This window comes from Microbacterium sp. B35-04 (genome assembly GCF_010634885.1).
GTDB lineage: Bacteria > Actinomycetota > Actinomycetes > Actinomycetales > Microbacteriaceae > Microbacterium.
The window spans coordinates 1-115,343 of sequence record NZ_MWLP01000005.1 but is presented as its reverse complement, the minus strand read 5'-3'; the positions used below and the strand labels follow the sequence as shown (position 1 = coordinate 115,343).

Below are 115,343 nucleotides of genomic sequence, written 5' to 3'. Positions count from 1 at the left end.
GGCCTCCCACCGCAGCTGCGCGTCGAACGCTTCGTCGCCCTGCGCGAGGTTGCCGCTCCACTGCACCAGCGCGACGTCCCGCAAGGCGGGACGCGCCAGGCACCAGACCAGGGCGGCCGTGTCGTACACGTCCGCGCCCTCGAGCGGGCGTGCGAGGGCGTCTTCGAAGAACCGCGGCAGGTCATCGAGCCCGCAGACGGCTGCGAGTGCGCGCGGGTCGAGCCGCGACGACGCGTCGGTGACGGATGCCTCGTCCTCCACGACCCCCGACACCGGGGCCGGCACGGGCCCCAGGTCGCTCGCGCGCGTGCGCGGCTCGGCGCCGGCCGTCGCGCCTCCTACCGGCAGATTGATCGGCCGCCCGAAGGCGTCCCGTTCGTGGGCTGACGCCGCGGAAGCGCGAGGCACGGCGGTGGCTCGTGACGGCGCGGCATCGTCCTTGGAGGTGGATGGGCGAGGTACGCGCGCCGCTCGACCCGGGCTTCCGGCGGTGGCGGCGCCCCCGTCCGGCCCGCACAGCACCGCGACCGCCTCACCCAGAGCGCCCATCGCCTTCTCGACGCTCGCCCGCTCCTCCGCGGAGCGCGCGGGAAGTTCGGCGCCCGTCGCCTGGTCGCCGTCCGGAGCCGGGACGTCTCCCGATCCTGTCCACGTGAGCTCGGCGAGCGGTCTGCCCTCGGTGGGGCAGTCGGCGTCGAGGAACGATCCCCACGCATCGGCGGCCACGCACAGCACGTCGGTGACGCGAAGGCCGCATGCGTGGGCGCGGCGCTCGAAAGCGGCGAAGAGCTCGAGATGCGGCATCCGTCCGTCCTCGTGGAACCGGGCGTCGGTGTACGCGATCGCGGCGACGGCATCGGCCTCGGGAAGCCGGCAGGCCATGCCGGTCACGGTCGCAGCAATGCGGTCGACGGACTCGGCGTCGCCCTCGGGGAGGTCGAACCGCATCGCTCCGAGGCTGCGCCCGCCGTGAAACGGGATCACCACGAGGCTGCGGGTCGGGTGGTAGCCCAGCATGCGGGGGACGATGGACAGGAACTGCGCGGCATCCGCGGCTTTCACGACGGTGGGGGTCATGGTGGATGAGCCTCGTGGGCGGCACAGCCCCGCCGGAAGACCTGTGGATGGATCGGGCCCACTCTGCCCCGCAAGGGGATCCTGTGGAGGAGTCGGCAGCGGTGGATGAAGGCGCATCGCCGCCGGTCAGAACCCACCTGTGGAGGAGTCGGCAGCGGTGGATAAGCGCGCTTCGCCGGCGCAAGAACCCGCCTGGGGAGGAGCCGATTCCCGCACCGCGTATCCTGGACACATGGATTACTGGGTCGCGGTGCTGTGGACGCTCCTGCCGACCGTCCTCGTGTCGCTGATCTTCTTCTTCGTGCTGCGCAGCATCATCCGCTCGGACCGCACCGAACGGCGCGTGTACGCGAAGATCGAGGCGGAGGAGCGCGCCAAGCGCGGACTGCCGCCGGTCGCTCCCGGCTCCGCGTCTGCCGACAGCTGAAGCCGGACGCGCGCCACGCCAGGCCCTCGGCACCACCCGTAACCCCGCCCGGCCGTTCCGCAATCGCGCGCCGTGGCGAGATCCCCGCGTGCCGGGCGGCGTCGGTCGGCCCCGATAGTGTGAGCACACCGTGCCGTCCGCCGGCCCGGTCCGCCCGTCCGATCCGCCCGACCCTGTCGAGAGGCACTGCTCGATGATCACCATCACGTTCGATGCGACGTGGTGGGTGGTGCTCGTCTTCATCGTCGACATCGTGATCCGGGTGGCGGCGATCATCATCGTCCCGCGCAACCGCCGCCCGACTGCGGCGATGGCGTGGCTGCTCGCGATCTACTTCATCCCGATCGTCGGCGTGTTCCTGTTCCTGCTGATCGGCAACCCCCGGCTGCCGCGCAAGCGCCGGCGCAAGCAGGAGCGCATCAACGACTACATCCACGACACCAGCGCGTCGCTCGACTTCGGCACTCTGCGTCCGCACGCCCCGCAGTGGTTCACCTCGCTGGTCACGCTGAACCGCAACCTCGGGGCCATGCCCCTCGCGGGTGACAACGCCGCGCAACTCATCCCCGACTACCAGGAGAGCCTCGACGCGATGGCGGACGTCATCCGGCAGGCGGAGCACTTCGTGCACGTCGAGTTCTACATCCTCCAGGCGGATGCCGCGACCGACAACTTCTTCCGTGCGCTCGAAGAGACGGCGGCGCGGGGTGTGACGGTGCGGGTTCTCCTCGATCACTGGGCGAACCGCGGCAAGCCGTTCTACAAGCGCACCCTCAAGCGGCTCAGCGCAATGGGCGCGCAGTGGCATCTGATGCTGCCCGTGCAACCGCTGCGCGGAAAGTATCAGCGTCCGGATCTGCGCAACCACCGCAAGCTCCTGGTGGTCGACGGACGTGTCGCGTTCACCGGATCGCAGAACGTCACCGATTCCACCTACAACCTGCGCAAGAACATCCGCCGCGGCCTGCACTGGGTCGACCTGATGGTGCGGATCGAAGGCCCGGTCGTGGCATCCGTCAATGCCGTGTTCCTCAGCGACTGGTACAGCGAGACCGATGAAGTGCTCACCGAGCAGATCGACCTCTTCGACGTGACGAGCGGGCCGGGCGATCTGGACTGCCAGATCGTGCCCTCCGGACCCGGGTTCGAGTTCCAGAACAACCTCAAGCTGTTCGCTGGGCTGCTCTACGCCGCGCAGCGCAAGATCATCGTGGTCAGCCCGTACTTCGTGCCCGACGAGGCGCTGCTTCTCGCCATCACGACGGCGTGCCAGCGCGGCATCCATGTCGAGCTCTTCGTGTCGGAGGAGGGCGACCAGGCGATCGTCTACCACGCCCAGCGCAGCTACTACGAAGCGCTGCTGCGGGCAGGCGTGAAGATCTGGATGTACGAGAGGCCGTACATCCTGCACACGAAGAGCCTCACCGTCGACGACGAGGTCGCGATCGTCGGCTCGAGCAACATGGACATGCGCTCGTTCGGTCTCAACATGGAGATCTCGCTGTTCGTCCGGGGCGAGGAATTCGTGCGCCAGATGCGGTCTGTGGAGGACAGGTATCGCTCGCTCAGCCGCGAGCTCACCCTGGAGGAGTGGGAGAAGCAGCCGTTGCGGTCGACGGTGCTCGACAACCTGGCGCGGCTCACCTCCGCGCTGCAGTGAGGCATTCTCCCGGCGGATCGTGACCGCCGCGTGACCGCGGTTACTGAGATTCCGGCGCCGATTGCGACACCATAGGGTGACGGATGCCGCGGGGGATGGGCATCCGCGAACCTCAGGAGGCCTCGCATGCCCGTCCGTTCCCGTTCACTCATCGTTGCTGCCGGCCTCGCGCTCATCGCCGCCGGCATGCTGACCGCCTGCGCCACGCCCGCCGGTTCCGGCGGAGCGCCGGCGCCCTCCGAGACGTCCGGCTCCTCGGGTCAGAGCACCGAGATCGAGGTCGACGCCGCGTGGCTCGACGGCGGTCGGATGATCGGCCTGGTCACGGAGGGCTCGTCGACGTGCGTCCCGACCGCAGGTGAAACGTCGTACGAGAACGGCGTGCTCACGGTCGAGCTGGTCGAGCCGTCGGGCGACACCGCCTGCACGAGGGATCTGGTCCCCCGCGTGACGGTCGTCGGCCTGCCGGAGGGCGTCGACCCGGCGCAGGAGCTCGAGATCCGCGTGACCGGCGAGAGCATCCACGGCGACACCGACCTGGACGGCGTCCCCGGTCTCACCCCGGGCGCCGAGACGGACTACCTGCCGAGCGCCGGCTGGACCGGCGACGACGGCGAGTTCATCGTCCTGACGTGGGGCTCGTCGACATGTGTTCCCGTCGTCGAGGGCGCCACCGCCGCCGGCAACGAGGTGACGGTCACCTTCGCGACGCCGCCCGCCAACCAGGCGTGCACCATGGACATGGCGCCGCGCGGCACCCTCGTGCAGGTCGACGGCGTCGACGACGACTCCGAGGCGTTCGCGATCCTGACCGGCGCCGAGTTCGACAACGTCCGCGTCCCCATCATCGGCAGCGACTGACGTCGGAGATCCGGGATGCCGCGGGCCGCGGCATCCCGGATCGCACGGAGCTCGACCCTCACGGTCGCTTCGCGAGCGAGCGCTGCAGTCTGCTGCGAGCGCGCCGTCGCGAGGCAGCTCTCGACGGTAACTGTCGCGCTCGCCGCGACGGATGCCGAGACTACGTGTCGGCGCGGACCAGCAGGTCGCCGATCTCGCAGTCGAGGGTCCGGCAGATCGCGGAAAGCGTCGAATAGCGGATGGCGCGCGCGCGGTCGTTCTTCAGGATCGAGAGGTTCACGACAGAGACGCCGACGAGCTCCGACAGTCGTGTCAGGGTCATGCCGCGCTCGGCCAGGAGCTCGTCGAGCCGGCAGTGCACCCCCGACGGGCCCTCGTCCTCGGCGGGACTCATACGAGCCCATCCGTGTCGCGCTGCAGGCGGATGCCGCGGCGGAACGCGAGCGAGATCAGGCCGAGCACGGTCGCGGCGATCCAGATCGGGATGAAGGACGCCGTGATGGCCCAGGAACTCGGGTAGAACTCGCCGAGGCCCGCGGCCGCGAGGACGCCGTTGCGCCCGAACGTGTCCAGGAAGTAGATCGCCAGCGCCCCGCCGAACATCGTCCAGCCGGCGGCGTCGAGCAGGCGCGGATTGGTGGGGTCGAAGAACCGTCCTCGGAGAAACCGCAGCGCAAGGGTTCCGAAGAGCGCGATCACGACGAGCCACGCGATCGCACTCACGATGATCGACGCGCCGATCGAGACCGTCGAGAGCGCGTTCACGCCCTCGGCGATCACGTCGCCCTCCGTCACCCGCACCGTCGTCTCGGGCAAGCCGTCAGCCGGTGCGAAGTCGGCGGGCACGCCGGCGAACGGCACGGCGACCGAGACGCCTTCGCCGGTGAACGTCTCGAACCACCGGACCACCGAAGTCACCACCACGATCGCCGCGACCATACCCGCGACCACGAGGGTCGAGAGGATGTCGTTGCGCTCCTTCGTCGTCGTCTCCCGCATCACACGAGCCCTTCCGTCTCGCGCTGCAGGCGCGTGCCGATCTCGAATGCCCCGGCGACGAGCGCCAGCGCGAAACCCCAGCCGACGGGTGCGAGGTCGAGCTCCATGATGAAGGTCCCGAAGACGTCGACCACCTCGGGCGAGGTCGCGGCGAGGTCATCCACCAGGAGTGCCCGGCCGAAGGCGCCGAGCACCTGACTGAGCACGCCGCCGACGACGACGAGGACGGCCACGACGCCGATGGCCGTCGACATCGCACGGCGGAAGGGACGCGCGCGCATGAGCGAGACGCCCAGCCACCACGCGACGATGCAGACGCCGATCGTGGCGAGTGCCGGCAGTGCCAGCTCGAGCCACAGCATCCAGCCGACCGCACCGGGAAGCTCGGTGAACGTCACGTCGGCCGACGCATAAGAGGCGGCCGAGATCTCCGGAACGCCGGCGAGATCGGACACGTCACCCCTGGTCACCAGCATCCGGACCGTCGGTGCGCTCCCGAAGATCTCGACGGCGCCGCGGACGACGGCCACCAGAGCGGCCACGGCGACGCTGATCGCACCGGTCGCGATGAGCCCCAGGGCGAACCCCTCGCCTCGGGACACGTGCAGACGTGATGTCCAAGTCATGGGGAACTCCTTTCATATCGATAAACGTTGTTATCGAAGAACGATATGCCCATCGGATGCCGCCGGTCAAGGCATTCGTCGATCCCGCGGTGTTGCTTTCCCATGCATTCCGTGCCCGCTCACCGACGGAGATCCGGCCCGCTATGCCCACGGCGAACACGGGCATGCGGCATCCACCTGCTGGCTACCCTCGATGTAAGGCGCAGTGGGCTCAGCAGACCCGCATCGCCCAGGAGGAGTGAATGATGTTCGAGAGATTCACGGACCGTGCCCGTCGTGTCGTCGTCCTCGCCCAAGAAGAGGCGAAGATGCTGAACCACAACTACATCGGCACCGAGCACATCCTGCTCGGTCTCATCCACGAGGGTGAGGGCGTCGCCGCCAAGGCCCTCGAGAGCCTCGGCATCTCGCTCGACGCCGTGCGCGAGCAGGTGCAGGACATCATCGGCCAGGGTCAGCAGCAGCCGACCGGCCACATCCCCTTCACGCCGCGCGCCAAGAAGGTGCTCGAGCTGTCGCTGCGCGAAGCGCTGCAGCTCGGCCACAACTACATCGGCACGGAGCACATCCTCCTCGGCCTCATCCGCGAGGGCGAGGGCGTCGCCGCCCAGGTTCTCGTGAAGCTCGGCGCCGACCTCAACAAGGTTCGCCAGCAGGTCATCCAGCTGCTGTCGGGCTACCAGGGCAAGGAGCCCGCCGGCGTCGCGAGCGGTGCGGGCGAGCAGACTCAGGGCACCACCCAGGGAGGTTCGCAGGTGCTCGATCAGTTCGGCCGCAACCTCACCCAGGCGGCGCGCGACAACAAGCTCGACCCGGTGATCGGGCGCGAGAAGGAGATCGAGCGCGTCATGCAGATCCTGTCGCGCCGCTCCAAGAACAACCCCGTCCTCATCGGCGAGCCCGGCGTCGGAAAGACGGCGGTCGTCGAGGGCCTCGCCCAGGCGATCGTCAAGGGCGACGTGCCCGAGACGCTGAAGGACAAGCAGCTCTACTCGCTCGACCTCGGCTCGCTCATCGCCGGTTCCCGCTACCGCGGTGACTTCGAGGAGCGCCTGAAGAAGGTCACCAAGGAGATCCGCACGCGCGGCGACATCATCGTCTTCATCGACGAGATCCACACCCTCGTGGGTGCGGGCGCCGCCGAGGGCGCGATCGACGCCGCGTCGATCCTGAAGCCGCTCCTCGCACGTGGCGAGCTCCAGACCATCGGCGCGACCACGCTGGACGAGTACCGCAAGCACTTCGAGAAGGATGCCGCGCTCGAGCGCCGCTTCCAGCCGATCCAGGTCGCCGAGCCGAGCCTGCCCCACGCGATCAACATCCTCAAGGGGCTGCGCGACCGTTACGAGGCGCACCACAAGGTGCAGATCACGGACGGCGCGATCGTCGCGGCGGCGAACCTCGCCGACCGCTACATCTCGGACCGTTTCCTGCCAGACAAGGCCATCGACCTGATCGACGAGGCCGGCGCACGCCTGCGCCTGTCGATCCTGTCGAGCCCGCCCGAGCTGCGCGAGTTCGACGACAAGATCGCCAAGGTCCGTGAAGACAAGGAGCGCGCCTCCGAGGACCAGGACTTCGAGAAGGCCGCCGGCCTGCGCGACGAGGAGAAGTCCCTCCTCGCCGAGCGCCTGCGCCTCGAGAAGCAGTGGCGCTCGGGCGACGTCGCGACCCACGCGGTCGTCGACGAGGGCCTGATCGCCGAGGTGCTCGCCCAGGCCACCGGCATCCCGGTCTTCAAGCTGACCGAGGAGGAGTCGAGCCGTCTCGTCTTCATGGAGAAGGCGCTGCACCAGCGCGTCATCGGCCAGGAAGAGGCGATCGCCGCCCTGTCGAAGACCATCCGCCGCCAGCGCGCGGGCCTCAAGGACCCGAAGCGCCCGTCGGGCTCGTTCATCTTCGCCGGCCCCACGGGCGTCGGAAAGACCGAGCTCGCCAAGGCGCTCGCCGAGTTCCTCTTCGACGATGAGGCCGCGCTGATCGCCCTCGACATGTCGGAGTTCGGCGAGAAGCACACGGTCTCGCGCCTGTTCGGTGCCCCTCCCGGATTCGTCGGATTCGAAGAGGGCGGACAGCTCACCGAGAAGGTGCGCCGCAAGCCGTTCTCGGTCGTGCTCTTCGACGAGATCGAGAAGGCTCACCCCGACATCTTCAACTCGCTCCTGCAGATCCTCGAAGAGGGTCGCCTGACCGACGGTCAGGGTCGCATGATCGACTTCAAGAACACGGTGATCATCATGACGACGAACCTCGGTTCGTCGGCGATCGCCGGGGGTCCGGTCGGCTTCCAGGTCGAGGGCAACAGCGGCACCACCTACGAGCGGATGAAGGGCAAGGTCAACGAGGAGCTCAAGCGCAACTTCAAGCCCGAGTTCCTCAACCGCGTGGACGACATCATCGTCTTCCCGCAGCTCGACAAGGACGAGCTGCGCCAGATCGTGGGGCTGTTCACCAAGCGCCTCGGCGAGCGCCTGCTCGACCGCGACATGACCATCGAGCTGTCGGATGCCGCGAAGGACAAGCTGATCGAGATCGGCTTCGACCCCGCCCTCGGCGCCCGCCCGCTGCGTCGCGCCATGCAGCGTGAGGTCGAGGACCGCCTGTCGGAGAAGATCCTGCACGGCGAGCTCGACCCCGGCGACCACGTGAAGGTCGACGTCGAGAACGGCGAGTTCGCTTTCGAGCACGGCCCGCGCGGCGAGAAGGTCGCAGTAGGTGTCGTCCACAACGGCGAGATCACCGCCACCCCGGACCTCGCTGCCAACGCGTAACCAGAACACGAAGAGCGGATGCCGCGGCCCTGTGCCGCGGCATCCGCTCTTCTGCGTCCGCCGGGTGTTCGCTCCGCCGCGCGGTCGAGGATTCAGGAGACACGCTGTAGCCGGCGCCGCGGCCGAGTGCTCAAGCGGCGATTCTCCTGAATCCTCGACGGGCGGAACGCGGCGTCCGGCTGCCTGAGCAGGGCATCTACGCTGGACAGGTGGCAGATTTCACCGTCAGGCCCGCGCGCACGCGCGATGTTCGCCGCATACAGGCGCTGCTCGAGCCGTTCGTTCAGCGGCGCATCCTGCTCGGCAAGGATCTCGTCGTGCTGTACGAGGCGACGCAGCAGTTCCTGGTCGCCGAGGATGCCGCGGGCGAGCTCATCGGCTGCGGGGCGCTGCACGTGATGTGGGAGGACCTCGGCGAGATCCGCACGCTGATCGTGGCGGATGGCTGGCTGCATCATGGCGTGGGGCGCGCGATCGTCGAGGCGCTCGAGACGAACGCGCGCACGCTCGGCCTGTCGCGCCTGTTCTGCCTCACGTTCGAGGTGGACTTCTTCAGCCGACGGGGTTTCGCGCCCATCGGCGAACAGGTGGTCGACCCCGACGTCTACTCCCAGCTCATCCGCTCGCCCGACGAGGGCATCGCGGAGTTCCTGGACCTGGCGCACGTGAAGCCCAACACCCTCGGCAACACCCGCATGATGAAGCGCCTCTGACTCCGTCCCTCAGGAATCGGGGCGGCGGCATCACGGCAAGAAGGGCGCGCCGAACGGAGAACCCAGGCGCCGCGGTTAACCTGTCAGCATGACCGGCACCACTCCGCGACGTCGCCACTCTCCGGCGGTCTATCGTCGTCGGCGTCTCGCGCTGCTGGTGATCGCACTCCTGGTGATCGCCGGCGTCGTCTGGCTCCTCGTCGCGCAGCCGTGGGCGGTCGCCGCGACGGACGCGTCAGACGAGACAGAGCCCTCGCAACAGCAGCAGAACGCCGCCGACTCCCTGCCGGTGCCGTCGTCGCAGGCGACGGCGGGCGGCACAGACACCGGCGTCGTCGAGGGCGCGGTGGTCGAGGGTGCGACGCCCACGCCCGGTGCCACGCCGACGGCACTGCCCTGCGTCGCCAGCGAGATCAGCGTCGAGGCGGTGACGAGCGCCGACACCTACGCGGGCGATCAGAAGCCGGAGTTCTCGATCACACTCACCAACAACGGCGCCGACTGCACGCTTAACGTGGGCACCACCGCCCAGTCGTTCACCGTCATGAGCGGCGACGACGTCTGGTGGCGGTCGACCGACTGTCAGAGCGAACCGAGCGACATGGTCGTGATGATCGCCGCTGGCCAGACCGTGTCGAGCGCCGCACCCCTCGCGTGGGACCGGACGCGCTCGGCCGTCGGCACCTGCGCGGACGGCAACCGCCCCCTCGCGCCGGGCGGTGGCTCCTCGTACCACCTCTCGGTCGAGATCGGCGGCATAGGGTCCACCGAGCCGAAGCAGTTCCTGCTCTACTGACGGGCCCCGCTCTCCGGACCGGCCGGCGCGGGCCGCTGCATCCGTCTCACGCGACCTGCGGCATCCGTCCAGCCCGGGAGAGGCATCCGTCTCCCGCGGGCTGCGGCATCTGACGGCTGCGGCATCCGTCCTCGCCGTCCTCGCCACACGGCGAAGCGGGGCGGCCCCCAGACCGCCCCGCTTCGCCTATCCCCAACCTGAGGGTGTGGCCGAACCCCTCTAGGACTTGCCGCCGAAGACCTCGGTCTCCATCGCGTCGTACCCCTCCGCCTGCGGGTCGCCGTGCGTGCCGCCCGAGAGCGCGTACTCCTCCTCGGGGGAGAGCACCAGGCGGTGCCGGAAGTAGACCGCGAAGCCGACGAGGATCACGACGTAGACGATGGCGATCGCGACGATGGCCGGCTGGAAGGCGGAGTTGAGCAGGAACCCGAGGAAGATGAGCGCCGCGATCACGGCGGCGACGACCGCCCCTGTGACGCCCCACGGGCTCCGGTACGGGCGGCTCGCGTTCGGGTACTTCCGCCGGAGGATGACGAACGCGATCATCTGCATGAGGTAGGCCAGAACCGCGCCCCACACCGCGATGTTCAGCACGATCGCGCCGGCGACCGCACCGGCGTTGTCGGGGTCGATCCTCGCGAGGACGTCGAGCACGACCAGCGCGACGAAGCCGATGAGGGCACCGACGAGCAGCGCGACCCACGGGGTCTGCTGCTTGCCGGTGAGCGACAGGAACTTCGGGTAGTAGCCGGCGCGCGACAGCGAGTACATGTTGCGGCCGTAGGCGAACATGATGCCCTGCAGCGATGCCAGCAGCCCGATCAGCGCGAACAGCGCGAGCACCGCGGCGAGCTGGTCGCCGACGATCGCCCGGAATCCGTCGAGCAGCGGCTCGGCGGCGACGCCGGTCGCCTCGGCGCCGATGACGGCGGTGTTGAGGAAGAGCACCAGCAGCCCCGTGACGATCAGCGTGCCGCGGGCCCAGAAACCGGCGCGCGGGATGTCGCGCACGGGGTTGTGGGACTCCTCGGCGGCCAGCGGGAGCTCCTCGATGCCGAGGAAGAACCACATGGCGAACGGCAGGGCGAACAGGATCGGCAGCACGCCGTGAGGCAGGAACTCGTTCCATCCCGGGTCGGGGGCGATGTTCCAGAGCGAGCTCCAGTCGAGCGCCGACGAGAAGACCGCCATGACGGAGAAGACGACGAGGATGCCGATGGAGATGATGGAGACGACGATGGCGAACTTGAACGAGATGTTCGCGCCCGCGGCGTTGAGCGCGATGAACACGGCGTAGAGGATGATCCACCACACCCACGCGTCCAGCGAGATCCCGAGCAGCTCCGACGTGATGGCATTGGCGTACGAGGCCGAGAAGAACACGATCACCGCCGTCGTGGCGACGTACTCGATGGTCTCGGCCGCTCCGGTCACGAGGCCGCCCCACGGTCCCATCGCGGACCGTGCGAACGAATACGCGCCGCCGGTGTGCGGCATGGCGGACGCCATCTCTCCGATCGAGAAGATCATGCCGTAGTACATGACGACGAGGATGGCGAAGGCGATCAGCATGCCGCCGAAGCCGGCGGCGCCGATGCCGAAGTTCCATCCCGAGAAGTCGCCGGAGATGACGGCGGCGACGGCGAGGCCCCAGAGGCCCCAGACGCCGGCGGAGCGCTTCAGGGTGCGCTTCTGGAAGTAGTCCTGACCGGCTCGGGCATAGGTCGCCCCGGCGACCTTCGAAGAACGATCGGGTGTGGATGCCGGGGACTCCGGCTTGGGTGCACTGCTCGCTTGGGACATCGGTCCTCCAGGGATTTGCGAAGGGAGGTGCGCTCGGGTCGCGCGGATGCGCTTTTCGCCGATTGTGGTGCTTATTGGTGGGCTGTGTCTACCTTTGAAGCGGATTTTCGTTAGAGTGTGCGGGTGAGCGCGGTTCGGGGGGACCGCGCTCACGAGTTCGTCGCACGTCGACAGTCGCACGTCATCAGAGGAGGAGGGCGGATGCCGGGCAACCTCACCGTCGAGCAGTTGAACGCCGGGATCGCCGCGGGTGACATCGACACCGTCGTCGTCGCCTTCGCCGATGCGCAGGGGCGGCTGGTCGGCAAGCGCGTCTCGGCCCGGCTCTTCCAGGAGGAGGTGCTGCCCCACGGCGCCGAAGCCTGCAACTACCTGCTGTCGGTCGACGTCGACATGAACACCGTCGACGGCTACGCGATGTCCAGCTGGGAGACCGGCTACGGCGACATGATGCTGCGGCCCGACGTGGCCACGCTCCGCCGCATCCCTTGGCTCCCCGGCTCGGCGCTGGTCATGGCCGACCTCACGTGGGAGAACGGCGAGCCCGTCGTGCAGTCGCCGCGCGACATCCTGAATCGCCAGCGTGCCCGTCTTGCCGACCAGGGGCTCGTCGCGTTCTCGGGCACCGAGCTCGAGTTCATCGTCTTCGACGACACGTACCGGGATGCCTGGGCCAAGGGCTACCGCGATCTCACACCCTCGACCGACTACAACGTCGACTACGACCTGCTCGCCTCAGGCCGCCTCGAGCCGCTGCTGCGCGACATCCGCCTGTCGATGGACGGGGCGGGGCTCTACACCGAGGGCGTCAAGGGCGAATGCAACCTCGGCCAGCAGGAGATCGCGTTCCGCTACGCCGAGGTGCAGGAGACCGCCGACCAGCACGCGATCTACAAGAACGGCGCGAAGGCCATCGCCGAGCACCACGGCAAGGCGCTGACCTTCATGGCGAAGTTCAACGAGCGCGAGGGGAACAGCTGCCACATCCATCTGTCGGTGCGGTCGGCGTCCGGCGAGCCCGTGATGGCGGGCGACGGTGAGCACGGCTTCAGCCCTCTCATGGAGCATTGGATCGCGGGCATCCTCGCCACGCTCCGCGAGTTCACGCTGCTGTTCGCGCCCAACATCAATTCGTACAAACGGTTCGCGAAGGGGTCGTTCGCGCCGACCGGCATTGCGTGGGGGATCGACAACCGCACGTGCGCCCTGCGGGTCATCGGCCGGGGCCACTCGCTCCGGGTGGAGAACCGGGTTCCCGGCGGAGACGTCAACCCGTATCTCGGCATCGCGGCGATCATCGCCGGCGGCCTGCACGGCATCGAGCACGAGCTGCCGCTGCCCGACCGGCTCGAGGGCAACGCGTACACGTCCGGCGTGGATCACCTGCCGACCACCCTGCGCGAGGCCGCGCAGCTGTTCGACGAGTCGGCCATCGCCCGTGCGGCGTTCGGCGACGACATGGTCGAGCATTACCTGAATCAGGCGCGCATCGAGGTCGAGGCCTACGACGCGGCCGTGACCGATTGGGAGCGGGTCCGTGGTTTCGAACGGCTCTGACGGGGAAGGGCGTCGGCCGGTCATCGGCCTGACGACCTATCTCGAGCAGGCGAAGCAGGGGGTCTGGGACGTCCGCGCCGCATTCCTGCCGCAGCAGTACTTCGACTCGGTGACCGCGTCGGGCGGCATCGCCGTGCTGCTGCCGCCGCAGCCCGAGCCGGATGCCGCGGCTGCCGCGGTGCTGGACGGGCTCGACGGGCTCATCCTCACCGGGGGGCTCGACGTCGACCCGTCGCTGTACGGTGCGGAGCGGCATCCGCTCACCGACCCGGCGCGTCCCGAACGCGACGCGTGGGAGCTCGCGCTGTTCCGGGGGGCTGAGGAGCGACGGATGCCGGTGCTCGCGATCTGCCGCGGGCTCCAGCTCGTCAACGTCGCGCGTGGCGGCACGCTGCACCAGCACCTGCCCGAGGCGCTCGGCACCGAGCGGTTCCGCATCGGCGGCGGCGTGTTCGCGACGAACGAGGTCGCGGTCGACGACGGGTCGCGCCTCGCAGGGCTCGTCGGCCCCGGCGAGCTCGACGTGCACAGCTACCACCACCAGGGCATCGACCGACTGGGCGACGGGCTCGTCGCCACCGCGCACACCGACGACGGGCTCGTGCAGGCGTTCGAGTCCGACGGCGAGGGGTACGTGCTCGGCGTGCAGTGGCACCCCGAGGAGAATCGCGAAGATCGGCGGCTCTTCGCCGGACTCGTGGCCGAGGCATCCGCGTTCCGTCGCGTTTCGCACGCTCGCCGACCGGATGTGGCCCGCCCGCGCGATCCGCGCCCCGGGTCGCTGAGCGAGCGAGAGACCAGCGAGACGAGGCGCGCCGAGCCGTCGAACGGAGTGCTGGCATGACGTCGACGTTCACCCTCATCAACCCTGCGACGGCGCAGCCGATCCGCGAGATCGCGCGGGCGGATGTGGCACAGACGGACGCCGCCATCGCGCGTGCGGTGATCGCTCAGCGTGCGTGGGGGTCGCTGGCGCCGGTCGCACGTGCCGATGCGCTGCGCGCGTTCGCCCGGGTCGTCGAGGCGCACGTCGAGGAGCTCGCGCAGCTCGAGGTGCGCAACTCGGGGCACCCGATCGGATCGGCGCGGTGGGAGGCGTCGCACGTCGCCCAGGTACTGAACTTCTACGCCGGCGCACCGGAGCGCCTCAGCGGTCAGCAGATCCCGGTTGCGGGCGGACTCGACGTCACGTTCCACGAGCCGTACGGCGTCGTGGGCATCATCGTGCCGTGGAACTTCCCGATGACGATCGCGTCGTGGGGCTTCGCGCCGGCGCTGGCGGCAGGCAACGCCGTCGTTCTCAAGCCGGCCGAACTGACACCGCTGACCGCGATCCGGCTCGGCGAGCTCGCGCTCGACGCGGGGCTTCCCGAGGGGCTGTTCACCGTGATCACCGGGTCGGGCTCGGTCGTCGGGCAGCGGTTCGTGTCGCACCCGGATGTGCGCAAGGTGGTCTTCACCGGGTCCACCTCGGTCGGGACGGATGTCGCGGCCGGCTGCGCCCGCGAGCTCAAGCCGGTGACCCTCGAGCTCGGCGGTAAGAGCGCCAACATCGTGTTCGCCGACGCCGACCTCGAGAAGGCGGCCGCCGCCGCGCCGGGCGCCGTGTTCGACAACGCCGGGCAGGACTGCTGCGCGCGCAGCCGCATCCTCGTCGAGCGCTCGGTGTACGACCGGTTCCTCGAACTGCTCGAGCCGGCGGTGCAGGCATGGCGCGTCGGTGACCCCGCAGACGACGGCACCGACATGGGACCGCTGATCTCGGCATCCCATCGCTCCACCGTCGCGGGATTCCTCGACGGCGCGAACGTGGCCTTCCGCGGCGCGGCGCCCGAGGGAGACGGTTTCTGGTTCGCACCGACGGTCGTGCTCGCCGACCGCGCCGACCGCATCGCGCGCGAAGAGGTGTTCGGACCGGTCGTCGCGGTGCTGCCGTTCGACGACGAGGCCGATGCGATCGGCCTCGCGAACGACACGGCGTACGGGCTCGCCGGCTCCATCTGGACCGAGAACCTGGGCAGGGCCGTGCGGGTCTCGCGCGGCGTGAAGAGCGGCGTGCTGTCGGTCAACTCGCACTCGTCGGTGCGGTACTGGACGCCGTTCGGCGGCATGAAGGCGTCGGGCCTCGGGCGCGAGCTCGGCCCCGATGCGGCGGAGCATTTCACCGAGACCAAGAACGTCTTCTTCGCGACGGATGCCTAGCCCCATGTCGCCCGTCACCCTCTGCGTGTCCCGATCTCACGCCTTCATGTCCCAGAACCGATCGATCGAGTGCCCCTCGAGCGGCGGAAATCGGGACATGCTCAAGAAAGGAAGCCCACTCCCATGGACCTGACCCAGCGACTGAAGGACCGGGTTGCGATCATCACCGGTGGCGCATCGGGGATCGGCCTCGCCACCGCGCGTCGCTTCGCCGCGGAGGGCGCGCGCGTCGTGATCGCCGACCTCGACCCGGCGACCGGGGAGGTCGCGGCCGACGAGGTCGACGGTGTGTTCCGCGCCCTGGACGTGGCCGACGAAGCCCAGGTCAACGCGGTCTTCGACGGCGTCGCAGCGGAGTTCGGCCGCATCGACATCGCGTTCAACAACGCCGGCATCTCTCCGGCCGACGACGACTCCATCGAGACCACCGAGCTGCCCGCATGGGACCGCGTGCAGGATGTCAACCTCAAGAGCGTCTACCTCTGCTCACGGGCGGCGCTGCGGCACATGGTGCCGGCGGGCACGGGCTCGATCATCAACACGGCGTCGTTCGTGGCGCTGCTCGGATCGGCGACCTCGCAGATCTCGTACACGGCGTCGAAGGGCGGCGTGCTCGCCATGACGCGCGAGCTCGGCGTCCAGTTCGCGCGGCAGGGCATCCGCGTGAACGCGCTGTGCCCCGGCCCGGTGAACACCCCGCTGCTGCAGGAGCTGTTCGCGAAGGACCCCGAGCGCGCCCAGCGCCGGCTGGTGCACGTTCCGATGGGTCGCTTCGCCGAGCCCGACGAGCTCGCCGCCGCCGTCGCGTTCCTCGCCTCAGACGATGCGTCGTTCATCACCGCGACCGCGTTCGTCGTCGACGGCGGCATCACCAACGCGTACGTCACGCCCCTGTGAGAAAGGTCGGTCGTTGAGCGAGCCAAGCGCGTCGAAACGCCCCGGGGTGGTGCGGAGGGTCCGGTGCGTTTCGTCTCGGTCGCTGCGCTCCCTCGCTCAACGACCGATTGCCGACGATGGAGGAACCGCATGACCGATGCCCCGCTGCACGAGGTGCGCAGGGCCGTGTACCGGCCGGTGCGGGAGGGCAACGCGCTCGAAGACACCGTCGCCCGCCTGGTGCAGACGATCCGGCTGGGCGTCGTCGCCCCGGGGGAGTCCCTGCCGTCGGAGCGAGAGCTTGCTGTGCTGTACGCCGTGAGCCGCGACACCGTGCGCGAGGCGATCCGCGAGCTCGCCGACACCGGCTACCTCGTGCGTCGCCGCGGCCGGTACGGCGGCACGTTCATCGCCGATCCGCTCCCGCAGCCCCCGCATCCCCGGGAGGTCACCCCCGCCGAGCTCGAGGACGTGCTGGGACTCCGCCGCGTGCTCGAGGCAGGAGCCGCCCGAGCCGCTGCGGCCCGCAGCCTCGACGCCGCTGCGCGCGACGAGCTGTGGGCGCGGTACGAGGTCGTCGCCGAGGCATCCACGTCCGACTATCGCCGCCTCGACACGCTGCTGCACCTGTCGATCGCCGAGCTCGCCGGCATCCCGTCGCTCGTCGCGCTCGCCGCCGAGAACCGGGCTCGTGTCAACGAATGGCTCGACACGTTCCCGCTGCTGCCGCGCAACATCGAGCACTCCAACGCGCAGCACGAGCAGATCGTGACGGCGATCCTCGCCGGGCGACCGGATGCCGCCGAAGCGGCGATCCTGGAACACCTGGCCGGCTCAGAGGCGCTGCTGCGAGGCTTCCTCGCCTGACCGGACGCCCGGTCGCTGCGGTCGCCCCGTTGCCGGGCGATGACGCCTGAACCGCCGATTAGGCTGGACGGGTGGCAGGCAAGAAGCGCGCGAACAAGCCGAAGGAACCGCTGGAGTTCCGCAACACGCAGCTCGCCGACGCGCTGCAGACCCAGGACATGGCCGCGGTCGCGTTCGCGCTGCGCCATGGTCCGACGGTCGCGCCGCTGATGCGTCCCGGCGATCGCGACAACCCGCTCGACGTCGGCGAAGTGTGGACCTACCGCGATCCCAAGACGGGCGACATCGCGCTGCTGCTGTTCAGCGACGCCGCGCACAAACCCGCCACGCTGCCCCCCGGGGTCGCGCTGCAGTCGCCGGCATGGCTGCGCGCCTTCCTCGGGGCGCACGAGGACGAGATCACCACGGTCTTCTTCGACATCGCGGGTCCGCACCCCATGCAGGCTTCGCCCACCGACCTCATCGCCGCGCTGGAAGCCTGACCGCGTCACGCGGCGAGCTTCACCGGGTTCGGGGCGCGTCGCGCCCGTCTGGGGCGCGTCCGGTGCGCCCCGAACGACAATTCTGCGCCCCGAACCCCTGAGGCACCGGGTGGGCACCCGCGCGACAGAAGTCAGACTCTCCGGGCGAGCGGTTGCATCCTCGGGGACAACGGGGCAGACTCGCCGGGTGGAATTCCTGCTCGTCGGAATCGTGTGCGCGGCCGGACTGGTGATCCCCATCGTGCTCGGGTACGTCGACCCTTCGCGTCGACGCCGGACTCGGGGTCGCTGAGCAGCGGACCGGCCGAACCTCAGAACTCGGGGATGTCTTCCCCTGGGCGGCCCTTGGACCGAGCCCGCACGTCGTTGACGGCGCCGCCCAGCGACCCCGAGCGGTGGTCGATGACGTCTCGATACCCGAGACGCGCGCCTTCGCTGCGCCGCTGCGTCGCCTGGGTGACGGGACGCACCTCGCCGGCCAGGCTCAGCTCGCCGACCGCGGCGATGTGACGGGGAATCGTCCATCCCTCGACCGCGCTGGCCACGGCGAGCGCGATGGCGAGGTCGGCAGCCGGTTCGGCGAATCTCACGCCGCCGACTGTCGAGACGTACACGTCCTGATCCGAGGTCTTGATCTTCATTCGCTTCTCGAGCACCGCCAGCACGGTCGCCACGCGCGCGGCATCGACACCGTTCACGATGCGCCGCGGGTTGCCCGACTTGCTGTCGATCGTCAGCGCCTGCACCTCGACCGGGAGCGCGCGACGTCCCTCGAGCGCGATCGACACGCACGTGCCCGGCTCGGTGCTGCCGTGCCCCAGGAACAGGGCGCTCGGATCGGGCACCTCGGCGATCCCGGCGCCGGTCATGTCGAAGCATCCGACCTCGTCGGTCGGGCCGAAGCGGTTCTTGAGGGCGCGGACGAAGCGCAGGGAGGTCTGCCGGTCGCCCTCGAACTGGCACACCACGTCCACCAGGTGCTCGAGGATGCGGGGCCCGGCGATCGAACCGTCTTTCGTCACATGGCCGACGATGATGGTGGGGAGCCCGCGATCCTTCGCGACGCGGATGAGCGTCGCCGCGACCTCGCGCACCTGTGACGGATGCCCCGCCATGCCCTCGGACAGCGCCGATGACACCGTCTGCACCGAGTCGACGATCAGCAGGTCGGGCGCCACCTCGTCGACGTGGCCGAGGATCGTCGCGAGATCGGTCTCGCTCGCGAGGTACAGCTCGTCGTGGAGGGCGCCGGTGCGCTCGGCGCGCAGGCGCACCTGTGCGGTCGACTCCTCGGCGCTCGCGTACAGCACCCGACGCCCCGCTTTCGCGGAGCGGGCCGCGACTTCGAGCAGCAGCGTGGACTTGCCGACGCCCGGTTCGCCCGAGAGCAGGATCGCGGCGCCCGGCACGAGCCCGCCGCCGAGAACCCGGTCGAATTCGCCGACGCCGCTCGTGCGCCGGGGCGCATCGGACGTGTCGATGCGGGTGATCGGCTGCGCCGACCGCCCGGCGCCGGGGGAGACCGGCGTGATCGAACGCAGGATGCCGGTCTGCTCGGCCGCCTCGACCACCGTTCCCCATTGCTGGCACTCGCCGCACCGCCCGACCCACTTGAGGGTGGTCCAGCCGCACTCGGTGCACCGGTAGGGCGCGGTCTGCGTGGGGCGTCGAGCTGCGGGCATGGGTTCAGCGTACGGCGAGGGCACGACATGACCCCGCCGGCGGGCCGGGCCGTGTCAGCCCCGCCCGCGACGGGCGCCAATCGCGCCAGGACGCCGTGCGGAGGCATCCCGACGCCGCAGGCTTCAGCCCCGCAGCGAGTCGGCGACCTGCTTCAGCGCGTCGGCGGAGGCGTGGAACAGTTCGAGCTCGTGCGCGTCGAACTGGGTCTCGCGGATCGGCACCGCGCCGGTGGCGCTCACGATGGACGGCACCGAGAGGGCCACTCCGTCGACGCCGTTGAAGTCGCGCAGCACCGGCGAGACGGGCATCACCGCGCGCTCGTCGTTCAGGATCGCCTCGATGATGCGCGCGCTCGACAGCCCGATCGCGTAGTTCGTCGCACCCTTGCCCTGGATCACCTTGTAGGCCGCATCCCGCACGTCGATGGCGATCTGGTCGAGCTCCTCGACCGTCAGCCGGTCGCCGTGGGGCGTCACCCACTCCAGGATCGGGACGGTGCCGATCGTGGCCTTCGACCACAGCGGGAACTCCGTGTCGCCGTGCTCGCCGACGATGTAGGCGTGCACGCTGGAGGTCGACACCCCCGCGCGCTCGGCGAGCTTCCAGCGCAGGCGCGAGGTGTCGAGCACCGTCCCCGACGCGAAGATGCGCTCCGGCGGCAGTCCGGTGTCTTCCTGGGCGAGCACGGTGAGCACGTCGCACGGGTTCGTCACGATGACGTAGATGGCGTCGGGGGCGACGCTGAGCAGCTGCGGCATCATCTTCTTCATGATCCCGGCGTTGACGCCGGCCAGCTCGATGCGGGTCTGGCCGGGGTTCTGCTTGGCGCCGGCCGTGATGACGACGACCTGCGAGCCTTCGACCACCGACAGGTCGCTGCCGCCGATGATGTCGCTCGTGCCGGTGAACTGCGTCCCGTGCGCGAGGTCGAGCACCTCGGCCTCGACTTTCGCGGTCGCGATGTCGTACAGCGCGACATGGCGGGCGGACCCGCGGATCAGCGCGGCGTACGCGGCACTCGAGCCGACACTGCCCGCTCCGACGATGGTGACTTTCGAGTTCTCGATGACGGCCATGGGCTCAGTCTTGCAGGGGGCGGCACGGCGCGGCCAGCATGGCGCCGGAAGAATGGACGGAGGCGAGTGGACGCCGCGGCCGCCCCTCACCGCCCGGCTATACCTCAGAGCGCGCCGGCGGGCGAGAAGACGCCGGGTGGCGGCATCCGTCGCCCGTCACGGTGCGGGGCGGTCGGCGCCCGTGCGATCGGGATTGCGGATGCCGAGGAACGACGTGACGCCACCGGCGATCATCAGCGCCGCGGTGACGACAGCGGCGCGGTGGAAGCCCTCGAGGTCGAGGCTGCCGCCGACGATCGTGGCGAGCAGAGCGACCGCGATGAGCCCCGCGACCCGCGAGACGGCGTTGTTGACGGCCGATGCGATGCCCGAGCGCTCCGGCTCGATCGCCCCGAGGATCGCGGACGTCAGCGGTGCCACGGTGAGAGCGAGGCCCGCGCCCATCACGATCATGCTCGGCAGCACCTGCCACCAGTACGAGAACTCGGTGGTGGTCGTGAGGAGCAGCAGTGCCCCGATGCCCATCGTGATCGGGCCGACTGTCATGAAGAAGCGCGGGCCCCACCTGCCGCTGAGCGCGCCGACGCGCGAGCTGAACAGGATCATGAGGATCGTCATGGGCAGGCTGGCGAGCCCTGCGAGCGTTGCCGGAAGCCCCGCGCCCTCCTGCAGGTAGACCACGACGACGAGTCCGTTGAGCGCGAGTGCTCCGTAGATGAAGGCGGTCGCCACGTTGCCCGTCCAGAAGTTGCGCACGCGGAAGAGGTCGAGCGGCAGGATCGGGTTGCGCACCGTGCGCTGACGGAGGATGAACGCCGTGAACATACCGGCGCCCAGCACGAGCGTCAGCCAGATGACGGGCGAGCCCCAGCCGAGGTTCGGCTGCTCGATGAGGGCGTAGACCATGCCGCCGAGGCCGAGTGTGCACAGCGCTGCGCCGATCCAGTCGATCGATGCGCCAGGATGCCGGGTGTCGCGGAAGCCGCCGCGCGCCAGCAGCACGAGGGTGACGCCGATGGGCACGACGTTGATGAGGAAGGCGAGCCGCCACGACGCCAGGTCGACGAGCACACCGCCGACGAGCGGCCCGACGATCATCGCGGAGGTCGTCATCGCGGTCCAGATGCCGATGGCTCGACTCTGCGCGGCACCGCTGAAGTTGGACGTGATGAGCGCCAGTGAGCTGGGGACGAGGAACGCGCCCGCGGCACCCTGCGCCGCGCGGGCCACAATGAGGAACTCGGCGGTGGGCGCCGCCGCGATCGCGATAGAGGCGATGCCGAAGCCGATGAGCCCGATGCGCAGCACGAGCACGCGCCCGTAAGCGTCGCTGACCGAGCCGGCGACGAGGATGAGCGCGCCGAGCGTGATGAGGTAGGCGTCGACGACCCACTGCTGCGTCGTGATTCCGCCGCCAAGCTCGTCGCTGATCGAGGGGAGGGCGACGTTGATGATCGTGCCGTCGAGGAACGCCACGAAGGAGCCGAGCACCGCGATCCACAGCACCGACCGCTGGATGGTGGTCATGCCGCTCATCGGCGCCGACGTGCCGGGGGCGGGCTGATGATCGGTCACCAGCCCACGGTAGACCCGGCTGACGACACCGAGGGCCGCTTCGCCGGATGCGGGTATCGGTCAGGACGGCGCCGCCCTACGATGGCGGCAGCGTCGCGCTGCGGCGAAGTACAGATGACCCACGGGAGCTGCCATGTGCCGCTGGCTGGCGTACACCGGGGAGCCGCTGCAACCGGCCGCCCTTATCCTCGACGCCCAGCACTCGGTTGTAGCCATGGCGCAGAACTCGCCGCTGGGTGCCCAGACGGTGAACGGCGACGGCTTCGGCTTCGGCTGGTATCCCGTCGAGAACACGGATGTCTCGGGCCCGCGGCATCCGTCCGTCTTCCGCAGCATCGAGCCGGCGTGGAACGACCAGAACCTGCGCGAGATCAGCCGGGCCGTCGTGAGCCCGCTATTCTTCGCGCACGTGCGTGCGGCTGCCGGCCCGCCGATCCAGCAGACGAACTGCCATCCGTTCCGTCACGACAACTGGCTGTTCATGCACAACGGCGGGATCTCGCAGTTCGGCCTGATCAAACGGGATCTCGCGCTCGCCGTGGACCCGTCGCTGTACCCGCTCATGCAGGGCACCACGGACAGCGAGGTGCTCTTCCATCTCGCGTTGACCTTCGGTCTCGCCGATGACCCGATCGGCGCGGTCGGAGCCGCCATCCGCCGCGTGGAGGAGCCCGGCCACGCCGCCGGCGTGCAGTTCCCCATGCAGGGCACGCTCGCGGTGTCGGACGGTGAGACGCTGTGGGCGTTCCGCTACTCGTCGCAGGGACGCTCCCGCTCGCTTTTCCACTCGGCCGACGTTCCCACCATCCGCGGCATGTACCCGGATGCCGACCGGCTCTCGCTCTTCGGCGACCATGCGCAGGTGGTCGTGTCGGAGCCGCTCAACGACCTCCCGGGCGTCTTCCTCGAGGTGCCCGAGTCGACCGTCGCGGTGCTCGACCCGGAGGGCTACCACCACGAGGCCTTCCTCGACGCGTGAGGCCGGGGTAGACGCCGCCGTGCCGGGTTCGCCGCCGCCGCAGCCGAGGTCGGGCGCCGATTCGCGGCATCCGCCCGCGTGTCGTAAGCTTGTCGGCGGTGACGTGTCCGAGCGGCCGAAGGTGCAACTCTCGAAAAGTTGTGTAGGGTAACCCCCTACCGTGGGTTCAAATCCCACCGTCACCGCCACGAAAACCCCTGATCATCAGGGGTTTTCTTCTTGCGCTGACCACAATTTGCCCACATCTGCGGAGGCGACGCGACCTCTCGGCTGGACCGCTCTTTCGGTGCTGCTTCGCCGAAGCGTCGGCCACGCTGCGTTCGTCGATGGCCGGAACTCGCGGAGGACGCAGGGTCATAATCCGACCCTGCGTCCTCAGGCTGTGGTGCCCGCGCTAGCGCTGCGCTGTCACTGACGCGCCGATGCGTACAAGTCCCACGCGGCTATGGCTCGCGCGTAGTAGGCCGCTCGGTAGGTGGTGGGATCGTAGCCGTTCCATCCCTCGGGGGTGTTGAAGGCAAAGGCGCCACCCGCGGGTGCGGCGGGGCTGTATATCTGGTGCACCACACCCTCCGCGAGCTCGTTGCCATTGGCGACCAAGTCGGGGCGGCCGAGCCGTCGGCCTTCCTGGATGAGGGTTCCCGCGAACTCGAAGTTCGTCCCCGTCCACACCTCCGCGGCCTGGAAACCGAGCTCCCTCGGCCTGTTAGGCAGCACCGGGTAAGGCTTGCCCCCGTTCGGGACCAGATTCGGCGCTCCGAGCATGTGCCCTGTCGAATCTTTCAGTTGCGTGAGCTGGTCGAAGGTGTTCGTCAGGTGTTCCGCGACGCGCTCGGGCGGATTTACGTCGGCCAGCCCGAGCTGCTCGGCCACGTGCTGCGGCCACAGCACATCGACGAAGACGTCGGTGGACCTCTCGCCGGCATCGGTGAACGTGTAATAGCTGCCTGTCCAGAACGCCTTCTCGTATGCAGCTCGGGCAGTGGCCGCCGTCTGCTTGAGGGTGTCGACGTCTACCAACGACGCCTCGGCGATTCCGAGCTGTTGCGCGTCCTCAGTAGCAGCCGCCATGATCTCTGCGGCCAGGATGTATAGCCCGGAGGTGTAGACCCCGTGCACCCCACCGGACTGTCCCATCACGTCGTAGGTGCTGGCGAAGACGGCCGCCTCCGTGGGAAGCGTGTCGCCCTGCGGTATCCGCGGGACAACGTCGTGGGTCCAGAGGCGGAGCATCGCCGGGTAAATGTCGCGCAATAGCGCATCGTCGCCGGTGCTGCTGTACGCGCCGTATGCGCGGATCAGGTACTTGACTGGACGGTCGAAGAACGTGGCTTCGGGTGCGGCCGGGCTGGTCGATTTCTCCCAGAGCAGCCACGGTGCCTCCAGCTGCCACCAGATGTAGTTGCCTACCGGGGGGTTGAAGCCGGGGCTGCCGGGTACTCGGCCGTTCGGGTCTTGAGCGATCATCTCGGAGGTCGCGCGGACCCATGCGGCTTCGGTGGAGGGGAACAGTTCACGCAGGGCGATCGCCATCTGCCCCTGGACGTCGGTCTCCCCGGCGTCAGCCCAGCCGCCACCCGTGACGGTGTGGAAGAGGTGGGTTCCCGGGACTGCCGAGCCCGGTCGCACATCCGTCTTGTAGGGAGAGGAGACCAGGCCCGACTCCCAGAAGGAGCCGTTGAACGAGAGCTGACCAAGCTCGTTCAACGCCGCCATCCGGATGGCGGGCGATACCGTGTCATCGAATGCCACCGGCTTCCACCAGCGCGCGACCGCTTCCGCTGCCTCGTCCACGCGTGCGAGATTCCGCGCCGCGATGGCGAAGCCCTGGTTGCCGGGATAGCTGCCGGCGATGTAGTTGTTCTGTGCGTCTTGGCTGCCTCCGTAGAAGGAGGTGTAGCGCCGCATCCAGGAGGTGTCGCCCGCGGTGCCGAAAGTGATCTGTGGGAAGTCCCAGGCCAGGACGAAGCGAACGGTTTCCGTTTGATGGGGCTTCAGGTTCATGTCAACCGCGAGTGCGCTGGCGGAGTTGCTGCCGTCGAGGGCGCCGTTGGGGAGGCGCCCGGTCGCGCTGAAGGGAGCGTAGATGTCGGAGCCGTCGCCGTCGGCGTTCCAGGACGTTGCGTACGTGACTCGCTGGCCGGGTTCATCTTGCACAGCAGTGGTCCACTCGCTGTTCTGCGAGTCTGCGGTGTTGCTGGGGCTGGATGCCCCCAGCGTGATCCCGGTGATCTTGTTGCGGTGATCCACGGTCTCGTGGCTGGTGTAGCCCGTGCGGACGCTCGCCACGGGGCTGGGGGTGTTCTGCACTGTGCTGGCGACGTGCGCTGGAGCGTTGGGGAAGGTGAACATCGTCGACACCTTCGTCGTCTTACTCGTTTCGTTCGTGAGCTCCACCTCGAAGTAGGCCACAGGCTGCGAGGAGGACTCGTCGTCACCGGCCACGATAGGTGTCCAGAACGATGTGGACACGGATGTCGAGGGCACTGGGTCCGCGTAGTCGATGCGGCCGAAGGGATAGAGCGCGCTGTATGTCCCGCTCCCGGCGTCGAGGGTCGACCAAGCAGGCAGGACGGATCCGAACTCGGAGCTGTTGACGGCGAGCGTCTTGGTGGTGGCCGTTCGGCCCGGCTGCTGTTCCCGGATGTGGATGGCGGCCTGAGGCAGAATGCGCTTCTCGTAGTTCGAGTTCGTAGATCCACCCATGTTCCACGGACCGAAGGTCCCGGCCTGGTTGATCATGAACGAGCCTGCTCCGAGTCCGCCGAGCGGAATCCCGAGGCCGGGCTGAGCCATGGGGTTGCCGAGCGCGTACGGAACCGTGTCCGGTGCGGAGGTATCGCCTGCGCAGAGTTGCCAGTCATGAGCGCTACATGGCGTGCTTCCAATGACGCCCAGGGGTCGCTGGTATGCGGCGTCACCGAGGGCCGATTGCCCCGCCTGTTGCCCGGCGCGCGCTGAGGGCGGCGACGCTAGGCCTGGTGTGATGACCGTGGCGGCCACGGCGGCTGCGACAGCAACGGCGGCAAGGCGCCTGTTCAGGCTGTGGCGTCTAAGCAAGGTTGGGCTTTTCTCCTGCTGTTCAACAGCGGACATGTACATCTCCTCATTGATCTGAACACCTGCGTCGCTGCGTGCGCTTCCATCCGAAAAGCAACCGCTCGCTTCGATTTCGCCAACCATAACTAGGTGGTTGTGATTTGGCAAGAGAACAACCCAAGGACTCGGCTGTGTGAGCACGATGCTTCGGCTCGGTGTTCACTCGCCCTGGACGCAGCGGCGCAGGTCGCAAGCGAGGGGTGCCCACTCGTCCACGAGGAGACTGGCCGGCCCTGCGTGGCCTTGTAAAGGAGGTGCCGCCAGCTGCTGCGCGGATAACCTCGCGGGCCCGCCGCGCTCGGAATTGCTCCGCAACTCGTCGAACGTGGGTTGATTTGCGTCGATCCGGCGGTGACGCCCGCCGCTCAGATCAATACCGCCACGTAGACGTCAGCGCATAAGGGCTTGACGCTTGCCCTCAACGCCCCGATCACGTGGGTCTGCGTTCGAGCAGTGTGTGCGCGGTGGCGAGGTTCAGCGGGCCGCGAGGTCGAGGAAGGACTCCTTGTGGTGCGTCGCAAGCCATTCGTCGGTTTCTCGGCGGACGTCCTCGAACGGGCGTCCGGTCCACCGTGTGATGGCGGAGTCGACGTGTCGCCGGACCATGGCCTCGAGGTCGAGATCATCCGTCTGGACCCACTGGATCTCGAGGCCGTCGAGTGTCGCGACCATCAAGCGAGCTTCCGTCTCCATGGTTTCCGGACTCATGAACTCGATCTGCTGCTGCTCCACGGCGAAGCGGAGATTCTCGACCATGACCGTGATGCCGGCGTGTTGCCGCTCGAGGATGAACGGGCGAGCGGGGTGATCGTCCTGTGCGGCCTCAATTGACATGGTCAGAAAGAGCTCGATGAGCCCACGCCGCTTGGCGTGGTACCTCATCAAGAACGCGAACGAACGGAAGTAGTCCAGACCGTGGAAGACATCGGTCTCGGGGGCGGTCTCTTCGCGCCAGTGCTCGAGCACCGCGACGAGGAGCCCCTCCTTATTGCCGAAGTACGCAATCAGTGTTGCGTTCGTCGTCCCGACCTGGTCGGCGATCTGCCGCAGGGAAGCGCCGTGGTAGCCGTATTGCCCGAATGCAATGGCGGCAGCCGCCACTATCTGGCGACGACGCTTGACGCCGTTGCGATAAGGGCCGCGCGCACCGCGCCCGCCCTGTGTCTCCGCGCTCATCGAACCTCCACACACCACACTACGCGCCACTTGCGCGAAACTTGATCGTTCGGTTATAGTCTGCTGAAAGATGATCACTCGGTCATGTTTGACACTCGAAGGGGAGACGGCATGTCGATGTCCGGTGACCGCGATACGGCCGCCCGGTTGCGCGTTGGGGTTCTCGGGGCGGGGCCGGTGACTCAGGCCATCCACCTCCCGACGCTTGCACGACTGAGCGACGACTTCGAAGTGGGTGTGGTCATGGACGTTGATGCCGCCACCGCGGAGACCGTGGCGCGGAGAGCCGGGGCGGCGTTTACCACGCGAGCCGAAGACGTCTTCAGCGACCCGGCTGTCGATGTGGTCGTCATCTGCAGCCCGTCACAGTTTCACGCCGGGCAGGTCATCGCGGCGTGCCGTGCGGGCGTCAAAGCAATCCTTTGTGAAAAGCCCTTCGCGATGACGGCGGCGGAGGCGAGTGAGATCGCGGAAGTCTCCGAGGAGACCGGCGTGCCGATCATCGTGGGGGCGATGCACGTGTTCGATCCGGCTTGGCTGGCCGCGCAGGCGGAATGGGGCGCGCTGATCGAAACGTCGCACACCATTCGTTCCTCGGTGGTGATTCCGCCCAATGCACAGTTCGAGGATCTCGCCACCGACATCGTCTCGCGTCCTTCTTCTCCGCCCTCTGACGACACCGGCGTAGAGGCGGTCGTCCGGGCTGTCACCGGCGGCATCATGGGGCTGGCAATCCACGACCTACCCCTGATCCGTCAGTTCCTTCCTTCGTTTGCGGACCTTGAGGTGCTGCGCGCCGAACTCGCATCGCCCTGGGGTTACGTCGTCTCGGGAACCGCGTCCGGCAAGGTCGTCCACCTGCAGGCGGTCACCACGAATACGTGGGCGCCGGAGTGGACATTGGAGGTCATCGGCGACGACCTGTCCCTGCACGTCACGTTCACGCCGTCGTACGTGCAAGGAGGTTCGGCGGTCGCCACGCTTCACTCCACCACCGGAAGCCGAACGTTCGGTCCCTTTGCCCTTAGCGGGTACGAGGCAGAGTGGGTCGCCCTTGCTCGGATCGCACGAGGCCAGGACGCACCGCTTCCGACTGTCGACCTCATCGACGACCTCCGGTTCGCGATCGCGCTCGCCGACCAATCATCCAGCCGGATCCGCACCAACGGGAAGTCGGTCGCATGAACGTCATCAGAATCGCCGCCGATAGCGAGACGCGCGCCAGCGGTGCTCTCACCTGGGTGACGGCATCCCTGCCCGCGACACTCGAGCTCGTCGAGGACCGCGCCGACATTCGCACAGTGAACGGCACCGCCGGCTGGACCGAACGAGCAAGCCACGCGCTGCTTGAGGGAGCGTCCGGGGTCGTTGTCGTCGCACCCGAAGCAGAGCAGATCGATGGTCTCCGCAGCACCGCTGCCGAACGGAACGCCTTCGTGATCCTCGACCAACGCTGGCGATCGAACCCCACTCTGACCGAGGCGCGGGACGCGGTCAGCAACCTCGAAGGCCCCGTCTCCTTTGCCGAGATCGCGGTGAACGTACCGGCGACCGAGGACATCGAGCAGGCCATTCACGAATCCGTCCAGATCGCGCACCACGTGATGGGTGCTGTGGAAGATCTCCGAGTCCTGCACCGCCAATCGCGGACGGTGCTCGTGGGTGGGACGGTGAGGAATAGTGCACCGCTGACCATCACCATCGCCGTTGGCCCCGCGATCGACGGTCCCGTTCATGTCCGAGTCGTCGCTCGATTCGGCGGAGTCCACCTGTGCGTGCCGGATCCCGAAACGGCCGCACCCGGGCTCGTCACGATCGTGCACACCGACGGGTCGACCACGCTGCCCTCGCGGTGGGAATCGGCCCACCGTGCCTCCTGGCGCCGAGTGATCACCGCCGTCGAAAGCGGCGACCGTCCCGACGACCTGGGCGAGTTCGACGAGGCCAGTCAACTGCTCCTCAGTCGAGCGTCACTCGCGTAGCGAGCCGCACCCGAATCCACCCAAACAGCGAACCCGTTCCACTCGTCACCACAGCCCACACCCAACACACCACAGAGAGCCGACCGCGAGGTCGGGTAGGAGTCCAATGATGAACACCTCAACACCAGCAACGTTCTCCCGTCGCGGGTTCCTCGGAATCGCTGCCGCTGCGGCTGCCGTTCCGCTGCTCGCGGCATGCGCTCCCGGAGGCGGGGGCGGCGGCGCTACCGGCGGCGGCAGCGGCACCCTGAAGTTCTGGGACATGCCATGGGGCCCGCAGTCTTATGCCGACGAGGCCAAGGCCATCGTCACCGGCTATACGCCCCCAAGCGGACTTCCCTCCGCGAGCTACCAGCAGATCCAGTGGAACAACTTCTACCAGACCTTCTCTTCGGCGATCGCCTCGAAGACGGGCCCGGCGGTCAGCAGCGGCGCCGGCTTCCAGGCGTTCCAATTCGCCGAGCAGGGTGCGATCGCTTACGCCGACGATCTGATTGAATCGCTGCGCAAGAGCGGCAAGCTGGAGGACTTCCTCCCCGGCACGGTCGAGACGATGAAGACGCCGGAAGGCTACGCCGCCGTCCCGTGGCAAGCGGACCTTCGAGTGCTCTGGTACCGGAAGTCGCTCCTCGAGAAGGCGGGCGTGGAGGCGCCGACCGACTGGGCGTCTTACATCGAGGCTTCCCGGGCGCTGGCGAAGAACGGGGTCTACGGATTCGGCATCGGCGCCGGCGCGGGCAACAGTGTCGGCTCTCAGGTCCTGCTCTCGCTGATGGTGAACAACGGTGGTGGCCTGTTCGACAAGGACCAGAACCCCGATGCCGTCACGGACGCGAACATCGCAGCGATGGACTTTGTGCGGGAGCTGATCGCGTTGGGGGCCGTCGACCCGGGCGCCGCGAGCTACACCGCCGACAACGTCTTCGAGCAGTGGACGAACAAGAGCGTCGGCATGGGTTGGCACACCGCCGGCCTGCAGCACGTGCTCGACGATGACGACGTCGTCGTGGCGTCACCGTTGACGGCGTACAGCGGCGACACCGGGACGCTCGGGTACGTGAACAACCTGATGATGTACACCAACACCCCCAGCCAGGAGGGCTCCGAGGCGTTCCTGACTGCCTACCTCGACGACATGAAGGTGCTCTGGGACAACAAGCTGATCGAGTCGCTGCCGGTGATGAAGTCGATCGTGAACTCGGAGGCGTTCCAGTCGGACACCGAGTGGGTCAAGATCGTCGACGAGTGGCAGCCGGTCAGCAAGCCGCTGTCCTGGCAGGCGGAAGCGCTCTTCGCCGATCTGGCGGCAGTCGATGGCGGACAGGGGCTTCAGCAGTTCACGCAGGCGATCCTGGGCGGCCAGACCGATTCGCGGACCGCGCTGGAGACGCTGCAGACCGAGCTGGAGACTGCGACGTCGTAGTCGCAACACCACTCAGGGAGCAACAGCATGACCACTTCACAGAACGCCCCGACACGCCTGCAACGGGCGAGATCAGGGGTCGGTGTCGGCGGTTCGGGTCGACCAGCACGCGGTCGCAACCCGATCGTCGCGCAGACCCGACGGACCTATTCCGCGCTGATCGTCCCGTCCGTCCTCCTCCTGGTATTGATCAACGCGTACCCGCTCGTCGTCGCCGCGTCCCAGTCCGTCCACGATGGGTCGCTGATCGCTCAGGGCGAGTACGTCGGCCTCGAGAACTACGTCACGGTCCTCACCTCGGAGTCGTTCTGGAAGGCAACGCGGTTCACGCTCATCTTCACGATCGTCGGGGTCTTCGGGTCGTGGTTGCTGGGTCTCGCGTTCGCGCTGCTGCTGCGCACACGCATTCCCGCGAATGGGCTGTTCAAGGTGCTGCTGTTGCTCCCCTGGGTGGTTCCGGTCGTGGTGTCGGCGACAGCCTGGAACTGGCTTGTCGCCACGCCACAGAGTCCGGTCCCGAGCCTGCTGGCACTGTTCGGCATCGACAACGTGCTGTTCCTCGCCGACCCCACACTCGCCGCGATCACGGTCTGCATCTTCAAGGTGTGGATCAGCTTCCCCTTCATGATGATGATGAGCGGGGCTGCGCTGGCCGCGGTCGATCCCACCGTCTACGAGGCGTCCCAGATGGACGGTGCCAGCAAGTGGCAACAGTTCCGAATGATCACCCTCCCCTTGATCGCCCGATCCACCTACATCGGTTGGATCCTCATGACGATCTTCTGCGTGAACGACTTCCCGACCATCTATCTCCTCACCGGAGGCGGCCCGGTGGATGCCACCACCTCGCTGACCGTCCTCGCCTACCGGACCGTGTTCCAGGACTTCCAGCTCGGCACAGGCGTAGCGATCGCCTTCCTGATGACCCTGGCTCTTGTCGTGGTTTCCGTCGTGCTGTACCGCCAGATCCGAAAGTCGAGCGTCGAATGAGCACCGTCCTGCGCACCCACCTCGAGGGTGAGAAGCCTCAGTCCGAGACACGCGCGATCACGACCCGTCCCGAGCGCAAGCGGGCTAAACCGCCCGTGAGCGAGCAGGAAAAGCGCGGGCAATGGGGACGGTTCTCCCTCATCTCCGTCCTGACGGCTGTCATGCTCGTGCCCGTGGTCGCTGTGGTGCTGCTCGCGCTCACGCCCAGCGCAGCCAGCGGCAAGTCCGGGCTCACGCTGGACAACATCATCTACGTGCTCACCCAGACCCTCACACCGACATGGCTGCAGAACAGCCTGCTGGTCGCCCTCGCGACAGTCGTCGTGTCGGTGCTCGTCGCCGCTCCAGCGGGATACGTACTATCGCGCGGTCGCAACAGGCTGGTCTCCGGCTACGCGCTGCTGCTGTTCGTCGTCCAGTCCTTGCCGGTGATCACAGCCGTCATTCCGTTGTTCATCCTTTTCGCGAACCTCGGTCTCGTCGACACCCTGACCGGCCTGACCATCGTGTACGTCGGCGCCAGCATGTCCGTTGCGACCTGGATGATGGCCGCCTATATGGACAGCATCCCGGTGTCGCTTGAGGAAGCCGCATGGATCGACGGGGCGTCGGTGTTCGGAAGCTTCACGCGAATCGTGCTGCGCAACAGCCTGCCCGGAGTCCTCTCCACCGCGATCTTCACATTCCTGCTGTCCTGGAACGACTACCTCGTCGCAGTGGTGTTCCTGCGGACCGAGACCAGTTACACCATGCCTGTCGGTCTGCAGTCGTTCTTCCAGCAGAACGTCACGGATTGGGGGGCCGTCATGGCGGTTGCCGTGGTCATGCTGCTCCCTCCCGTGATCGTGTTCGCCGTCCTCAACCGTTACTTCAGCGTCGGGGGCATCGGCGGCTCGCTCGCCGGTCGCTGACTCTCCGCACCCTCAACCACCCATAACGAAGGAGTTATCCATGTTCGCCAACATGTCTGGCTGGCACCTGCTCATCATCCTCGCCGTCGTCCTTCTGCTGTTCGGCGCCACCCGCCTGCCCGCCCTCTCGCGCAGTGTCGGGCAGTCCGTCCGGATCTTCCGCTCGGAGACCAAGAACCTCAAGGACGAGACCGCCAGCGCCCCGACCGGAAGTGATGTGGGAACAGCGACGCCGAGTGGCGTGGACAGCGCGGACACCACCGTGGCACCGCACGGTTCCCACTCCGGAGTGTGAGTCCTCATGTCACGGCAGGCGCGAGCCGGTCGAGACCCACAGGGTTCCATGAGCCTCGGCGGCCACCTTCACGAGCTGGCGAAGCGGCTCACCATCGCCGCGCTGGCACTTGTGGTCGGAACGGTGGTCGGGTTTGCTCTCTCCGGTTGGCTACTCGACACAGTGCAGATGTTCATCGCCGCCATCGAAGACGAGCAGGGGCGGATGGCGTTACTGAACTTCGGTGAGATCACGGCAGCCTTCGACCTCCGGCTGCAGCTGGCCTTCACAGTGGGTGTCGTCCTGTCTTCACCGGTGTGGCTCTACCAACTGTGGGCCTTCATCGTGCCGGCGCTGACGCGCCGAGAGAAGGGATACGCGCTCGGTTTCGTCGGCGCTGCAGTGCCGCTCTTCGCGGCAGGATGCGCCGCAGGTTGGCTGGTGCTGCCGCACATGATCGCCCTGCTCGTCGGCTTCGCACCCAGCAACTCCAGTTCGATCCTGAACGCGCGGAGCTACGTGGACTTCATCCTGCGCCTCATGCTCATCGTCGGTATCGCCTTCGTGCTGCCTCTGTTGCTGGTCCTGCTCAACGTCGTCGGCGTGATGAGCGCCTCCGCCATCATCGGCTCCTGGCGTTACGTGATCCTCGCAATCACCGTCTTCACGGCGCTCGCGACCCCTGCCGCAGACGTGCTGTCGATGTTCCTCTTGGCCCTCCCGATGGTGCTCCTCTACTTTGCCGCCGCGGGCTTCGCGTGGGCGAACGACAAGCGGCGCGCAAGGGCCATCGCTGTGCTCCAGCAGCCGCCCGCGTTGACGCTCACCGGAATGGTCCCCTGATGCTCGGACTGGACCCGACGAAGTTCTTCCTGCTCGCCATTCTGGCGGCGTTCCTCTTGGGGCCTTCCCGAATGACCGCAGCTGCGGCATGGCTGGGGGGCGCGGTCCGCCAACTCCGGGCCTTCACAGAGGCTGCGAAGCAGCGTGCGCGCGACGAGATCGGCGAAGAATTCGACGACATTCCGTGGAAGGCCCTGGACCCACGCCAGTACGACCCCAGGCGGATCATCGCTGACGCGATACTGGCTCCGCCCACCGTGCCCCCCGCGCTCGCCCCGCCCGACGATCCGGTGCGGCATCGACCAGCGTCCGACCCGAAGTCTCCAGTCTCCTGACACGACAGATGAAAGAAGCATCGATGGCCTTGCCGCTTGCCTCCGTCCAGCCCTGCTCGCTGGCCCCCGAATTCTCCGGTGACCCGCGCGGCTCACTCGACAAGCTGGCCGCGCTCGGACTGCAGAACGTGGAAGCGTTCAACTTCGTGCGCCGCCCCAGGGAGATTCGGGCGGCCTTGGATGGTGCCGGTCCCGCGTCCCCGACAGGCCATGCGCCGCTGCTGTCGGACCCGCCCGGGGATGTGTTCGACGAGGTGGCCGCGAGCCTGGCGGTCCTTCGCAACGCCGGTTTCGTCCGATGAGCGCGGTCGGCGTCGGCCTGATCGGCAGCGGCGTCATCAGCGACACCTACCTGGAGAACCTCCTCTCCTTCCCGGACGTTGAAGTCGCGATCATCGGCGGCTTGAACGTCGGGCGGGCGCGCGCGCAGGCAGAAAAGCACGGCGTTCCAAGGTGGGGGAGGGTCGACGATGTCCTTGCCGACTCTGACGTGCAGGTCGTCGTGAACCTGACCACTCCCGCCGCGCACGTCGAGGTGTCGGCGGCGGCGATCGCGGCAGGCAAGCACGTGTGGACGGAGAAGCCGATCGGCCTCGAACGAGACGGCGTCGATGCATTGCTGCGGAGCGCGGATGCCGCGGGTCTCCGGGTTGGTTCCGCTCCCGACACGTTCCTCGGGCCTGGGCTGCAGACCGCCAAGCGCGCCATCGAGGGCGGCGTGATCGGTGCACCACTCTTCGCCCACACCTCGTTTCAAACCCAGGGTCCCGACCTGTGGCATCCCGGACCGCAGTTCCTGTTCACCCGCGGTGCGGGTCCGCTGCTCGACATGGGCCCTTACTACTTCACCGCGCTGGTCAGTCTGCTTGGCCCCGTGGACCGCGTCGCGGCCGCGGGCATGAAGGCGCGCACCGAACGCCAGATCCGCACCGGACCGAACGCCGGGACCCGGTTCCCGGTCGAGGTGCCCACCACCCTCCAGGTGCTCACGGTATTCGAGGGCGGGCAACAGGCGCACAGTCTGCTGAGCTTCGACTCGGCGCTGGAGCGGCACGGTGTCGTGGAGATCCACGGCACCGAGGGCTCGATTGTCGTTCCCGATCCGAACCGGTTCGCCGGCCGCACCGCCTACGTGAAGCCTCTCGCGACACTCCGTGACGGGGAAGAGTTCGAGCAGCAGTGGATCGAGATCCCGCAGAGAGGGGCCGTCGTCGGCCGCGGCCTCGGGCTGCTGGAGATGGTCCGCGCCATCGCGGACAACCGACCTCATCTCGCCTCCGGCGAGCTTGGACGACACGTCCTCGACGTCATGCTCTCAGCGGAAGAGTCCGTTGAGTGCGGCGAGTTCGTGACTGTGAACAGCTCCGTCCCGCCCGTGCCCGCGCTACCCGAGGCCTTCGAGCCTTTCGTTCAGACGCTCTAAGTCGCGGCTGCCGGTCACGACGCAGCCAGCGTGATTCCGGTGTGTGCGGCCAGGGCGGCGAGCAGCTCCTCCTGGACCCGCTTGTCGTGCACGGCCGGGTGCGGCGCTTGCGCGCGCTGATGGTGCCAGTAGCGACCGGAGACGAGTACCTCGGGCGCGTCTGTCGTCACGAGCCAGACCTGCGTGACATGGCCGAGGGCGAGGTCGTCCGTCGCAGAACGGCCACCCATCTTCGTGGGCACCCACCCCGGGTCGACAGCGTGCGAAATGGTCGCCGGCCGACGCCGGGCGCCGGCCGCCATCAGCACGGTGACGAGCAGCTTGCTGTCGGAGTACGAAAGTGTCTTCCGAGACCCTCCCCAGTCCGCGCTGTCGATACTGGCCGAGCCACCGCGGTGCATACTGCTGCTCAAGTAGACGACACGCGCAGGTCCCTCGATCAATGCGGTGAGGACGTACGGCGCGACGACGTTGACCGGCAGGATGCTCGGTCCTTCGAGGACGCCGGCGTTGTGGATCACGGCATCGATCCGGCCGACGCCGTTCACCTGCATCGCCAGGGCCTGCACATCATCGAGGACGGCGAGGTCGCCGACGACACCTGTGGCACCGTTAGCCATGAGATCGTCAAGCGTCGCCAGGCGCGCTGCAGAACGGGCGTGCACGATGACCTCGTGCCCCTTCTCGATGAGTGATTCCGCGGCCGCACGCCCGAGTCCGTCGGCGGATCCGGTGATCAGGATGCGTGGCATGCGTTCTCCTTCATTCGTCGGGTCTCAGAGCTCAGGCGCCGTCGTCGGTGTGGTCGAGGCCTGTGGAGAGGTCGAGGTGGGCCTCGGCCTGGTCGATGAGGGTCTGGCCCTTCTGCTTCACGGCTTGTACCGCGTCGGCGCCGGCGACCCAGCGCGCGGGGGGCTCTTCCAGGTCGAGGATCTTGACGAGGCTGGCGGCGAGTTTCGCGGGATCTCCGCTCTGCTTCCCGTTCATGGATTTCCATGCCTCGATCGTGCTCGCCGTGTCGGCGTAGTCGTCGATGAACAGATCGGGCCACAGGGTGGATGAGCCCTCCACGAGCAGTTCGGTGCGGAAGAAGCCGGGCTCGACGACGGTGACATGGATGCCGAACTGCTCCACCTCTTCCCGCAGCGACTCGGTCCACCCCTCCAACGCGAACTTCGAAGCGCCGTACGCACTGCCGAATCCTCCGGTGACGACTCCCGCGGTCGACGTGATGGTGACGATGTGCCCGGATCGCTGCCGGCGCATGACGGGCAGCACCGCGCGGGTGACGTTGAGGGGTCCGAAGAAGTTCGTCTCCATCTGCGCTCGGAATCGCTCGGGGCTGATCTCCTCGAAGTATCCGGCCTGGAAGTTCCCGGCGTTGTTGACGAGCACATCGATGCGACCGACGCGATCGATCGCCGCGTTCACGGCCGCGTCGATCGAAGCGGTGTCCGTGATGTCGAGCGAGACGGCCAGCAGGTCGGCGTGCTTGCCCACCGCCGCCTCGACGGTTGCGGCATCCCGTGCCGAACCAACGACGCGGTGGCCGCCCGCCAGCGCCGCCCGCACGATGTTGACGCCCATGCCGCGGCCCGCGCCGGTGATGAGCCAAACCTTGCTGTCGTTCATTCGGTGCCTCCGTGTCATGCCTGCGCGACGGTCGCACCGGCTGAACCCGTGACGGACACTACGCCGACGCCGGATGTGGAGGAATGCTCTGGCAGTACACGTTCCGGTGGTACCTCCCGAACAGCGCCGAGCCTCCCTCAATGTTGACCAACGTGAACACGAACCGCGCCGAATCGATGCGGATGCGCCCGAGCGCCGCGCGCTGTGACCTGACAAGCGGGGTTCAAACCCCTGCGTTCTGGATGACCGAGGCGAGACTCATGCGCTCGGGTGTTGTTGCCTTCAGACGAGGTGTGGTGAGACGCTAAGCGGACAAGACAATACGTCGTCCGATCCGTCAACACGCGTTCCCGCGGGTCGGGAACTCGTGCCCACATGGTGCCCACAGACGATCACGATTGGTGCGGGCCCAGAGGGAACGGCAGCAGACTCTCGGCGGTCGCAAGCCGCAGAATTCCGCGGTTCTCGGTTGAAGCGGATCGAGATGGATCGAGACTCTTTGGGTTCAAATCCCACCGTCACCGCCATTTTGAGCCGGATCGACCTCCTTTTCAGGCGGGTTCGATCCGGCTCATTCCTTTTGGACCCGTCCCGTTCCTCTCGGATGTGGGCACGGGCGTGGACAGGGGTTTTCTCGCAGAGCGCCCTCGCGGCGAGGTCTGCCGCGTCGGCCCGAACCGGCGAGATGGAGACGGATCGAGGATGATCCGGACCGACGTTGAAAATCATCCGTGCCCACAGGATGCCCACACGATTTCGCGTGGGTATCTGTCCCACGGTATTTTCGCGGTCCCACTGATCTGCAAACGGCGCTTGCAGCAGCGTTCATCTGTCGGTCATGCGGGCGCCACCATCGCTCCACCGCCAGACGCTTGACTGACGCGCGATGGTCATGAAGGAACGGGCTTTGCTCCCGCTCGTCGCGGGGCTCGCGCTTGCGGCGTCCATCTTCCTCACCGGATGCGCAGCGATGGGGTCACGGGATCCCCTCGAGACCGGGTCGCCGACCCCGGATGCGCACGAAATCGTGCCCGAGCCCGGTCGAACGATCGCTGTAACACCCTCTCAGGACGTCGAGGCGCTCGCGGGCTACAGAATCGCGGTCGTGACGCGAGACGGCTCCGCGACGTCCACCGCCCTGCTCGACGCCGCGCACCGGTTCGCGCAAGAGCGCAGAGCGGAGCTTCTGGTGTTCCCGGCGGACGTACCCGACATCGACGGGGTCGACGCGGCGCTGGATCGCGCGCTCGCCGCAGAGCCGGACCTCATCGTCGGGCTCGGCGCGGGGGTCGTGGACCTCTTCTCCTTCGAGACCGCGCAACTGCTGGAGCGGGAGTTCCTCATCATTGGGGCGCAGCTCGCCGAGCCCACCGACAACGTCACCGCCGTGATCTGGGATGGCGCGACCTCCCGGGGATCCGCCGCGTCCGCGGACGGCGCGCTCGACGACAGCGTGATCACCGAGGAACGCGGCGTCGACGCGTTCGCCGTCGGAGCGGCCAGCATCGACTCCGGTGTGACGGGGGTGGTCCTGCGCCTCGAGTAGTCGCGCTCGAGCCTGCAAGGGATCCTTCACGCGTCGGATTCTGGCTGTTCACCTCCATGTTCGTACACCGCCATTCACCACGCGGAAAGTCGTCGAGGCGCATCGCGCCCCATATCCCTTTGCAGAAGACTCAAGATCGGCGTGTGACAACTTGCTGACCATCGATGTGCCCTCGATCATCCCCGACCCCGTTTCCCACCTGCGACGCCACCGCCCCGGTCGTCGAGGCCTCGCCAGCGCGATCCTCCTCACGCTCACCGCCGGCTCGCTCCTGGCCACGGCCCCCGCGGCCGTCGCGACGGAACTGCCCACGACAGTCGCCAACGTCATGGATGCAACCGGCCAGCCAGTCCGGATCCAGGCCGAGGACTACACGGCCAGCAACGGCGGCGGCACGAAGAAGGAGACCGGCGCGGACGCCACAGGCGCCCCTCTCGGCAACGTCGGCGGCACGTGGGACGGCGCCGAGATCACGTTCGACCGGGTCGAGCTCGGCATCGCGCCCCTCGGCTCGCTCACCGTGCGCTACGTGAACAACTCCAGTCGCGTAGGCGCCAACCCGTACCTCGAGTTCTACCTCGACGAGAAGACCGACGCCGGAAAGCTGGCCACTGTGCCGCTGCCTGTCACGGGATCCAACTGGAACGCGTACAACACGACCACCGTGAGCCTGCCGACAGAGGTGTCGGGCGCGCACAAGCTCATCGTCGCGATGCATGTGACACCCGACGCCAATCACCCCTTCGTCAGCAACCTCGACTACTTCGAGTTCGGCCCGGCGGCCCTTCCCGACACGTTCCTCACGACGTCGGACGCCTGGAAGTACTCCGACAGCAACACGGACCCATCGGGCGACGGCTCACTGTCATGGACGACCGCGGGCTTCGATGACGCAGCGTGGACCGAGGCGCCCGGCGCCTTCGGCGCGAAGAACGGCGGCACCGGAGCCATCGGGGCGAACTTCCCGATCACCACCACACTCCGCCACTACATCAACGGGATCGCGCAGCCGGCGATACCCACGTACCACTTCCGCACCGACATCGCCCTCACGGAGGGACAGCTTGCGCAGCTCGCGTCGCTGAAGGGCACTATCACGTACGACGACGCCGTGCGCATCTACGTCAACGGCCAGAGGGTCGCCGGCTTCGTGGACGGTCGAGTCGACACGGCGCCCAACCAGAACCTCGCCTACGCTGGCGCCAGTGGCGGCGACCCCGTGACGAGCACGTTCACGATCCCCGCGGAGGCCCTCGTCGCCGGCGAGAACACAATCGCGGTGGCCCTGTACCAGGACCGCGAATCCAGCAGCGACATCTACTTCGACTTGAAGTCGCTCGTACCCGTCGCGAAGACCGATGGCCCGGTCGCGTTGAACATCTCGGATGTCGTGCTCGGCATCGGCGCCACCGAGGCGCAGCGCAACCTGACGTGGTATTCGGATGCCGATGTGCCCCAGGTCGCCCAGCTCGCCAAGGCGTCCGACTTCGTCGACGGAGCGTTCCCCGACTCGGCCGCGGAGTTCGCCACGACGAAGACCGGGAGCACGACGAGCGGCGAGTTCTTCCGCGACACCACGCTCACCGGCCTCGAGGAGAACACGGCCTATGCCTACCGCGTTGGCAGCGAAGAGAACGGCTGGTCGCCGGCCTACAGCTTCCGCACCCAGGCTTTCGCGGGTGACTTCTCGTTCCTCTTCTTCGGCGATCCGCAGGTCGGCGCGTCCGGCAACCTCGCCGCCGACGAGCGAGGCTGGGTCGACACGGTGAACGTCGCCGCCGCGAGCTATCCCGACGCCGAGCTGCTGTTCTCTGCCGGCGACCAGGTCGAAGGCGCTCCGAACGAGAACGAGTACAACGCGTTCCTCAAGCCCGAGCAGCTGCGCAGCATCCCCCTGGTGGTGACCAACGGCAACCACGACGTCGGATCCAAGGCATACGAGCAGCACTTCAACCTGCCGAATGAGGACCTCACCGCGGGCGCGGGCAGTGCAACGGCATCGGGTGGCGACTACTGGTTCATCTATAAGGACGTGCTGTTCCTCAACATCAACTCGAACAGTCGCGACAACGCCTCGCACTTCGCCTTCATGGAGGAGGTCATCGCCGAGCACGGCCACGAGGCAAAGTGGAAGGTGCTCGCGTTCCACCACTCGATCTACTCGGTGGCCGCACACGTCAACGACGGCGACATCCTGGATCGGCGCAACTCCCTGCCCAGCGAGATCTCGAAGCTCGGCTTCGACGTCGTCTTGATGGGTCACGACCACAACTACACCCGCAGCTACCTCATCAAGGACGGCCAGCTCGCGAACGCGAGCGAGCTGTCGGGTCAGAGCCGAGTCGAGGCGAAGGCCGGTGAAGTGCTGTATCTCACCGCGAACTCGGCCAGTGGATCGAAGTACTACAACACGACTGCCCCGGATGCCTGGTGGGCCTCGGCGCAGAACCAGGAGAAGGTGCGCAACTACTCGGTGGTCGAGGTGACCGACGGATCGATCACGCTGCGCACCCTGCGCAGCCAGGCAAACGGCGCGGCGAAGCCCGTGAACAGCGTGGTCGACGAGGTCGTCCTCACCAAGGACGCCGCGCCCGAGCTCACGGTGCCGGCCGACGGCGACGTCCCCTTCGGTTCCGCGTTCGAACCGCTCGACGGCGTCTCGGGGAAGGACAACGTCGACGGCGACCTCACCGCGAAGATCACCGTCACCGGATCCGTCGACACCGCGGTGCTCGGTGCGCAGACGCTCACCTACACAGTGACCGACGCTCGCGGAAACACCAGCACCGTGGAGCGCAACGTGACGGTCGTCGAGGCGACGCTGACCACCGACGTGCCGATCGTCTCCGGTCCCGCGAAGGTCGGCGGCGTGCTGACGGCGCTGCCCGGCACCTGGACCGAAGGCGCGGAGCTCAGCTACCAGTGGTTGCGCGACGGCGTGCCGATCCCTGGGGCGACGTCCGTGTCGCTCAAGGTGACCGGACCCAGCGGCGGCCATCGGATCTCCGTCGAGGTCACCGGATCCCTGTCCGGCTATGCGACCGCGTCCGAGACCTCGGAGGCGACAGCCCCTGTGGTCAAGGGCAAGCAGAAGTAGCACGCCCGGGTCGGGATCGCTCGCGCGGTCCCGACCCGGCCCACCCGTTCGCGGCGAAAGCTGCGCCCTCTCGATCTCGTCCCAGGAGAACCCACAGCGCATGTCCACGTCATCCCGCCCCCTCCGGCTCGTCGCCGGGGGCGTGCTCGCCGCTCTGATCCTCGCCGGTCTCGTCCCGACCGCGGCGACCGCCGTCGAGACTGCCCCTTCCACCGACTTCACCGATCTCGTCAACTCGTTCGTCTCCACCGAGGACGACTTCGGACAGGATCTGCCCGGCGCCGAGGCGCCCAACTCGATTGTCAAGATCAACCCGCTGACGACGGGCGCGCGCTCTCACAGCGGCTACGACTACGCCGAAGATCAGATCGCCGGGTTCACCCACACGAACCTCAACGGCGTGGGCGGCTCAGGCGGCGGCGGCGACCTCCTCGTCGTGCCCACGTACGTGACGTACACGAACCGGCCGTCCACCGGCTCGTACGCGAAGAACTACAGTCACGACGCTGAAGACGCTGAGCCCGGCTACTACGGTGTCGAGCTGACCACCACCACCGGCGACGATGGGGCGGTCACCGTCGACGCCGGTGCGGATCCGATCCTCGCGGAGGCAACCACGGACGTCCGCACGGGTCAGGACCGCTTCACCTTCCCGAAGGCGGGCACCGCCTCGCTCGTGGTCGACCTGCGCAACAACTTCACCCGGCGCAACGGCGCCGCCCTCAACATCGCCACGCTCGACGACGGCCGGATCGCCCTCTCCGGCGAATTCGCCGGCCACTTCAACGGCTACGACTACAAGATGCACTACTACGCCGAGACCACAGTCGCGGCGAAGGGGGTGCGCACTTGGAGCGGTTCCGGCGCCCTCGGCACGGCTCTGCACCAGGAGGGCACCGACATCGGCGCGATCCTCGACTTCGACGTGGACGCGGGCGAGCAGGTCGGCCTCGAGGTCGCGATCTCGCCGATCAGCGCCGAGCAGGCCCGCATCGACCTCGGCGCAGAGATGGGCGACCGCAGCTTCGAGCAGGTGCGCGCCGAGACGTCGGCCGCCTGGAACGAGATCCTCGGGCGCCTGGCGGTGACCGCGTCCGACGTCAGCGACCCCGACGGCGAGCTGCGGACGCTGTTCTACACGCACCTGTATCGCATGTTCGGCATGCCGATGAATGCTACGAGCACGAGCGGCACGTACCGGGGCCTGGACGGCCAGGTGCATGCGGTTGACGGCTACATTCACTACGACGGCTGGGGATTCTGGGACGATTTCCGCAAGTACGAGATCCTCGCGATCGGCTACCCGGAGGTGTTCCGCGACATCGCGCAGTCGATCGTCGACCTGTACGCCACCTTCGCCGACAGCGGCAAGAGCTCGCTCTCCGGCGCCGTGCACGCGGTGCCCACCGTTCGCTTCGAGCGCGCCGCCGTCGTGGTCGCCGATGCGATCGCCAAGGGCGCCGAGCTGCACGGCCTCGACCGGGCATGGCCGGCGCTGGTCTCCCAGTCGCAGGGCGGTTACGCGAACGCCGACAACGTCAAACGCGGCTATATCGCCAACGAGGTGGACGACACCCTGGGCAGCGCCTACGACGACTGGGCCATGGCGACGATCGCCGACTCGCTCGGCAAGACCGTCGAGGCCGACGACTACCGGCTGCGCGCCGCGAACTGGACGCACCTTTATAAGAAGGATGCCGTCACTCTCGCTGATGGCAGCACCAGCGGCCTGGTCATCCCGAAGAGCGCCGACGGCGCGTGGCTGGACGTCGACCCGGAGCGCTTCGAGTCCGGCAACGTCTACCAGGGCACGCTCTGGCAGTACAACTGGTACGCGGCCGGCGACATGGGCGGGATGCTCCAGCTCATGGGGGGCGAGGACCGCGCACTGTCCGCGCTGAGCTTCATGTTCGGCGAGCACGCTCCCGACGACGGCCGGCGGATGCTGCACGCGAACGCCAATGAGATCGACCTGCAAGCTCCGTACCTCTTCAACTACGTCGGCGCCCCGTCGAAAACGCAGTACTGGGTGCGAAACATCTACACCAAGGAGACGTGGAACCGGTACATCGCGACCGGCTCGACGCACGAGGCGCCCTCGGGGGGCGGCGAGTTCACCCCGCCGCTGAAGACCAAGGTCTTCAAAAACAGCCCGCAGGGCTTCCTGCCGACCATGGACAACGACACCGGCACGATGTCGTCGACGTTCGTGGCCGCAGCGCTCGGCCTCTTCCCGGTCGCCGCCGGATCGGACGAGTATCAGATCGGCACGCCGTTCTTCGAGAACGTGCGCATCAACTACGCCTCGGGCCGCACCTTCGACATCTCCGCCGACGGGGTCTCCCCCGACGACTACTACATCCAGTCCGCCACACTCAACGGCCAGGACTTCGGCCGCACGTGGGTGACATACGACCAGCTCACTGCAGGCGGAAAGCTGTCGTTCACGATGGGCGAGCAGCCTTCCTCCTGGGCGGCCGACGGCGTTGCGCCGTCCTCGCTGAGCGACGACCTTCCGAGCTCGATCTACAACCCGACCGACGCGATCTCGGTCGACTCGCGCGAGTTCACCGAGGCTGCAGCCGGCGACGGATCCATCGGCGACACGATCGCGCTGAACCTCGCCAACGGCACGTTCACGGGCACGAACGGCGCCGACCTCGCGGCAGCCGGTGCGATCTCCGCGGCCAACGTGCCCGCCGGACTGACCCTGGTCGCGGAGCGAACCGGCGACCGCGCCGTCACGTTGAAGCTCACCGGCAAGGCTGAGCGGTCAGGCACCATGGACAGCATCGACGACTTCGTCGTGAGCATCTCGGATGCAGCCTTCAGCCGGAAGCCGTCCACCGGGCCGCGCGAGCTCACCCTCAAAGTCACCTTCGACGGTGTCTCGCTGCACGCCGAGCGCACGCGCCTCGTCGTCGCGGCCGACGGTGCGGTCGACACCCAGGTGGCGCTCACGCTGAGCGGCGCGCAGTTCGCCGGTGCTGACGGACGCGACCTCGTCGTGGACGGCGCGCTGACGCTGCCCGGCCTCCCTGCAGGCGTGACGGGCTCCGCTGTGAAGCGCGACGACGCCACGGTCGACCTGCGCCTGACCGGCTCGCTCGGTGACGCCCAGCGCGCATCGTTCGCGCTGGCGTTCACCGACGCCGCTTTCGCCGGCACGGCGGCCTCAGGTGTGCGCGGCGACGGCATTTCCGGACTCGGCACGCTGACGCTGACGCTCGACCCGCAGTGGCGCGCCAAGCTCGCGACGCTTGTGGCGGATGCCGAGCTCGTCGTCCGCGGTGAATACTCCACGTCGTCCTACGCCGGCTTCGTCGCCGCACGCGATGCGGCTCAGGCTGTGCTCGCCGATGACGCGGCCACCGACGAGCAACTTCAGTCCGCGCTGGACACGCTCACGCAGGCGGGTGAGGCGCTGACGATCGCGGCGGCATCCGACCGCGTGCGGCTCGACGGCATCACGTATGGCGATGTCGCGTTCGACGACGACTTCACTACGGACCGTCTGGCGGAGTACACCGCGTTCGCGGACGTCAACGAGCCGGCAGCGGGGCTGTCGGTCGACACCGCCGAGGGCGTCCTGAACGCGACGGCCGAGGGTCGACGCTGGAGCCACGTCGCCCTCCCCGCCGAGGCGGGAGAGAGTTTCGCGCTGGTCGTCGAACCCGCGAACTTCGCCGGCACCCGTGCCGCCGAGGACAGCCTGTTCATCGGCATCACCGACGGCCCCCGCAGCCGCGCACACAGCTGGTTCAACAACACCCGCGCCGAGAGCGGCTTCGACGTGTCTGTCGACGGGCAGGACAAGAACCTCGGGGTCGGCTCGCTTACCGGTGTGCAATGGAACCCGGGCGATCGCTTCGCGACGGTGGTCGCCCACGGCACCATCACCTCGTGGATCGAGGAGAACGGCACCTGGCGGAAGATCCGCTCCGGCCAGCTCGGCTCCGTCATGACCGCCGAGCAGATTCAGGCCTGGAACCCCACGTTCAGCCTCCGCCTGGACCCGGGTGCCATCGAGATCGACCGCGTCACGCTGCTCCGGCCCGCCAAGGATGTTCCTGCTGAGCCGGTGCGCGTGCAGGCCGAGGGTTACACAGCCGACAACGGCAACGGCCTGAAGAAGGAGGGCACGAGCCCGACGGGCAACGTCGGCGGCACCTGGAGCGGCGGGCAGCTGACCTTCGAGCGCGTCTCCTTCGGCGCCGCGCCGCTGAACACTCTCTCGGTGCGCACCTCCACCCGCGACGACCGTGTCGGCGCGAACCCGCGCCTGGAGTTCTACATCGACGACAGGTCCGAGGCGAACCGGATCGGAACGGCAGCGCTACCGAAGACCGGCGCGTGGGTGAACTACGTCACCACGACGGTCGAGCTCGACCGCCCGGTCTCGGGCGACCACCGGCTCATCGTCGTGATGCACGCCGACCCGATCGCCGGGCAGGACTACAACTACGTCTCCAACCTCGACTGGTTCGAGTTCGCCCCTGCCGCATCTCAGGAACCGGCGGTCGACCGCACCGCGCTGCAGACCGCCATCGCCGACGCGACGGGCGTGCTGGCAGCAGAGGAAAGGTACGTCGCGATCGACTTCGCTGTGTTCGGCAGAGCGCTAGACGATGCGACCCGGACTGCCGCGGATGCCGTGGCGAGACAGGATGACGTGGACGAGGCGCTGCGCGTGCTCAATCTGGCGGCCGGCCAGCTGGACTGGACGGTCATGCGGCGCCTGCCGCTGCTGGTCGCCGCGGCCGATGCCATCGACACCGCGCAGTACACGCCGGAGACGGCGGCCGCGCTGACCTCGGCGTTCGTCGCGGCGCAGGCGCTGCCTGGCGACGCGTCGTACGAGGCGTACACGGTCGCGGTGGACGACCTCGCGGCCGCGCTGCGAGGCCTGGTCGTTCCCGACGTCACCGCACCGGTGCTCGTGGTGCCCGGGGCCGGATCCGTCGTGTACGGGACTGTCTTCGATCCACTTGCGGGGGTCACCGCGGTCGATCGGGTGGACGGCGAGCTGAGCGGATCGATCGTGGTCACCGGAACTGTCGACACCGCTGTACTCGGCGAATACACGCTCAGCTACACGGTGGTCGATGCTGCGGGCAACGAGACGTCGAAGCAGCGCGTCGTGACAGTCCTCGCAGCCACGCTCACCACGGCCGTCCCGACGATCTCAGGCACCCTCAAGGTGGGGTCGACCGTGACGGCCAAGCCCGGATCGTGGACCGACGGCACAAGCTTCACGTACCAGTGGCTCCGCGACGGATCGCCCATCAAGGGCGCTACGAAGAGCAGCTACAAGCTCGTGCCCGGCGACGGAGGACACCGGATCTCCGTCACCGTCACCGGCAAGCTCACGGGATACACGACCGCGTCGGCGACGTCCGAACTGCGGGTGGTCGCCCTGAAGTGACGCGACCCGAGGGCGGGGGCTCGGTGACGGTGTTTCCGACTACCGCGTCGGTCTGAACGGCTTCAACGGTCTTCAAGCTGGCACGTCGCCGAGCTCCTGCAACTCCATGCCCGCAGCCAGTGCAGCCGCTCAGCTGTCACTCAAGCCTCCCGTGTGATCGCACCTGCGCGGCCGGTGACCTCGTGCCCACGCCGTGCCCACAGGTGATCCGGATCAGGAGTGATTCGGGGCGAACGGCAGCAGCGAACGGTCGGTCGCAGCCGCGGAATTCCGCGGTTCTCGGTCGAGACAGATTGGAACGGATCGAACCTCTTTGGGTTCAAATCCCACCGTCACCGTCACCGCCATTGTGATGTGTGATGTCTCAGGACATCGTGAACGGCTGGACCCCCGGAGGCGGGGGTCCAGCCGTTTTGCGTTGGTAGCCGTGGGCGGGGTTGAGGGTGAGTTCGGTGAGGACTTCGCCGACCGCCAGCCACGACAAGCGAGTCCCCACTGCGAGTCGTCCCACCCATTAAGAATGGCGCGAACGGATGCCGGAACGGACCACTCAGTCGGCATCCCCGTGAGCCAGAGCCGTTGCATACAACGTCGCCGCCTCGGTGCGGTTGCTCGCGCCAAGCTTGACGAGGATCGAAGAGACGTGGACCGACGCGGTCTTGGGCGACATGTACAGCTTGCGGCCGATCTCTGGGTTCGAGCGTCCCTGAGCGACCAGCGATAGCACCTCGTGCTCGCGCGGCGTTAGCCTCTCGAGGCCAGTCGTCGGATCAGGGGGAGCCGCTTCGCGTCGCGGGGTGACCCGGATGCCGTGTCGTGAAGCGAGAGCCCTTGCGCACTTGCCGACGACCGCAGCTCCCTTCGTCGGCGCTTCGTCGATCAGATGGGAGAGCATCCGTGTTGCCCCGGTCGTGTCGCGGGCCTGAGTGAGCGCCACCGCGAGTCGGTACTCCGCGTAGAGGCGATAGCGGACCGGAACGAACCCCGCCGCGGCCGCGTCCGCGGCTGCATGCCAGGCGTCTACGACGTCTTGCTCTATGGCCTGCGTCACCTCGGCTGCGGCCACGGCGCGCAACGTGAGCCCGCCGGGGTCGTCGCCGAGGTCGGCGATCGTGGCGTCGCGCGTGCGAATCAGCTGCGCGAGGTGTTCGCCTGCGAGTCCTTCGGCAGCGGCTCGGTGCGCCGTACGCGCCATTGCCGGAAGGGCGGCGCGCAGGTCGCCCGTGTGGGTCGAGATGGAGGGGTCCGCCAGGGGCGCGAAAGCTCGGACGGCGCCTTCGGTCGCCCGCCGCCGCCCCAGCCCGGAGGCGTCCTCGGTCCGATTGAGTTCGTCTTCGGCAGTCACGACCATCACAGAGAGCCGATCGTCGGCGTCGCCGCCGGCCAACGCGGTCATTGCTTCGACCGCCGCCGCGTCGAGCGGGCGCCCGTCCCACGTGTCCATCGTCGCGCCGATGACGGCGATCCGACCGCGGTCCGGTTCACCGCCGTCTTCAGGGACGTCTGCCATGGCCTGTGAGAGAGCGGCGTGCGCGCGGGGCAGATCCCCGAGGGCCATTCGGGCCCATGCGACAGATGTGAGGAAGAACGTGAGCAGCCCCTCACCGGGGCGAACCCCGAGCTCACCCGCGAGTGTCAAAGACTGCTCCGAAACCTCAGCGGCGTCGTCGAAACGGCCGAGCAGATCCAGGACATGCGACTCGACCGTGCGCGCCGCCAGGCTGCCGGACAGAAGGCTCCCCTCGACAGCCCGCTCAATCAGACGGGCCGCATCGAGCAGGAACCCCCGATCGGCGAGTGCCCAGGCCGCGTGTGTGAGGACCGGGCCCATCTCCGTGTCGGTGCATGACCGCTGGGCGAGCTCGAGGCACTCGTCGACCTCGCCACGGAACCGCAGACGATCATCGGCGACAGCCGAGATGAGCTCCATGCTCACGACGAGGGCAAGCGTCGCGTCCCTCGACCGACCGTGCTCCCGCTCGAGGAGGCGCCGCGCCTTGCCGAGCTCGAGCCGCTCCTCTCTCGGTCGATCACCGTTGGCGTACGCCACAGCGAGACACCGGTGGACGCGCGCGCGGCCGACAGGGTCCGCGGCGCCAAGTGCCGTGATGGTCCGGGTGCCGATGCTGATCATCTCGGTAATACGCCCGATGGCGTTGCACTCCTGCATGATCGTGACCGTCATGTCGGCGAGAGTCGTCCCTGCGCGGGCCTCCGCGTCCGGAATCTGCGCCCACAGGTTGAGCAGTCGGTCGCCGAGCTCGATCGCGCCCGTGACCGCGAGGCTTGCGCGTGCGTATTCGCGCGCGATCATCGATGCGTCGAAAGCGCGAGGAAGGTCTCCTCCGCGCAGCCAATGCTCCGCGGCGGCCGTCGCAAGTCTTGTTTCCCCGTCATCGAGACGGGGCTGAAGGGCGCGCGCATACTGCTCGTGCAGCGCGGCGCGCTCGCCGGGAAGGAGTTCGTTGTAGACGGCCTCGCGGATGAGTGCGTGGCGGAACTGGTACGCGCCGTCGGTCGCGACGAGCACGCGTGACTCGATCGCTTCTCGCATGGACGCGGCCGTTGCCCGCGCATCGATCTCCGCGAAGACGGCGTGGTCGACGCGGTCGCCGCCCACGGCAAGTGCGGACACGGCATCCCTCGCATCGGGCGACAGACGCGCGATGCGCGCCAGCACGATGTCGCGCAGGGTCGAGGGGAGGGTGCCGTCGTCGACCCCGACCAGTTCTTCCACGATGAAGGGGACGCCCTCGCTGCGCGCCGCGACCCGCGTCGCCGCGCGAGGGTTCAGGCCGGGCGAGAGCTCGCCGATGAGCTCGGCGGTGTGTGCGGGGGCGAGTCGGCCGAGTTCGACTGTCGTCGCGGAGCGACTGGCGCTCACTTCGCCGTGGAACTGAGCGGCCGGATCGCCGGAATGTAGGTCGTCGAGGCGGAATGTGCAGATGATCGTGAGGTGCGATCCGTCGTCCGTGATGGCGAGCGAACGCAGCAGGTCGAGCGTCGACGCGTCCGCCCAATGCAGGTCTTCCAGGACGAGAACGAGGTGGCGCTCGAAGGAGAGGTTCACAAGGAGCTGTTCGATCGCGTCCGCCAGAAGCCCGGGGTTGCCCGGTAGCGATGCGGGCCCTTCGGTCGCCAGTTCGGGAAGGATCGCCCCCAGCACCGCCAGACGTCCGGGCGCCTGCACTGCCTCGCGGAAGGCGTTATCTCCGACTTTCCCGCGCAGGGCGCGCAGCAGTCGCCGGACGGGTAGGAAGGGTGTCCCGATGGTTCCGAGATGGACGCACTGACCGACGGCCACGACTACTGGCGGTGTTTCGTCGGAGTCGATGCCCGCGATGAACTCCTCTACGAGGCGTGTCTTGCCGATGCCTGCTTCGCCGCGCACGAGCACAACGCTGGGCTGTCCCGTTCGACCGCGCGCGAACGCGTCGCGGAGGAGCCCCAGTTCCTCCGTGCGTGCGACCATTCGAGGCGAGGACCGCGATCGGGCCATTCCCCCATCGTGGCACCCACCGGCGGTCTTGAACCAGGGGATCGTCCTAAGTATCGTGCTGAGCCCTTAAGACCTTGGTCGTTCGGAAGATTGGGCGACTGCTCATTCCTTTTGGATCCGTCTCGTCGCTGCTGGGGCACGTTGAACGGATGGCCGGGCCACTGTTCGTTTGGTCAGCTCGGCACCCTCCGGCGGCGCGTCGAATCGTTGAGGCAGGGACGTCGCATCCGAGAATCCGGAAGCGCCGCACCACGGCCAGTAACGATTCGGTCAACTTCACTTTCGCACTTGACGCAGCACGGCGTCGATGCGCATACTGATGCCGGGCAAAACGATTGGGCAAAGCAATGGCGCAGAGCAGAGTGACGATCAAGCAGGTCGCGGCAGCGGCCGGCGTCTCGATCACGACGGTCTCGCACGTGCTCAACGACGTCCCTGGGAAGCGGATACATCCGGAGACCCGTGAACGTGTGCTGGCTGAGGCTGCGCGGCTGGGGTACGCCCCGAATATCTTGGCGCAGAGCCTCCGGACGCAGCGCTCGCACACCATCGGCCTGATCGGCGACGAGATCGCCACGACACCGTTCGCCGGCAAGATCATCCTCGGTGCGCAGGATGTGGCTACCAGCCATGACTCCGTGGTCTTCGTCGTCAACACCGGCTACGAACGCGCCGTCGAGGAACGCGAGATCGATGCACTGCTTCGCCGGCAGGTCGACGGCATCCTCTATGCGGCGATGTACCACCGCCCCGTGGAGCTTCCCGCGAAACTCGCCGGCGTGCCCACGGTGCTCATCAACGCCTCCTGTGCCGACCCCGCTGTCGCGTGGGCGGTGCCCGACGAGGCAGCCGGTGGCGAAGACGCCGCGGAGGTCCTCCTCGCGGCCGGACACCGCAAGGTCGCGTTCATCAACGACATCGATGACATACCCGCCGCGTTCGGCCGAGAAGAGGGTTTCCGTCGACGCGCCGCAGCGTGGGGGCTCGCCCACGAGGACCTGCAGGTGATCGCCGCGGACGCCGATCCCGAGGGCGGCTACCAGGCGGCACGACGCCTCTTGGAAAACAGCGACCGGCCGACCGGCATCTTCTGCTTCAACGACCGCCTCGCGATGGGCGTGTACCGCGCCGCCGCCGAGCTGCACCTCCGGATCCCGCAGGAAGTGTCGATCGTTGGCTTCGATAACCAGGACTTCATCGCCGACGGGCTCTACCCCGGCCTCACAACGGTTGAGCTTCCCCACTACGACATGGGCGTATGGGCAGCTGAGCAGCTCTTCCACCAGATCTCGACGGGTCGCACACCCACCGCTGCACCGACGACACGCATCCGAGGACCGGTCATCCACCGGCACTCGGTAGCGCCACCCTCCCAGGATTCGAGCCCGGGAGAGTGGCACCAACCGGCTGACAGGCGCGGCAACGCCTGATCCGTCGATGAACCGCAAGACAATCACCACCCGAACAGGAGAGATCAGTGTCCCGAAAAATCGGCCGCATCGTTGCGGCTAGCCTAACGACCCTCGCGGTCGTCGCAACAGCGGGCTGCGCCGCAGGAGGATCCGGCAACGGGTCCGATGGTGCAACCACCATCGACCTCTGGACCCATGCCGGCGGCAACGACGCCGAGCTCGGAGTCATCAACACCATCGTCGACGACTTCAACGGCAGCCAGGACGACTACGTCGTGAAAGTCACCGACTTCCCACAGGACGCCTACAACGACGCCGTGGTCGCGGCAGCGACGTCCGACAATCTGCCGTGCATCGTCGACATCGACGGACCGAACGTCGCGAACTGGGCGTGGGCCGGCTACATCCAGCCGCTCGGGCTCCCCGACGACACCTACGACGGTCAGCTCGAGGGCACCCTCGGCAAGATCGATGGGGAGGTGTACGCCTACGGTTTCTTCGATGTCGCCCTCGCGATGTTCAGCCGGGAATCCACGCTCAACGCCGCGGGGGTCCGCATCCCCACGGTCGAGGAACCCTGGACCGGTGAAGAGTTCAACGAGGCGCTGACCAAGATCGACGCGTTGGGCCAGTTCGAGTACCCGGTCGATTTCGGCACCGGCGGCGGCGGCGAATGGATCCCCTACGCCTACTCACCCCTGCTGCAGAGCTTCGGCGGCGACCTGATCGACCGCTCCAGCTTCGAGACCGCCGACGGCGCCCTCAACGGCCCGGAGGCGCTGGAGTGGGCGACGTGGTTCCGCGGCCTCGTGGATAACGGTTACATGGCGCAGACATCGGGAACGGATGCCACTGCGGACTGGGTCAACGGAACGAGCGGCATTCTTTACACCGGCAACTGGGCCGACACCACCGTTCGTGAAGCGTTCGACGATGCGGTGGTGCTGCCGCCGCCGGACTTCGGCAACGGGCCGACCATCGGCGCGGGGTCGTGGCAGTGGGGCCTGACAAGCAGTTGTGACGAGGTGGAGGGCGCTCAGGCTTACCTGGAGTTCGCGCATGACACCAAGTACTTCGTCGACTACGCCGAGGCAACCGGGCTGATCCCGGGAACGCTCGCTGCCGCGGATGAGGTCCCCGCGTATGCAGAGGGCGGCGACAGTCGCATCTACCTCGAGCTCGCAAACCAGTTCGCGGTGGTGCGACCGGAGACGGCCGCCTACCCATACATCTCATCGGTGTTCCAGAAGGCCACGCAGGACATCCTGGCGGGTGGCGATGCGCAGGCGATCCTCGACAAGGCTGTCACGGACATCGACCGCGACATCGAGCAGAACGGCGGCTACACGTTCTGATCTAGAACGTCGCCATCCCGTGGGTGCGGTGCTGCGCACCAGCGCCGCACCCACGGACTGACAGGGGTATCACCATGACCACATTCCGTACGTTCGACGCTGCCCGGGCGGAGTCGATCGACACTCCTCCCGACCCGCCCGTGAGGCGGAACAGGGCCCGGGCGCTCAGAGGTGAGCGATCCGCAGCCGCCTGGATGATCAGCCCCGCGATCGTCCTGTTCATACTGTTCCTCATCATCCCGATCGTGCTGGCGTTCGGGCTCGCGTTCACCGACACCCGGCTCATCTCGCCTCGTCCGGGTCGGTTCGTCGGGCTGGACAACTTCGCGTACCTCTTCACCGATCCGGTGTTCTGGGCCTCGGTGCGGAACACGTTCTACTTCGCGATCGTGGTCGTCCCGGTTCAGGCGGGATTCGCGCTGCTGCTGGCGCTGCTCGTGAACGCCAAAGTGCGCGGCACCAACTTCTTCCGCACGGTCTACTTCCTGCCCGTCGTCACCTCGATGGTCGTCGTCTCGCTGCTGTGGCGCTTCATGTACCAGAAGGACGGCCTCATCAATCAGGTGCTCGGGGCGCTGATCTTCGGCACGTACACCCCGATCGACTGGCTCAACGATCCCGTCTGGGCCATGCCGGCCATCATGTTCATGTCGATCTGGCAGGGCGTGGCATTCCACATGGTGATCTGGCTCGCCGGCCTTCAGACCATCCCCGCAGAACTTTATGAAGCATCCGAGATCGACGGGGCGAGCAGGTGGCAGCAGTTCCTCTACGTCACCTGGCCCGGGCTGCGACAGACGGCCACCCTCATCCTCGTCACGATCACCATCGCCGCATTCAGCCTGTTCACCCAGATCGCGGTGATGACCGATGGCGGGCCGCTCGACACCACGACCACGGTCGTTTACCAGGCGGTGCGCACCGGATACCAGCAGCTGCAGACGGGACTGGCGTCCGCGATCTCGCTCGTGTTCTTCGTGCTGGTCCTGATCGTCTCCGGCATCCAGCGCTACCTCACCCGCGAAAGGAGCTGATCGCGATGTCCGCTACACAGCGCCTCGTCCTTCCCGACGTCACCGACACCCAGCCGCGGGTCGCCCGCCCCGGCCGGGGCCGCGCGGTCGGCATCACCTTGTTGCGCAGCGCGCTGGTGCTGTTCTTCGCGCTGCCGATCGTCTTCATGGCGGTCTCCTCGTTCAAACCGGACCTGCAGATCTTCGCCGACCTCGGATCCTGGCGGGCATTCGCACCGGTCGGTGAGGTTTCCCTGGACAACTACGAGGGCGTCTTCAACCGGGTGCCGTTCTGGCAGTTCCTTGCGAATTCGGTCCTGATCGCCGCTACGACCGTGGTGCTCGGCATCCTCATCAACAGCATGGCCGCCTTCGCACTGGCACGACTGCGGTGGCGAGGCCGAGGGCTCGTCCTCACCCTCATCCTGGCGACGCTGATCGTGCCGTTCGAGACGCTCGCGCTGCCCCTGCTGTGGTGGGTCAACAAGCTGCCCTCGCTGGAGGCCGACGGGTTCAGCCTCGCATTCAGCCAAGGGTGGCTGAACACCTACCACGTGCAGATCATCCCGTTCATCGCCAACGCCTTCTCGGTCTACCTCTTCTATCAGTACTTCTCCTCCATTCCGAAGGAACTGGATGAGGCCGCGCGCGTCGACGGGGCGGGGTGGTTCAGCATCTACCGCCGCATCGTCATGCCGTTGTCCGGCCCGGCCATCGCCACGGTCGCGATCCTGACCTTCCTGCCGGCATGGAACTCCTATCTCTGGCCGCTGATGGTCGTGCAGAGCGAAGAGCTGCGCCCGGTGATGGTCGGCCTTCAGTACTTCTTCCAACTGAACGTGTCCTGGGGGCAGGTGATGGCGTACTCATCGCTCATCACGATCCCCGTCGTGGCGCTGTTCATCGCATTCCAGAAATCCTTCATCAACTCGATCGCATCCTCAGGAGTAAAAGGCTGATGCCATTCACGCTTCCCGACGCATGGACATGGGACATGTGGTTCGCCGACGACGGTACGGACTACCACGTCTTCTATCTGAAAGCTTCGCGCGCCCTGCACGATCCGAACCGCCGACACTTCCATGTCACTGTCGGGCACGCAGTCTCGGACGACCTTCGCACTTGGCGAGAGGTGCCCGACGCGCTGATTGCCGCCGACGGCCCGGCATTCGATGACTTCACGACCTGGACGGGTTCTGTCGTGCGGGGCCAGGACGGTGTCTGGCGGATGTTCTACACCGGCACGTCCCGCGCGGAAGCCGGCACCATCCAGCGCGTCGGCCTCGCGACCTCCACGGACCTGTACCACTGGGAGAAGCAGCCTGGTGCGATCGCCGAGGCAGACCCGCGCTGGTATGAGAAGTTCGACTCCGGCGACTGGTTCGATGAGGCGTGGCGTGATCCGTGGGTGTTCGAGGCGCCCGGCATTCCGGGATGGCAGATGCTGGTCACGGCCCGCAGCAAGCAGGGAGCCGCCGACGATCGCGGCGTCATCGGACACGCGACGTCCAAAGACCTCTCGACCTGGACCCTGCAGCCGCCATGGTCCGAGCCCGGAGCCGGCTTCGGACAGCTGGAAGTCCCCCAGGTCGCCGAGATCGACGGTCGCCACGTCCTGATCTTCAGCTGTCTGGCCGGCGAACTGAGCGCGTCACGACGCGACAGTGCAGGGGGGGTGTGGGCGGTCCCGATCGACCGTCCCGAGGGCCCCTATGACATCCGCCGGGCGGTGCGACTCACCGACGAATCGCTGTACGCCGGTCGCTTGGTGAGGGACCGCGATGGCCGCTGGTACTTGTTCGCCTTCCTTCACGTCGACCCCGCAGGCGAATTCGTGGGCGCGCTCTCGGACCCGTTGCCGGTCTCGTGGGGCACCGACGGAAACCTGCGCGTCGCAGACGGCCGTTTCGACCACATTCACAACGGTGCGCTGCGCGTTCCCGCAGGCACCCCCAACGTCACCTGAACCCCGCCGTCGAAGGAGATGGACATGAGGACAACCAGGATGAGCGCGCCACTGCGCGCTGTCGCCGCCGCAGTCGCAAGCACCCTCGCCGTGGGGGTGCTGAGTTTCACGGCACCGCTCACGGCGACCGCCGCAGCCAACACGATCGAGAACCCGAGCTTCGAAACCGGCGACCTCGCGGGCTGGACGGCGCTGGAGGGCAACGCGTTCACCGACGCGCACGTCAGCGACGCGACCGACTGGGGCTGGGGCTGCTGCTTCAACCCCGATGGCACCTACCACCTTTGGGGAGCGGCGGCCGGGGGCGATGAACCCACAGGGAAGCTGCGGTCCTCGACCTTCACCCTGGGCGGAATCGGCGAGGTCAGCTTCCTGATCGGCGGCGGCAACGACATCGACAACCTCTATGTCGCGTTGCGTCGCGCCAGTGACGACACCGAGATCCGACGCGCGACCAACACCGCGTTCGCTGACTCCGAAGCGCTCACGCGAGTCGTGTGGGATGTGTCCGCGGAACTCGGCGAAGACCTCTACCTGGAAGTCGTCGACAACTCATCCGGCGGGTGGGGGCATATCAACCTGGACGATGTCCGCACCTACACGGAGACGTCGGTCACCCAGGTGATCAATCCCAGCTTCGAGAGCGGCGACCTCACCGGCTGGAACGTGGTGAGCGGGGATGCCTTCACTGACGCGCACATCAGTGACGCCACCGACTGGGGATGGGGTGGGCCATTCAACCACGACGGCACCCACCATCTCTGGGGTGCCAGCAACGGAGGTGACGCGCCCACCGGCACGCTGCGCTCCTCCACCTTCACGCTGACCGGGACCGGCACCATCGAGTTCCTGATCGGAGGGGGCAACGACATCGACAATCTGTACGTCGCCCTCCACCGCGCGTCTGACGGAGCGGAGCTCATGCGGGCGACCAACACCGGCTTCGCTGACTCCGAGAGCTACTCGCTGGTGCGATGGAGCGCAGCCGCCCACCTTGGAAAGGACCTGTACTTCGAGGTCGTCGACACCGCCACTGGCGGATGGGGGCACATCAACGTCGACGCGATCAACACCAACGTCGAGGTCCTCGGCTACGAGTTCGACAACGCCGGGTTCGAAACCGGAACGCTCGACGGCTGGACCGCCGAAGGAGCCGCATTCACCGCGGCACACGTCTCGGACGCCACCTCCACACCGGACAGCCACCCCTTCGATGCGGAGGGCACGTACCACCTGTGGGGCGGCGCGCTGGACTCGGATGACGCCATCGGCACCCTCACCTCGCCCCGATTCCGAGTCGGCGGGGACGCGGAAGTACGCCTTCTGCTCGGCGGATCGAAGAACCCCGACGTGTACGCGGCCATCGTCTCGGACACCGACGGCAGTGAGCTCGCACGCGTCGGCGTCCCCCAGGCGACCGACACGTATCAGCCGGTGGCCATCGACCTTGGCGCGCACCGCGGCGACGTCGTGCGGCTGCGCTTGGTCGACAACTCGCCCACCGGGCACCTCAACGCCGACGGAATCCGAACCCTCCTCAACGACCCGATGCACTGGTCCTTCGGCGAGGGATCCGGCAAGACCGCCGCAGGTGGGGCAGCGACCTCTGATGCCGTCGCCTACGTGTTCAACGATGCTGCCGACAAGCCCGACAGCGACCCACTGTGGACCGCCGGCGTCGTCGACGGTGCGCTGCTGTTCGACGGCTACTCGACATCCATCGAGCGGGAGGGAACGGCTGCGCTCGTCCCCAGCAGCACACTCAGCATCGAGGCGTGGGTCGCCCCGCGCTCCTATGAATGGGGCGACCTCGGCCAGGCCTCCGCGGTGGTCAACCAGCACGACGCCAAGGCCAAGACCGGCTACCTGCTCGGCATGTACCGGCACGGCACGTGGGGCCTCGAACTCGGTGACGGCGTGAACTGGCACACCCTCCGCGTCGGTGACGACGCCGTTCTCCCCAGCTACGAGTGGAGCCACGTCGCGGCCACCTACGATGCCGGCACCGGACTGATCCGCTTGTACCTGAACGGGGAACAGGTCGCTGAGAAGAACATCGGCGAAGGCACCCGCATCCTCGCCGCCGAATCGCGGCCGCTGCTGATCGGCCGCCACAACAACGCCGCCGTGATCAACGGAGCGTTCCGCGCGAACATGTGGAACGGCGCCATCGACGAGTTGACGGTGACCGACGCCCTCCTCGGTGCCGATGAGATCGCTGCTGCCGCCGACGCAGGTGCAGACGCGACCGCGCCGGCGATCACGCCGTCACGTGACCGTTTCGACGGGGACAGGTACCGGCCGCAGTACCATTTCCTGCCTCCGGAGCATTGGATGAACGAGCCGCACGCGCCTGTCTACTACGACGGCAAGTACCACGTCTTCTACCAGCACAACCCGCAGGGACCGTACTGGCACCAGATCCACTGGGGGCACGCCATCAGCGACGACCTCGTCCACTGGGAGGACCTGCCCGTCGCGATCGCCCCGACCGCGCCGGTGACACCAGACGGGGTGTGGTCCGGGAGTGCGACCCTAGACGCCGACGGAAAGCCTGTGCTGTTCTACACTGCCGGCAACGACGCGGCGGTGCCGAACCAGGCCACAGGCTTGGCATGGCCGGTGGACGGAGCGGAGAACAGCGACCTCACCGAATGGCGCTTGGAGCCCGCGCCCGTCACCACCCAGGCGCGCGATCTGGCGTCCCCGGTGGGCACCCCGTGGTTCGGGCAGTTCCGCGACCCGTTCGTATGGAAGGAGACCGGCGACGACGGACAGCCGATCTGGTACCAGATCGTCGGCTCCGGCATCCTCGACGGGGACACCCGCGTCGGCGGAACCGCCCTGCTCTACACGTCCCGTGATCTGGTGAACTGGGAGTACCGCAACCCACTCTTCATCGGCGACGCCCTGAAGTACCCCAAAACGGGGCAGGTGTGGGAGCTGCCGGTGCTGCTCCCCGTCGGAGCCGTCGACGGCGAGGAGAAGCACGTCCTGGTCGTGAACCCCTGGTTCGACGGGTACAACATCAACACGGCGAAGAACACCTACTACTGGGTGGGCGAATGGGACCGCGACACGTTCTCGTTCGTGCCCGACCACGAAGAGCCGCGTATGTGGGACTACGGCGAGCACTTCACCGGCCCCTCCGGAATGGTCGACCCCGACGGCCGCACGATCCTCTTCACGATCACCCAGGACGGGCGCAGCGAAACCGACCACTACGACGCCGGATGGGCGCACTCCATGGGGTTGCCCGTCGCGCTGGGAATCCTGCCCAACGGCGATGTCGGTATCGAACCGATCGAGGAACTCGAGTCGCTGCGCGCTCAGCAGGTGGTGGACCTCAAGAACACCACCGTCGCGAAGGCCAACACCGCCCTGGAGAACAAGCAGGATCAGCTCACCGACCTGCTCGAGGTGAAGGTCGAATTTCAGGTCAAGGGCACCGACTCGGCCGTCGGCCTGGAAGTGCGGCGCAGTGCGGACGGCACGGAGCGCACCACCCTGACCGTTGACCCGGCAGAGAACACGCTCGCCGTCGATCGCAATTCCTCCAGCCTGGATCCGGACACGCGAAAGGGCGTCAACTCGGGCGAGTTCAGCGTCGGTCCCAACGGCAAGGTCACGATGCACGTCTACGTCGACCGCTCCGTCGTCGAGGCCTACGTCGACGGAAAGAAGTCCCTGACAACCCGCGTCTACCCGACACTCGCCGACGCCGTCGGACTGCGGGTCCTCGGTGACGCGAAGGTCCAGGTCAAGTCCGTCAAGGTCTGGAACCTCGATGGCGCCTTCGGACCCGTCACGCCCTCGCACTTCGACGAGCCCTCCACGCCCGAAGGAACCGGACTCCCCAATGGGGACTTCGCCTCATGCGATCTCACCGACTGGACGGTCATCGACGGCAACGCCTTCAGCAACGCCACCGTGACCAACGCCGACGACTGGGGATGGGGTGGCACGTTCCGACAGGCCAACGCCTGGGGCAGCACTGACCGCTGCCACCTGTGGGGCTTCGACGACGCCGTCGGCGACGCCGGCACCGGCGCCCTGCGATCCGCCACCTTCACCCTCGGCGGTGATGGCCAGATCGACCTGCTCACGGCCGGCGGCTACGACCCGGACAACCTTTACGTCGCCGCCATCCGCGCATCCGACGGAGCGGTGCTCGCCAAGGTGTCCGGAAACGAGCAGGAGGCGCTGCGCGCGCAATACCAGCGGCGAAACCTGGACCTGGCGGAGCACATCGGCGAGGACCTCTATATCGAGATCGTCGACCGCGCCACCGGCGGGTGGGGGCACATCAGCGTGGACGACATCAACGTCCCCACGACGCAGTAGTCGCGGTCAGCGGGCTTGCCATCCTCCCGAACTGAGCTCGGGAGGATGGCGACCCGTCCGCGAGCTGTACCGCTAGAACTCACCGGCGCAGGTTGGAAACCGTCGACCTCTGACTCGGATATCTTGCTCTCACAGCAACCCACGTCATCAACCGGGTCCTCTCCGAACGCTTGACCAACGTCCCGACCGACAATGTGCTGGCTCGCGACCAAGCGCCACCCAATCAGAGGATCCCGAGGAGAAATGACCCACCGACGAGACTGCGATGTTCTGGTGATCGGCGAGGCGCTCATCGACATCGTCCAGACGGACACTGAGCGAATCGAACACGTCGGTGGCTCTCCAGCTAATGTCGCCCTCGGGCTGGGCAGGCGGGGAGCCGACGTCGCACTATTGACCCATCTCGGGGACGACTCTCGTGGTGAAGCCATCATTCAACACCTGGAGCGATCCGGTGTTCACGTTCTGGTGGAGTCGATCAGCGCAGGGCACACCGCTACGGCCATCGCCACAATTGGAGCTGACGGCCAGGCGGAGTACGAGTTCGACCTGGCCTGGGCTGTGCGCCGCCCTGCGGGCTTGGCGCGAAGACTTGTGCACACGGGATCCGTGGCAACGTTTCTCGAACCAGGAGCGAGCTCTGTGCGCGACCTGCTCCGGGACATATCGGCCGCCGAGATCACATACGACCCGAACATCCGACCCGCACTACTGGGCTCCCACGATGAGGCGTTGCCGGTTTTCGAGGAAACCGCGCGGCTCGCCACGGTAGTCAAGATGAGCGATGAGGATGCGGCGTGGCTTTATCCCGGCGTCGCGCCGGATCTTGTGTTGGACGCCGTACTCGGACTCGGTCCTCGGCTGGGCGCGATGACGCTGGGGTCCAAGGGAGCGATCATCGTCAACGCCGATCATCGGGTGTGGGTCCCGGCGGCAGCAGTGAGCGTGGTTGACACGATCGGTGCGGGCGATACGTTCATGGCCTCATTGATCAACTCGCTGCTGATCACCGGAAGCGAGAACCTCGGCCGAGAAACGCTGGAGTACATCGGGCGCGACGCGGTCGCCGCCGCTGCAATCACCGTCTCACGCAAGGGCGCGGACCTTCCGTGGGCAGCGGAGCTCTAGCTGTACTCGGGGCACGATAGGGCGTCGCTACTCCGCCGCGGGTGCGATCTCGCCGCTGCCGCGGGGGATGAGCTTCGTGGGCGTGATGGTATGTCTGGCGGGGCTGGTGTCGCCTTCGAGCCGAGCGAAGACGCGCTCCACGGCGACCCGTCCGATCTGCTGCGGGTCCTGCGCGATGACCGTGACGCCCGGCTCCACAAGGTCGGCGAGGGGGATGTCGTCGAATCCTACGAGAGCGACCGCGTGCTGGAGGCCAGCCACCCGAAGCGCGTGCAGCGCGCCGACCGTGATGAGGTTCTGCGCGCTGAACACCGCGGTAGGCGGGGCTTCTGATGCGAGCAGTCGGGCCAGGGCGACCTGGGCAGAGGCGGCGTCGTGCAGTTCGGTGACCATCGGGGCCAGGGTGGTCGAGATTCCCGCGTGACCGAGCGCGTCGAGAAATCCCCGCTGTCGCTCGCGGGCGGTGCCGATGTCGAGGCGGTCGGCGAGGAGTGCGATGCGCCGGTGGCCGTGAGAGATCAGGTGCGCGGTCGCTAGTTCGGCGGCGGCGCGGTTGTCGCTCGTGACCGCGTCCAGCGTTTCATCGACGGGCTTCCGGTCGACGTAGACCACGGGCAGCCCACGCTGCAGCACTGCGCCGAGATACTGGGGGCGGGGGCTCGCGGTGGTGAGGATCAGCCCGTCGACTCTCCGCTGCAGGAACGCACTCACCGCGTACGCCTCGCGAAGCGGATCGTCGTCGAGGCTGGAAGTGAAGACCGAGACGCCCCGCTCGACGGCGGCGTCCTCGACGGCACGATGGATCGCCCCTGCGAACGGGTTATCGACGCTGCTGACGAGTAGCCCGAGCGTGCGTGTGCGGCCGCCTGCGCGACGAAGGCTGCCCGCCTGCAGGTCCACGTGGTAGTCCAAGGCCCGCACAGCGTCCCACACCCTGGAAGCCGTCGCCGGAGCCACATTTGCTTCGTGATTGACGACGCGCGACACCGTCTTGATGCCTACTCCGGCGAGCGCCGCAACCTGTTTCATCGTGGCGGTGGTTCGACCCTCATGATCGGGCCGCCGTGCTGACATCGTTGTCACGAACTCATCTCGATTCGGATTTGGTGACTTGACTCTATCCCAGGAGTCGACTACACCCGACTATGACATCGTTGTCAACGGACAGCGCGACCGAGAGGAATTCAATGAGGAATCACATGCACCGGGGCCGCAAGGCGCTTTTGACCACCTTCGCGGTGTCCGCTGTCGCGGCGCTCACCCTTACCGGTTGCGCCGGCGGCAGCGGATCGGCGCTTTCTGCCGGCGGCGAAGCGGGCGACGAGATCGGCGTCTCGCTGATCGTGAAGACGAACTCGAACCCGTTCTTCATTGCGATGCAGGAGGGGGCGCAGGCCGCCGCCGAGGCCAACGGCGTCAGCCTGACGCTTGCGGCCGGCAAGGAGGACGGCGATGAAGACACTCAGATCCAGGCGATCGAGGCGGCCATCTCGAAGGGCGATGCCGGCATCCTGATCACACCGAACGGACCTGCGGTGCTGGACGCAATCGAGAAAGCACGCGATGCGGGACTTTTCGTGATCGCGCTCGATACCGTTCCCGATCCCGCGGATGCCGTCGACATCACGTTCGCGACCGACAACTACCTCGCGGGGCAGTACATCGGCCAGTGGACCGCCGCCACGCTCGGTGATGGAGATGCGGTGATCGGGCTGATCGACCTCTTCGACGATAAGGCCGTGACGGTGGACTACAACCGCGACCAGGGTTTCCTGGACGGACTCGGCATCGACCTGGGCGACGCTCAAGTCAACGGCGACGAGGAGCCCACCGGAACGCTCCCGGGTGGCGGCACCTACACGATCGTGGGCAACGAAGCATCCCAGGGTGCCGAGGACGGTGGCCGCACGGCCATGGAGAATCTGCTCGCCAAGAACTCTGACATCAACGTCGTCTACACGATCAACGAGCCGGCCGCATACGGGGCGTACCAGGCGCTGGAGGCGGCGGGCAAGAGCGGAGATGACGTGCTCATCGTCTCGGTCGACGGCGGCTGCGCCGGAGTGGGGCAGGTCGCCGACGGCATCATCGATGCGACCAGCCAGCAGTACCCCGTCAAGATGGCCGAACTCGGCGTGGAGGCGATCGTGGAGCTGGTTGAAGACGGCACCGTACCGGAGACGAGCGAGGGCCTCGACTTCTTCAACACCGGTGTCGCGTTGGTCACGGACCAGCCCGCCGACGGCGTCGAGTCGATCGACACCACCGAAGCCGCCGAGATCTGCTGGGGCGGCGAGTAACACCCGAATCGGGATGCCGCGACGGCCGCTCTCCACGGCGGTCGCGGCATCCCTCCCTCGACACGACGGAGTGAAATTGTGACCCAAGAAGCACCGCCCACATCCACCCTCGACCTGGCAGCTGAGTTCCTCGATCGCCGGACGCCGCTTGACCGGGTCCGCGGCACCTTGCATCGTTACCCGGCGATCAGCCCAGCGATCGTTCTCGTCCTGGCGATCATCGTCTTCGGCAGCATCAACCCGCGGTTCTTCGCCCCCGCGAACTTGTCGCTCATCCTCGACCAGGTCTCGGTCGTCGGCACCGTGGCGATCGCCCAGACCCTCATCATCCTGACCGCGGGAATCGACCTCTCCGTCGGCGCGTCGATGATCCTCGCCTCGATGGTGATGGCGCAAACCGCGGTGCACAACGGTCTCCCGGCGCCCCTCGCTCTCTTCGCCGGCCTCATCGCCGCCCTCGCCGCGGGAGCACTCAACGGATTCCTCGTGACCCGCATCAAGCTCCCGCCGTTCATAGCCACTCTGGGAACACTCAACGTGTTCATCGCCTTGACGCTCCTCTACAGCGGGGGGCAGACGATCCGCAAGGCGGAGATGCCTGAGCTGCTGACGTTCACAGCCACCGCGTTCCCGATCGGGGATATCCGGCTCACGGTCGGGGTGATCATCATGCTCGCCCTCTACGTTCTGATGGCCTATATTCTCGGTCGCACCGCCTGGGGGCGGCACGTCTACGCCGTCGGCGACGACGCTGAAGCGGCACGTCTCGCGGGCATCTCGACCAGCCGTGTGCTGATGAGCGTCTACGTCGCCGCCGGCGCCGTGCTCGCGGTGGCCGCGTGGATCCAGATCGGCCGGTCCGGTGCGGCGAGCCCGAATGCCGGCGCGGATCTCAACCTCGACTCGATCACGGCCGTCGTCATCGGCGGCACGTCCCTCTTCGGCGGCCGCGGCGTCATCTGGGGAACCCTCCTCGGCGCGATCATCGTCGGTGTCTTCCGCAACGGACTCTTCCTCGCCGGCGTCGACGGGCTCTACCAGACTCTCGCGATCGGCATCCTCGTCATCGTCGCCGTCGCAGTCGACCAGTGGATCAGAAAGGTACGCAAGTGACTCTCATTGAAGGAGCAGTTGAGCCTGCACCCACCCCGGCAGGCGTCCCGGTCCTCGAGGCGAAGCGGCTCGTGAAGACCTTCGGTCGCGTCGTCGGCCTGGATGGCGTCAGCCTCACGCTGCACGCCGGCGAGGTGCTCGCCGTCATCGGCGACAACGGGGCCGGCAAGTCCACCCTCATCAAGTGCCTCACCGGCGCCTACATCCCCGACGAGGGGCAGCTGCTGCTCGACGGCGAGGAGGTGCACTTCAAACGGCCGCAGGACGCCCGCTCCGCGGGAATCGAGACGGTCTACCAGAACCTCGCCGTCTCGCCCGCTCTGGATGTGGCGGCGAACCTGTTCCTCGGCAGGGAGCGCCGTAAGCCTGGAATCGCCGGATCGGTGTTCCGCGCGCTCGACACGTCGGGGATGCGCAGAGAGGCGCGAGAACAGGTCCAGAAGCTGGGCATCTCAACGCTGCAGGACGTGACCGTCTCAGTTGAGAACCTCTCGGGCGGACAACGCCAGGCAGTCGCCGTCGCGCGCGCCGCGGCATTCGGGTCGAAGGTCGTGGTTCTGGACGAGCCGACCGCAGCTCTCGGCGTGCGCGAGTCCAACCAAGTTCTCGAGCTCATCGTGCGACTGCGCGAGCACGGGGTGCCGGTGATCCTCATCTCGCACAACATGCCGCAGGTGTTCCAGGTCGCTGACCGCATCCACGTACAGCGGCTTGGAAAGCGTGCAGCGACCATCACTCCGCAAACGCACTCGATGACCGATGCGGTAGCGATCATGACTGGCGCGGCACAGGGGTGAACCCGGTCGTCTCATACGCTGCAGCCGGCATTGCTCGGCACCAAGGACCCCGGAACGTGAATCCCGCATGACCGAGTCGGAAGCGGTCGTCCTTTACGCGGAGTTCACGGCGCGCGCCGGTGCCGCCCAGGCTGTCGACGGACTCCTGCGCGACTTCGCGCAGGTGGTCCGCGCGGAACCGGGCAACGTGACGTTCGACGTCTACCGCCGCGCGGAGGCGCCCGACCGGTTCTTCGTGTTCGAGATCTACCTCAATCGAGCGGCGTTCGACCAGCATCTCGCCGCTCCGGCAGGACGCGAGTTCAATGATGCACTCGGCCCCTTGATCGTGCAGTCCGGGAGCCAGCTGAGCTTCTTGCGGCCGGTCGAGCCTTGACGGCTCGACCGGGAGACCGCGGGCGAGGGGAGAAGAGTCCAGGAATCAAGCGATCGGCGTGCTCGGCATGCAGGTGCGATGTCTACGCCCGCGCGATGCCGGCGATGTGGGTGTTGAACGGCAGGAAGGGGGTATGCACCCGGTAGCGCTCTACGGTGACCGTCGCGAATCCCGCGGCGCGCACGGATTGCTCCAGGTCGCGTTCGCAGGAGCAGCCCTCGAACGTCCATGCCCATGGACGGCGAAGCATCCGCTGGGCGAGGCGGGTCGGCGAGCCTGGCGCCGCCACGACGTGCTCCAGGAACCGGAAGGTGCCGCCCGGGCGCAGGATGCGCCGTACCTCGGCGAGCACGGCCGCTGGATCCTGCACCGAGCAAAGCACCAGCGAAGAGATCACGCTGTCCACACTGCTGTCGGGAATGTCCGTCTGCTCGGCCATGCGTTCGCGCAGATCGAGCTGCACGCCGCGCCGCTGTGCAGCTTCGATCAGACGGCCGTGCATGTACCGGTTCGGTTCGATGGCAACGAGCGTGCTGCCGGGGGGCAGGTGGCGGAGGTTGGCGCCGACGCCCGGTCCGATCTCGACGATCTCACGCGGCAGCCCGGCGAACAGACGCTGCTTGCGGCTGCGCAGGTTCCACTCCATATAGGGGTCCATCACTCGAAAGAACGCGGCATTGAATCGGCCGCGCAAGGCGTGCTGCTCGAAGGTGGCTTCCGGCGAGGTTGCGGTCGCGGTCTGTGTCATCTCTGCTCCTGGGTGTGACGTTGTGGATGACATCAGCGTGCGCCGCCGGCCACGGTCTTTCAGGCGTGGAACTACCTCACTTCGTCGATCCCGGCGCGTCGCGTCGGGCGACGAACCAGGCGGCGATCTGGGCTCGCGACGTGAAGCCGAGGCGCAGTCGGATCCGTTCGACGTGACCTTCGGCCGAGCGTTCGTCGATGCCCAGCCGGGTGGCGATCTCCCGATTCGTGCACCCCGCGCTGACCAGGGCGGCGACTTCCGTCTGCCGAGGCGTCAGCGTTCGTGGCCCGCGGGGCAGGCTGCGCAAGCCCAGGAACCGGCGAATCGGCGTTACGACGCCCTGGGCATCGCCCTCGTACGGCAGATGCGAGCGGCCGGGCACCACGACAAGACGCGCATCGGGAATGCCGTCTGCCAGTGCTGCCGCCTGCTCGACGGGAGCGGCCCGGTCTTGCGCACGATGCACCACCAGCGTGGGAGCGCGGACCCGCGCGAGCAGGTCACTCACGTCCAGGCTGTAACTCATCGCCAGCAGCGACCGGGCAGTTTCGGCGGTCGATGATGCCCGCTGGTACTGAGCGAACTGCTGACGCGACGCGGGACTCGCGTCGGGGGCGAAGATGTCGGTGAGCAGGTCGGAGCCCAGACCCCAGTGCGACTCGATCAGTCCGAGGACGTGGTCCTGCACCGCGGGCGGGGAGACCTCCGCGCCGGACGCCCATCCGCCATAGAGCACCAGCCGCCGGACGGATTCCGGGTGTGCCGCGGCCCAGGCCACCGCGACGAGCGCGCCCATGGACGTTCCCATCAGATCGAAAGGCTCGCGGCCGACGGCCTCGGCGACTGCGGCCAGCTGCTCCAGCTCATAAGACATGGACGGTGCGCGATCGGATGCTGCGGACAGACCGCAGCCGGCGCGGTCGTACCGCACGAGGCGGCACCCCTTCCCGAGGCTCTCGTAGAACGCGCGCTCTTCTGGCAGTTCCCAGCTCAGCTGGAGATGACTGAGCCAGCCGCTGACATACACCAGCGGGCGCCCGGCGCCGATCGTCGCATACGCGATCTCGGTGCCATCGGTCGCCGTCAGCCGCCCCATGCGTTGCTGCACACGCCATTTCACCATGGCCGGGCTTCGGCTCGGCGAGATCAGCACGAAGGAAGCTGGGCCCCACCATCACCACTCATCCATCACCCAGCCGGCACGGGCCCTGCGAAACCCACCCATGGGGGTGCTTCTCTCAGCGCGATTGGGACGACCGGTCACGACGGCCCGCAGGAGCAGCGTTCGGAAGCCGGTCGCCACCAGTGCTTGTGGGTGCTCCGGAGGCCCGCGTCCGATCGATGGCCGGCGCGCCCGTAAACACCCGCGCGAGGAAGCGCGTCAACTGCAGCAGTAGTCCATCGCCATGCCGTCGGTCAGCTGCCCGAGTGTGAGACTGATCTCGAGGGGCAATCGGGTGCGAGCGTCGGATTCCGTATGACTGAGGCACCGTCGCGGGTCAGAGCGCGTGGACGGCTGTCGCCATGACGAGTTCTAGACCGCCCTCGACCTGGCTGGTGGTGAGCGATGTGGTGATGCCGGCGATCTCGGTGATGTTCGTGACGTGTGTGCCACCGCAGGGGATGTCGGTCGAGCCGCCCGGCAACTCGCAAACCCAGGTGCGCCGCGAAGACAGCCGGTCATCGTCACGATCGATGCGCACCGGCCCGCCGGCGCCGACCCAGGTGGCGAGCTGCGCATTGGTTCGATCGGTGACGGCTTCTAGGTCGTCCAGCGCAGTGACCATGAATCCTTTGCGACGCAGCGACTTGCCGATCCTGTAGATGTCGACCGAGTGATGGGGTGTGATGCGCGACTGCTGAATCGCCAGCGAGTCGAACGCGGGACTTCCGAGCGCATCCGTCGGGACGGCTTTGCTCCACGACCCAGCTAGTGCGGCGTCGAGAGCGAGCGCGGCGAGGTGGCAAGCGGTGTGTGCCCGGGAGAGCGCAGCGCGGTGCTCCGGGTCGACGTCGATGCGGACCCCTTCGCCGGTCTCGGGTGGTGTGCCGTCGATGATGTGGGCCACGACGAAGGTCCAGCCTTCGGTTCCCGTGCGCACCGGCAAGTCTGCGCCCAGGTGCAGCGCTCCCTCGTGGATGCCACCGGTGACCGCGTCGACGATCGGCTGCGTGCCCATCGCTGCGGTGAGGGTGCCGAGGTCGGCAGGCTGGTCGGGCCATGCGGTGTCGACGGGGTGGAATGCTGTGACGTCGAGGATGACGGCGGCTTGCCCGCTCGGGAGACCTTCCACGTGCAGCACGGTGCCGGTAGAGGTTGTCGCGCCAGCCGGGTAGGTGACGGCGGTGTCGGTCGTGGGGAGGGTCATGCGTTGGTCCGTTCGCTCGGGAGGGGGTCAGGGAGGGGCCCGTCTGCAGACTCGTCGGTTTCGGTGCGTTCGCGCGGCTTGAGTTCACTGACGACGGCGCCGGCGACGATGAGGACCGCCCCGGCGATCGCGACGGGGGGAAGCCTGTCGCCGGCGATGCGGCCGATGATCGCGGCCCACACCGGTTCGCCCGCGTAGATGATCGTGGCGCGCGTCGGTGAGACTGATCGCTGGGCCCAGTTCATCGTGATCTGGATGAGACAGCTCGCCGCGCCGAGAGCGACCGCCGCTGCCAGCCACACCCACGAGAACTCGGGAGCCTGCTCGCCGACGACGGGCATGGTGGCGAAGCCGAGTAGTCCGGCCACGAGCAGCTGCACAACGGTGACGCGACCGAGGTGCACCTTGCCGGCGAAGAAGCCGATGAGGATGATTTCAGCTGCGATCGGAAGGGTGCTGGCCAGCGTCGCGATCTCGCCCGCCCCGAAGCTGAAGCCGACGTTGCCGGGGTCAGCGAGAAGCAGGAGGCCGGTGAAGGCGAGTGCCACGCCGAGCCAGGTGAGAAGCCCTGGGGGCTTTCGGAACACGATCCACTGCAGCACCGGAACCAACGGAACGTAGAGGGATGTGATGAACGCCGAGGTGCTGCTGTTGATGGTCTGCAGCCCAACGGTCTGCAAGCCGTACCCGAGGTAGATCATCAGCCCGATCGCACACCCAGCCCAGATCTCCTTCCACGTCAGTCCCGAAAGGACCTTTGCGAAGACCACCGCGGTGATCACTCCAGCAGTAAGAAACCGCATGCCGACGAAGAACCATGGCCCGCTGTACTGGACCGCGATGTGCACGATCAGGAACGTCGCGCCCCACACTGCCGTAATGGCGATAAGGGCGACCTCTTGCCGAGACAACGAGACCCTCTTGCCAGTGTGCAACATGCTGCACACTCTATGGTGCAGAATGATGCACATGCAAATCGAAGGAACGTCCGCGGTTCTCGCGCACGTCAGCGCTAACGTACGCAGATTTCGTGTGGCTGCGGAACTCAGTCAGGTCGCGCTTGCAGATCGTTCGGGCATCAGTCGCCGCACCATCGTCAAGCTCGAGGCAGGGGAGGCGAACATCAGCTTGACCGGACTCGATCACCTCGCGGATGCACTGGGTGTCACCTTCGTCGACCTCGTTGCAGCGCCGGCCGCACCCCATACGGACGTCAGGGAAGTCGCCTGGCAAGGGAATGTGCCGGGCAGCGAGGCCGTGCTGCTCGCTTCCGTTCACGCCGCGAAAGATGCGCAGCTCTGGGCGTGGACGCTCGAACCCGGCGACCGCTACGATGCCGAGCCCGACCCTGTGGGGTGGTCCGAGATGATCCTCGTCTCCGAAGGCTCCATCCTCATTCAGAAGGAAGATGGCGGCGTCACTCTGCAGACCGGCGACCATCTCGCCTTCCCCACCGCCCAGCAATACGCGTACATCAACGAAGAAAATGCTCGGGCGCGATTCATACGTGTGGTCGTGAGTTGAGACCAGCCGGAAAAGAGAGGCGAGCGCTCCCGTGAATCGCGGCTTCCGCCAGGTGGATGTATTCGGACAAGGCCCGACGCGCGGCAACCCTGTCGCGGTGGTGCTCGAGGCAGACGGCCTCGACGACGAGACCATGCGGCAGTTCTCCGTGTGGACGAACTTGTCCGAGTGCACCTTCGTGCTTCCCCCGACGAACGCGGGCGCGGACTATCGCGTTCGCATCTTCAGCCTGAACACCGAGATCCCGTTCGCCGGCCACCCGACCCTGGGTACGGCACGCGCTTGGCTCGACGCGGGCGGCATGCCGGCGGATCCCACGGTCGTCGTGCAGGAATGCGACGCAGGCCTCGTACCAGTCCGGATCGATGGAAGCATGCTCACCTTCACTGCACCTCCTCGTACGCGCTCTGGTCCCGTCGATGACGAGCTGCTCAAGAGCTCACCAGCATCCTCGGCATTGATGGCAGTCAGGTCCTCGACGCCGAGTGGCTCGACAACGGTCCTGGCTGGGTCGGCCTCTTGCTGGATGGCGCGGACACCGTGCTCGGTCTCCGACCTGATGCGTCCCACCACCCAGGTTGCTGGGACATCGGTGTTCTGGGGCTGCACCGAAGGAGCTCGGACGTCGCCGTGGAGGTGCGCGCGTTCTTCACCGAGGGCGAAGAGCCTCTTAGAGAAGATCCCGTGACCGGTAGCCTCAACGCTGCGGCGGCGGAGTGGCTGATCGCCAGTGGGCGTTTGACTGCTCCCTTCGTCGCTGCTCAAGGAACTGCGATGGGGCGACAAGGCCGAGTGCACATCACCAGCGAAAACGAGCAGGTCTGGGTCGGTGGGCACGCCGACGTCATCCTTACCGGAAGCGTCCTGATCTGAAGGCATGGCGGAACCAGGTCTCAGATCGGGCTCGCCGCTACGCCGCCGGCCTTGCGGGGTTTCGGAGCACCGTTCCCAGCGGGGCCGCTACACCCACGTACGACCCGAGTTCGCGTCGAGTCCGCCGATCCCGGGTAGTCCGTTTCGCGCCTACGGGTGTGGTTCAGCGACGGGAAGACTGTGCCACGTCTGGAACGCGAGCTCGGCCGCGCCCTCGGCATCCGCGGCTTGGCACATCGCGATCAATGCGGCGTGGCGTTCGCGCGAGGTGAATCGGTCGATCGACACGAAGCGCAGGAACTCAGCCCGCCGCACGACGGGCTCGAACTGTTCGAGCACAGCTGCGAGAGAGGGATTGCCGGACGCGCGGACGAGCGCTCCGTGGAAGTCATCGTCGGCTGCGACAGCGGCGATGGCATCGCCGGACTCCACGGCCGCTGAGAACCTTTCGTTGGCCTCGCGCATCTCTTCGACGACCGAGGAGGCCAGGTCAGGTACTGCCAGACGTGCGGCGAGTTCGTGCATCGCGGCGACGACGTCACGTGCGTGTCGCACGGTGCCCTCTTCCATCTCCGCCACGACCGTCGAGCGTCCCGGCCGGGCCACGATCAGCCCGCTCGCAGCGAGCCGCAGAAGCGCTTCGCGTACCGGCGTCCGACTCACGCCGAGCCATTCCGCGAGCTCGCCGTCCCGGAGGCTCTCACCGGGCGCGAACGTGCCGTCGACGATCGCGTCACGCAGGCGCACATAGACGTCATCGCGGAGGAGCGAGCGGCCGACTGGTAGGTGATTCTGCGGGATCGGCATGCGATGTATTGCACACAGAATCCCGGCATCCGTCAAGTCTGGACGAGTCAGGGTGGGGGCCGACTCTGGGTAACCGACACCCCCGGAATATAGACCCGAGCATCCTTGTTGCTGAATGCAACATGCAATATATTGCTCGTGTTGGCTCCGCCGACTGACGAGTGCTCGCTCCGGAGACACCGGACGAGAGACAGAAAGGAAGAGAAAATGAGCACCTCCGATCAGCAGATCAAGAACGTTGTGCTGGTGCACGGCGCCTTCGCCGATGGTGCGGGCTGGCGTGGCGTCTACGACAACCTGACGTCTCGGGGCTTCAAGGTCACCATTGTCCAGAACCCACTCACCTCGCTCGAGGATGACGTCGCCGCGACCACGCGGGTCCTCGATCGACAGGACGGCCCTGCGATCCTCGTCGGCCACTCCTGGGGCGGCACAGTGATCACCGAGGCGGGCGTCCACCCCAACGTCGCGGGACTGGTCTACGTCTCGGCGCTGGCACCTGATGCGGGCGAGACCACCGGGCAGCAGTACGAGGGTTTCGCCGAGACGCCGGAGTTCGTCATCGATGTCGTCGACGACGGGTACGGCTTCCTCAATTCGGAGAAGTTCAAGGCCGGCTTCGCCCACGACGCGAGTGACGCCGACGCCGCGTTCCTGCGGGACGCGCAGGTGCCGATCAACATGTCGGTCTTCGCCACGCCCGTGAAGAACGCGGCGTGGCGCGAGAAGCCCACATGGGCTGTCATCGCCACGGAGGACAAGTCGTTCGACCAGGCGATGCTGCAGCACATGGCCACGCGGGCGGGCGCGAAGATCACGAACGTCTCTGCCAGCCACGCACTCTACGTGACGCAGGCCGGGGTCGTCGCCGACACCATCGCTGCAGCCGCAGAGGGCGCCCCACCCACCGGTCAGTGAGTCGCGGTGCGCCCACCTTCGGCGCCTCTCTCTCAGTGCGCCGGGGCGCGCGTCGGCTGTGATGTCCAGGAACCCGGACCTCACATGGGCTGCGGCGAGTTCTCCCACTCGTCGCGCGTGAGGAACGCGAGTCGCCCGGACTTGCCTGGCAGTTCGACGCGCGGTCCGAGAGTGAATCCGAAGAGGCCCGCGCGGGCGAGGGCGCGGTCGTTGTCGACGTCGGGCTCGATCACGATCCGCTCCGCGCCCGGCTGCGAGAACAGGAAGCCGGCGATCGCGTGGGCGACGCGAGTGGTGAACCGAGGCGCGGGTGCGCCACGGTCGCCGAGGAGGAAGTGGATGCCGACATCGCCGGGTTGCACCCGATACACCTCGCCGACCGGGTCGTGCTCGGGCTCGTAGGTCTGCAGGAGCACGATCGGGAGGCCGTCGCGTCGGATCAGGAACGCGTGGTGGGTCGTCATTCCGTCGACGTAGGTGTACAGGTCGCGGAGCCCTTCGGGCGTCAGGTCGCCGAGCCCCCAGAAGCGGGCCGAGGGAGCGGTCACCCAGCGATGGATGACCTCGAGGTCGGCGACGGGATCGAGCGCCGACACCTCGAGTCGGCCGAGCCCGGGAACGTCGGCGGCGTGCACGAGGCAGCCGGCGGCGCCGGTCGCGAGGCGTGGGGTGGCGGTCGTCGTCATGCTGCTCCGGTCGGGGTGTCGGCGTGCAGGCGCGTCCAGTCGGTGAGGACGCGGACGGGACGGACGTCCGTCCAGGCCGCCAGTTGGTCGGCGAGGTGCGGGGACGCGGGGTCGCCTGCCGCGCCGAATGGCACGGACCACAGGCTGTTCTCGCGGTCGGCAAGGTCCCACGCCCACCGTGCGACGGACCCCCGCCACGCCCGGTCGGTGACCCCTGGGGTCGAACCCGCGCAGCGCACCGTGTCGCCGTCTCCCGACAGCGGAACGTCGAGCCCGGCGCCGGGATCCGCGGCGCCGGGCACCTCCGCGAGGACATGCAGCGGGAGCAGGCGATGCATCGTCCCCCAGCTCCCCGCGTCGGCGGCGTCGTCGAGCGCCGCGGCGACCAGGACGGGGGTGTCGTCGCGCAGGGCAGGATGTTCCAGGAGCCGTGCGAGCGCCGCGGCGACCTGGCCGGTGACGCCGAGCCACGGGTCGAACACCGCACCGAATCCGTGGGGCCTGTGCAGTGCCCGCAGCGCGGGGTGCGCGGCCACTCGCCGTACGAGGGCGGCCCGCCAAGCGGCGAACGTGCCGGCGACGGCGGATGCGGCATCCATCCGCCCGTCCCACGCCGCGAGCCGATTGCGCGCCGCAGCCGCGCGCGGGGGCAGCGCGCCCGACGGCAGCAGGGCGCGCAGCGCTGCCACGGATCCGCTGGCCGTGTCGCCCCAGATCGGGAGGAATCCGTCGACGGAGCTCGGGCGCTGATCGTCGAGCAGGACGCGGATGCGGTCGGCGCGGTGCGGCGACGGGTATGCCCAGCCGAGGTCGATCGCTGCGTCCGAGGGACGCTCGTTCGCGTCCACGGCGACGTCGGCGACGGCACGGTGCGAGGCCCCGCCCCTGTCGGCGGCCGGCAGGGTCGTGGCGGCGTCCAGGGGAAGCCGGCGCTCACTGCGGGCGCGTTCGGGTGTCGTGCCGACGGTCGCCGACAGCACCATGCCGGTGCGGTCCGCGGCGAGCACGCGGTTGACCGGATCGACCCATCCCGAGAACGCCGCGACGACGTCGTCCGCGGTCCGTGCGCGCAGCAGGCCCAGGAGCGCGCCGGCGCCGAGGTCGGCATTCGCCCGTGCCGGCATGCGGATGCTCCACGCGACCAGTTCCCCGCCGTCGGGGCGCAGGTCGGTCACCACGGTGCCGCGTTCGGTCTCGAGCGCCTCGACCTCGACGCCGCGCCCGCCGCGCACGCGCACGACGGTGCGTTCGACGTCGATGGGACGCCAGCCGCCGGGGCCGAGCGCCTCGTATCCGCCGGCCACGGGCCGCAGGCGCTCGCGGAAGACGTCGACCGCGTGCGCGATGGCGTTGGTCACGCCCCAGGCTGCGTCGCCCGTGTGGCCGAAGTGCGCGATGCCGGGCACCCCGGGGAACGCGAGCCCGACGACGTCGAACTCGTCGCACGCCAGCCGCACCTGCTGGTAGACGCCGGGGAGCTCGAAGATGCGGTGCGGGTCACCGGCGAGCAGCGGCATCCCGCTGTCGGTGCGCGAGCCGTGCAGCGCCCACGCGTTGCTGCCCGACGAGGGCTGTGTCTCGTCGCCGCCGTCGCCGTACCCTGCGAACACGTCGACCCACGCGTCGCCCAGGGTGTCGGCGACGTGCTGCCGCCACAGCAGCAGCGGGAACGTGGAGAACAGCGCATGCGCGACGTGGAGCACGCCGAGCGGGTCGTGGTCGGCCCACGGTTCGAGCGGTCGCGCTCCGCCGAAGATCTCGTCGAGCGTGCGGAACTCGGCGGCATCGCCACCGGCCTCGGTCATCCCGCGCCGAACCCCTGCGGCGTAGCGGGCCACGAAGGCGCGGGTCTCGGCATCCGTCCCCGCCAGCGCCTTGCGCGCGGTGTCGTCGAGCCGCGCGCGGCGTGCGAACACGTCCCACGCGAGTCCCGCTTCGCCGATCAGCTCCGACAGCCGGCCGGCTGCGCGCAGCCGGTCGATCTCGATCTGCCAGCCGCGGTCGCGGGCCGTGACCTCGCCCTACGCCTCGGCGAGAGCCCCGGCATCCGTCGCGCGGATGTGGGGGATGCCGAGGTCGTCGCGATACACCTCCGCCATGGAGTCAGACTTCCAGAAGCTCGCGCGGGGCCGCGATCGGCGAACGCGAGCGCGCGATCGGGTTCGTCAGGGTTCCGGCGTACATGAGCGAGGCGGACTGGTCGGCGAGGTCCACCATCTGCAGCGTGTTGCGCAGCTGCAGGCGGTTCAGGCAGGAGTGCGCGAACACGTCGGCGCGCAGATCGACGCGGGAATCGAGATCGGGATGCTGCCCCGCGTGCTCGTCGATGATCTCGGCGGCGATCCGCCAGAACTCGGCCTCCGGCAGCGTGCCGTCGACGTGCAGGATGCCGGCGAGGTGGCGCAGGACCCCGTCGAAGACGTCGGTGAAGATCGCGAGCGCCTCCTCCCCGTCGTCGACGGGTGACACGATGCGGCGGACGTCGTCGGGTACGGCGCGATCGGCGAGCAGTGCGACCTCCTCGCCGATGTCCTTCATGAACACCCCGGTGGGCACGTGACCCTCGAGGATGAGGATGAGGTTCTCGCCGTGCGGCATGAACGCGAGGTCGTGGGCGAGCAGGCAGTGCACGAGCGGGCGCAGGTAGACCCGCAGGTACGCCCGCACCCACTGCGCCGCCGGGATGCCCGACGCCCGCACGAGGGCGGTGGCGAAGGAGTGACCGGACGCGTCGCGGTGCAGCAGCGAGGCCATGGTGGCGAGGTGCTCGCCGGGGGCGATGAGCGGGATAGGGCTCTCGCGCCATAGCGCCGCGAGCATCTTGCGGTGCGCCGACGGCGTCGGGGTGCGGTGGTACGCGTCGCCGGTGTAGCCGATCGACGCGCGCTCCCGCAGCACGCGGAAGCCGGACTCCCGGAGCGTGGCGTCGCCGGCGACGAGGTCGGCGACCCAGTCGTTGATGGCGGGTGTGACGCGCATGTAGGCCGGCGACAGGCCCCGGAGGAAGCCCATGTTCTGCACCGCGAGGGCGGTCTTGACATAGTGGCGGTCGGGGTGGGTGGTGTTGAACATGGTGCGCACCGACTGCTGGGCGCGGTACTCGTCGTCGCTCTCCCCGATGAGGACGAGATCCCGGCGGGCGATGTCGGGAGCGAACGTGATCGAGATACGGTTCTCCCACTGCCACGGGTGCACGGGGAGCAGGTGGTAGCCGTCGGGGTTCTCGCCGGTCTCCTCGAGGCGCGCAGCGAACCGGGCGCGTTCGGAGGGCGAGAACTCCTCGGAGAGGAGGGATGTCTCGTCGAGGCCGGCGCCGAGCGCGAGGTGGGAGAGCGACCGGCGGGCGGCGAGCCACACCAGCCGGAACGGGCGGCCGGCCTCGGGGGCGTAGGCGGCGTGGTCGGACACGCCGAACCCGATGCGCCCGTTGTTGGCGACGAAGCCGGGGTGGCCCTCGGTCATGGCGGACTCGATGGTCTGGAAGTCCGCCACGGTGAGCTCATCGGCGGATGGTCCGCCGCGCGCGATCTTGAACGCGGCGCCGGCGAGCGTCGATGCGATCTCCTCGAGATAGATCGGCAGCAGCTGGTCGGAGAGGCCGAGCAGCTGCTGCAGCTCGAGGATGAGCGCCTGCGCGTCGAGCTCCGCGGGAGCCCCGTCGACGAGACGGTGCAGGCTGGCCTCGTCGATGATCCAATGCTCGAGCTCAGTGCGCACCGCCGCGAAGCGGTATTCGACAGCGGCGTGCGGCACCACCAGCCGCCAGCCGCCGACGACCGGCTCGGGGGCGAGCAGGCGCTCGTGGCTGAACTCGGCGATCGCCTTCGCGACGAGGTGGCGCTGGGCATGGGCGAGCGCCACGGGGGAGAGGTGCGAGGCGGGGGAGATCATACAAGTGCCTTTCCGGTGGCGGCGAGTTCTGAACGGCGGTAGTCGTCGCGCGTGCACACCGACAGCACGGCCGCCTTGCTGTGGGCGCCGTCCTCGATCGTCACGTGGCGCAGTTCGGTGAATCCGGCGCGCACGTTCTTGCGGCGGATCAGGTGGTTGCGGGCGTCCGGTTCGACGACGACGCGCTCTGCGCCGAGTTCGTCGAAGCACCATGCCATGACGGCAGCGAAGACCGCGTCGGTCAGGCCGCGCCGGGGGTGGTCGCCGGGCGGCGCGATGAGCACATGCATGCCCAGATCGCCGGGGAGGGTGTCATGGATGCCGCTCAGCAGCACGTGCGCCGGGTCGTACGTCTCGGCGAAAAAGGTCGGCGCACCGTCCACCAGCCCGAGCCAGCCATCCTGGTACGGGTCGGTCACCACGCTCGCGAGATAATCGCACACGGCGTCGACGTCGTGACCGCCCATCTGCCAGAACGCGGCGTGCGGGTCGGCGAGCCACCGCTGCACCACGGGCGCGTCCCGGCGTGGGTCGGCGGCGACGAGCGAAACGGACGCCATCATCGTGCCGCCCCGGATCCCGCGCTCGCCGCCTCGAACGCGTCGGCGGGAACCCCGAAGTCCTGGAAGGCGATGCGGCGTTCGATCGGATAGACCTCGCGGCCGGTGATCGACGCGAGGATCGACGAGTTGCGCCACGCACCGAAACCGAGGTCGGGTGCGGTGAGGCCGTGGGTGTGCTCCTCGCCGTTCTGCACGAACATCCGGCCGCGGCCGCCGTCGACGCTGTAGTCGCGGGCGACCGCGAGACGTCCGAGAGCGTCGTGGTCGAGGCGCTCGACCACGGGGGACAGGAACGGGGGCGTCTCGGCGGCATAGCCGGTGGCGAGGATCAGGGAGGCCGTCTCGCGTTCGTGCTCGCGGTCGAGCTGCCCGTGGCGCAGGCGCAGGCGGTAGCGATCACCGTCCCACTCGGCCGACGTCACCTCCGTGTCGGTCAGGAGCGTGGTCGGCACCGCGCCGTGGGCGCTGAGGCGGTACAGGGTGTCGTAGATGTCGTCGATGAGCTCGCCCGAGATGCCCTTGTAGAGGCTGCGCTGCTCACGGCCGAGGTGCTGACGGATGCCGAGCGGGAGGGCATGGAAGTGATCGGTGTACTCCGGTGAGGTCATCTCCAGGGTGAGCTTGGTGTACTCCATCGGGAAGAACCGCGGCGAACGGGTGATCCAGTCCAGGCGGTACCCGCCCTCGCGCACGCCCTCCAGCAGGTCGCGGTAGATCTCCGCCGCCGACTGCCCGCTGCCGACCACCGTGATCGAGTCCGACGCGCGCAGCTCGTCGCGGCGGTCGACGTAGTCCGAACTGTGGATCGCGGGGCCGTCGATGCCGCGCAGCGCCGGCGGGATGGCCGGCCGGGTGCCGACGCCGAGCACGACGTGTCGCGCGCGCAGCTCGCTCTGCTCGCCGGTGTCGGTGCGCATAGCGCGGACGACGTAGACGTCGTCGTCGAGGTCGTGCTCGATGGCGACGACCTCGTGATTCCAGAGCAGGTTCGGCAGACGGTCCGCGGCCCAGCGGCAGTATGCGTCGTACTCGGCGCGCAGCGCATAGAAGCTCTCGCGGATGTAGAACGGGTACAGCCGGCCGGTGTGCTTGAGCCAGTTGACGAAGGAGAACTCCGACGTCGGGTCGGCCATCGTGACGAGGTCCGCGAGGAACGGCACCTGGATGGTCGCGCCCTCGATCATCATGCCGTGATGCCACCGGAGCCCATCGTTGCGGTCGAGGAACACCGCATCCAGCTCCGTGGGTTGGGCGAGGCACGCCAGGCCGAGGTTGAAGGGCCCGATCCCGACCCCGACGACGTCGTGCACGTGCCCGGTCATGCGGTCGCCTCCGCATCGGCGAGAAGCCCGTCGAGCTCCGGGGCGATCCCCGCCAGCGTGGTCGCGGCATCCTTCACCATCGCGAGGACCCCGCGGATGTCGTCGGCCGTGGTCTCGGGGTTCAACAGGGTGAGCTTGAGGCAGGCCCGGCCGTCGATCACCGTCTTGGCGACGAGCGCGCGCCCCGACTCGAACAGGACCCGCCGAACGCCGGCCACCAGCGCGTCCTGCGTCGCGGCATCCGCTCCGTCCGGCCGGACGCGGAACAGCACCGTGCTCAGCTGCGTCCGGCCGACGAGCTCCAGCTCGGGATCGGTCGCGACCTCGTCGCTCACCCATTGCGCGAGGTCGATGACGGTGTCGAACATCTCGCCCAGACGCTCGGCGCCGACGGCGCGGAGCGTCACCCACAGCTTCAGCGCGTCGAAGCGGCGCGTCGTCTGCAGCGACACGTCGACCTGATTCGGCTCCTCGTTCTCGAGCGGATTGAGATAGTCGGCATGCCACGCGCCCGCCGCGAGGTCTCGCGGTTCGCGCACCAGCAGCGCGCTCGATGACACCGGCTGGAAGAAGCTCTTGTGGAAGTCGACCGTGACCGATCGCGCCCGCTCGATCCCGGCGAGGAGATGCCGGCGGCGCGGTGAGACGAGGAGCCCGCACCCGTACGCCGCATCGACGTGCAGCCACACGCCGCCGGCGTCGCACACGTCCGCGATCGGTGCGAGCGGGTCGATGACACCGCGGTCGGTGGTGCCGGCGGTCGCGACGACGGCCATCGGAAGGCGACCGGATGCCTCGGCCTCGCGCAGCGCGACCGTCAGGGCTGCGGCATCCATGCGTCCCTCGCCGTCGTCGGCAACGGCGATGACCGCGTCTTCGGTCAAGCCGAGGAGCAGGGCCGACTTGCCCACGCTGAAATGGCTCGACGCCGTTGCGAACACGGCCAGGCGCGCGAGTGCCCGCGGACGCGCGAGCTCCGTCCGCGCGAGCGCCGCTTCGCGAGCGAGGAAGAGGGCGTGGAGGTTCGACTGCGTGCCGCCCGAGGTGAACACCCCACCGCCGTGCGGGAACCCGATGCGTTCCGAGGTCCAGGTCAGGAGGCGGCGCTCCATGAGGGTGCCGACGGTGGACTGGTCGTAGGTGTCGACCGAGGTGTTCACCGCCGCGAGGACGGTCTCGGCTGCCACCGCAGGCAGCGCGACCGGGCAGTTGAGGTGCGCCGCGTAGGACGGGTGATGGAACCAGACGGCGTGCTCCAAGAACAGCTCATCGATCTCGCGGATCGCGCGGGCCGTGCCGACGCCGTCGACGTCGAGGGCGACGCCGTCGACGAGCTCCTGCAGATCCGAACGTGCCGCGCCGGAGAACGGCTGGGTCACTGTCTCGAAGCGCGTCGCCACTCGCGACGTGGTCTGAGCGACCAGCGAGCGGTAGAGATCGGCGGTGGGGCGTGTCAGCAACTCGTGCACCAGCACTCCTTCGGTTAGGTTTGGCTTACCTAACTTCCATGATCCTGGTGAGGGTGTCAACTCGGACGTCGTCCGGTTCGCTACCCCGCCGTCGTATTCGTCGACTTCGAAGGCGACGCGGGGTTCGTCGAAAGCTCGGCGAGCTTCGAGCCGGGCGCCGTGCGGAACAGCACATGCGGCCCATCGACCACATATCTGAGCCGGATCGACCTCCCTTTCAGGCGGGTTCGATCCGGCTCAGCCTTCTGGATTCGTTTCGTTCCTGTCGAAGCGGCAGGGTCGGGTCACTTCACTGGCTGAAGGAAGTGCCGATCAAGCCAGCGGGTGGCGCCTTCACCGATCCCTGCGCCCTGGACCTCGGCCTCCCGGAAGTGGAGACCTTGGTATACGCGCGCGTCGATGGTGTCATCGACCACGGCACTGAAGTGCTTGTACTCTCGCGTCGCACCGGTCGCGATCCTCACGACACTGAAGTTCATCCTGTTGGTGTCGAAGAAGGCCATGGCAGCGTGCATGTATGCCGCCGAAACGCAGTTGTAGCCAGATGGATGCTCGGAATACGGCGGAGCCGCGAGGAGCGGCGCCCATTCCGTATCGCCCACGGTCTTGCGGTTGCCGTCATTGTCGCCCTCGTGGATGGCGGTCACCGGACGCCAGAAGTTCCAGAAGTTCTTGTCGTCGAAGCAGCTGATGACACTGTCTGCAGTGGCCAGGTTCAACATGGCGAAAAGGCGGGCTTCTTCGGCGAGCGTGAGTCCCTCCGCTTCGGATATCGCCCGGAATGTGCGGTTGAACAGCTCCGGCGGGTGCGCCGCGTACAGGTCGGCGACGACGTTCTGCTTGGCGGTGCGGCGGCTGTCGATTGCTCCGAGGTCTTTCACCTCGTTGTAGTCCTTTGCGTAGTCGTGGCTGGTCAGTGCGTTCGGCCCTGCCGTGCGGAGCTGGGATGTGCTCTCAAGCGTGAACGGTTCGACCGCGCTCACCCATGCAAGGGCGTTGCTCGGCTCTGGCGGCGAAATGGGACGCCATTCGCCGGGCCCGGTGCCGACCTGCCACAAAATGGGCCCGCCGGTGGGAGAAACCGCGTAGCGGCCGTCATCGGTTCGTGCTTCGAGCATGGCCGCCGCGGCGGCTGCACCTGCTGCCACCCCCTCGGTCTTGGCATCGCCGGCGGGGATGCTTGCGAGCGCGGCGGCATAGAGGCCATCAAGCCGGTCCCGGACCACCTGCGGCAACGCGGGTACCAGTCCGATTCCCAAGCCGACCAGCACGTGGTGCGCGGCGGTGGCGACGGCGGCCTCCTGCGATGCCGACCGGGACACCGCTGGAAGATCTGGCAGGTAGGGCTGGTATCCGCCTACGATCGCGTTGACCGCGTCGTAGACGGCTCCCTGCACCATCGCGAGGTGCAATTGCGAGACCGGCGGCGCCTGAGCTGCACCGGGAATGTCGGCCCCTGTGGGGTTTATCAGCGCGTCCGAAGCATGGAGATTCCAGACACGCACCGCGTCGGAATGTTGCGGCTGTGCCACCGCGGGCGCGGTTCCCAGCGCTGTTGCCACCAGCGCGACGAGAGCGGCAAGCGTGAAAGTGCCGAGTGTGCGCTTATGTAGTCCTGGTCGCATGATCCGTCCCCTTCTAGGTCTCACCTGACCGCGGCTAGGCGGTTGCGTCGCGACTCGTCACATGACTGGTCGGGCTGGACGCAGTGCGAGTGGGTGCACTCAACCAAAGCGCTGTATCAGTCCTGTATCGACCGTCCGGATCTCAGGCCGAGGTCACTCGCGGCATGCCGGGGCGTACGGACGAGATCCCAACAGCTCCGCCCACTCCTGTTCGGTGAGTACTCGTCCCGCGATCCCACAGGCGTGTTCCTGCCATACGGCGGGCTCGGCGACGACATGCTGCCAACCCCCCTGGAACTCCTTGAACATGACGGTGCGCTCATTGGGTTCGAGCCACACGTGGTGCCGTAGGACAAGACGGCCGGGAAGATCCGCCGACCAGTCCCCGAGATTCCATGTCATGATCGCACCCTCGATTCCGGCCGTGACCAACTCGCCGGTCGGTCGAAATTCGGCCGCGGTGACCCAGCCGTCATGACCGACCAGTGTCTCGAGGATCTCGCCGGTCATGGTGCTGGCCACCACGACCCCTGCACCTGCGATGGCGAGTAGCGGCCTGTCGGGGTGGAAGTCGGCCGCCCACGGAAAGGATGACAGCGAGATGGTGGTTGGTGCGGCGACCCCGGAGGTATCCACGATCCGAACCGCGCGTGGGCCGTCTCGGACCGCGATACGTCCGCCATCCGGACTGATGGCGAGAATTCCGTTGCCGGCGATCCGAGCGAGCTCTTCGCCCGTTGCCGTCTCAAGAACGATGGTCGTTTTGGATCCGCTGATATACATCCGCGAGCCGTCCGGAGAGAATTTCACGGCACTGAAGCTGAAGACCTGCTCGGACAGAGGATCGCGGAAGATCACGTCCAGATCCAGGAGAATCGGCCCGGTCAGGTTCCCCTTGGCGCCCCACCAGAGGGCGACCCCACCGGGCTGCCCTGTCGGCGCAAGCGCTGCAAAGAGGGATCCGTCGACCGAGAACTCGACGTCTGCGGCCGTCCGATCCACCCCCTCGTAGGTGGTCACGCCCGATCGGCCGGCGTCTGCGAGATCGAGCCTGCCCGTTCGCAGGAACGGGTCGGATGTCTCGCTGAAAACGACCGCCCCAGTGATGGGGTCGATCGCCGAGGTCACAACTCCGCTGCCGGACGGCGAGTACTCGCCGAGCTGCGTGCGGGCGTCGAGATCGAATAGGCGCACACCCTGATCGCTGTCGATCACCGATGCTCGGGTCCCGTCCTCGGCGACGGACATGCTCAAGGCGGCCACCTCGTCTTCCGGTATGCGGATGATGCTCGTCAGGTGGGGTGCGCGTGAGATGACGCGTACGAGGTTGAGGCGTGTCTCGGAGCTGTCCCAGAGCCGGGTGGCCTCCACGGCGAGCAGAAGCGCGCGGTCGAAGTGGGGCTCGTCGAGCGCGCGTGCGGCGACGCGCCGTGCCTCGGCGGCCGTCGCGGCGTGATTCGCCTGGAGCCCCGCGAGGATGCCGGCCGTGACAGCGACGATCGCGAGAGCGGCTGCCCCGGCCGACACCCAGGACAGTCGGCGCACCATCCGGCGCTCTTTGCGGAGCTGTCCTTGCGCGGCGGCGAGTGCTGCGGTCTCATGCGCTGCCGCGGCGTCGAGGAACTCTCGCTCAACCGCGGTGATCGCGGGATCGACCGCGTCCCGCCAGTGCTGGGCCGTCGACAGCCGGCCGCCACGGTAGAGCTCGCTGTCGGGTCGGCCCATCGCATCCCAGGCGGCGGCGGAGGAGCTGAGGTGCCGCATGATCCGTTGGCCCTCGACATCGTCCGCGAGCCACTCCTTCAACCGTGGCCATTCCCGTGCAAGCGCTTCGTGAGACACCTCAACCGACTCCTCGTCTGTCGTGATGAGCCGGGCATCGACCAGCCGGTCGACGATCTGCGCGTGCGCGTCGTCGATCGCGATGCGCGTGCGTTCGACGCGACGAGAGACGACCGCACCGTCCGCGGAGGCTTCGACGAGACGGAGCAGGATGTCGCGCAGCAACCGCACGCCCTCCTCCGAGAGCGTCGCGAAGACCTCCTCCGCGGTCTTCGCGACGGCACCAACGATCTCACCGGATGCCCGATACGCCTCGACCGTCAGAACGCGGCCCTCACGACGGAACCACACCTGACGCAAAGCGTGAGAAAGCAGCGGAAGCGTGCGCCCATCCGCATCGCGGACCAGGATCTCCACGAGGCCCGGCTCCAGGATGAGGCCCGCCTGATCTGCAGGCCTCTCGATCACGGTTCGGAGGCTGTCGGGTCCGAGCGCGGTGAGGAGGAGCAGATGCGACTGGATGATCTGGGCGAATCCTTGGTGATCGGCCAGGTCTCCGAGACGGTCGGCGCGGATGGCGACGACGAGCATGCCGCAGTACACCATCTGCGACAGGGCGTCGAAGAATTCGCGGATCTCGGCGGGGTCATCGGCGGCGAAGGCCTGCTCGCATTGATCGACGATCAGCAGCGACTCTCCCACGGGCAGATCGACATCGCGAAGGACATCGATCGGGTGCTCGCCGGGCGTCACGATGGCGACGTCGACACCTCGCGCGAGGAACTCGGCAGCGATCCCTGCCCTCACGAATGAGGACTTGCCGACGCCCGATGAGCCGGCGACGAGCAGCACGCCGCGCTCCTCGAGCGCCCGAATAGCGCCGATCAGCTCCTGCTCGCGACCGAAGTACCGCTCGGCATCCGCCACTCCCGCGGGAGGCAGCCCGAAGTACGGGCATTCCGGGCTCTCGGCTCGGAACACCCGGTCGGACATCAGCGCGGGATCCTGCCGGAGGATCGCCTGCTCCAGCTCGGCGAGCTCGGTGCACGGATCCAGGCCCAGCTCGGCGGCGAGCAGCACGCGCGCCCTGCGGACCGTGGCGAGCGCATCCGCTTGCCGACCCTGGCGGTACTGCGCCACGCTCAGCACCACCCAGCGTCGCTCGCGCAATGGTGCCTCGGCGACGCGGGCGCGCGCCAATGCGGTCACCTCCTGTACATCACCTGCTTGCAGCCGCGCGTCCAGAAGCAGCTCCTCCACACCGAGCCGCAGCTCCGCCAGACGTCCCGACGCGATCCGAGCCGGCCCCCAGTCCATGAGCTCGACGTAGGGCTCCCCCCGCCACAGTGCGAGCGCCTCCGAGAATGTGTGCGCTGCCCGCTCGGGCTCGCCGAGCTCCAGCTGACGCGAACCCCTTGTGACAAGTCGTTCGAACCGCTCGGCGTCGACGTCGATGTGCTCCGGGATCAAGCGGTACCCGCGCGGGGTCGTCTCGATCCGGTCGGGCGCGATGAGCCTGCGCAGCCGCATGATGCAGCCCCGAATGACATGGGACCATGAGGCGGGAGGATCATCTCCCCAGACCGCCGCCGCGAGGGATTCGACGGACAGGGATGCGCCGAGCCGGATGGTGAGCGCACCCAGCACCGCACGATCCCGCGGAGCCAGTGGAATCCGGCCATCGTCGAGTGTCAGCGCTCCAAGAACGCGAACCTCCATGGGGCCACTGTGCGCCCGGCTCCGACATCCGTCAAGACAGCTGCTATCGGCCGAACACGTCCGGAAGGCCCGTTTGTCCTGACACGATCGCACCGTTCCCGGTGAGCGGCGACATCGACGTCGGCACGTGGCTCGTGACCGGCAAATCCGGTGACCTCCGAGGTCAACCCGTCCCAGAATGCAGGCGTGGTGATCTGGGTCTGCTGTCGCTACCAGGCTGTCCTGCCAGCAGGCGGCACAATGCACGCCGGGCATCCGCGAGATCGATGCGCTCCTGCTCGATTCGTCTTGTCGCTGCGGGGCCGGATGTGGCGATCGCCGCGTAGCAGTCCGCCTCCTCCGGGGTGAGATTCGCCAGCCGCGCTGTCGATGGCTGCAAGAGCTTGCCCTTGCGGTCCCGGTCGACCCCCAGGTGGACGTAGCGCACGCGTGTCGCCTCGTCCATCAGGATCGACTCGACGCTGACCCCGCGCGGTGACATCTCCGATCTGAGATTGTCGAGGATGGCGAAGCCGTCGCTGTCGATGTCTCCCCAGTAGACGATGCGGGCTCCGGTGATCCAGTCGATCCCACCGAGTAAGACCGCGGCGGCCATACCGCCACCCTCGACGACCACGGTGTCGGCGAGCCCGGGAAACCACAGACGACAGTCTCGGTTCTCGACGATGAGCACATTCCTCGGAAGGTATGCGAGTTCGTGGCTGTCGCCGGTGGTCCACGCGTCGTGGCGCCGACCACCGGTGGCGAGGTAGTCGGGGTCGACGTAGGTGAAGTGGATGACCGAGAGCCGCGGTCGCGTCTCGACCGCGGGGTCGCGGTCGACGAGCGCCGCGATGAGCTGCCGGTGGCCCGACAGCCACTTCGTATGCATGCCGGGAACCGGTAGCTGGCGGGACGTCCACCCGCTGAGGTCCTCGTGCTCGCGCAGCCAGGCGGCGACATCGACGGCGACATCCACGTCCGCATCGGAGAGCCGGCAGACCGTCCGCAGCGTTCCGGGCGTGAGGATCGCTCCGGTATCCCGCAGGCGAGCACCGATCTTGCGGGCGCGGTCCACATCCTCCTCGAGCGGGGATGCCGCGAAGTGGGCGAGTGCACGGATGCCGGCGGCCAGGGAGTCGATGTGAAGTCGCCGTGGTTCGACCGTGGTCCGGCCGGCGACGTTGATCCTGCTCTCCTCGAGGCGGACGCCCTCGAGGTCGGTGAGACCGGCGTTCCGCCATGCCGTGCGCCACTCGTGCCACGCTGGGATTCCGACTCGCTCGACGCTCGCCGAGCCTGAGATTCCCGGTCGCAATGACACCGCGAACGGCCGCTCGGCCTCGCCGACGAGTTCCGCGTAGATCCGCTCCGCCCATGAGTGCTCGAGGTGGCGTGCGAGCGCCTTCGCGGCGTCGGCCGGCTGGAGGAGCCGTTCGCTCACCCGCGAGCCTCCGAGAGGGCCACCTTCGGCTTGGCCCACGAGCGGCCGTGGGTGTCTTTGAGGATGTCGTACTCGACATCGACGTGCGGCTCGATCGCGCTGTACTTGTCGTTCGGAGCGCCGATGATGAGCTGGAACCCGAGACCGCGCCAGGCGCCGATCGCGCGCTTGGTGAAGTGCGCGTCGGCCTTGATGAGGGCTTCGTCGAGGAACACGGGAGCGTACCGTGGGCGCTCGGCGCCGGCGTCACCCAGCTGGTATCGCAGGGCCGCTCCGACGATGAACGCGATCAGCTCCTGGGACTCCCCGCCGGACTTCTCGCCGATGTGATCGTAGAGCGCGACGTGCTGCGCGGTGGTGGCGTGGATGCGCTCCGCGCTCACCCGCACGTGATTTCGGACGTCGACGAGTTCGGCGAAGTCCGGAGCATTGCGGCGCAGGCGGTTGATCAACCGCGACATCCGGTGGTAGGCGCGTTCGCGCTCCTCGTCGGTGGTGACGGATTCGATCAGCGCGCGCACCTCGCGGAGCTCTTTGCGGAATCGCCGGCGTACCTCGGACTGATTCTCGCGCGGTGTGATCTGCAGCCGGTGGTCATCGTCGTAGAACGGCAGATCCTGCATGATCACGTTGATGGGATCGATGCGGTCGCGGATCTCCCGCAGCGAACGGCTGAGTGTCGAATCGAGGTTGGTGAGGTCGTTCCCCGAGAGCTTCAGCAGGCTGTCGCGCCACTCCGTCTCCAGTTCGTGCAGGCCACTGGTCTCGAGGTCGGCGAGGATGCGCTCGAAGTCGCCGAGCGAATGGTCTGGGTCGGCGAGAAGGTTCGGGTTGGGCCAGCGATCCAGGAAGCCGCTCAGGGTCCGCCGCAGGCTCTCTCGCTGTTCCGCCACGGCGTCCTGGGCGGCGCGCTGATCGTCGCCGAACCGGCGCGCCGCGGAGTCGAGCGCCGCATCGAAGCGCGCCAGATCCTGCGTGCGCGTCGAAGATCCGGTCTGGTCGGGAACAAGGAACTGCGTGTCGAGGTAGGACGCCTGGTCATCGCCAAGCGCACGCCCTGCGGCCTCTGCCGCGTCGATCACCGCCTGGGCGGCGTCGACCTCGTCGGTTGTGGCCGCCCACGCATCGGCGAGGCGCTTCCGCTCCGCCTTGGCGCCGCCGATCTCCTCGCGCAGCTCGGCGGCCTCCTTTCTCTTCTGGTCGATCCGGGACTGGATGCCGGCGATGGCGGGGTTCGCGGCGGTGACGTCTGCGATGATCGCCTGCCACCGTTCGCGTTCCTGTTCGAGGGAGGCGACGTCGACCTCCTCCCAGGTGAGGCCCTGGATCTTCGCATAGGCGGCGAGCCGCGCGTCGAAGGCGTCGAGCTCCACAGCGGCCTCGGCGGCCGTCGTCCGGGCGGCTGCGAGCTCGGCGCGGACGGCCCCCAGCTGCGCATCGAGTTCGCCGAGGCGACGGTGGGTGGAGAAGCCGAGGACGTTGCCTCGACCGTGCCCGCCGTGCGCCCCGCGCGATCCGTGCGAGGTCTGCCCGGTGATCGTCAGCGTCATCCGGTGGTCCGCCAGCTGAGTCGCCGCGTCGACGCAGACGTAGCCGAACCGTCGGTCCAGCTCCTCCTGCAGCCAACCAGTGAAGGGGGTGCTCTTGTAGTCGAGCCGGCCGGGAAGGGTATGCGGGTCCCGTGCGCGGGCCTCCGGAAGGCCGGTGTGCACGCCCTCGTAGCGGAGGCGGTCGGCAGTGCGGACCGAGTCGATGGCGGCGCGGAACGCCGGCAGCAGCGCGACGTCGATGAGCAGCGTAGTGGCGAAGCCGCCGAGTGCGAGGTTGAAGGCCTCCCGCCAGGGCTCGAACTCCGTGCGGACCTCTATGAGCTCGCCGACGAAGGGCAGGTCGCCGGTGGCCAGGCCGGCAGCGCGCGCCAGCAGCTCACGGGATCGGCGGAGCCGGTCGGGGATGTTGTCGTCGCGGCCCTCGGCTTCGCGCCGCTCGGTCTCGAGGTCGGTGACGCGCGCCGCGAGGGCGTTCCTGGCGCCGACCGCAGCCGCGTACGCCTCACGGAGTGTCTGCTTGGCATCGCTGTCGGCGGCCGCCTCGCGGGCGCGACGCGACAACGCCTCGAACTCCCGCGCCGAGCCGACCTCGATCTGCAGCACATCGAGGGCGGCATCGAGCTTCTCGCGCTCCCGTCCCACGCTCGCGAGCCGGTTCTCGAGTCCGCGCAGCTCCCGGTGCGCGGTCTCGAGCCGGTCGCCGCCCGCCGCGCGCAGCACCTCTCCGAGACCTTCCCGCGCCAGGTCCGCCGCCTCGGCCAGCGTCTGCTTCTCACGCACGGCGGCATCCGCGGTGCGGGTGCCGGCCTGCAATTCGGCTTCGACATCGCGCAGCAGGTCGAGGCGGCGGGATGCCCGCCACAGCGTCGCCAGCGAATCCGGCTCGGTGAAGCGGCCGATGGCGTCGAGCAGGCGCAGCCGCTCGGCCGCGTCTTCGATCCGCGCCCGCGCCGACCTGATCGGCTGCAGCGCGCGCACCTGCTGCTGCGCGGTCAGCATGCGGCTGCGGGTGCCCTCGAGACCGTCGAAATGCGCGACCACCGCGTCGGCGGTGGCCAGTGTCTCGGGCTCCTCGAGCACCATGCGCTTGTAGAGGTCGTCGACGGTGGTGATCTGCTGCCCCGCCTGGATGCGGGCGAGGAGGCTCATCGCCTTGGCGCCGGCGCCGGCCGCGCCGATGCCGAGCACGGTATGAAGACGAGCAGAGAACTCGCGGTCGGTCGCGACGGTGTCCAATCCGACACTCTTGACGGCGGCATCCGTCAATCGCAGCGATGCCGCGGCTTCGAGCGAGCTCAGATCGAACGGACCATTGACGGTCGCACGCACACGCACCGTGTCCTCCAGGACGCGCGCGGCCGCCGGGATGTACCAGGCGCGCACCGCGGTGAAGCGAGAGCCGTCGTGATCGAGCCAGGTCATCGAGATCGCCGACCAGGTGTCGGTGCCGTCGCCGCGGAGCACCGTGAGCTTCGTGCCGTCCTCGGTGCGGGTCTCGTCGGTCTTGCCCCGCCCGTACGAGAGGATGTTGCGCTGCTCCTGACCCCGCGGCCGCCCGACGACGGCGCCGTTGGAGGCGCCGTTGAACGGAGTCGTGTGCGGCATCATGAGGGCCACATACGCGTCCATCAACGTCGACTTGCCGGAGCCCGATCCGCCGCACAGCAGCGTGGCCGCCGGCGAGAAGCGGACGCGGTGCGCCCCGTCGTAACCGCCCCAGTTGACGAGCTGGAGCTCATCGGCCACCCACTGCTGCCCCCGGGATGCCGCAGGGATGAGCCCGAAGAGCGTGTCGAGCATGGTCACAGTGGGGCCTCCGTGTTGTCGCCATCGACATCGAGGTCAGCGTCATCGACATCGTCCGCGTCCTCGTCGTCCGCCTCGTCGAGGGCGACCGGTCCGGACCGCGCGGACTGCGTCTCGAGCCAGTCCTGCAGCGCCCGCAGGCGGTCGGAGCTCAGCAGGATCTCGACGAGCGCGTTGATCCGGTACCGGCCCTCCGACTCCTCCTCGATGACGCCGTCCTGGCGCAGCCGGGCGACCGCGCCCCGGATCGCCTTCTGCCGGCGGGCGGTGCTGCCGTCCGCCTCGGCGAAGTAGGTCAGGACCGTCTGCTCGATCTCCTCGATGTCGACGCGCGCCGATGACTCACCGGCGGTCGTCTCGCGCTGGAAAACCGTGCGCAGATGCACCAGCACGAGCGTCTCGGCGCGTGAGTACGCCTCATCGCGCAGCAGGATCGGGATCTCGAGCTCGTCCGACCGGATCTGCTCCTTGTACGCGACGCCGCGATCGTGGTCCACCACGAGCCGGACGAAGAGGTCGTTCAGGCGCGACTCGATGGTGTGCTGGTGATCCATCAGCACGGTCCACTCGCCGCGGTTGCGGTCGGCGAGCAGGAAGCGGCGCTGCAGCAGGCGCACGAGCACGCGCCGCACCTCGGGGTCGAGGACGCCCCGATCGCCGGGAAAGAGCTCCTCCGGATCGTGCTCCATCGCGACCGGATCGATGAACGGGTCGTCCGTCGCGGTGTCGGGCGCGGTCGCGAGGTCAGTCATTCTCAGGCTCTTTCACAGTGCGGGCGGTCACGGCGCCGAAAGCGAACCGGCGACTCGACCCATCGGGCCGTCGCGCTTCGGCGACGGAGACCTCGTCGCTCTCGGTCATGCCGTTGCGATGGGCGATCTCCAGGAGTCCGAGGAGGTCGACGGGGCGGCGCGTGTCGTCCGCGGCGCGCTCGAAGGCGGTCGCGAGGTCGAAGCGATCGCCGAGCGTCGCGACGTATTCTTCGAGCTCCGCGTACCTGGGCCCGCCCCAGGCGCGGGTGTCGGCATCCACGAATTCGATGTCGTCCGGTGCCGTCAGCGGCGCCGGGGCGCCCTGCGGGCGGAGGTCGCTGAGCGACTGCCGAAGGTGCCCGATGTCGGACACGGGCAAGGTGTGCAGCGGCTCGACGCGGTCGCCGGGCTTCGAGCTCTGCATCCACACGTGGAGTCCCGACATCACGCTTCGCAGAAGCTCGTCGACCTGACGGTCGCGGATCGGGTCATGGGTGCGCACCTGCGCCGTGATGACCTGCGACGCCCGACGCTGCGCGGTGAGGACGTCCTGCACGCCCTTCTCGACCTGGCGTCCGATCGAGTCGAGATCGCTGCGCTGTGCGGTGCCCATCAACCGGGAGAAGGGCTGCGCGAGCAGGGTGCGCAGCTGCGTGGTCAGGCGGTCGATGTGCTCCGGGTCGCCGATGAGGCGCAGCGCGCCTTCGAACGCTCTCCCCTCCGGCGTCGACTGCATCACGTGCTGACCGCGCTGCAGGTACTCGCGGAGGATCTCACCAGTGGGACGGATGTCGCGGCGCAGGTCCGCGACGACATCCCGCTGCATCGCCTTGATCGATTCCGCGACGCGGGAGAAGTCCGCGGGCAGCTCGCGAGCGAGGTGGAGGACGTTCTCCGCCTCCTCGAGCAGTTGCTCATCGTCGATCGGCTCCGCTTCGTCGTTGCGCAGCCGGGCGATCTCCGCATCAAGCGCATCACGCTCTTCCAGCAGCAGGGCGATCCGCTGCTCCGGGTCGGATTCCGCGTCACGCGACAGCCGCTCGACGGCGTCCAGCAGCGTCCGCACCCGCGACCGCGACACCCGCGCGCGTCCGCCCCCGGTCCGGCCCGCGATCTCGAGCGCGCCGACGGCATGCGCGGTCAGCCGGTAGACCTCGACATCGTCCTCGAGCTGCGGCGCGAGCCAGCCGACGCGCACCCAGCTGCGACAGATCTCGCGAGCGGTCCCGACGGGGAGCCGGCGCTCGTCCTCGTCGTATCCTGCCGCGCGCAGCTCTTCGAGAGCCTCGCCGATCTCGGCGTGGGCGTCGGCGACCGCGACCGAGCGGCGCTCGGACGTGAACACGATCGACAGCATGGCCACGACGAAGGGCGCATAGCGGCCGTGGAGAAGATCGAGAGTCGGATCCTTGAACGCCAGTACCGAACGCCGGTAAGCAGCCTCGGCGCGCGTATTCGACATCGTTGCAAGATTAGCCGTGCTGCCGACACCCCCGCTGAGCAGACCGCGACGAGCGCGAGGATGTCGCTGTGCTCAGTTCTACTGACCCGGTTCCGCGATCGGGTCAGCCAGACGGCCCGACCGGATCGATCAGGGCTCCGTCGCCGTTCTCGGGCAGGTCCCCCGCTCGACCGGCTCGAGGCGACCGCTGGAAGGTCGGAGACGCGGACCGCGCGGAGTGGACCGGCTGGGAGGTACTGGCGTTACACGTAAGAGCAGCCACTACCTCAGGTTGGGCCGCTGGAGTTCACTGGAACACGCATGCTTCGCCGCCATGCCTTGACCGATACCGCTCCCGCCCCTACCAAGAAGGAACCACCTCATGACTGAAGTCGCCGTCCTCATCGGCACCGGAAGCATCGGCGTCGCCGTCGGCCGCCGCGCCGCCGTGGGCCGCAAACTCCTCCTGGCGGATTTCAACGAACAGACGATGGCGGATGTCGCCTCCCGGCTGCACGGCGAAGGCTACGACGTCACCACCCAGCAGATCGACATCGCCGACCATGGCTCCGTCGCATCCCTCGCCGACGCTGCGGCGAGCCTCGGCGACGTCACCCGCGTCATCATCGCGGCCGGCGTCTCACCCGTCCAAGCCAGCACGCAGCGCGTCCTCGAGGTCGACCTCGCCGGCACCGCCTACGTGCTCGAGGAGTTCGGCCGCGTCATCGCACCAGGCGGGTCTGGTGTCGTGATCGCGAGCATGGCCGGGCACATGGGCGACGGGTACCCGAAAGACGTTGAGTACGCCCTCGCCAATACGCCTGCGGCGGAGCTCTTGGAACTCGCAGCGCTCGACCCGGAAGCGGTCGGAGATTCCGGCGCCGCGTACACCCTCGCCAAGCGCGCCAACGCGCTCCGCGTGCAGGCAGCCGCTGTGACGTGGGGTGCCCGTGGCGCCCGTGTGAACTGCCTCAGCCCCGGCATCATCTCCACCCCTCTGGCCCAGGACGAGATGACCGGCCCGAACGCCGCCGGCTATGCCGCGATGATCGACACCTCCGCCGCGCGACGGATGGGCACCCCGGTCGAGATCGGGAACATCGCCGCGTACCTGCTCGGCCCGGAAGGCGCGTTCATCACCGGCTCTGACCTGCTCATCGACGGCGGGGTCATCGCGGCCATGCGCGCCGGCCGGCTCGGCTGACCTGATTGGAGATCTTCGACATGAGTACCTGGACCAAGCAACGCCTCGACACGCTCGCTCGCGCGAGCGAGATCCGCGTCGCCGGGCGCCGCCAAGACGGCTCCGCGCGCACGCTCGTCACCGTGTGGCACGTCGTCGTCGACGGCGCTCTGTACGTTCGTTCTGTGTACGGGCCCGAGGGCCAGTGGTACAGGGGCGTCATCCGCCATCTGGAGGGGTTCGTGTCCTGGAGCGGGGACACGCAGCCTGTCACCTACATCCCGGATCACGCCCACGACCGCGCCATCGACGACGCCTACTTCGCGAAGTATGGCCGGGGTGCGCCATCCCAGCACATCACCAGCCCCATCGCGAAGACCACGACGCTTCGCATCGAGCCGAGGTAGTCGGCGACGCAAGCTGAACGAGTGAGCCCCTCGCCCCGAGACGGGACGAGGGGCTCACTCGTTCAGGCAATGTCCGTCACGCCTCGGGGATGGCGAAGGACAGGTACCGGTCGTCCGCCTCGGCGGAGGGCTGATAGGTGCTGCGGCCCGTGTCAAGCCCGTCGATGCGGGCGACCTCGTCGGCGGTGAGCTCGAAGTCGAAGATGTCGAAGTTCTCGGCGATCCGCTCCGGCCTCACAGACTTGGGAATGGCAGAGCGGCCTTGCTGCACGTGCCAGCGCAACATGACCTGCGCCGCGCTCTTCCGGTGAGCTGCGCCGATGCCCTGCAGCACCTCATCCTCCAAGGTGCTCCTGCGATCGTCCCCGAATCCCGGGTAGAACGTGATGCCGCCGATCGGAGACCACGCCTGCGTCACGATGCCCAGTCCCGCGTGCAGCTCCTGAAGCTCGCGCTGCTGCGAGTACGGGTGCAGCTCGATCTGGTTCACCGCCGGCACCACGCTCGTCTGCGCCTGCAGGTCGGCGAGGTGCTGGGGCTGGAAGTTGGAGACCCCGATCGCGCGCACGCGCCCGTCGGCAAGCAGCTGCTCGAGCGCCTGATAGGCAGCGATGGTCCGGTCGAACCGGCTCGCGAGCGGCTGGTGCAGGATCAGCAGGTCGATCACATCGACGCCGAGCTTGCCAACGGCTTTGTCATAAGCGTGCAGGGTCTCGTCGAAGCCGAAGTGACTGACCCAGATCTTGGACTCCAGGAAGATCTCGTCGCGATCGATGCCGGATGCGCGGATGCCTTCGCCCACGCTGCGCTCGTTCAGATACGACGCCGCGGTGTCGATGTGGCGGTAGCCGGTGCGAAGCGCAGTCGTCACCGCTTCAGCTGTTTCGGCAGCCGGCGTCTGGAAGACGCCGAGACCGAGGGCCGGCATCGTCACTCCGTTGTTCAGTTCGAGTTGGATAACCATCTTTCGACTGTACGAACGCGCAGGCCGCGGCTGGGAGTGACTGTCATTACACCCCTGCGGCTGCCCGGATGCCCGGGTCCAGATGGCCGACCGCGATGTTGAAGCGCGTACTGACAGGGCCTCCCTCGCCAGAGGTGTCCGGCGCACACTGGACAACAGCTTCATCAGACCAGCGAAGGGAAACCCGATGCAAGTACAGCGGCCGGACACGGTCAAGAATCCGCCCGAGTGGTTCACGGGCGACGTATGGCTCGACCCGATCGCCGCGCCCAGCGCACCCGGCCAGCAAGCCAACGCCGGTCTCGTCCGTTTCGCTCCTGGCGCGCGAACCGCGTGGCACTCGCATCCCGGAGGGCAGACCCTTCATGTCCTGGAAGGGATCGCGCGGATACAGTCCCGTGGCAGCGCGGCCGTGGAGGTTCCGGCCGGACAGACCGTGATCTGCCCGCCCGATGAAGAGCACTGGCATGGCGCCGCGCCCGGAAGCTTCATGACCCACCTCGCCATCTGGGACACCCTTCCCGGTCAGCCCAGCGCGGTCTGGGGCGACCACGTCACCGACGCCGAGTACGACGCACGCGGCAACGGCGGGGCGACGCACGAACAGGAGTGACGCCGCGTCAGCCGCCCGGTCCGACCGGATCGATCGGCGCACCGTCGCCGTTCTCCGGCGTCTGCGACGCGCATCCGCTGAGCGACACGGCGACGAGGGCGACGACACCAACGGTCGCCGAAGCGACGCCGCGGAGTGAATAGTGACTGTCATTACACCCCTGCGGCCACCGGGATGCCTGTGGCCAGACGACCGACCGCGATCTTGAAGCGCGTACTGACAGGGGTGGCGGTGCGGTCGTCGAGGTTCCGCCCGGACAGACCGTGATCTGCCCGACTCAGGTGGCACCGGCGTGAGGGGCTGAATCGCGCACTTCCGAGACGAGCCGGTATAGCATCACGCTCAAATGGCGGTCATCCCTCACTGTCGCTCCAGGGGCCGCCGCACATTTCGGCGGGGAGCTCTTCAAGGGAGACGATCTGATGGCAAACAACACCGCAGCCGACATCGTCAAGAGTGTCGGCGGGCCGGCCAATATCGATAGCCTCACGCATTGCGCGACCCGGCTGAGATTCCAGCTGGTGGACTCTTCAAGCGTCGACCAGAAAGTCGTCGAGGCCATCCCGGGTGTGATGGGCGCGGTACCGCAAGCCGGCGACCGCTACCAAGTCGTCATGGGCGGCGCGGTCCAGACCGTCTACAACGACATCATGGCGCTTCCGGATATGAAGTCCGGCGGCGGAGGTGGCGGGGCCGACGATATCGACGCGATCAAGGCGCGGGAGCGCGCCAAGGGCGTCCGCGGCAAGGTCGCGTGGATCGACTCCTTCTTCGAGTTCCTGTCGGACTCGTTCCGGCCGCTCCTCGGGGCATTGCTCGGGGCGTCGTTCTTCATCACCTTCATGGCCCTCATGGCCACTCTGAACGTCATCCCCGACTGGAACGCGCCCGGCGTCACGCTGGAACCGCAGTGGGCGTTCGTCAACCTGATGTGGCAGTGCATCTTCGTGTTCCTGCCGCTGATGGTCGCCTACAACGCATCGAAGAAGATCGGCGCCGACCCCTGGGTGGGTTTCGGGATAATGGCGGTGCTGATGCTCCCGGGGTTCCTGGCGCTCGGCGATGGGGTGGAGCCGACGAACGTCTTCGGCGTGGACGTCACGATCGTCCCCATCTTCGGCTTTCCGCTGACGATCTTCGACTACAGCTCGCAGGTCTTCCCGCCGCTGCTCATGGCCGCTGCCCTCGGTCCGCTCTACAAGCTGCTGCGCAAGATCATCACGCCCAACCTGCAGCTCATCTTCGTGCCGTTCCTCGCGATGCTCGTCATGATCCCGCTGACGGCGTTCATCATCGGCCCGATCGGCGTCTACGCCGGGGCTGCGCTGGCGAACCTGCTCGCGGCGATCAACGGCTTCTCGCCGTTCATCTTCGCGATCGTCATCCCGCTCGCCTATCCCTTCATGGTGCCGCTGGGTCTGCACTGGCCCATCAACGCCGTCATGCTCCTGAACATCCAGACACTCGGATACGACTTCATCCAGGGCCCGATGGGTGCGTGGAACTTCGCGTGCTTCGGCGCGACCGCCGGTGTGCTCGTGCTCGCGATGCGCCACCGTGACACGCAGATGCGGCAGACTGCGACGGGTGCCCTCGCGGCCGGCCTGCTCGGCGGGATCTCGGAGCCGTCTCTGTACGGAATCCATCTGCGCTTCAAGAGGATCTATCCGCGCATGCTCGTCGGATGCTTCGTCGGCGGCCTCATCATCGGCACGGGCAGCTGGATCATGAGCCTGCCGGACGGCATCACGACCCAGGCGTTCGTGTTCACATCGCTGCTGACGATCCCGGCGTTCGAACCGATCGGCCTCTACGCGATCGCGATCGCCGGCGCATTCTTCACGTCGATGTTCCTCGTGATGGGTGCCAACTTCCGCACGCCCGAGCAGCAGGCGGAGTTCGAGGCGGTACGGGATGCCGCCGAGGCCGCCGCCGCAGCGGAACACGTTGCGCCGGCGGCCGTGGAGGCGGGCGAGGCCCGCGCGATCGACGCATCGGAGCCTTCGGCCGCTGCAGCGACGGCCGCAACGGCCACCGCGCTGCTCGAGCGCGTCGCGATCGAGGTCGCCGCACCCCTCGACGGCGAGGTCGTACCTCTCTCGGAGGTGCCCGACCCCGTGTTCGCTGGAGGGACGATGGGCCCGGGTGTGGCCATCATCCCGGCCGGCGACACCGTGTACGCGCCAGCGCCGGGAGTCATCGCGGCTGCGCAGCCGACGGGTCACGCGTTCGGTCTCGTCCTCGACGGCGGGGTGGAACTGCTGATCCACGTCGGCATCGACACCGTCAACCTGAAGGGCGAGGGTTTCGACGTGAAGGTGAAGAACGGCGACCGCGTCGAGCTCGGTACGCCGCTCGTGACCTTCGATCGGAAAGTGATCGAGGCGGCCGGATACCCGCTGATCACCCCCGTAGTCGTGCTCAACGCCGATGACTTCGGGGACATCACCCCCGTCCTCGAAGGCACGGTGACGGCCGGGACGCCGGTGATCACGGTGCTTCCCAAGCGGCCGGCGACGGACGCGACACCATGACGGGTACTGCGTGCCGGGCGCTCAGTTCCTGTCGTCCACATCGCTGGCGCGGTACCGGTCCGGCTCCAGCGCTCGCGCGAAGCGTCGACCGCTGACGGTATGCGCGGAGATGCGCACCCAGCGGTATTTCAGGGTCGGCGCCCATGAAACGAGGCCGAGTGCATCGGCGGCGTCGATCTCACTCTGAGTCTCGAGGCGCCTCGCGGTCCCCTTGATCACCACGCTCGCGGCTTGTGCGTCGTCGTACTCGTCGACCTCGAAGGCGACCTGTCGGTTGGCGGAGATCTCAGCGAGTTTGGACCCCGGAGCCGTGCGGAAGAGCACAGACGGTCCGTCGACGACGTAGTTGACGGGAAAGATGTCGGGTACATCGTCGACACTGGTGGCGAGGCGTCCGAGTTCGTGCCGCGCGAGCAGATTCCAGCATTCATCGGTGGTCATTGCCAAGACGGCGGAGTCCTGATTCGAGTCCATGAGGATGAGCCTCCCGTGCGGAGCAGATGTCGGCGGGCGTCTGCTCTGCACAGTCAATCGCGGATGCAACGGATCCGCCACTGCGGGCGGCAGGCAGGTCGTGTTCGCTTTACGCCGGCGCCGTCACGGGAGGCGCAGACGATGTGTCATGGGCGCGCCAGAGTCCGGCGCCGGGCGCGAGCGTTGTCCGGACCACTCGAGGGGTCGTCTTCGGCGACGGGCGGCTCGTCGGTCTCCGGGTGCCACACGCCCTTGTCCTGATCGAGATCGCCGGATGCCGTGAGCGTGTGCTCCAGGTCGGTGTCGAAGTGGTCGGCGATGAGCATGATCCCGCCCGAGGAGTTCGCCGACTTGGCGAGCTCCTCGATCCATGCCCGGGACAGTTCCGCCGGCTTCGAGTCGTCGAAGACGAACCGCAGGGGGATCGACGGCCCTAGCCAAATGGTGGTGCGGCCGCGGGGCTGGTCCTCCGGATGCCGCCAGGACACCGTGAAGCTCTCGTTGCGCCGGAGCTTCGTGGCGATCACCACTTTGAGGTGCGCGAGCGCGCGGTCCTCGATGTGAATCGGGGTCGCAGACCCGCCGTAATAGATCGTCCCCATGGGACGAATCCTCGTTCGTCTGTCCCCGCACGCATAGGCCGAAGGTCCCGTCCTCGCGGGCGTCCGGTCAGCCCTGGTGGTGCTTGCGCTCAGCACCGTACACGGCGGCTTGAGTGCGGCGTTCCATCCCCAGCTTGGCAAGCAGTCCACTCACGTAGTTCTTCACCGTCTTCTCCGCCAGGCCGAGGCGTTCACCGATCTCGCGATTCGTGAGTCCTTCTGCGATCAGTGAGAGGATCTGGTTCTCTCGGAGCGACAGGGCGGGGCGCGGGGATTCGCGAGCGGTCTGCGACTCCGGGTGCATGGCCTTCGCGGCATGCAGCAGGACATCCGTTGCCTGGACGGTCGCTCCGCTGGCGGCCCGGCGGATGGCCTCGACCAGGAACCGACTTCGAACGTCCTTCAGCACGTAGCCGCTCGCGCCGGCGAGCACGGCGGAACGGAGTGCTTCGTCGTCGTCGTATGCGGTCAAGATGAGGCAGAACACGTCCGGGTTCGCAGAACGGATGTCGCGGCACAAGTCGATACCGCTCCCGTCGGGAAGACGCGCATCCAGCACCGCGACATCCGGCCGCGTGGCCGCAATCCTGCGCATGGCCTCGTGTACCGTCGCGGCTTCGCCGACGACGTCCAGATCGACCTCGGCATCGACCAGTTGAGCTATCCCGCGCCGCACGATCTCGTGGTCGTCGACGAGGAACACCCGGATCATGCGCGCTCCGCATGAGCGGGACCAACCGGGACGCTCCACTCGATCCGAGTGCCGCGCTCCGCGCGGGAGGCGACCCGGCAATAGCCCGTTCGCAGCGACGCGCGTTCGGCGACGTTGGCGAGTCCGCTTCGCGGCGCGGAGTCGGAGATCCCCTGTCCGTCGTCGGCCACAACGAGCGTCACGTCCTCCCCGGCGATCGCCACCTCGATCTCGACCGTCTGCGCCTGGGCATGCTTGAAGACGTTCGTGAGCAGTTCTCTGAGCACCGCCACCAAGTCATCTGCGAGCTCAGCGGAGACAAGGCTGTCGAGCGGGCCCGCGAACGAGATCCGCGGCTGGGACGTCCACGTTGCCGCGACTTCCGCCACGACGTCCAGGAGCCGGTCTCGCACTCGTTTCGATCCACGCCGTTCGCCGCTGCTGAGAGCGAAGATGACCGTGCGGATGTCCCGGATGGCCGCATCGATCGCGTCGATCTGGGCGTCGATGTCAGAGGAGCTCTCGGGGTCGACGGTGGCCGAGACAGCTTGGAGCGCAAGTCCGGCGCCGAACAGGCGCTGGATGACATGGTCATGCAGGTCGCGTGCGATGCGCTCTCGGTCTTGCGCAGTAGTCAGCCGCTGGCGGTCTTCGCGTGCGCGCACCACTTCGAGGGCGATGCTGGCTTGAGCGGCGAATGCGAATGCCATATCCACGTCTGCGTCGGTGAACGCCTCTCCGCCTTTCGGTCGTGAGACGCTCAGCACGCCGAGCGGTTCGTCGTTCGCGAACAGAGGGATCGCCAACGTCGGTCCGACCTGTGGCCACCAGTCCAGCGTGGTCCATTGTGACCGGCCGTCGCTGCTCACTGCGCGCCGGGTGGCGAGGACGCGAGCAGAGAGCGTCCCGGCCGCTGGGTATGCGCGGCCGCGGAGCTGATCCGAGTCGGAGCCGTAGACGGTCGTCAAGGCCAGCTCGCCATCGCCGCGCGGGACCGCGACCGCTACGCGGTCAGCGTCGATCAGCGCCGCGACGCGTTCCGCGATGACGTCGAGCACGTTCTCGCCGCTGACATCCAACATGGCAGCCATCACCTCCGCGATGGTGGCGTTCCAGTTCTCTCGGGTGCGGGCGACGTCGTACAGGCGGGCGTTCTCGATGGCGATGCCGGCGGTGGCCGCAAGCGCGACAATGAGTTCTTCATCCTCTGCGCTGAAAGATCCGTTCTCGCTCTCCGTCAGGTAGAGATTGCCGTAGACCTGCTCGCCGACCCGCAAGGGTACGCCGAGGAACGACTCCATCTCAGGATGCTGGGCGGGGAACCCCGCAGAACGCGGGTCTTCGTGCAGATGGTCCAGTCGGATCGGCTCGCGGTCAGCGATGACGGCACCCAGAACACCGCGCCCCGACGGGAGAGGACCGATGCGCTCCACCGTCGGCGTGTCGATTCCGACATGGATGAAGCGCTCGAGGCCGCCCTCTGCGCTGATCACCCCCAACGCACCGTACCGCGCACCGACGAGGCTCATGCCTGCCTCCACGAGACGGCGAAGCACGACCTCGAGATCGAGCCTCTCTACGACAGAGGTCGTCGCCCGCAGCAGGTCCCGGAGTCGGTCTTGCGAGCGCTTGGCATCAGCCCCGGCTCCCCGATCACCGCCCCGGTGGGCTGTTGATGCCGCGTCCTCGGTCATAGCCGGCTCCCGTCGACGCGATTCTAGCGAGGCCGCACGCGCGTCGGTGGGCCGCTGTCACCGCTTTCGGTGGGGGCAGGGCGTTGCGGAGCAGCTTCGCGCGGCAGGGTCAGCCGCCCGGTCCGACGGGATCGATGGGCGCTCCGTCGCCGTTCTCGGGCAGGTCGCCACGCTCGACCGGCTCAGGGGAGACCTCCGGAAGGTCGGAGAAGAGGAGTTCGAGTTCCGCATCCGACGGCACATGCACGGCCTTCGCTGCTGCCAGAAGCTCCGCGCGTGAGGCGTCGTTCATTCCCGTGACCCGGATCAAGGCGCCGTCTCTGACAGCGATGTACTCGTGGACGGTGCCGCCTGATCGGTGCCAGACGCCTTCCTCATCCCTGCATGTCACCGGTTCGTCCGGCGCATCCCACAGCGGTGTTTCGACGCAGGAGGCTGCCGTCAGTTCACCTCTGTCCGTTCGGATGGTCAGCATGGCGCCGTTGGTCTCATCGACCCAGGTGGCCGACATCCCGTCAGCAGCGCCCGGCCCGACCGACTGCGGCGCCAGATCGTAGCCGTCCACCCGGGTGGTGTACACGAGTTCAGGCGCGATCCCGACGACGCTGGCGCGCTCGGCGATCAAGCTCGGATCGGCTGCATCCGTTGCAGGCGCCTCCGATGCGCATCCACCGAGCGCAAGGACGAGGAGGACGACGACGCTCACGCTCACCGTGGCCCCTGCGCGGAGTCGACGTATCCCAGGCATGAAAGCATCCTTCCGCACACTCGGGCTGCCGCACCACGACACGGCCCTGTTCTCTTCCGGTCGTCACATCCGCGGGTTTCGTCCGGTCTTGTCTTGCGTGGGTGGCCGACTGACAACGGCCGGGACCGACTCGCACCTCGACATCGGAAGGACCTGTGATGACTGACCATGGCGAACCGGGCGACGGGCGCCGACACGGCCGCGATCGTGAGGAGCGCATGATGGCGGATGCCGACTCCAACGCCTCCGCGTTCAACAGTGCTGTGGGCACAGAGCTCTTCGTGCTCCAATCTGTCGCGAGCTCGACGATCAGTGAGGCCGGGACGCGCAGCACGATCTACTTGTCGACACTGTCCAGTGGGCTCGTGGCGATCGGGTTCGCGGGCGGATCGCCGGCGTTGCTGGCCAGTCTCGCCTTCACTGTCTTCCCGACGATCTTCATGCTGGGGTGGTTCACCGTCGTGCGGCTGGTCGACACCAGCGTCGAGAACATCACCGTGCGCCGGCGCATGGAGCGGATCAGGGAACATTTCGTCGGTTTGCATCCCTCGGGGCCGGATCTGATCTCGCTCGACAGCCCGCGCACCGGCGAGTTGGGTGTGCGTTACTCCCGCTCCTCGTTTCTCTTCACCATGGCGAGCATGGTCGGAGCCGTGAACGCCGTCCTCGGGGGAGCGCTCGTAGCCCTCCTTCTGATCTTCGCAAGGGAGGTGGAGCCTCTTCCGGCCCAGATCGCGGGGGTGGCCGTCGGGTTGCTGCTCCTCGCGGCGACCCTGACTTACGAACGCCGCCGCATCCGGGTAGCGTCCGCGGGGTGACTGGGGAGGGAGATCCGGGCACTCGCGCACCCGGCCATCGCACGGGCATGCGAGCGAGAACCGGTGTCAGCGGACCTGATCGGTGGGGCGGATGAGGATCTGATTCACCGCGACATGGTCGGGCTGGCTCAGGGCGTAGACGACCGCCTGCGCGATATCCTCCGGCACCAGCGTCCGCATGGACTGTCCGATCTCCGCCGCGGTTGCCCGCATGGCCGGATCCGTGATGTGGCTGGTGAGCTCGGTGGCGACGAACCCGGGTTCGATCAGGATGACGCGCACCCCGCGGGCGGTCACCTCTTGACGCAGCGCCTCGGAGAATGCCGAGATGCCGAACTTGGTCGCCGAGTACACGCCGCTCCCGAGCGAGGCGATGCGTCCGGACGTCGAAGACACCTGGACGATCGCCCCCCGCGTTTCGATCAGATGAGGCAGTGCCGCGTGGACCGCATACATGGAACCCAGGAGATTGGTCTCGACCATCTGGACCCACTCGCGCGTATCCGCACCCAAGATCATCCCGCTCTGCATGAGCCCCGCATTGTTCACGAGGGCGTCGAGACGCCCGAACCTCTCGACGGTCGCGGCGATCGCCCGTTGGACCGACCCGGAGTCGGTGACGTCCAGTTCCAGTGGGAACAGCTCACCGGGCGCTTCGTCGGCGAGAGTCCGCAGCCGGTCTCGTCGGCGCGCACCTGCGGCGACCTTCGCTCCGCCGCGTGCAAGCGCCAGGGCGGTGGCGCGTCCGATTCCTGAAGACGCGCCGGTCACGAGCACGACCCGATCGTCGAGGCTGTCGCTCATCTGTTCCTCCGATACCCGTATGTCGGGGACCCGCGTGATGGGGGTTCAGGGGAGCCGCGATCTTCGGGATCCCCTGGCCTTCCGCGTGTCCAGGGCGCACGGTTGTGCACCCGCAGCTATGACAAGGGAGGAGCAGCAGTTGTGACGGATGCAGCGTGCTGTCCGGGAAGCCGTCGAGCTGCGCCTGCCGTCAGGCTCGGGCGATCGCGACGTGATGCGGCTGCTGAGGGCTCATGGCCCAGGGTGACGCTCGTCGGCTGCCGGCGTCTTGGCGGCGTTCGCGACGATCGACTGGAGCACGTCGAGCGCGGCATCCGCCTTCTCCGGGGTGAACCCGAACGTGTCTGTGATGACCTGGTAGATCCGCGGTGCGTGGACCCTGAGCGCATCGCCCTCGGGCGTGAGTGCCACGGTGACGGATCGCTCGTCCTTCGGGTTACGGGTGCGTGTGACGAGCCCTTGCGTCTCCATGCGCTTTACGAGGGGGGTGATGGTCCCGTAGTCCGACCGCAGTCGTGAGACCAGCTCGCCGACCGGGAGGTCGCCGTGCTCCCAGAGCATCGCGAGGACCAGGTACTGCGGGTACGAAAGGCCGAGGGGTTCCAACAGCGGCCGATACACCGCGGTGACGGCGCGGAACGCGGCGTGCAGGTTGAAGCACACCATGTCGTCGAGCGCCACGACGGGGGCAGCGGAGGCTTCCTCGGTCACGCATCGACGCTAGCACGTGCTCCAGTCAATAGCAGGCGAGGTAATTACAGATACACATCCGAGAGCTCCGCGCCCAGGGGTCCCTGCCGAGCCCCCTCTGCGGGCGCGATGGCGCCGAGTTTCGCAGGATTCATGACCCACATGATCTGACTGACGGCGCCAGCCTCGAGGGTGATCGTCAGCAGGGCGAAGACGCGTCCTTCGCGCGACAGGAGGGCGGCTTCTTGTCCGTTCGCTCTGACCGGCTGCAATGTGACATCGCCCCAGAACCACTTCGAGATCCCGAGGAGGAACCGGACGAGTTTGTCGCGGCTGCGGATCGGGCGGCGGGCGGTGCGGTGGACGGCGCCCCCGCCATCGGTGTAGCTCACCGCATCGGTCGCGAGCATGCGCTCGAGGACGGCGGTATCGCCGCTGCGGGCTGCATCGAGGAACGCCTGGAAGAAGAGGCGCTGGGCTTCCAGGCTCACCCCGCGCCGGGCGTCGCCGGCGAGATGCTTGCGGGCTCGGCTGACGAGCTGGCGCGCGGCAGCCTCGGTCGTCTCGACGACCTCCGCGATGCGGGCGTACGGGTATACGAATGCTTCGCGCAGGACGTAGGCCGCCCGCTCGGTCGGTGTGAGCCGCTCCATGAGGAGCAATGTCGCCAACGCCAGGGCTTCGGCCCGCTCGGCGCCGAGCGTGGGGTCGCTGCTGGTGTCCACGGGGGTTGGAAGCCACGGCCCGATGTAGGTCTCGCGGCGCGTGTGCGCGCTGGTGAGCACGTTGATGGCAAGGCGGGTCGTGGTCGTTGCCAGGAACGCGGCCGGCTCTCGGACAGCGCCGCGATCACAGAGCTGCCACCGCACCCAGGTCTCCTGGAGGACGTCTTCAGCGTCAGCCGCGTTGCCGAGGATGCGGTACGCGATGCCGAACAGCATCCGTCTCGACCGCGTGTAGGCCTCCACGTCCGGGTCGTCATCAGCCAGTGCAGTGCGTGGGTCGATGGTCACTTCTCGCTCCATTCCTCAGCTCGCGAGAATGAAGATACCTTGTGTGCTAGTAAATAGGAAGCGTTAACATCTGGTCCGGGTAAATAGGACCAGATCTCATCTTCTTCGACGTCGGTGTCACAACGGCGGGCGATCCGCGGTCTTCTTTGCAGGCTCGGCACGAACTGGTCGAGCTTTCGCACCGCCCACCCGTCACCAGACAGAAGGAACCGACATGTTCGACCACACTCTGCAGCCGGAGGCCCAGGCGTTCGCCGACCTCACCTCGGCCCCACCGTTCCTCGCCGATCTCGGCGTCGAAGGTGCGCGCAAACTCCTCGACGATGTGCAGGCCGCACCCGTCGACAAACCCGACATCGAGGAGGAGTGGCTCACCGTGCCGGCGGCCGTCGGCGACGTCCGGGTTCGCATCGCGAAGCCGATCGGTGCGAGCGGCCCGCTCCCGGCCGTGCTCTTCGTCCACGGGGGAGGCTGGGTCCTCGGCAACGCGGGCACCCACGACCGGCTCGTTCGCGAGATCGCGACGGGCGCGGACGCTGCGGTGGTGTTCGTCGAGTACGACCGGTCGCCCGAGGCGCGGCATCCCGTCGCCATCGAGCAGGCCTACGCCGTCGCGCAGTGGATCACGCGGGAAGGTGCCGCGAAGGGGCTGGATGCCGCCCGCCTCGCCATCGCCGGAGATTCCGTCGGCGGCAACATGGCGGCCGTCGTCGCGATCCTCGCCAAGCGGCGCGGGGATGTCACGTTCATCCACCAGTCGCTGTACTACCCCGTCACCGATTCCGGCATGGACACCGGCAGCTACCGCGAGTTCGCCGAAGGCTTCCACCTGCGCGCCGACGCGATGGCCTGGTTCTGGGACTGCTACCTTCCCGACGCCGAGGCGCGCAAGGACGTCACCGCCTCACCACTGCAGGGTTCGGTCGACGACCTCGCCGGACTGCCCGAGACCTTCCTCATCGTGGACGAGAACGACGTCCTCCGCGATGAGGGCGAAGCGTACGGACGGAAGCTCATCGAGGCAGGGGTGCGCACCACCCTTGTCCGCTACGACGCCACCATCCACGACTTCATGATGCTCAACCCGCTGCGCCCGTCGGCGGCAACCACCGCCGCGGTGGAGCAGGCCGTCTTCATCCTGCGCAAGGCCTTCGATCCCGAGCGGGCCGTCCTCACCCCGGCCAAGGCCACCGCTCTCGCCTGATCCAGCCACACCGACAACACACGAGAAGGAAGCAGATCATGTCAAACCAGAAGCCCACCATCGTCCTCGTTCACGGCGCCTTCGCCGAGTCCGCGTCCTGGAACGGCGTCATCGCCCGCCTGCAGGAGCACGGAGTCCGCGCGATCGCGGCGGCCAACCCGCTGCGCAGCCTCTCGAGCGACGCCGCGTACGTCCGCGATGTCATCGCCTCGGTGGACGGGCCTGTCGTCCTCGTCGGCCACTCCTACGCCGGGATGATCATCACGCAGGCCGCCGCGGACAGCAGCAACGTCGTCGGCCTCGTGTACGTCAACGCCTTCGTGCCCGAGACCGGGCAGAGCGCGTTCGACCTCTCCACGAGCGCGCCCGGGAGCACCCTCGGCGACGCTCTCGCGGCGTACCCCGTCGCGACCGGTGGCAACGAGTACGTGATCCGTCCGGAGCTGTTCCACGACCAGTTCGCGGCGGATGTCCCTGAGGATGTCACCGACATCATGGCGGCGACGCAGCGTCCGGTGACCCAGGCCGCGCTTTCGGAAGGGCTCGCCACCGACCGGCCGGCGTGGAACGACATCCCGTCCTGGCATGTGTTCGGCGATCAGGACCGCAACATCCCGGTCGCCGTCCTGCGCGCCGGCGCAGCGCGGGCCTCATCCCGCGGCACCACCGAGATCGCCGGGGCTTCGCACGCGACATCGGTTTCGAACCCCGAAGCCGTGGCCGCGACCATCGCCGAAGCCGGCAAGGCCTACGTCGCCGCATCGGAGGAGGCCGCAGCATAGGCCCACAGGGTCTGCTGATGCCCCGGAGCCCGGTCCGGTCCCGGGGCGTCAGCACCCATCTACGGCATCCGTGCGCGCAGGTGCCCAGTCGTGCCGGGGTCTACGACACCTGGGTCCAATGACGCACGACGTCGTCGCGTTCGACCAGGAACCGGTCGTCCTCGGGGTAGTAGACGGCGGTGTCGATGTCGGCGCCGGCGAAGCGTGTGATGGCCTCCAAGCTCTCCCAGCGCGAGACCGTCAGGATCTCGGTCGTGCCGTCGCCGCGGTCGCGCGTCAGCATCCACGCGTCGAGGTTGCCGGGCGTCTCGCGGTATTCCGCCATGCCGGTGCGCTCGATGTAGGCGACGTACTCGTCGACATCCTCGCTCCGCACAGTGCCGCGCCACATCCGGAAGATGCTCCCCTGCCCTGTCATGCCGCCATTGTGCGCGGAACCCGGATGCCGCGCACCCGGGTGATCCGACAGATGCCACGCGATTCCCGCCAGCGCCGGGCGGACTTCCGCGCCGCGCTGACGATCGCTAGCGGTATTTCCGCAGCAACTCGAGGTCGTGAATGTCCGCGGCGCGAAGCTCGTACCCCTCCCGAAACCGCAGCTGCTGGGCGACCGAGAGGCAGGGAATCGCGGAGCCGTCGATCATGCCCAGCGCGAATCCGTCCGCCGCGTAGTGGAAGGTGTCGCCACCCAGGCCCGCCTGCTCTCCGCTGCCGTCTTCGGCGAATGCCACGGGATGCACGTCGACGGCTTGACCGTCGGGGGCCGTGAGTTCCAGCCGGGAAGGCGCCCAGTCCGTGGTCACGACGAAACACCGCTCGCCGAGCAGTTCGAGGAGCCTGCGCAGGTCCCGCGTGTCCACCGCCACGTCCATGTCGCCGTGTGCTCGCGTCTGACGCCCCACGATCGCGTCCACGGCCCAGCCGCCGGCCAGCCACACTCTCAGTTCCGCGGCCGCGAACACGCGAAACAGATCGACGACCTGGCTGCTCTCCACGGCTCTACCTTCGCTCACCATCCGCCGCTGCGTGTCGGCGCGTACGCATGCCGGCTGCAGCGGTCACCGGATTATGGTCGGCCCCAGGTGCAGCTGCATATCCACAGGCCCCGCCTTCGGTCGGTGGCCGGTTCGCGCGGCGTGCAACGATGTCCTGGTTCGGGTGGGGCGGAGAGCGCGATGCTCGTCGGGGGCACCGCAACGGTTAAAGCGGATCGGTGGAAGCGCGGAATTGACATGACCTTCCTTCGCTGGCTGGTTCCGACGCCCTATCCCTACGTCGCGCTGGGCATCCCCCTGATCGTGTTGGTGATGGGGTACGGGTGGCTGAACGTCGTCGTTGCGCTGACCATGAGCCTCGGCATCTTCCTCTCTGCGGGTTGGGTCGACTATCGCCGGCACGCGCGCGGGAATCCGTCGCCGTCCGGCACGAGCGCCTCGCCCGCCCACGTCGTGGATGCGCTGCACATCGCGGACCCGCTCACACCCGGCGGCCCGCGCTTCGCAGAGTTCGATCGCCGCATCCCCACGCGCGCGGAAGCGGATCGGATCCTCTCCGAGGGGCTCGGGCTCGCGTTGCGGCGTGTGCCCCGTGAGCACAGTGAGCTGGAGTTCCTCCAGTGGTTCCCGCACCTCCGCGGGCTCTGGATATACGGTCCCGTGCACGCCGCCCGCATCGGCGACCTGACCGCCTTGTCCCACCTTTCGCTGATCGCGGCAGGCGGCGACGACATCGACTTGTCGAAGCTGAGAGGCCTGACGTTCTATGAGGGCGAATTGCGGGGGCGTGAGTCGGTGACAGCGCTGCCCGCCGTGCGAGAGCTGTATCTCGGAGAGGTCGACGCGGGCCGTCTGGAGCGCGTGCCTCCTGAGCTCAAGAGCCTCGCACTCCACGGTGCCACCGGCCTCACCGCCCTCGACGTGGTCGGCGCAGCCCCGGGTCTGCGTGAGCTCGACGTGCAGGGCCCGCGACACCTCGACATCGCTGCTCTCTCAGACCTCAAGCACCTGCGGAAGGTGAGCTTGGCCGACATCGGCCGGCTGACGGGGTGTGCGGCACTCTCGTCTCTCGCAGCTCTCCGTGAGCTCCGCCTTGACAACGTGGAGGACGTCGACGATCCCGGTGCGCTCCGCTCCCTTCGCGGCGTCGAGGTCGTCATGACGCGCCTCGGACCCCGTGTCTAGCGTTCGTTCGGTCGGAGCGGTCGTTTGAGGCGCCGCCTGGGTAGGTTCCTCTCGTCGAGCGCCGGTCTCATAGCGGTCGTCTGTGTGGTGATCTGCGCCGTCCAGCCGTTCGAATGGTGGCAGCGGTTGATCCTCGCGGTCGTGATCACGCCCGTGGTCGTCCTGAGCACGAGTCGATTCTTCGGCGTCGAGCAGCTGTGGGAATGGAAGTGCTCCCGCAGGGAGCGGGGCGATGACGCGTGAGCTCTGACAGGCTCTCGGTCAACCCCACACCCGGTACGTGAGATCCATGCCCGGGCGGTAGGCGAAGTGCGAGACGGACGGCGCATCGATCGCGTGCAGGTGCGCCCGGTAGCCGGGGATGATCGCGCCGATGCTGTCTGACCGGCGCAGCGCCGCGGCGCCGCCGGCGGTGGCCGCCCACACCGCCTCCTCCACGGTCAGACGCATCTGCAGCACGGCGGTGGCGACGCAGAACGCCATGGAGGTCGTGTTCGACGTGCCGGGGTTGCCGTTGCTCGCGAGCGCGATCGTCGCACCCGCGTCCAGCAGCGCGCGTGCCGGGGGGAACGGTTCGCGGGTGCTGAGGTCGCACGCCGGCAGCAGGGTCGCGACGGTGCCCGACGATCCCAGCGCCTCGATGTCGCGCGCGCTGAGGTGGTTGCAATGATCGACGGATGCCGCATCCAGCTCCACCGCGAGCTGCACGCCGTCGCCCTCGCCCAGCTGATTTCCGTGCACGCGGAGCCCGAGCCCGGCGGCCCGACCGGCCTCCAGGACGACTCGTGACTGGTCGGGATCGAACGCGCCGCGCTCGCAGAAGACGTCGATCCACGTGCAATACGGCCGCACCGCGTCGAGCATCTCGCCGGCGACCAGCGCCACGTAGTCGTCGGCGTCCACGTCCGGCGGAACGACGTGCGCGCCCAGGAACGTCACATCGGTGGTCACCTCGGCGGCGAGGCGCGCCAGCCGCGTCTCCGCGGCGACGCTGAGCCCGTACCCGGTCTTGATCTCCATCCACGTCGTGCCGCTTCGCCGCGCGACCGCTCGTCGCAGCGAGAGCTCGGTGCGGAGACGCTCGTCAGATGCCTCGGTCGTCGCGCGAACCGTGGTGCGGATGCCCCCCGCCTGGTACGCGTGGCCGGCCATCCGATGCTCGAACTCCTCCGACCGATCGCCGGCGAAGACGAGGTGGGTGTGCGAGTCGACCCAGCCCGGCAGCACGGCGCGTCCGCCGAGGTCGCTGCGCCGGTCGGCAGCGGGCGCATCCACCGCGTGCCCGACCCACGCGATCGTGCCGCCGTCGACGACGACCGCGGCATCCGTGATCCGGCCCAGCAGGCCGCCGCGCTCGGGGTCGTTCGTCGTCAGCTCGCTGATCCCGGTCACAAGCTCGCTGGTCATCTGTCCTCCTCGAACAACGTGTCCTCCTCGAACAACGTGGTGATGCACCGACGCAGGCGCTCGGCCACCGCGACCTCGTCGTGCACGACGACGCGGCCGCCCACGATCGTTTGCGTGACGTCCGCCGCCGTCGCCGTGAGAGGAAGTTGCTCGATCCTGCTGCCGGCGGTGCGGATCGAGAACGGATCGAGCTCGACGAGGTCGAGCGGTCCGCCGAGCCGGGCGGGCTCCGCGAGCCCGAGTGCGCCGTAGCCGCCGGCGGAGCCGATGCGCCACAGCCATTCGGGCGCGATGCGCCCGCGGCGGAGCGAGCGCAGCCGTTCGCCGGCTTCGAGACCTCTGAGCTCGAGCAGCGGGTCGACCACGGCGTTCTGATCGGACCCGACGGCGAGTGTCGCCCCGGCCTCCATCAATTCGACGGCAGGACCGATGCCGTCTCCGAGGTCGGCCTCGGTCGTCGGGCAGAACACCGCGTGAACCCCCGCCTGCCCGAGAAGACGGATGTCGCCCTCGGTCAGGTGGGTCGCATGCACGACCGAGAGCCGCCTCGAGAGCACGCCCTCCTCGGCGAGGAGCTCGGTGGGGGTGAGTCCGTAAGCGGCGACGCAGTCCTCGTTCTCGGCGGGCTGCTCCGACAGATGGATGTGCAGCGACACCTGGCCGGGCAGCTCCCGGGCGATGCGGCCGAGCGCCTCGCGCGGAACGCCCCGCACCGAGTGCAGCGCGGCGCCGAGCGTGACGAGCTCCGACCTGCCCGCGAGTGCCGCGTGCAGCGAGTGCCACCGGTCCAGCCACGCGCCGGCATCGGCGTCGCCGAAGCGCGCCTGCTCCGCCGTGAGCGGTCGGCCGATGCCCCCCGCGAGATAGCAGGTGTCGAGCAGGACGAGACGGATGCCCGCCTCGACCGCGGCATCGGCGAGCGCGATCTCCATCGCGTGGTCGTCGTAGCGGGTGCCGTCGGGCCGGTGATGGACGTAGTGGAACTCGCCGACGCTGGTCCACCCCGCCGCGACCATCTCGGAGAACACCGCCGCCGCGAAGTCCCGGTACGTGGTGGGATCCAGTCGGGCGGCGGCGCGGTACATGAGCTCGCGCCACGTCCAGAAGGACCCCGACTCGTGGGTGCGCCCGCGGAGCGCGCGGTGGAAGGCGTGCGAGTGCGCGTTGGCGAAGCCGGGAACCGCGAGGTCGAGCACCGTCGCATCGGCGGGGGCTGCGGTGCCGGTGGTCTCGGTCACGACAGACCCCGCGGCATCCGACTCGAACAGCACTCCGCGCTCGAGGACGCCTCCCCGGAGCAGGCGATCGACCCAGATCCTCATGCCAGATCCTCGATCGTCCGGGCGAGCGCGTCGACGCCGGCCTGGACGGCGGCGTCGTCCGCGCCTTCCTCCGGAGCGTGCGATACGCCGGACGGGTTGCGGACGAAGAGCATGGCCGTCGGCACGTGCGCCGCGAGCACCCCCGCGTCGTGGCCCGCGCCGGTGGGCAGCGCCGGGATGCCGCCGAGCGTCGTCGCGATGCGGTCTCGCAGCTGCGGATCGAAGCGCACTTCGCCGCTGTACGACTCTTCGACGACGGATGCCTCGCATCCCTCTGCGGCGGCCGCTTCGGCGACCGCGGCCCGAACCTCGGCGACGATGTCGCGCGTATCGGCCTCGGAGTCTGCGCGGACGTCCATCCACGCCGACACCCGTGAGGCGATGACGTTCGTCCCGCCCGGCACCGGTTCGAGCCGGCCGATGGTGGCCCGCGAGCCGGTGCGCACGGCGGCGGCGCGCCGCGCGGCCAGCACGGCGGCCGCGGCCGGAAGCATCGGGTCGCGGCGGTCGGCGATGTCGGTGGTGCCCGCGTGGTTGCCCTGGCCGTGCACGTCGATGCGCCACCGTCCGTGCTCGAGGATCGACGACCCGACGGCGACCGGCGCATCGAGGTCGATCAGTCCTTTGCCCTGCTCGACGTGAAGCTCGACGTACACGCCGATACGCGCGAGCGACTCGGCGTCGTAGCCGGGCGCATCGAGGGACGCGTCGCGGGCGACATCGACGAAACGCTGCCCCGAGGCATCCGTCAGCTGTTCGAGTCGGTCGGGAGCAACGGCGCCGGAGAGCAGCCGCGAACCGAGGCAGGCCAGGCCGAAGCGCGACCCCTCCTCTTCGGCGAAGACGACGACGGCGAGCGGTCGCGACGGGACGAACCCGGCCGCCTTCAGCTGCTCGACCGCGGCCAGGGCGCTGACGACCCCGAGCGGTCCGTCGTGCGCACCGCCACCGGGGACGGAGTCGAGGTGGCTGCCGGTGACGAACGCGTCGGGTCCCGGTTCGCCCCACCACGCCCACAGATTGCCGTTGCGGTCGGCCGTGACCTCCAGCTCGAGACGTTGTGCCCGCTCGACGAACCAGTCGCGCAGCTCACGCTCGGCATCGTCGAAGACGTGCCGGGTGTACCCGCCGCGCCGGCGATCCCGGCCGACGTCTTCGATCTCGGCGAGAAGATCGAGGGCGTCGAAGCCGGTCACTCGCCCTCCCACATCGGCACCCGAAGGCCGCGCGAGCGGGCGATGTCGGCCGCATGCTCGTAGCCTGCGTCGACGTGCCGCATGACGCCGGTGCCCGGATCGTTCGTGAGCACGCGCTCCAGCTTCTGCGCCGCCAGCGGAGTGCCGTCGGCGACCGTGACCTGGCCGGCGTGGATGGAGCGGCCGATGCCCACGCCTCCGCCGTGGTGCAGCGACACCCACGTCGCGCCGGACGCGGTGTTGAGCAGGGCGTTCAGCAG

General features: G+C 68.0%; 91 protein-coding genes, 1 tRNA gene and 5 pseudogenes (1 of these 97 running past the window's edge). 51 read left to right on the top strand and 46 right to left on the bottom strand.

Going from position 1 to position 115,343, the window contains the following annotated elements; all coding sequences use genetic code 11:
• Nucleotides 1-1,077: the 5' portion of a DUF4192 family protein gene (locus tag B1729_RS01325; protein ID WP_163630292.1), read on the bottom strand. 318 nt of this gene lie to the left of the window's left edge; 1,077 of the gene's 1,395 nt are visible here — the first part of the coding sequence; it begins with the start codon at nucleotides 1,075-1,077; its stop codon lies off the left edge, out of view.
• A 232-nt stretch (nucleotides 1,078-1,309) separates the two neighbouring features.
• Between B1729_RS01325 and B1729_RS01320 the strand changes: the two genes are divergently transcribed.
• From B1729_RS01320 to B1729_RS01310, 3 genes are all read left to right on the top strand, one after another.
• Nucleotides 1,310-1,504 (top strand): hypothetical protein, encoded by a 195-nt coding sequence (locus B1729_RS01320; RefSeq protein ID WP_163616665.1) that lies wholly within the window; start codon nucleotides 1,310-1,312, stop codon nucleotides 1,502-1,504.
• 193 nt (nucleotides 1,505-1,697) lie between these two features.
• Nucleotides 1,698-3,164: a cardiolipin synthase gene (gene cls, locus B1729_RS01315; protein ID WP_163630290.1), complete on the top strand. Its 1,467-nt coding sequence runs from the start codon at nucleotides 1,698-1,700 to the stop codon at nucleotides 3,162-3,164.
• A gap of 126 nt (nucleotides 3,165-3,290) precedes the next feature.
• Nucleotides 3,291-4,025 carry a hypothetical protein gene (locus tag B1729_RS01310; RefSeq protein WP_163630288.1) on the top strand — a complete coding sequence of 245 codons (735 nt, stop codon included), beginning with the start codon at nucleotides 3,291-3,293 and terminating at the stop codon, nucleotides 4,023-4,025.
• A gap of 160 nt (nucleotides 4,026-4,185) precedes the next feature.
• Here the strand turns inward: B1729_RS01310 and B1729_RS01305 are convergent, their stop codons facing one another.
• From B1729_RS01305 to B1729_RS01295, 3 genes are read right to left on the bottom strand one after another with little or no spacing between them, the layout of a single operon-like run.
• Complete coding sequence (locus B1729_RS01305) at nucleotides 4,186-4,419, bottom strand: helix-turn-helix domain-containing protein (protein ID WP_163616671.1); 234 nt, start codon at nucleotides 4,417-4,419, stop codon at nucleotides 4,186-4,188.
• Nucleotides 4,416-5,024, bottom strand: coding sequence for a hypothetical protein (locus tag B1729_RS01300; RefSeq protein WP_163630285.1), 609 nt, complete (start codon nucleotides 5,022-5,024; stop codon nucleotides 4,416-4,418). Before B1729_RS01300 ends, B1729_RS01305 begins: the two co-directional genes overlap by 4 nt.
• On the bottom strand, nucleotides 5,024-5,650 hold the full coding sequence (locus B1729_RS01295; RefSeq protein ID WP_163616674.1) for a hypothetical protein: 627 nt from the start codon (nucleotides 5,648-5,650) through the stop codon (nucleotides 5,024-5,026). Before B1729_RS01295 ends, B1729_RS01300 begins: the two co-directional genes overlap by 1 nt.
• Nucleotides 5,651-5,895: 245 nt before the next feature.
• Between B1729_RS01295 and B1729_RS01290 the strand changes: the two genes are divergently transcribed.
• The 3 genes from B1729_RS01290 (at nucleotide 5,896) to B1729_RS01280 (ending at nucleotide 9,930) form a co-directional block, all read left to right on the top strand.
• Nucleotides 5,896-8,421 carry an ATP-dependent Clp protease ATP-binding subunit gene (locus B1729_RS01290; protein WP_163616704.1) on the top strand — a complete coding sequence of 842 codons (2,526 nt, stop codon included), beginning with the start codon at nucleotides 5,896-5,898 and terminating at the stop codon, nucleotides 8,419-8,421.
• A gap of 209 nt (nucleotides 8,422-8,630) precedes the next feature.
• The gene (locus tag B1729_RS01285) at nucleotides 8,631-9,134 is read left to right on the top strand and encodes an amino-acid N-acetyltransferase (protein ID WP_163616677.1); all 504 of its coding nucleotides are present in this window, start codon (nucleotides 8,631-8,633) and stop codon (nucleotides 9,132-9,134) included.
• 88 nt (nucleotides 9,135-9,222) lie between these two features.
• Nucleotides 9,223-9,930, top strand: coding sequence for a hypothetical protein (locus tag B1729_RS01280; protein WP_204259986.1), 708 nt, complete (start codon nucleotides 9,223-9,225; stop codon nucleotides 9,928-9,930).
• A 219-nt stretch (nucleotides 9,931-10,149) separates the two neighbouring features.
• Here B1729_RS01280 and B1729_RS01275 read toward each other — a convergent pair whose 3' ends face one another.
• Complete coding sequence (locus tag B1729_RS01275; protein WP_163630284.1) at nucleotides 10,150-11,733, bottom strand: amino acid permease; 1,584 nt, start codon at nucleotides 11,731-11,733, stop codon at nucleotides 10,150-10,152.
• A gap of 201 nt (nucleotides 11,734-11,934) precedes the next feature.
• Between B1729_RS01275 and B1729_RS01270 the strand changes: the two genes are divergently transcribed.
• The 6 genes from B1729_RS01270 to B1729_RS01245 all read left to right on the top strand — a co-directional run bounded on the left by B1729_RS01270 (nucleotide 11,935) and on the right by B1729_RS01245 (nucleotide 17,717).
• Nucleotides 11,935-13,290: a glutamine synthetase family protein gene (locus tag B1729_RS01270; protein ID WP_163616681.1), complete on the top strand. Its 1,356-nt coding sequence runs from the start codon at nucleotides 11,935-11,937 to the stop codon at nucleotides 13,288-13,290.
• A complete protein-coding gene (locus tag B1729_RS01265) occupies nucleotides 13,271-14,134 on the top strand; it encodes a gamma-glutamyl-gamma-aminobutyrate hydrolase family protein (protein WP_163630282.1) in 864 nt (287 codons plus the stop codon). Before B1729_RS01270 ends, B1729_RS01265 begins: the two co-directional genes overlap by 20 nt.
• Entirely contained in the window at nucleotides 14,131-15,492 is a 1,362-nt protein-coding gene (locus B1729_RS01260) for an aldehyde dehydrogenase family protein (RefSeq protein ID WP_163630280.1), read from the top strand. The genes B1729_RS01265 and B1729_RS01260 overlap by 4 nt, the downstream gene beginning before the upstream one ends.
• 123 nt (nucleotides 15,493-15,615) lie before the next feature.
• Nucleotides 15,616-16,389, top strand: coding sequence for a 3-oxoacyl-ACP reductase (locus B1729_RS01255; RefSeq protein WP_163630278.1), 774 nt, complete (start codon nucleotides 15,616-15,618; stop codon nucleotides 16,387-16,389).
• A gap of 129 nt (nucleotides 16,390-16,518) precedes the next feature.
• The gene (locus B1729_RS01250) at nucleotides 16,519-17,235 is read left to right on the top strand and encodes a GntR family transcriptional regulator (protein WP_163616688.1); all 717 of its coding nucleotides are present in this window, start codon (nucleotides 16,519-16,521) and stop codon (nucleotides 17,233-17,235) included.
• Between the two features lie 71 nt (nucleotides 17,236-17,306).
• The gene (locus B1729_RS01245; protein ID WP_163630276.1) at nucleotides 17,307-17,717 is read left to right on the top strand and encodes a dehydrogenase; all 411 of its coding nucleotides are present in this window, start codon (nucleotides 17,307-17,309) and stop codon (nucleotides 17,715-17,717) included.
• A 311-nt stretch (nucleotides 17,718-18,028) separates the two neighbouring features.
• Here the strand turns inward: B1729_RS01245 and radA are convergent, their stop codons facing one another.
• The 3 genes from radA to B1729_RS01230 form a co-directional block, all read right to left on the bottom strand.
• Nucleotides 18,029-19,399, bottom strand: a complete 1,371-nt coding sequence (radA, locus tag B1729_RS01240) for a DNA repair protein RadA (RefSeq protein WP_163630274.1) — start codon at nucleotides 19,397-19,399, stop codon at nucleotides 18,029-18,031.
• A 123-nt stretch (nucleotides 19,400-19,522) separates the two neighbouring features.
• A complete protein-coding gene (locus tag B1729_RS01235) occupies nucleotides 19,523-20,476 on the bottom strand; it encodes an L-lactate dehydrogenase (protein WP_163616694.1) in 954 nt (317 codons plus the stop codon).
• Between the two features lie 156 nt (nucleotides 20,477-20,632).
• A complete protein-coding gene (locus tag B1729_RS01230; RefSeq protein WP_163630339.1) occupies nucleotides 20,633-22,012 on the bottom strand; it encodes an MFS transporter in 1,380 nt (459 codons plus the stop codon).
• Nucleotides 22,013-22,184: 172 nt separating this feature from the next.
• Here B1729_RS01230 and B1729_RS01225 point away from each other — a divergent pair, with 172 nt between their 5' ends.
• Nucleotides 22,185-23,030, top strand: coding sequence for a class II glutamine amidotransferase (locus B1729_RS01225; protein WP_163630272.1), 846 nt, complete (start codon nucleotides 22,185-22,187; stop codon nucleotides 23,028-23,030).
• 97 nt (nucleotides 23,031-23,127) lie between these two features.
• Nucleotides 23,128-23,218 (top strand) — tRNA-Ser (locus tag B1729_RS01220).
• A gap of 220 nt (nucleotides 23,219-23,438) precedes the next feature.
• On the opposite strand, the gene B1729_RS01215 is transcribed toward B1729_RS01220, so the two are convergent.
• Together B1729_RS01215 and B1729_RS01210 are read right to left on the bottom strand one after the other, a co-directional pair.
• Nucleotides 23,439-26,126, bottom strand: a complete 2,688-nt coding sequence (locus B1729_RS01215) for a GH116 family glycosyl-hydrolase (RefSeq protein WP_163630271.1) — start codon at nucleotides 26,124-26,126, stop codon at nucleotides 23,439-23,441.
• Between the two features lie 477 nt (nucleotides 26,127-26,603).
• Nucleotides 26,604-27,383 carry a TetR/AcrR family transcriptional regulator gene (locus tag B1729_RS01210; RefSeq protein WP_163630269.1) on the bottom strand — a complete coding sequence of 260 codons (780 nt, stop codon included), beginning with the start codon at nucleotides 27,381-27,383 and terminating at the stop codon, nucleotides 26,604-26,606.
• Between the two features lie 33 nt (nucleotides 27,384-27,416).
• On the opposite strand from B1729_RS01210, the gene B1729_RS01205 reads away from it, so the two are divergent.
• The 10 genes and pseudogenes from B1729_RS01205 (at nucleotide 27,417) to B1729_RS01160 (ending at nucleotide 35,486) form a co-directional block, all read left to right on the top strand.
• Nucleotides 27,417-28,490: a Gfo/Idh/MocA family oxidoreductase gene (locus B1729_RS01205; RefSeq protein ID WP_239539301.1), complete on the top strand. Its 1,074-nt coding sequence runs from the start codon at nucleotides 27,417-27,419 to the stop codon at nucleotides 28,488-28,490.
• A 116-nt stretch (nucleotides 28,491-28,606) separates the two neighbouring features.
• Nucleotides 28,607-29,287 carry a hypothetical protein gene (locus B1729_RS01200; RefSeq protein ID WP_163620723.1) on the top strand — a complete coding sequence of 227 codons (681 nt, stop codon included), beginning with the start codon at nucleotides 28,607-28,609 and terminating at the stop codon, nucleotides 29,285-29,287.
• A 109-nt stretch (nucleotides 29,288-29,396) separates the two neighbouring features.
• Nucleotides 29,397-30,710: an extracellular solute-binding protein gene (locus B1729_RS01195; RefSeq protein WP_163620722.1), complete on the top strand. Its 1,314-nt coding sequence runs from the start codon at nucleotides 29,397-29,399 to the stop codon at nucleotides 30,708-30,710.
• Nucleotides 30,711-30,737: 27 nt separating this feature from the next.
• Nucleotides 30,738-31,700 carry a sugar ABC transporter permease gene (locus B1729_RS01190; RefSeq protein WP_163630267.1) on the top strand — a complete coding sequence of 321 codons (963 nt, stop codon included), beginning with the start codon at nucleotides 30,738-30,740 and terminating at the stop codon, nucleotides 31,698-31,700.
• On the top strand, nucleotides 31,697-32,611 hold the full coding sequence (locus tag B1729_RS01185; protein WP_163630265.1) for a carbohydrate ABC transporter permease: 915 nt from the start codon (nucleotides 31,697-31,699) through the stop codon (nucleotides 32,609-32,611). Before B1729_RS01190 ends, B1729_RS01185 begins: the two co-directional genes overlap by 4 nt.
• Before the next feature lie 40 nt (nucleotides 32,612-32,651).
• Nucleotides 32,652-32,906, top strand: coding sequence for a twin-arginine translocase TatA/TatE family subunit (tatA, locus tag B1729_RS01180; protein WP_163620719.1), 255 nt, complete (start codon nucleotides 32,652-32,654; stop codon nucleotides 32,904-32,906).
• Between the two features lie 48 nt (nucleotides 32,907-32,954).
• Nucleotides 32,955-33,728, top strand: a complete 774-nt coding sequence (tatC, locus tag B1729_RS01175) for a twin-arginine translocase subunit TatC (protein WP_163620718.1) — start codon at nucleotides 32,955-32,957, stop codon at nucleotides 33,726-33,728.
• Complete coding sequence (locus B1729_RS01170; protein ID WP_163620717.1) at nucleotides 33,728-34,063, top strand: hypothetical protein; 336 nt, start codon at nucleotides 33,728-33,730, stop codon at nucleotides 34,061-34,063. Before tatC ends, B1729_RS01170 begins: the two co-directional genes overlap by 1 nt.
• 23 nt (nucleotides 34,064-34,086) lie before the next feature.
• Nucleotides 34,087-34,293, top strand: a pseudogene (locus B1729_RS01165) (sugar phosphate isomerase/epimerase); the annotation flags it as partial.
• 68 nt (nucleotides 34,294-34,361) lie between these two features.
• Nucleotides 34,362-35,486 (top strand): Gfo/Idh/MocA family oxidoreductase, encoded by a 1,125-nt coding sequence (locus tag B1729_RS01160; RefSeq protein ID WP_163630264.1) that lies wholly within the window; start codon nucleotides 34,362-34,364, stop codon nucleotides 35,484-35,486.
• Between the two features lie 14 nt (nucleotides 35,487-35,500).
• Here B1729_RS01160 and B1729_RS01155 read toward each other — a convergent pair whose 3' ends face one another.
• On the bottom strand, nucleotides 35,501-36,238 hold the full coding sequence (locus B1729_RS01155) for an SDR family NAD(P)-dependent oxidoreductase (protein ID WP_163620716.1): 738 nt from the start codon (nucleotides 36,236-36,238) through the stop codon (nucleotides 35,501-35,503).
• Between the two features lie 31 nt (nucleotides 36,239-36,269).
• The gene (locus B1729_RS01150) at nucleotides 36,270-37,118 is read right to left on the bottom strand and encodes an SDR family oxidoreductase (RefSeq protein WP_163630262.1); all 849 of its coding nucleotides are present in this window, start codon (nucleotides 37,116-37,118) and stop codon (nucleotides 36,270-36,272) included.
• Between the two features lie 907 nt (nucleotides 37,119-38,025).
• Between B1729_RS01150 and B1729_RS01145 the strand changes: the two genes are divergently transcribed.
• The 3 genes from B1729_RS01145 to B1729_RS01135 all read left to right on the top strand — a co-directional run bounded on the left by B1729_RS01145 (nucleotide 38,026) and on the right by B1729_RS01135 (nucleotide 47,186).
• Nucleotides 38,026-38,664: a BMP family ABC transporter substrate-binding protein gene (locus B1729_RS01145; protein ID WP_163630260.1), complete on the top strand. Its 639-nt coding sequence runs from the start codon at nucleotides 38,026-38,028 to the stop codon at nucleotides 38,662-38,664.
• Nucleotides 38,665-38,815: 151 nt separating this feature from the next.
• Nucleotides 38,816-41,761 carry an immunoglobulin-like domain-containing protein gene (locus B1729_RS01140; RefSeq protein ID WP_163630258.1) on the top strand — a complete coding sequence of 982 codons (2,946 nt, stop codon included), beginning with the start codon at nucleotides 38,816-38,818 and terminating at the stop codon, nucleotides 41,759-41,761.
• Between the two features lie 100 nt (nucleotides 41,762-41,861).
• Nucleotides 41,862-47,186, top strand: a complete 5,325-nt coding sequence (locus B1729_RS01135) for a glycoside hydrolase domain-containing protein (protein ID WP_163630257.1) — start codon at nucleotides 41,862-41,864, stop codon at nucleotides 47,184-47,186.
• 550 nt (nucleotides 47,187-47,736) lie between these two features.
• Here the strand turns inward: B1729_RS01135 and B1729_RS20850 are convergent.
• Nucleotides 47,737-50,658, bottom strand: coding sequence for a LuxR family transcriptional regulator (locus B1729_RS20850; RefSeq protein WP_163630255.1), 2,922 nt, complete (start codon nucleotides 50,656-50,658; stop codon nucleotides 47,737-47,739).
• Nucleotides 50,659-51,032: 374 nt separating this feature from the next.
• Here B1729_RS20850 and B1729_RS01125 point away from each other — a divergent pair, with 374 nt between their 5' ends.
• From B1729_RS01125 to B1729_RS01095, 7 genes are all read left to right on the top strand, one after another.
• Nucleotides 51,033-52,115: a LacI family DNA-binding transcriptional regulator gene (locus B1729_RS01125; protein ID WP_163620664.1), complete on the top strand. Its 1,083-nt coding sequence runs from the start codon at nucleotides 51,033-51,035 to the stop codon at nucleotides 52,113-52,115.
• 47 nt (nucleotides 52,116-52,162) lie between these two features.
• Complete coding sequence (locus B1729_RS01120; protein WP_163620663.1) at nucleotides 52,163-53,452, top strand: extracellular solute-binding protein; 1,290 nt, start codon at nucleotides 52,163-52,165, stop codon at nucleotides 53,450-53,452.
• Nucleotides 53,453-53,646: 194 nt separating this feature from the next.
• The gene (locus B1729_RS01115; protein ID WP_204318835.1) at nucleotides 53,647-54,486 is read left to right on the top strand and encodes a sugar ABC transporter permease; all 840 of its coding nucleotides are present in this window, start codon (nucleotides 53,647-53,649) and stop codon (nucleotides 54,484-54,486) included.
• A gap of 5 nt (nucleotides 54,487-54,491) precedes the next feature.
• The gene (locus B1729_RS01110; RefSeq protein WP_163620661.1) at nucleotides 54,492-55,424 is read left to right on the top strand and encodes a carbohydrate ABC transporter permease; all 933 of its coding nucleotides are present in this window, start codon (nucleotides 54,492-54,494) and stop codon (nucleotides 55,422-55,424) included.
• A complete protein-coding gene (locus B1729_RS01105; protein WP_163630252.1) occupies nucleotides 55,424-56,431 on the top strand; it encodes a glycosyl hydrolase family 32 in 1,008 nt (335 codons plus the stop codon). The genes B1729_RS01110 and B1729_RS01105 overlap by 1 nt, the downstream gene beginning before the upstream one ends.
• A 24-nt stretch (nucleotides 56,432-56,455) precedes the next feature.
• On the top strand, nucleotides 56,456-60,775 hold the full coding sequence (locus B1729_RS01100) for a GH32 C-terminal domain-containing protein (RefSeq protein ID WP_163630250.1): 4,320 nt from the start codon (nucleotides 56,456-56,458) through the stop codon (nucleotides 60,773-60,775).
• Between the two features lie 243 nt (nucleotides 60,776-61,018).
• Complete coding sequence (locus tag B1729_RS01095; protein WP_163630248.1) at nucleotides 61,019-61,903, top strand: carbohydrate kinase; 885 nt, start codon at nucleotides 61,019-61,021, stop codon at nucleotides 61,901-61,903.
• Nucleotides 61,904-61,930: 27 nt separating this feature from the next.
• Here the strand turns inward: B1729_RS01095 and B1729_RS01090 are convergent, their stop codons facing one another.
• The gene (locus tag B1729_RS01090; protein ID WP_163620657.1) at nucleotides 61,931-62,932 is read right to left on the bottom strand and encodes a LacI family DNA-binding transcriptional regulator; all 1,002 of its coding nucleotides are present in this window, start codon (nucleotides 62,930-62,932) and stop codon (nucleotides 61,931-61,933) included.
• A gap of 170 nt (nucleotides 62,933-63,102) precedes the next feature.
• Between B1729_RS01090 and B1729_RS01085 the strand changes: the two genes are divergently transcribed.
• The 4 genes from B1729_RS01085 (at nucleotide 63,103) to B1729_RS01070 (ending at nucleotide 66,489) form a co-directional block, all read left to right on the top strand.
• Complete coding sequence (locus tag B1729_RS01085) at nucleotides 63,103-64,203, top strand: substrate-binding domain-containing protein (protein WP_163620656.1); 1,101 nt, start codon at nucleotides 63,103-63,105, stop codon at nucleotides 64,201-64,203.
• Nucleotides 64,204-64,278: 75 nt separating this feature from the next.
• Nucleotides 64,279-65,316, top strand: a complete 1,038-nt coding sequence (locus B1729_RS01080) for an ABC transporter permease (RefSeq protein ID WP_163620673.1) — start codon at nucleotides 64,279-64,281, stop codon at nucleotides 65,314-65,316.
• On the top strand, nucleotides 65,313-66,113 hold the full coding sequence (locus tag B1729_RS01075; protein WP_204260196.1) for an ATP-binding cassette domain-containing protein: 801 nt from the start codon (nucleotides 65,313-65,315) through the stop codon (nucleotides 66,111-66,113). The genes B1729_RS01080 and B1729_RS01075 overlap by 4 nt, the downstream gene beginning before the upstream one ends.
• 67 nt (nucleotides 66,114-66,180) lie before the next feature.
• The gene (locus B1729_RS01070) at nucleotides 66,181-66,489 is read left to right on the top strand and encodes a putative quinol monooxygenase (RefSeq protein ID WP_163620655.1); all 309 of its coding nucleotides are present in this window, start codon (nucleotides 66,181-66,183) and stop codon (nucleotides 66,487-66,489) included.
• A gap of 82 nt (nucleotides 66,490-66,571) precedes the next feature.
• On the opposite strand, the gene B1729_RS01065 is transcribed toward B1729_RS01070, so the two are convergent.
• From B1729_RS01065 to B1729_RS01050, 4 genes are all read right to left on the bottom strand, one after another.
• Nucleotides 66,572-67,237, bottom strand: coding sequence for a class I SAM-dependent methyltransferase (locus B1729_RS01065; RefSeq protein WP_163620654.1), 666 nt, complete (start codon nucleotides 67,235-67,237; stop codon nucleotides 66,572-66,574).
• Nucleotides 67,238-67,313: 76 nt separating this feature from the next.
• Nucleotides 67,314-68,390 carry an alpha/beta fold hydrolase gene (locus B1729_RS01060; RefSeq protein WP_239539299.1) on the bottom strand — a complete coding sequence of 359 codons (1,077 nt, stop codon included), beginning with the start codon at nucleotides 68,388-68,390 and terminating at the stop codon, nucleotides 67,314-67,316.
• A 346-nt stretch (nucleotides 68,391-68,736) separates the two neighbouring features.
• Nucleotides 68,737-69,606, bottom strand: a complete 870-nt coding sequence (locus B1729_RS01055) for a metal-dependent hydrolase (RefSeq protein ID WP_163630246.1) — start codon at nucleotides 69,604-69,606, stop codon at nucleotides 68,737-68,739.
• A complete protein-coding gene (locus B1729_RS01050) occupies nucleotides 69,603-70,544 on the bottom strand; it encodes a DMT family transporter (RefSeq protein ID WP_163630244.1) in 942 nt (313 codons plus the stop codon). Before B1729_RS01050 ends, B1729_RS01055 begins: the two co-directional genes overlap by 4 nt.
• A 31-nt stretch (nucleotides 70,545-70,575) precedes the next feature.
• Here B1729_RS01050 and B1729_RS01045 point away from each other — a divergent pair, with 31 nt between their 5' ends.
• From B1729_RS01045 to B1729_RS20920, 3 genes and pseudogenes are all read left to right on the top strand, one after another.
• The gene (locus B1729_RS01045; RefSeq protein WP_239526265.1) at nucleotides 70,576-71,130 is read left to right on the top strand and encodes an XRE family transcriptional regulator; all 555 of its coding nucleotides are present in this window, start codon (nucleotides 70,576-70,578) and stop codon (nucleotides 71,128-71,130) included.
• Nucleotides 71,131-71,161: 31 nt separating this feature from the next.
• Nucleotides 71,162-71,440, top strand: a pseudogene (locus B1729_RS20925) (PhzF family phenazine biosynthesis isomerase); the annotation flags it as partial.
• A 209-nt stretch (nucleotides 71,441-71,649) separates the two neighbouring features.
• Complete coding sequence (locus B1729_RS20920) at nucleotides 71,650-72,003, top strand: PhzF family phenazine biosynthesis protein (protein ID WP_345770799.1); 354 nt, start codon at nucleotides 71,650-71,652, stop codon at nucleotides 72,001-72,003.
• Between the two features lie 150 nt (nucleotides 72,004-72,153).
• Here B1729_RS20920 and B1729_RS01035 read toward each other — a convergent pair whose 3' ends face one another.
• The gene (locus tag B1729_RS01035; protein WP_204260195.1) at nucleotides 72,154-72,810 is read right to left on the bottom strand and encodes a GntR family transcriptional regulator; all 657 of its coding nucleotides are present in this window, start codon (nucleotides 72,808-72,810) and stop codon (nucleotides 72,154-72,156) included.
• Between the two features lie 207 nt (nucleotides 72,811-73,017).
• Here B1729_RS01035 and B1729_RS01030 point away from each other — a divergent pair, with 207 nt between their 5' ends.
• The gene (locus tag B1729_RS01030) at nucleotides 73,018-73,728 is read left to right on the top strand and encodes an alpha/beta hydrolase (RefSeq protein ID WP_163630242.1); all 711 of its coding nucleotides are present in this window, start codon (nucleotides 73,018-73,020) and stop codon (nucleotides 73,726-73,728) included.
• Between the two features lie 80 nt (nucleotides 73,729-73,808).
• Here B1729_RS01030 and B1729_RS01025 read toward each other — a convergent pair whose 3' ends face one another.
• From B1729_RS01025 to B1729_RS00970, 12 genes and pseudogenes are all read right to left on the bottom strand, one after another.
• Entirely contained in the window at nucleotides 73,809-74,414 is a 606-nt protein-coding gene (locus B1729_RS01025) for a GNAT family N-acetyltransferase (protein ID WP_163630240.1), read from the bottom strand.
• Nucleotides 74,411-76,417: pseudogene (locus B1729_RS01020) on the bottom strand (penicillin acylase family protein); the annotation flags it as partial. The pseudogene B1729_RS01020 and the gene B1729_RS01025, both read right to left, overlap by 4 nt.
• Nucleotides 76,418-76,517: 100 nt before the next feature.
• Nucleotides 76,518-78,305, bottom strand: a complete 1,788-nt coding sequence (locus B1729_RS01015) for an IucA/IucC family siderophore biosynthesis protein (RefSeq protein ID WP_163630239.1) — start codon at nucleotides 78,303-78,305, stop codon at nucleotides 76,518-76,520.
• Entirely contained in the window at nucleotides 78,302-78,868 is a 567-nt protein-coding gene (locus B1729_RS01010; protein WP_163630237.1) for a GNAT family N-acetyltransferase, read from the bottom strand. Before B1729_RS01010 ends, B1729_RS01015 begins: the two co-directional genes overlap by 4 nt.
• Nucleotides 78,865-80,190: a SidA/IucD/PvdA family monooxygenase gene (locus B1729_RS01005; protein WP_163630235.1), complete on the bottom strand. Its 1,326-nt coding sequence runs from the start codon at nucleotides 80,188-80,190 to the stop codon at nucleotides 78,865-78,867. The genes B1729_RS01010 and B1729_RS01005 overlap by 4 nt, the downstream gene beginning before the upstream one ends.
• Entirely contained in the window at nucleotides 80,187-81,659 is a 1,473-nt protein-coding gene (locus B1729_RS01000) for an aspartate aminotransferase family protein (RefSeq protein WP_163630233.1), read from the bottom strand. The genes B1729_RS01005 and B1729_RS01000 overlap by 4 nt, the downstream gene beginning before the upstream one ends.
• 284 nt (nucleotides 81,660-81,943) lie before the next feature.
• On the bottom strand, nucleotides 81,944-83,221 hold the full coding sequence (locus tag B1729_RS00995; RefSeq protein ID WP_163630231.1) for a vanadium-dependent haloperoxidase: 1,278 nt from the start codon (nucleotides 83,219-83,221) through the stop codon (nucleotides 81,944-81,946).
• 216 nt (nucleotides 83,222-83,437) lie between these two features.
• Entirely contained in the window at nucleotides 83,438-86,785 is a 3,348-nt protein-coding gene (locus tag B1729_RS00990; RefSeq protein WP_163630229.1) for a BTAD domain-containing putative transcriptional regulator, read from the bottom strand.
• 163 nt (nucleotides 86,786-86,948) lie between these two features.
• Nucleotides 86,949-88,208, bottom strand: a complete 1,260-nt coding sequence (locus B1729_RS00985; protein ID WP_163630227.1) for a Wadjet anti-phage system protein JetD domain-containing protein — start codon at nucleotides 88,206-88,208, stop codon at nucleotides 86,949-86,951.
• Nucleotides 88,205-91,564, bottom strand: coding sequence for an SbcC/MukB-like Walker B domain-containing protein (locus B1729_RS00980; protein ID WP_163630225.1), 3,360 nt, complete (start codon nucleotides 91,562-91,564; stop codon nucleotides 88,205-88,207). Before B1729_RS00980 ends, B1729_RS00985 begins: the two co-directional genes overlap by 4 nt.
• Nucleotides 91,561-92,316, bottom strand: coding sequence for a DUF4194 domain-containing protein (locus B1729_RS00975; protein ID WP_163630223.1), 756 nt, complete (start codon nucleotides 92,314-92,316; stop codon nucleotides 91,561-91,563). The genes B1729_RS00980 and B1729_RS00975 overlap by 4 nt, the downstream gene beginning before the upstream one ends.
• Entirely contained in the window at nucleotides 92,309-93,778 is a 1,470-nt protein-coding gene (locus B1729_RS00970) for a DUF3375 domain-containing protein (protein WP_163630221.1), read from the bottom strand. The genes B1729_RS00975 and B1729_RS00970 overlap by 8 nt, the downstream gene beginning before the upstream one ends.
• A gap of 361 nt (nucleotides 93,779-94,139) precedes the next feature.
• Here B1729_RS00970 and B1729_RS00965 point away from each other — a divergent pair, with 361 nt between their 5' ends.
• Both B1729_RS00965 and B1729_RS00960 read left to right on the top strand, forming a co-directional pair.
• Nucleotides 94,140-94,961 carry an SDR family oxidoreductase gene (locus B1729_RS00965; protein WP_163630219.1) on the top strand — a complete coding sequence of 274 codons (822 nt, stop codon included), beginning with the start codon at nucleotides 94,140-94,142 and terminating at the stop codon, nucleotides 94,959-94,961.
• Between the two features lie 20 nt (nucleotides 94,962-94,981).
• Entirely contained in the window at nucleotides 94,982-95,347 is a 366-nt protein-coding gene (locus tag B1729_RS00960; protein ID WP_163630217.1) for a DUF2255 family protein, read from the top strand.
• Nucleotides 95,348-95,423: 76 nt separating this feature from the next.
• On the opposite strand, the gene B1729_RS00955 is transcribed toward B1729_RS00960, so the two are convergent.
• The gene (locus B1729_RS00955) at nucleotides 95,424-96,311 is read right to left on the bottom strand and encodes an aldo/keto reductase (RefSeq protein WP_163630215.1); all 888 of its coding nucleotides are present in this window, start codon (nucleotides 96,309-96,311) and stop codon (nucleotides 95,424-95,426) included.
• An 82-nt stretch (nucleotides 96,312-96,393) separates the two neighbouring features.
• Here B1729_RS00955 and B1729_RS00950 point away from each other — a divergent pair, with 82 nt between their 5' ends.
• Together B1729_RS00950 and B1729_RS00945 are read left to right on the top strand one after the other, a co-directional pair.
• Nucleotides 96,394-96,924 (top strand): cupin domain-containing protein, encoded by a 531-nt coding sequence (locus B1729_RS00950; protein WP_345770794.1) that lies wholly within the window; start codon nucleotides 96,394-96,396, stop codon nucleotides 96,922-96,924.
• 422 nt (nucleotides 96,925-97,346) lie between these two features.
• A complete protein-coding gene (locus B1729_RS00945) occupies nucleotides 97,347-99,458 on the top strand; it encodes a glucose PTS transporter subunit IIA (protein WP_163630213.1) in 2,112 nt (703 codons plus the stop codon).
• A 21-nt stretch (nucleotides 99,459-99,479) separates the two neighbouring features.
• Here B1729_RS00945 and B1729_RS00940 read toward each other — a convergent pair whose 3' ends face one another.
• From B1729_RS00940 to B1729_RS00920, 5 genes and pseudogenes are all read right to left on the bottom strand, one after another.
• Entirely contained in the window at nucleotides 99,480-99,932 is a 453-nt protein-coding gene (locus B1729_RS00940; RefSeq protein WP_163630211.1) for a pyridoxamine 5'-phosphate oxidase family protein, read from the bottom strand.
• 311 nt (nucleotides 99,933-100,243) lie between these two features.
• Nucleotides 100,244-100,534 (bottom strand): annotated as a pseudogene (locus B1729_RS00935) (hypothetical protein); the annotation flags it as partial.
• Between the two features lie 67 nt (nucleotides 100,535-100,601).
• Nucleotides 100,602-101,246 carry a response regulator transcription factor gene (locus B1729_RS00930; protein WP_163630209.1) on the bottom strand — a complete coding sequence of 215 codons (645 nt, stop codon included), beginning with the start codon at nucleotides 101,244-101,246 and terminating at the stop codon, nucleotides 100,602-100,604.
• Entirely contained in the window at nucleotides 101,243-102,754 is a 1,512-nt protein-coding gene (locus B1729_RS00925) for a GAF domain-containing protein (RefSeq protein WP_163630207.1), read from the bottom strand. The genes B1729_RS00930 and B1729_RS00925 overlap by 4 nt, the downstream gene beginning before the upstream one ends.
• A gap of 274 nt (nucleotides 102,755-103,028) precedes the next feature.
• Nucleotides 103,029-103,631 (bottom strand): hypothetical protein, encoded by a 603-nt coding sequence (locus tag B1729_RS00920; protein ID WP_239539297.1) that lies wholly within the window; start codon nucleotides 103,629-103,631, stop codon nucleotides 103,029-103,031.
• 257 nt (nucleotides 103,632-103,888) lie between these two features.
• Between B1729_RS00920 and B1729_RS00915 the strand changes: the two genes are divergently transcribed.
• Nucleotides 103,889-104,485 carry a hypothetical protein gene (locus tag B1729_RS00915; protein ID WP_163620631.1) on the top strand — a complete coding sequence of 199 codons (597 nt, stop codon included), beginning with the start codon at nucleotides 103,889-103,891 and terminating at the stop codon, nucleotides 104,483-104,485.
• Nucleotides 104,486-104,551: 66 nt separating this feature from the next.
• Here B1729_RS00915 and B1729_RS00910 read toward each other — a convergent pair whose 3' ends face one another.
• From B1729_RS00910 to sigJ, 3 genes are all read right to left on the bottom strand, one after another.
• Nucleotides 104,552-105,289: an SDR family NAD(P)-dependent oxidoreductase gene (locus B1729_RS00910; protein WP_163620630.1), complete on the bottom strand. Its 738-nt coding sequence runs from the start codon at nucleotides 105,287-105,289 to the stop codon at nucleotides 104,552-104,554.
• A gap of 231 nt (nucleotides 105,290-105,520) precedes the next feature.
• Nucleotides 105,521-106,000 carry a MarR family transcriptional regulator gene (locus B1729_RS00905; RefSeq protein WP_239526262.1) on the bottom strand — a complete coding sequence of 160 codons (480 nt, stop codon included), beginning with the start codon at nucleotides 105,998-106,000 and terminating at the stop codon, nucleotides 105,521-105,523.
• Nucleotides 106,001-106,044: 44 nt separating this feature from the next.
• A complete protein-coding gene (sigJ, locus tag B1729_RS00900) occupies nucleotides 106,045-106,992 on the bottom strand; it encodes an RNA polymerase sigma factor SigJ (RefSeq protein ID WP_239539295.1) in 948 nt (315 codons plus the stop codon).
• Nucleotides 106,993-107,206: 214 nt separating this feature from the next.
• Between sigJ and B1729_RS00895 the strand changes: the two genes are divergently transcribed.
• Complete coding sequence (locus B1729_RS00895) at nucleotides 107,207-108,196, top strand: alpha/beta hydrolase (RefSeq protein WP_163620628.1); 990 nt, start codon at nucleotides 107,207-107,209, stop codon at nucleotides 108,194-108,196.
• A 38-nt stretch (nucleotides 108,197-108,234) separates the two neighbouring features.
• Complete coding sequence (locus tag B1729_RS00890; RefSeq protein ID WP_163630203.1) at nucleotides 108,235-108,978, top strand: alpha/beta hydrolase; 744 nt, start codon at nucleotides 108,235-108,237, stop codon at nucleotides 108,976-108,978.
• A 100-nt stretch (nucleotides 108,979-109,078) separates the two neighbouring features.
• Here the strand turns inward: B1729_RS00890 and B1729_RS00885 are convergent, their stop codons facing one another.
• Both B1729_RS00885 and B1729_RS00880 read right to left on the bottom strand, forming a co-directional pair.
• Nucleotides 109,079-109,396, bottom strand: coding sequence for a hypothetical protein (locus tag B1729_RS00885; protein WP_204318832.1), 318 nt, complete (start codon nucleotides 109,394-109,396; stop codon nucleotides 109,079-109,081).
• Nucleotides 109,397-109,502: 106 nt separating this feature from the next.
• On the bottom strand, nucleotides 109,503-109,973 hold the full coding sequence (locus B1729_RS00880) for a hypothetical protein (RefSeq protein WP_163630201.1): 471 nt from the start codon (nucleotides 109,971-109,973) through the stop codon (nucleotides 109,503-109,505).
• Nucleotides 109,974-110,210: 237 nt separating this feature from the next.
• Between B1729_RS00880 and B1729_RS00875 the strand changes: the two genes are divergently transcribed.
• A complete protein-coding gene (locus B1729_RS00875; RefSeq protein WP_163630199.1) occupies nucleotides 110,211-111,158 on the top strand; it encodes a hypothetical protein in 948 nt (315 codons plus the stop codon).
• An 84-nt stretch (nucleotides 111,159-111,242) separates the two neighbouring features.
• Entirely contained in the window at nucleotides 111,243-111,401 is a 159-nt protein-coding gene (locus B1729_RS00870) for a hypothetical protein (protein WP_163620624.1), read from the top strand.
• 18 nt (nucleotides 111,402-111,419) lie between these two features.
• Here B1729_RS00870 and hutI read toward each other — a convergent pair whose 3' ends face one another.
• The 4 genes and pseudogenes from hutI to B1729_RS00850 all read right to left on the bottom strand — a co-directional run.
• Nucleotides 111,420-112,565: an imidazolonepropionase gene (gene hutI / locus B1729_RS00865; protein WP_163620623.1), complete on the bottom strand. Its 1,146-nt coding sequence runs from the start codon at nucleotides 112,563-112,565 to the stop codon at nucleotides 111,420-111,422.
• Entirely contained in the window at nucleotides 112,562-113,887 is a 1,326-nt protein-coding gene (locus B1729_RS00860; protein ID WP_163630197.1) for a formimidoylglutamate deiminase, read from the bottom strand. The genes hutI and B1729_RS00860 overlap by 4 nt, the downstream gene beginning before the upstream one ends.
• Nucleotides 113,884-115,083, bottom strand: a complete 1,200-nt coding sequence (locus tag B1729_RS00855) for an allantoate amidohydrolase (RefSeq protein WP_163630195.1) — start codon at nucleotides 115,081-115,083, stop codon at nucleotides 113,884-113,886. The genes B1729_RS00860 and B1729_RS00855 overlap by 4 nt, the downstream gene beginning before the upstream one ends.
• Nucleotides 115,080-115,343: pseudogene (locus tag B1729_RS00850) on the bottom strand (urocanate hydratase); the annotation flags it as partial. The gene B1729_RS00855 and the pseudogene B1729_RS00850, both read right to left, overlap by 4 nt.

Excerpts from the sequence above, each read along its gene's own strand:
- B1729_RS00860 (WP_163630197.1), bottom strand. The coding sequence starts at position 113,887 with ATGAGGATCTGGGTCGATCGCCTGCTCCGGGGAGGCGTCCTCGAGCGC.
- B1729_RS01320 (WP_163616665.1), top strand. The coding sequence starts at position 1,310 with ATGGATTACTGGGTCGCGGTGCTGTGGACGCTCCTGCCGACCGTCCTC.
- B1729_RS01025 (WP_163630240.1), bottom strand. The coding sequence starts at position 74,414 with ATGACGACGACCGCCACCCCACGCCTCGCGACCGGCGCCGCCGGCTGC.
- B1729_RS01125 (WP_163620664.1), top strand. The coding sequence starts at position 51,033 with ATGGCGCAGAGCAGAGTGACGATCAAGCAGGTCGCGGCAGCGGCCGGC.
- B1729_RS01290 (WP_163616704.1), top strand. The coding sequence starts at position 5,896 with ATGTTCGAGAGATTCACGGACCGTGCCCGTCGTGTCGTCGTCCTCGCC.
- hutI (WP_163620623.1), bottom strand. The coding sequence starts at position 112,565 with ATGACCAGCGAGCTTGTGACCGGGATCAGCGAGCTGACGACGAACGAC.
- B1729_RS00960 (WP_163630217.1), top strand. The coding sequence starts at position 94,982 with ATGAGTACCTGGACCAAGCAACGCCTCGACACGCTCGCTCGCGCGAGC.
- B1729_RS01105 (WP_163630252.1), top strand. The coding sequence starts at position 55,424 with ATGCCATTCACGCTTCCCGACGCATGGACATGGGACATGTGGTTCGCC.
- B1729_RS01085 (WP_163620656.1), top strand. The coding sequence starts at position 63,103 with ATGCACCGGGGCCGCAAGGCGCTTTTGACCACCTTCGCGGTGTCCGCT.
- tatA (WP_163620719.1), top strand. The coding sequence starts at position 32,652 with ATGTTCGCCAACATGTCTGGCTGGCACCTGCTCATCATCCTCGCCGTC.
- B1729_RS01095 (WP_163630248.1), top strand. The coding sequence starts at position 61,019 with ATGACCCACCGACGAGACTGCGATGTTCTGGTGATCGGCGAGGCGCTC.
- B1729_RS01235 (WP_163616694.1), bottom strand. The coding sequence starts at position 20,476 with ATGGCCGTCATCGAGAACTCGAAAGTCACCATCGTCGGAGCGGGCAGT.
- B1729_RS01005 (WP_163630235.1), bottom strand. The coding sequence starts at position 80,190 with ATGACCGGGCACGTGCACGACGTCGTCGGGGTCGGGATCGGGCCCTTC.
- B1729_RS00970 (WP_163630221.1), bottom strand. The coding sequence starts at position 93,778 with ATGTCGAATACGCGCGCCGAGGCTGCTTACCGGCGTTCGGTACTGGCG.
- B1729_RS00990 (WP_163630229.1), bottom strand. The coding sequence starts at position 86,785 with ATGGAGGTTCGCGTTCTTGGAGCGCTGACACTCGACGATGGCCGGATT.
- B1729_RS01050 (WP_163630244.1), bottom strand. The coding sequence starts at position 70,544 with ATGTTGCACACTGGCAAGAGGGTCTCGTTGTCTCGGCAAGAGGTCGCC.
- B1729_RS01270 (WP_163616681.1), top strand. The coding sequence starts at position 11,935 with ATGCCGGGCAACCTCACCGTCGAGCAGTTGAACGCCGGGATCGCCGCG.
- B1729_RS01190 (WP_163630267.1), top strand. The coding sequence starts at position 30,738 with ATGACCACTTCACAGAACGCCCCGACACGCCTGCAACGGGCGAGATCA.
- B1729_RS01100 (WP_163630250.1), top strand. The coding sequence starts at position 56,456 with ATGAGGACAACCAGGATGAGCGCGCCACTGCGCGCTGTCGCCGCCGCA.
- B1729_RS01280 (WP_204259986.1), top strand. The coding sequence starts at position 9,223 with ATGACCGGCACCACTCCGCGACGTCGCCACTCTCCGGCGGTCTATCGT.
- B1729_RS01045 (WP_239526265.1), top strand. The coding sequence starts at position 70,576 with ATGCAAATCGAAGGAACGTCCGCGGTTCTCGCGCACGTCAGCGCTAAC.
- B1729_RS01065 (WP_163620654.1), bottom strand. The coding sequence starts at position 67,237 with ATGACACAGACCGCGACCGCAACCTCGCCGGAAGCCACCTTCGAGCAG.
- B1729_RS00890 (WP_163630203.1), top strand. The coding sequence starts at position 108,235 with ATGTCAAACCAGAAGCCCACCATCGTCCTCGTTCACGGCGCCTTCGCC.
- B1729_RS01250 (WP_163616688.1), top strand. The coding sequence starts at position 16,519 with ATGACCGATGCCCCGCTGCACGAGGTGCGCAGGGCCGTGTACCGGCCG.
- B1729_RS01055 (WP_163630246.1), bottom strand. The coding sequence starts at position 69,606 with ATGACCCTCCCCACGACCGACACCGCCGTCACCTACCCGGCTGGCGCG.
- B1729_RS00885 (WP_204318832.1), bottom strand. The coding sequence starts at position 109,396 with ATGACAGGGCAGGGGAGCATCTTCCGGATGTGGCGCGGCACTGTGCGG.
- cls (WP_163630290.1), top strand. The coding sequence starts at position 1,698 with ATGATCACCATCACGTTCGATGCGACGTGGTGGGTGGTGCTCGTCTTC.
- B1729_RS01170 (WP_163620717.1), top strand. The coding sequence starts at position 33,728 with ATGCTCGGACTGGACCCGACGAAGTTCTTCCTGCTCGCCATTCTGGCG.
- B1729_RS01230 (WP_163630339.1), bottom strand. The coding sequence starts at position 22,012 with ATGAGCGGCATGACCACCATCCAGCGGTCGGTGCTGTGGATCGCGGTG.
- B1729_RS00915 (WP_163620631.1), top strand. The coding sequence starts at position 103,889 with ATGGCGGATGCCGACTCCAACGCCTCCGCGTTCAACAGTGCTGTGGGC.
- B1729_RS01275 (WP_163630284.1), bottom strand. The coding sequence starts at position 11,733 with ATGTCCCAAGCGAGCAGTGCACCCAAGCCGGAGTCCCCGGCATCCACA.
- B1729_RS00955 (WP_163630215.1), bottom strand. The coding sequence starts at position 96,311 with ATGGTTATCCAACTCGAACTGAACAACGGAGTGACGATGCCGGCCCTC.
- B1729_RS01035 (WP_204260195.1), bottom strand. The coding sequence starts at position 72,810 with ATGCCGATCCCGCAGAATCACCTACCAGTCGGCCGCTCGCTCCTCCGC.
- B1729_RS01185 (WP_163630265.1), top strand. The coding sequence starts at position 31,697 with ATGAGCACCGTCCTGCGCACCCACCTCGAGGGTGAGAAGCCTCAGTCC.
- B1729_RS00895 (WP_163620628.1), top strand. The coding sequence starts at position 107,207 with ATGTTCGACCACACTCTGCAGCCGGAGGCCCAGGCGTTCGCCGACCTC.
- B1729_RS01160 (WP_163630264.1), top strand. The coding sequence starts at position 34,362 with ATGAGCGCGGTCGGCGTCGGCCTGATCGGCAGCGGCGTCATCAGCGAC.
- B1729_RS01310 (WP_163630288.1), top strand. The coding sequence starts at position 3,291 with ATGCCCGTCCGTTCCCGTTCACTCATCGTTGCTGCCGGCCTCGCGCTC.
- B1729_RS01300 (WP_163630285.1), bottom strand. The coding sequence starts at position 5,024 with ATGCGGGAGACGACGACGAAGGAGCGCAACGACATCCTCTCGACCCTC.
- B1729_RS20850 (WP_163630255.1), bottom strand. The coding sequence starts at position 50,658 with ATGGTCGCACGCACGGAGGAACTGGGGCTCCTCCGCGACGCGTTCGCG.
- B1729_RS01255 (WP_163630278.1), top strand. The coding sequence starts at position 15,616 with ATGGACCTGACCCAGCGACTGAAGGACCGGGTTGCGATCATCACCGGT.
- B1729_RS00910 (WP_163620630.1), bottom strand. The coding sequence starts at position 105,289 with ATGAGCGACAGCCTCGACGATCGGGTCGTGCTCGTGACCGGCGCGTCT.
- B1729_RS01215 (WP_163630271.1), bottom strand. The coding sequence starts at position 26,126 with ATGTCCGCTGTTGAACAGCAGGAGAAAAGCCCAACCTTGCTTAGACGC.
- B1729_RS01135 (WP_163630257.1), top strand. The coding sequence starts at position 41,862 with ATGTCCACGTCATCCCGCCCCCTCCGGCTCGTCGCCGGGGGCGTGCTC.
- B1729_RS01070 (WP_163620655.1), top strand. The coding sequence starts at position 66,181 with ATGACCGAGTCGGAAGCGGTCGTCCTTTACGCGGAGTTCACGGCGCGC.
- B1729_RS01305 (WP_163616671.1), bottom strand. The coding sequence starts at position 4,419 with ATGAGTCCCGCCGAGGACGAGGGCCCGTCGGGGGTGCACTGCCGGCTC.
- B1729_RS01115 (WP_204318835.1), top strand. The coding sequence starts at position 53,647 with ATGATCAGCCCCGCGATCGTCCTGTTCATACTGTTCCTCATCATCCCG.
- B1729_RS00950 (WP_345770794.1), top strand. The coding sequence starts at position 96,394 with ATGGCCGACCGCGATGTTGAAGCGCGTACTGACAGGGCCTCCCTCGCC.
- B1729_RS01010 (WP_163630237.1), bottom strand. The coding sequence starts at position 78,868 with ATGATGGCGTCCGTTTCGCTCGTCGCCGCCGACCCACGCCGGGACGCG.
- radA (WP_163630274.1), bottom strand. The coding sequence starts at position 19,399 with ATGCCCGCAGCTCGACGCCCCACGCAGACCGCGCCCTACCGGTGCACC.
- B1729_RS01295 (WP_163616674.1), bottom strand. The coding sequence starts at position 5,650 with ATGACTTGGACATCACGTCTGCACGTGTCCCGAGGCGAGGGGTTCGCC.
- B1729_RS01150 (WP_163630262.1), bottom strand. The coding sequence starts at position 37,118 with ATGAACGACAGCAAGGTTTGGCTCATCACCGGCGCGGGCCGCGGCATG.
- B1729_RS00930 (WP_163630209.1), bottom strand. The coding sequence starts at position 101,246 with ATGATCCGGGTGTTCCTCGTCGACGACCACGAGATCGTGCGGCGCGGG.
- B1729_RS01155 (WP_163620716.1), bottom strand. The coding sequence starts at position 36,238 with ATGCCACGCATCCTGATCACCGGATCCGCCGACGGACTCGGGCGTGCG.
- B1729_RS01225 (WP_163630272.1), top strand. The coding sequence starts at position 22,185 with ATGTGCCGCTGGCTGGCGTACACCGGGGAGCCGCTGCAACCGGCCGCC.
- B1729_RS01205 (WP_239539301.1), top strand. The coding sequence starts at position 27,417 with ATGTCGATGTCCGGTGACCGCGATACGGCCGCCCGGTTGCGCGTTGGG.
- tatC (WP_163620718.1), top strand. The coding sequence starts at position 32,955 with ATGAGCCTCGGCGGCCACCTTCACGAGCTGGCGAAGCGGCTCACCATC.
- B1729_RS01110 (WP_163620661.1), top strand. The coding sequence starts at position 54,492 with ATGTCCGCTACACAGCGCCTCGTCCTTCCCGACGTCACCGACACCCAG.
- B1729_RS00875 (WP_163630199.1), top strand. The coding sequence starts at position 110,211 with ATGACCTTCCTTCGCTGGCTGGTTCCGACGCCCTATCCCTACGTCGCG.
- B1729_RS01195 (WP_163620722.1), top strand. The coding sequence starts at position 29,397 with ATGAACACCTCAACACCAGCAACGTTCTCCCGTCGCGGGTTCCTCGGA.
- B1729_RS01015 (WP_163630239.1), bottom strand. The coding sequence starts at position 78,305 with ATGATCTCCCCCGCCTCGCACCTCTCCCCCGTGGCGCTCGCCCATGCC.
- B1729_RS01030 (WP_163630242.1), top strand. The coding sequence starts at position 73,018 with ATGAGCACCTCCGATCAGCAGATCAAGAACGTTGTGCTGGTGCACGGC.
- B1729_RS00975 (WP_163630223.1), bottom strand. The coding sequence starts at position 92,316 with ATGACTGACCTCGCGACCGCGCCCGACACCGCGACGGACGACCCGTTC.
- B1729_RS01090 (WP_163620657.1), bottom strand. The coding sequence starts at position 62,932 with ATGAAACAGGTTGCGGCGCTCGCCGGAGTAGGCATCAAGACGGTGTCG.
- B1729_RS00940 (WP_163630211.1), bottom strand. The coding sequence starts at position 99,932 with ATGGACTCGAATCAGGACTCCGCCGTCTTGGCAATGACCACCGATGAA.
- B1729_RS01260 (WP_163630280.1), top strand. The coding sequence starts at position 14,131 with ATGACGTCGACGTTCACCCTCATCAACCCTGCGACGGCGCAGCCGATC.
- B1729_RS00945 (WP_163630213.1), top strand. The coding sequence starts at position 97,347 with ATGGCAAACAACACCGCAGCCGACATCGTCAAGAGTGTCGGCGGGCCG.
- B1729_RS00925 (WP_163630207.1), bottom strand. The coding sequence starts at position 102,754 with ATGAGCCTCGTCGGTGCGCGGTACGGTGCGTTGGGGGTGATCAGCGCA.
- B1729_RS00965 (WP_163630219.1), top strand. The coding sequence starts at position 94,140 with ATGACTGAAGTCGCCGTCCTCATCGGCACCGGAAGCATCGGCGTCGCC.